The sequence below is a fragment of the Mycobacterium sp. ACS1612 genome (genome assembly GCF_001667505.1).
Taxonomy (GTDB): domain Bacteria; phylum Actinomycetota; class Actinomycetes; order Mycobacteriales; family Mycobacteriaceae; genus Mycobacterium.
In genome coordinates, this window is sequence record NZ_LZHZ01000022.1 from 1 (window position 1) to 115343 (window position 115343).

Annotated in this window: 105 protein-coding genes (1 of these 105 running past the window's edge); 36 read left to right on the top strand and 69 right to left on the bottom strand. The window is 66.9% G+C overall.

Annotation, left to right across the window (positions count from 1 at the left end):
- Nucleotides 1–135: 135 nt before the first annotated feature.
- Genes A5724_RS08575 through A5724_RS08585 form a run of 3 tightly spaced genes read right to left on the bottom strand, consistent with a single transcriptional unit; the run spans nucleotide 136 to nucleotide 4439 of the window.
- A complete protein-coding gene (locus tag A5724_RS08575) occupies nucleotides 136–1152 on the bottom strand; it encodes an LLM class flavin-dependent oxidoreductase (protein WP_067799289.1) in 1017 nt (338 codons plus the stop codon).
- Nucleotides 1153–1190: 38 nt separating this feature from the next.
- Nucleotides 1191–3914: a helix-turn-helix transcriptional regulator gene (locus A5724_RS08580; RefSeq protein ID WP_067799293.1), complete on the bottom strand. Its 2724-nt coding sequence runs from the start codon at nucleotides 3912–3914 to the stop codon at nucleotides 1191–1193.
- A gap of 9 nt (nucleotides 3915–3923) precedes the next feature.
- A complete protein-coding gene (locus A5724_RS08585; RefSeq protein ID WP_067799297.1) occupies nucleotides 3924–4439 on the bottom strand; it encodes an Lrp/AsnC family transcriptional regulator in 516 nt (171 codons plus the stop codon).
- Nucleotides 4440–4532: 93 nt separating this feature from the next.
- Between A5724_RS08585 and ald the strand changes: the two genes are divergently transcribed.
- A complete protein-coding gene (gene ald, locus A5724_RS08590) occupies nucleotides 4533–5648 on the top strand; it encodes an alanine dehydrogenase (protein ID WP_067799300.1) in 1116 nt (371 codons plus the stop codon).
- A gap of 682 nt (nucleotides 5649–6330) precedes the next feature.
- Here ald and A5724_RS08595 read toward each other — a convergent pair.
- From A5724_RS08595 to A5724_RS08625, 7 genes are all read right to left on the bottom strand, one after another.
- Nucleotides 6331–7020, bottom strand: coding sequence for a LuxR C-terminal-related transcriptional regulator (locus tag A5724_RS08595; protein WP_067799791.1), 690 nt, complete (start codon nucleotides 7018–7020; stop codon nucleotides 6331–6333).
- Between the two features lie 148 nt (nucleotides 7021–7168).
- A complete protein-coding gene (gene bla / locus A5724_RS08600; RefSeq protein WP_067799303.1) occupies nucleotides 7169–8047 on the bottom strand; it encodes a class A beta-lactamase in 879 nt (292 codons plus the stop codon).
- Nucleotides 8048–8064: 17 nt separating this feature from the next.
- Nucleotides 8065–9411, bottom strand: a complete 1347-nt coding sequence (locus A5724_RS08605; RefSeq protein ID WP_082964938.1) for a pitrilysin family protein — start codon at nucleotides 9409–9411, stop codon at nucleotides 8065–8067.
- The gene (locus A5724_RS08610; protein ID WP_067799306.1) at nucleotides 9389–11686 is read right to left on the bottom strand and encodes a polyribonucleotide nucleotidyltransferase; all 2298 of its coding nucleotides are present in this window, start codon (nucleotides 11684–11686) and stop codon (nucleotides 9389–9391) included. The genes A5724_RS08605 and A5724_RS08610 overlap by 23 nt, the downstream gene beginning before the upstream one ends.
- Nucleotides 11687–11974: 288 nt before the next feature.
- Entirely contained in the window at nucleotides 11975–12790 is an 816-nt protein-coding gene (locus tag A5724_RS08615; protein ID WP_067799309.1) for a class I SAM-dependent methyltransferase, read from the bottom strand.
- 56 nt (nucleotides 12791–12846) lie between these two features.
- On the bottom strand, nucleotides 12847–13116 hold the full coding sequence (gene rpsO / locus A5724_RS08620) for a 30S ribosomal protein S15 (RefSeq protein ID WP_067799314.1): 270 nt from the start codon (nucleotides 13114–13116) through the stop codon (nucleotides 12847–12849).
- Between the two features lie 94 nt (nucleotides 13117–13210).
- A complete protein-coding gene (locus tag A5724_RS08625; protein ID WP_067799317.1) occupies nucleotides 13211–14185 on the bottom strand; it encodes a bifunctional riboflavin kinase/FAD synthetase in 975 nt (324 codons plus the stop codon).
- Nucleotides 14186–14266: 81 nt separating this feature from the next.
- Between A5724_RS08625 and mntR the strand changes: the two genes are divergently transcribed.
- The gene (gene mntR, locus A5724_RS08630) at nucleotides 14267–14968 is read left to right on the top strand and encodes a manganese-binding transcriptional regulator MntR (RefSeq protein ID WP_067799321.1); all 702 of its coding nucleotides are present in this window, start codon (nucleotides 14267–14269) and stop codon (nucleotides 14966–14968) included.
- On the opposite strand, the gene A5724_RS08635 is transcribed toward mntR, so the two are convergent.
- The 5 genes from A5724_RS08635 to A5724_RS08655 are packed head-to-tail and all read right to left on the bottom strand — an operon-like array spanning nucleotide 14965 to nucleotide 19629.
- Complete coding sequence (locus A5724_RS08635; RefSeq protein ID WP_067799324.1) at nucleotides 14965–16644, bottom strand: MFS transporter; 1680 nt, start codon at nucleotides 16642–16644, stop codon at nucleotides 14965–14967. The two genes, mntR and A5724_RS08635, sit on opposite strands and share 4 nt — an antisense overlap.
- On the bottom strand, nucleotides 16645–17079 hold the full coding sequence (locus A5724_RS08640; RefSeq protein WP_067799327.1) for a MarR family winged helix-turn-helix transcriptional regulator: 435 nt from the start codon (nucleotides 17077–17079) through the stop codon (nucleotides 16645–16647).
- A 41-nt stretch (nucleotides 17080–17120) separates the two neighbouring features.
- Nucleotides 17121–18002: a tRNA pseudouridine(55) synthase TruB gene (gene truB, locus A5724_RS08645; RefSeq protein WP_067799330.1), complete on the bottom strand. Its 882-nt coding sequence runs from the start codon at nucleotides 18000–18002 to the stop codon at nucleotides 17121–17123.
- Entirely contained in the window at nucleotides 17999–18682 is a 684-nt protein-coding gene (locus A5724_RS08650; RefSeq protein WP_067799332.1) for a 4'-phosphopantetheinyl transferase, read from the bottom strand. Before A5724_RS08650 ends, truB begins: the two co-directional genes overlap by 4 nt.
- Entirely contained in the window at nucleotides 18679–19629 is a 951-nt protein-coding gene (locus tag A5724_RS08655; RefSeq protein WP_067799335.1) for a metallophosphoesterase, read from the bottom strand. The genes A5724_RS08650 and A5724_RS08655 overlap by 4 nt, the downstream gene beginning before the upstream one ends.
- A gap of 129 nt (nucleotides 19630–19758) precedes the next feature.
- On the opposite strand from A5724_RS08655, the gene A5724_RS08660 reads away from it, so the two are divergent.
- Together A5724_RS08660 and A5724_RS08665 are read left to right on the top strand one after the other, a co-directional pair.
- A complete protein-coding gene (locus A5724_RS08660) occupies nucleotides 19759–20328 on the top strand; it encodes a DUF3558 domain-containing protein (protein WP_067799337.1) in 570 nt (189 codons plus the stop codon).
- A 10-nt stretch (nucleotides 20329–20338) separates the two neighbouring features.
- Nucleotides 20339–22039 carry a CocE/NonD family hydrolase gene (locus tag A5724_RS08665; protein WP_232004751.1) on the top strand — a complete coding sequence of 567 codons (1701 nt, stop codon included), beginning with the start codon at nucleotides 20339–20341 and terminating at the stop codon, nucleotides 22037–22039.
- 1 nt (nucleotide 22040) lies between these two features.
- On the opposite strand, the gene A5724_RS08670 is transcribed toward A5724_RS08665, so the two are convergent.
- From A5724_RS08670 to A5724_RS08680, 3 genes are read right to left on the bottom strand one after another with little or no spacing between them, the layout of a single operon-like run.
- Entirely contained in the window at nucleotides 22041–23024 is a 984-nt protein-coding gene (locus A5724_RS08670; RefSeq protein ID WP_067799340.1) for an LLM class flavin-dependent oxidoreductase, read from the bottom strand.
- A gap of 29 nt (nucleotides 23025–23053) precedes the next feature.
- Entirely contained in the window at nucleotides 23054–23614 is a 561-nt protein-coding gene (locus A5724_RS08675) for a DUF1802 family protein (RefSeq protein WP_067799343.1), read from the bottom strand.
- Entirely contained in the window at nucleotides 23611–23877 is a 267-nt protein-coding gene (locus A5724_RS08680) for a DUF2277 domain-containing protein (protein WP_067799797.1), read from the bottom strand. Before A5724_RS08680 ends, A5724_RS08675 begins: the two co-directional genes overlap by 4 nt.
- Before the next feature lie 22 nt (nucleotides 23878–23899).
- Between A5724_RS08680 and A5724_RS08685 the strand changes: the two genes are divergently transcribed.
- From A5724_RS08685 to A5724_RS35015, 4 genes are all read left to right on the top strand, one after another.
- Nucleotides 23900–24655, top strand: coding sequence for an enoyl-CoA hydratase (locus A5724_RS08685; RefSeq protein WP_067799348.1), 756 nt, complete (start codon nucleotides 23900–23902; stop codon nucleotides 24653–24655).
- Nucleotides 24652–25215 carry a class I SAM-dependent methyltransferase gene (locus A5724_RS08690; protein WP_067799351.1) on the top strand — a complete coding sequence of 188 codons (564 nt, stop codon included), beginning with the start codon at nucleotides 24652–24654 and terminating at the stop codon, nucleotides 25213–25215. Before A5724_RS08685 ends, A5724_RS08690 begins: the two co-directional genes overlap by 4 nt.
- A 113-nt stretch (nucleotides 25216–25328) precedes the next feature.
- A complete protein-coding gene (locus tag A5724_RS08695) occupies nucleotides 25329–25946 on the top strand; it encodes a hypothetical protein (RefSeq protein WP_156752196.1) in 618 nt (205 codons plus the stop codon).
- 26 nt (nucleotides 25947–25972) lie between these two features.
- The gene (locus A5724_RS35015) at nucleotides 25973–27280 is read left to right on the top strand and encodes an RNA polymerase sigma factor (RefSeq protein WP_067799355.1); all 1308 of its coding nucleotides are present in this window, start codon (nucleotides 25973–25975) and stop codon (nucleotides 27278–27280) included.
- A 7-nt stretch (nucleotides 27281–27287) separates the two neighbouring features.
- Here the strand turns inward: A5724_RS35015 and A5724_RS34455 are convergent, their stop codons facing one another.
- Nucleotides 27288–28595, bottom strand: coding sequence for a sigma-70 family RNA polymerase sigma factor (locus tag A5724_RS34455; RefSeq protein ID WP_067799357.1), 1308 nt, complete (start codon nucleotides 28593–28595; stop codon nucleotides 27288–27290).
- A gap of 179 nt (nucleotides 28596–28774) precedes the next feature.
- On the opposite strand from A5724_RS34455, the gene A5724_RS08710 reads away from it, so the two are divergent.
- Together A5724_RS08710 and A5724_RS08715 are read left to right on the top strand one after the other, a co-directional pair.
- Nucleotides 28775–29341: a hypothetical protein gene (locus tag A5724_RS08710; protein ID WP_067799360.1), complete on the top strand. Its 567-nt coding sequence runs from the start codon at nucleotides 28775–28777 to the stop codon at nucleotides 29339–29341.
- Nucleotides 29342–29765: 424 nt separating this feature from the next.
- Entirely contained in the window at nucleotides 29766–30434 is a 669-nt protein-coding gene (locus A5724_RS08715; RefSeq protein ID WP_197518591.1) for an LpqN/LpqT family lipoprotein, read from the top strand.
- A 6-nt stretch (nucleotides 30435–30440) separates the two neighbouring features.
- On the opposite strand, the gene A5724_RS08720 is transcribed toward A5724_RS08715, so the two are convergent.
- The 7 genes from A5724_RS08720 to rimP all read right to left on the bottom strand — a co-directional run bounded on the left by A5724_RS08720 (nucleotide 30441) and on the right by rimP (nucleotide 38030).
- The gene (locus A5724_RS08720; RefSeq protein ID WP_369830617.1) at nucleotides 30441–31823 is read right to left on the bottom strand and encodes an MATE family efflux transporter; all 1383 of its coding nucleotides are present in this window, start codon (nucleotides 31821–31823) and stop codon (nucleotides 30441–30443) included.
- Complete coding sequence (locus tag A5724_RS08725) at nucleotides 31753–32736, bottom strand: bifunctional oligoribonuclease/PAP phosphatase NrnA (RefSeq protein WP_197518592.1); 984 nt, start codon at nucleotides 32734–32736, stop codon at nucleotides 31753–31755. Before A5724_RS08725 ends, A5724_RS08720 begins: the two co-directional genes overlap by 71 nt.
- Nucleotides 32729–33235: a 30S ribosome-binding factor RbfA gene (rbfA, locus tag A5724_RS08730; RefSeq protein ID WP_067799374.1), complete on the bottom strand. Its 507-nt coding sequence runs from the start codon at nucleotides 33233–33235 to the stop codon at nucleotides 32729–32731. Before rbfA ends, A5724_RS08725 begins: the two co-directional genes overlap by 8 nt.
- A gap of 1 nt (nucleotide 33236) precedes the next feature.
- A complete protein-coding gene (gene infB, locus A5724_RS08735; protein WP_067799380.1) occupies nucleotides 33237–35960 on the bottom strand; it encodes a translation initiation factor IF-2 in 2724 nt (907 codons plus the stop codon).
- Nucleotides 35961–36038: 78 nt separating this feature from the next.
- On the bottom strand, nucleotides 36039–36407 hold the full coding sequence (locus tag A5724_RS08740) for a YlxR family protein (RefSeq protein ID WP_067799383.1): 369 nt from the start codon (nucleotides 36405–36407) through the stop codon (nucleotides 36039–36041).
- Nucleotides 36408–36468: 61 nt separating this feature from the next.
- Complete coding sequence (gene nusA, locus A5724_RS08745; RefSeq protein ID WP_067799800.1) at nucleotides 36469–37500, bottom strand: transcription termination factor NusA; 1032 nt, start codon at nucleotides 37498–37500, stop codon at nucleotides 36469–36471.
- Nucleotides 37497–38030: a ribosome maturation factor RimP gene (gene rimP, locus A5724_RS08750; protein ID WP_067799387.1), complete on the bottom strand. Its 534-nt coding sequence runs from the start codon at nucleotides 38028–38030 to the stop codon at nucleotides 37497–37499. The genes nusA and rimP overlap by 4 nt, the downstream gene beginning before the upstream one ends.
- A 146-nt stretch (nucleotides 38031–38176) precedes the next feature.
- Between rimP and A5724_RS08755 the strand changes: the two genes are divergently transcribed.
- A complete protein-coding gene (locus A5724_RS08755; RefSeq protein WP_156752198.1) occupies nucleotides 38177–38695 on the top strand; it encodes a hypothetical protein in 519 nt (172 codons plus the stop codon).
- Nucleotides 38692–39222, top strand: a complete 531-nt coding sequence (locus tag A5724_RS08760; protein WP_082964923.1) for a ferritin-like domain-containing protein — start codon at nucleotides 38692–38694, stop codon at nucleotides 39220–39222. The genes A5724_RS08755 and A5724_RS08760 overlap by 4 nt, the downstream gene beginning before the upstream one ends.
- A 1-nt stretch (nucleotide 39223) precedes the next feature.
- Here A5724_RS08760 and A5724_RS08765 read toward each other — a convergent pair whose 3' ends face one another.
- Entirely contained in the window at nucleotides 39224–40966 is a 1743-nt protein-coding gene (locus A5724_RS08765; RefSeq protein ID WP_067799390.1) for a proline--tRNA ligase, read from the bottom strand.
- Between the two features lie 73 nt (nucleotides 40967–41039).
- Here A5724_RS08765 and A5724_RS08770 point away from each other — a divergent pair, with 73 nt between their 5' ends.
- Nucleotides 41040–41324 (top strand): hypothetical protein, encoded by a 285-nt coding sequence (locus A5724_RS08770; RefSeq protein WP_067799391.1) that lies wholly within the window; start codon nucleotides 41040–41042, stop codon nucleotides 41322–41324.
- On the opposite strand, the gene A5724_RS08775 is transcribed toward A5724_RS08770, so the two are convergent.
- The 10 genes from A5724_RS08775 to mqo all read right to left on the bottom strand — a co-directional run bounded on the left by A5724_RS08775 (nucleotide 41325) and on the right by mqo (nucleotide 53222).
- Nucleotides 41325–42299, bottom strand: a complete 975-nt coding sequence (locus A5724_RS08775; protein ID WP_067799398.1) for a DUF3533 domain-containing protein — start codon at nucleotides 42297–42299, stop codon at nucleotides 41325–41327.
- Nucleotides 42292–42966 (bottom strand): VOC family protein, encoded by a 675-nt coding sequence (locus A5724_RS08780; protein ID WP_067799401.1) that lies wholly within the window; start codon nucleotides 42964–42966, stop codon nucleotides 42292–42294. The genes A5724_RS08775 and A5724_RS08780 overlap by 8 nt, the downstream gene beginning before the upstream one ends.
- Nucleotides 42963–44456, bottom strand: coding sequence for an MFS transporter (locus A5724_RS08785; protein ID WP_067799404.1), 1494 nt, complete (start codon nucleotides 44454–44456; stop codon nucleotides 42963–42965). The genes A5724_RS08780 and A5724_RS08785 overlap by 4 nt, the downstream gene beginning before the upstream one ends.
- Before the next feature lie 57 nt (nucleotides 44457–44513).
- Nucleotides 44514–46094, bottom strand: coding sequence for an MFS transporter (locus tag A5724_RS08790; RefSeq protein ID WP_067799405.1), 1581 nt, complete (start codon nucleotides 46092–46094; stop codon nucleotides 44514–44516).
- Between the two features lie 33 nt (nucleotides 46095–46127).
- Nucleotides 46128–47327: a uroporphyrinogen-III C-methyltransferase gene (gene cobA / locus A5724_RS08795; RefSeq protein ID WP_067799408.1), complete on the bottom strand. Its 1200-nt coding sequence runs from the start codon at nucleotides 47325–47327 to the stop codon at nucleotides 46128–46130.
- Between the two features lie 58 nt (nucleotides 47328–47385).
- A complete protein-coding gene (locus A5724_RS08800; RefSeq protein WP_067799411.1) occupies nucleotides 47386–48738 on the bottom strand; it encodes a cobyrinate a,c-diamide synthase in 1353 nt (450 codons plus the stop codon).
- Nucleotides 48739–48822: 84 nt separating this feature from the next.
- Nucleotides 48823–49437, bottom strand: coding sequence for a cob(I)yrinic acid a,c-diamide adenosyltransferase (gene cobO, locus A5724_RS08805; protein WP_067799417.1), 615 nt, complete (start codon nucleotides 49435–49437; stop codon nucleotides 48823–48825).
- Nucleotides 49438–49447: 10 nt separating this feature from the next.
- A complete protein-coding gene (locus A5724_RS08810; RefSeq protein WP_067799420.1) occupies nucleotides 49448–51271 on the bottom strand; it encodes a magnesium chelatase subunit D family protein in 1824 nt (607 codons plus the stop codon).
- Entirely contained in the window at nucleotides 51268–51726 is a 459-nt protein-coding gene (locus A5724_RS08815) for a GNAT family N-acetyltransferase (RefSeq protein WP_067799422.1), read from the bottom strand. The genes A5724_RS08810 and A5724_RS08815 overlap by 4 nt, the downstream gene beginning before the upstream one ends.
- Nucleotides 51723–53222 (bottom strand): malate dehydrogenase (quinone), encoded by a 1500-nt coding sequence (gene mqo, locus A5724_RS08820; protein WP_067799423.1) that lies wholly within the window; start codon nucleotides 53220–53222, stop codon nucleotides 51723–51725. Before mqo ends, A5724_RS08815 begins: the two co-directional genes overlap by 4 nt.
- Nucleotides 53223–53288: 66 nt before the next feature.
- Here mqo and A5724_RS08825 point away from each other — a divergent pair, with 66 nt between their 5' ends.
- Together A5724_RS08825 and mtr are read left to right on the top strand one after the other, a co-directional pair.
- A complete protein-coding gene (locus tag A5724_RS08825; RefSeq protein ID WP_067799432.1) occupies nucleotides 53289–54302 on the top strand; it encodes an alpha/beta hydrolase in 1014 nt (337 codons plus the stop codon).
- Nucleotides 54303–54306: 4 nt separating this feature from the next.
- On the top strand, nucleotides 54307–55722 hold the full coding sequence (gene mtr / locus A5724_RS08830) for a mycothione reductase (RefSeq protein ID WP_067799810.1): 1416 nt from the start codon (nucleotides 54307–54309) through the stop codon (nucleotides 55720–55722).
- Here mtr and A5724_RS08835 read toward each other — a convergent pair.
- The 5 genes from A5724_RS08835 to A5724_RS08855 all read right to left on the bottom strand — a co-directional run bounded on the left by A5724_RS08835 (nucleotide 55719) and on the right by A5724_RS08855 (nucleotide 64033).
- Complete coding sequence (locus tag A5724_RS08835) at nucleotides 55719–56813, bottom strand: HoxN/HupN/NixA family nickel/cobalt transporter (protein ID WP_067799438.1); 1095 nt, start codon at nucleotides 56811–56813, stop codon at nucleotides 55719–55721. The two genes, mtr and A5724_RS08835, sit on opposite strands and share 4 nt — an antisense overlap.
- 49 nt (nucleotides 56814–56862) lie before the next feature.
- The gene (locus A5724_RS08840) at nucleotides 56863–57708 is read right to left on the bottom strand and encodes a class I SAM-dependent methyltransferase (protein WP_197518593.1); all 846 of its coding nucleotides are present in this window, start codon (nucleotides 57706–57708) and stop codon (nucleotides 56863–56865) included.
- A 93-nt stretch (nucleotides 57709–57801) separates the two neighbouring features.
- Nucleotides 57802–60624, bottom strand: a complete 2823-nt coding sequence (locus A5724_RS08845) for a BTAD domain-containing putative transcriptional regulator (protein ID WP_067799439.1) — start codon at nucleotides 60622–60624, stop codon at nucleotides 57802–57804.
- A gap of 30 nt (nucleotides 60625–60654) precedes the next feature.
- Nucleotides 60655–63102 (bottom strand): FAD-dependent oxidoreductase, encoded by a 2448-nt coding sequence (locus tag A5724_RS08850; protein WP_067799441.1) that lies wholly within the window; start codon nucleotides 63100–63102, stop codon nucleotides 60655–60657.
- 7 nt (nucleotides 63103–63109) lie between these two features.
- Complete coding sequence (locus A5724_RS08855) at nucleotides 63110–64033, bottom strand: choline/ethanolamine kinase family protein (RefSeq protein ID WP_067799444.1); 924 nt, start codon at nucleotides 64031–64033, stop codon at nucleotides 63110–63112.
- Nucleotides 64034–64078: 45 nt separating this feature from the next.
- Between A5724_RS08855 and A5724_RS08860 the strand changes: the two genes are divergently transcribed.
- On the top strand, nucleotides 64079–64819 hold the full coding sequence (locus A5724_RS08860) for an HAD family phosphatase (protein ID WP_067799447.1): 741 nt from the start codon (nucleotides 64079–64081) through the stop codon (nucleotides 64817–64819).
- Here A5724_RS08860 and A5724_RS08865 read toward each other — a convergent pair.
- Both A5724_RS08865 and A5724_RS08870 read right to left on the bottom strand, forming a co-directional pair.
- The gene (locus A5724_RS08865; RefSeq protein WP_067799449.1) at nucleotides 64770–65570 is read right to left on the bottom strand and encodes a GntR family transcriptional regulator; all 801 of its coding nucleotides are present in this window, start codon (nucleotides 65568–65570) and stop codon (nucleotides 64770–64772) included. The genes A5724_RS08860 and A5724_RS08865 overlap by 50 nt on opposite strands.
- A 12-nt stretch (nucleotides 65571–65582) precedes the next feature.
- Nucleotides 65583–65912 (bottom strand): metalloregulator ArsR/SmtB family transcription factor, encoded by a 330-nt coding sequence (locus tag A5724_RS08870; protein WP_067799450.1) that lies wholly within the window; start codon nucleotides 65910–65912, stop codon nucleotides 65583–65585.
- Between the two features lie 66 nt (nucleotides 65913–65978).
- On the opposite strand from A5724_RS08870, the gene A5724_RS34910 reads away from it, so the two are divergent.
- From A5724_RS34910 to A5724_RS08885, 4 genes are all read left to right on the top strand, one after another.
- Nucleotides 65979–66101 carry a hypothetical protein gene (locus A5724_RS34910; RefSeq protein WP_255397219.1) on the top strand — a complete coding sequence of 41 codons (123 nt, stop codon included), beginning with the start codon at nucleotides 65979–65981 and terminating at the stop codon, nucleotides 66099–66101.
- A 114-nt stretch (nucleotides 66102–66215) separates the two neighbouring features.
- Nucleotides 66216–66617: an SPW repeat protein gene (locus tag A5724_RS08875; RefSeq protein ID WP_156752199.1), complete on the top strand. Its 402-nt coding sequence runs from the start codon at nucleotides 66216–66218 to the stop codon at nucleotides 66615–66617.
- A 38-nt stretch (nucleotides 66618–66655) separates the two neighbouring features.
- A complete protein-coding gene (locus A5724_RS08880; protein WP_067799459.1) occupies nucleotides 66656–67921 on the top strand; it encodes an FAD-binding oxidoreductase in 1266 nt (421 codons plus the stop codon).
- A gap of 108 nt (nucleotides 67922–68029) precedes the next feature.
- Nucleotides 68030–68494, top strand: coding sequence for a GreA/GreB family elongation factor (locus A5724_RS08885; protein WP_067799461.1), 465 nt, complete (start codon nucleotides 68030–68032; stop codon nucleotides 68492–68494).
- Between the two features lie 138 nt (nucleotides 68495–68632).
- Here A5724_RS08885 and A5724_RS08890 read toward each other — a convergent pair whose 3' ends face one another.
- The 3 genes from A5724_RS08890 to A5724_RS08900 all read right to left on the bottom strand — a co-directional run bounded on the left by A5724_RS08890 (nucleotide 68633) and on the right by A5724_RS08900 (nucleotide 73230).
- Nucleotides 68633–70228, bottom strand: a complete 1596-nt coding sequence (locus A5724_RS08890; RefSeq protein ID WP_082964924.1) for a PAS domain-containing protein — start codon at nucleotides 70226–70228, stop codon at nucleotides 68633–68635.
- 922 nt (nucleotides 70229–71150) lie between these two features.
- Nucleotides 71151–71897 (bottom strand): sigma-70 family RNA polymerase sigma factor, encoded by a 747-nt coding sequence (locus tag A5724_RS08895; protein WP_304528350.1) that lies wholly within the window; start codon nucleotides 71895–71897, stop codon nucleotides 71151–71153.
- Nucleotides 71898–72351: 454 nt separating this feature from the next.
- The gene (locus A5724_RS08900) at nucleotides 72352–73230 is read right to left on the bottom strand and encodes a helix-turn-helix transcriptional regulator (RefSeq protein WP_082964925.1); all 879 of its coding nucleotides are present in this window, start codon (nucleotides 73228–73230) and stop codon (nucleotides 72352–72354) included.
- A gap of 1026 nt (nucleotides 73231–74256) precedes the next feature.
- Here A5724_RS08900 and A5724_RS08905 point away from each other — a divergent pair.
- Complete coding sequence (locus A5724_RS08905) at nucleotides 74257–75198, top strand: LysR family transcriptional regulator (protein WP_067799467.1); 942 nt, start codon at nucleotides 74257–74259, stop codon at nucleotides 75196–75198.
- A 350-nt stretch (nucleotides 75199–75548) separates the two neighbouring features.
- A complete protein-coding gene (locus A5724_RS08910) occupies nucleotides 75549–76490 on the top strand; it encodes an oxidoreductase (RefSeq protein WP_197518596.1) in 942 nt (313 codons plus the stop codon).
- A 57-nt stretch (nucleotides 76491–76547) separates the two neighbouring features.
- Here the strand turns inward: A5724_RS08910 and A5724_RS08915 are convergent, their stop codons facing one another.
- A complete protein-coding gene (locus A5724_RS08915) occupies nucleotides 76548–77666 on the bottom strand; it encodes an LLM class flavin-dependent oxidoreductase (RefSeq protein WP_067799471.1) in 1119 nt (372 codons plus the stop codon).
- A gap of 665 nt (nucleotides 77667–78331) precedes the next feature.
- Nucleotides 78332–78568, bottom strand: coding sequence for a hypothetical protein (locus tag A5724_RS33655; protein ID WP_156752201.1), 237 nt, complete (start codon nucleotides 78566–78568; stop codon nucleotides 78332–78334).
- Nucleotides 78569–78977: 409 nt separating this feature from the next.
- On the opposite strand from A5724_RS33655, the gene A5724_RS08925 reads away from it, so the two are divergent.
- The 7 genes from A5724_RS08925 (at nucleotide 78978) to A5724_RS08960 (ending at nucleotide 85904) form a co-directional block, all read left to right on the top strand.
- Complete coding sequence (locus A5724_RS08925; protein WP_067799475.1) at nucleotides 78978–79631, top strand: cysteine hydrolase; 654 nt, start codon at nucleotides 78978–78980, stop codon at nucleotides 79629–79631.
- A 452-nt stretch (nucleotides 79632–80083) separates the two neighbouring features.
- Nucleotides 80084–80875: a bifunctional 2-polyprenyl-6-hydroxyphenol methylase/3-demethylubiquinol 3-O-methyltransferase UbiG gene (locus tag A5724_RS08930; protein ID WP_067799477.1), complete on the top strand. Its 792-nt coding sequence runs from the start codon at nucleotides 80084–80086 to the stop codon at nucleotides 80873–80875.
- Between the two features lie 566 nt (nucleotides 80876–81441).
- On the top strand, nucleotides 81442–82008 hold the full coding sequence (locus tag A5724_RS08935) for an NAD(P)H-dependent oxidoreductase (RefSeq protein WP_067799479.1): 567 nt from the start codon (nucleotides 81442–81444) through the stop codon (nucleotides 82006–82008).
- A gap of 176 nt (nucleotides 82009–82184) precedes the next feature.
- Complete coding sequence (locus A5724_RS08940; RefSeq protein ID WP_156752202.1) at nucleotides 82185–82565, top strand: hypothetical protein; 381 nt, start codon at nucleotides 82185–82187, stop codon at nucleotides 82563–82565.
- A 1007-nt stretch (nucleotides 82566–83572) separates the two neighbouring features.
- Nucleotides 83573–84394, top strand: a complete 822-nt coding sequence (locus A5724_RS08950) for a mycofactocin-coupled SDR family oxidoreductase (protein WP_067799489.1) — start codon at nucleotides 83573–83575, stop codon at nucleotides 84392–84394.
- A 58-nt stretch (nucleotides 84395–84452) separates the two neighbouring features.
- On the top strand, nucleotides 84453–84809 hold the full coding sequence (locus A5724_RS08955; protein ID WP_067799491.1) for a nuclear transport factor 2 family protein: 357 nt from the start codon (nucleotides 84453–84455) through the stop codon (nucleotides 84807–84809).
- Between the two features lie 846 nt (nucleotides 84810–85655).
- Nucleotides 85656–85904, top strand: coding sequence for a hypothetical protein (locus A5724_RS08960; protein WP_067799494.1), 249 nt, complete (start codon nucleotides 85656–85658; stop codon nucleotides 85902–85904).
- Nucleotides 85905–85911: 7 nt separating this feature from the next.
- Here A5724_RS08960 and A5724_RS08965 read toward each other — a convergent pair whose 3' ends face one another.
- Nucleotides 85912–87321, bottom strand: coding sequence for an APC family permease (locus A5724_RS08965; RefSeq protein WP_067799497.1), 1410 nt, complete (start codon nucleotides 87319–87321; stop codon nucleotides 85912–85914).
- A 101-nt stretch (nucleotides 87322–87422) separates the two neighbouring features.
- Between A5724_RS08965 and A5724_RS08970 the strand changes: the two genes are divergently transcribed.
- The gene (locus A5724_RS08970) at nucleotides 87423–88634 is read left to right on the top strand and encodes an ROK family transcriptional regulator (RefSeq protein ID WP_197518594.1); all 1212 of its coding nucleotides are present in this window, start codon (nucleotides 87423–87425) and stop codon (nucleotides 88632–88634) included.
- A gap of 36 nt (nucleotides 88635–88670) precedes the next feature.
- Here A5724_RS08970 and A5724_RS08975 read toward each other — a convergent pair whose 3' ends face one another.
- From A5724_RS08975 to A5724_RS09020, 10 genes are all read right to left on the bottom strand, one after another.
- Complete coding sequence (locus A5724_RS08975) at nucleotides 88671–89390, bottom strand: FadR/GntR family transcriptional regulator (protein WP_067799824.1); 720 nt, start codon at nucleotides 89388–89390, stop codon at nucleotides 88671–88673.
- Nucleotides 89390–90166 carry a 3-oxoacyl-ACP reductase gene (locus tag A5724_RS08980; protein WP_197518598.1) on the bottom strand — a complete coding sequence of 259 codons (777 nt, stop codon included), beginning with the start codon at nucleotides 90164–90166 and terminating at the stop codon, nucleotides 89390–89392. Before A5724_RS08980 ends, A5724_RS08975 begins: the two co-directional genes overlap by 1 nt.
- Entirely contained in the window at nucleotides 90163–91527 is a 1365-nt protein-coding gene (locus tag A5724_RS08985; RefSeq protein ID WP_067799503.1) for an aldehyde dehydrogenase, read from the bottom strand. Before A5724_RS08985 ends, A5724_RS08980 begins: the two co-directional genes overlap by 4 nt.
- On the bottom strand, nucleotides 91524–92270 hold the full coding sequence (locus A5724_RS08990) for a gamma-glutamyl-gamma-aminobutyrate hydrolase family protein (protein ID WP_067799506.1): 747 nt from the start codon (nucleotides 92268–92270) through the stop codon (nucleotides 91524–91526). Before A5724_RS08990 ends, A5724_RS08985 begins: the two co-directional genes overlap by 4 nt.
- Nucleotides 92257–93630, bottom strand: a complete 1374-nt coding sequence (locus tag A5724_RS08995; protein WP_067799509.1) for a glutamine synthetase family protein — start codon at nucleotides 93628–93630, stop codon at nucleotides 92257–92259. Before A5724_RS08995 ends, A5724_RS08990 begins: the two co-directional genes overlap by 14 nt.
- Before the next feature lie 102 nt (nucleotides 93631–93732).
- Entirely contained in the window at nucleotides 93733–94470 is a 738-nt protein-coding gene (locus tag A5724_RS09000) for a GntR family transcriptional regulator (protein WP_067799512.1), read from the bottom strand.
- A 10-nt stretch (nucleotides 94471–94480) separates the two neighbouring features.
- Nucleotides 94481–95173 (bottom strand): 1-(5-phosphoribosyl)-5-((5-phosphoribosylamino)methylideneamino)imidazole-4-carboxamide isomerase, encoded by a 693-nt coding sequence (locus tag A5724_RS09005; protein WP_082964930.1) that lies wholly within the window; start codon nucleotides 95171–95173, stop codon nucleotides 94481–94483.
- A gap of 10 nt (nucleotides 95174–95183) precedes the next feature.
- On the bottom strand, nucleotides 95184–96539 hold the full coding sequence (locus tag A5724_RS09010) for an iron-containing alcohol dehydrogenase (RefSeq protein WP_067799515.1): 1356 nt from the start codon (nucleotides 96537–96539) through the stop codon (nucleotides 95184–95186).
- Nucleotides 96536–98002 carry an FGGY-family carbohydrate kinase gene (locus A5724_RS09015; RefSeq protein WP_067799518.1) on the bottom strand — a complete coding sequence of 489 codons (1467 nt, stop codon included), beginning with the start codon at nucleotides 98000–98002 and terminating at the stop codon, nucleotides 96536–96538. Before A5724_RS09015 ends, A5724_RS09010 begins: the two co-directional genes overlap by 4 nt.
- Before the next feature lie 13 nt (nucleotides 98003–98015).
- Entirely contained in the window at nucleotides 98016–99590 is a 1575-nt protein-coding gene (locus tag A5724_RS09020; RefSeq protein ID WP_067799830.1) for an amino acid permease, read from the bottom strand.
- 244 nt (nucleotides 99591–99834) lie between these two features.
- On the opposite strand from A5724_RS09020, the gene A5724_RS09025 reads away from it, so the two are divergent.
- Genes A5724_RS09025 through ngg form a run of 3 tightly spaced genes read left to right on the top strand, consistent with a single transcriptional unit; the run spans nucleotide 99835 to nucleotide 105013 of the window.
- Nucleotides 99835–101406 (top strand): amino acid permease, encoded by a 1572-nt coding sequence (locus A5724_RS09025; protein WP_067799521.1) that lies wholly within the window; start codon nucleotides 99835–99837, stop codon nucleotides 101404–101406.
- Nucleotides 101407–101459: 53 nt separating this feature from the next.
- Nucleotides 101460–103259: an N-acetylglutaminylglutamine amidotransferase gene (locus A5724_RS09030; protein ID WP_067799524.1), complete on the top strand. Its 1800-nt coding sequence runs from the start codon at nucleotides 101460–101462 to the stop codon at nucleotides 103257–103259.
- Nucleotides 103256–105013 (top strand): N-acetylglutaminylglutamine synthetase, encoded by a 1758-nt coding sequence (gene ngg / locus A5724_RS09035; protein ID WP_067799528.1) that lies wholly within the window; start codon nucleotides 103256–103258, stop codon nucleotides 105011–105013. Before A5724_RS09030 ends, ngg begins: the two co-directional genes overlap by 4 nt.
- 4 nt (nucleotides 105014–105017) lie before the next feature.
- Here the strand turns inward: ngg and A5724_RS09040 are convergent, their stop codons facing one another.
- From A5724_RS09040 to A5724_RS09050, 3 genes are read right to left on the bottom strand one after another with little or no spacing between them, the layout of a single operon-like run.
- On the bottom strand, nucleotides 105018–105581 hold the full coding sequence (locus A5724_RS09040) for an alpha/beta fold hydrolase (RefSeq protein WP_067799532.1): 564 nt from the start codon (nucleotides 105579–105581) through the stop codon (nucleotides 105018–105020).
- A 50-nt stretch (nucleotides 105582–105631) separates the two neighbouring features.
- Nucleotides 105632–106300, bottom strand: a complete 669-nt coding sequence (locus tag A5724_RS09045; RefSeq protein ID WP_067799535.1) for a hypothetical protein — start codon at nucleotides 106298–106300, stop codon at nucleotides 105632–105634.
- Between the two features lie 18 nt (nucleotides 106301–106318).
- Nucleotides 106319–107038, bottom strand: a complete 720-nt coding sequence (locus A5724_RS09050) for an SDR family oxidoreductase (RefSeq protein ID WP_156752203.1) — start codon at nucleotides 107036–107038, stop codon at nucleotides 106319–106321.
- A 46-nt stretch (nucleotides 107039–107084) separates the two neighbouring features.
- Here A5724_RS09050 and A5724_RS09055 point away from each other — a divergent pair, with 46 nt between their 5' ends.
- Together A5724_RS09055 and A5724_RS09060 are read left to right on the top strand one after the other, a co-directional pair.
- Complete coding sequence (locus tag A5724_RS09055) at nucleotides 107085–107762, top strand: HAD-IA family hydrolase (RefSeq protein ID WP_067799541.1); 678 nt, start codon at nucleotides 107085–107087, stop codon at nucleotides 107760–107762.
- A gap of 4 nt (nucleotides 107763–107766) precedes the next feature.
- A complete protein-coding gene (locus A5724_RS09060) occupies nucleotides 107767–108828 on the top strand; it encodes a zinc-binding dehydrogenase (protein WP_067799546.1) in 1062 nt (353 codons plus the stop codon).
- On the opposite strand, the gene A5724_RS09065 is transcribed toward A5724_RS09060, so the two are convergent.
- The 3 genes from A5724_RS09065 to A5724_RS09075 are packed head-to-tail and all read right to left on the bottom strand — an operon-like array spanning nucleotide 108821 to nucleotide 111866.
- Nucleotides 108821–109768, bottom strand: coding sequence for a 1-phosphofructokinase family hexose kinase (locus tag A5724_RS09065; RefSeq protein WP_067799549.1), 948 nt, complete (start codon nucleotides 109766–109768; stop codon nucleotides 108821–108823). The two genes, A5724_RS09060 and A5724_RS09065, sit on opposite strands and share 8 nt — an antisense overlap.
- Nucleotides 109765–110544, bottom strand: a complete 780-nt coding sequence (locus A5724_RS09070; protein ID WP_232004752.1) for a DeoR/GlpR family DNA-binding transcription regulator — start codon at nucleotides 110542–110544, stop codon at nucleotides 109765–109767. Before A5724_RS09070 ends, A5724_RS09065 begins: the two co-directional genes overlap by 4 nt.
- Entirely contained in the window at nucleotides 110541–111866 is a 1326-nt protein-coding gene (locus tag A5724_RS09075) for an L-fuculokinase (protein ID WP_067799836.1), read from the bottom strand. Before A5724_RS09075 ends, A5724_RS09070 begins: the two co-directional genes overlap by 4 nt.
- A gap of 86 nt (nucleotides 111867–111952) precedes the next feature.
- Here A5724_RS09075 and A5724_RS09080 point away from each other — a divergent pair, with 86 nt between their 5' ends.
- Nucleotides 111953–112795 carry a class II fructose-bisphosphate aldolase gene (locus A5724_RS09080; protein ID WP_067799553.1) on the top strand — a complete coding sequence of 281 codons (843 nt, stop codon included), beginning with the start codon at nucleotides 111953–111955 and terminating at the stop codon, nucleotides 112793–112795.
- On the opposite strand, the gene A5724_RS09085 is transcribed toward A5724_RS09080, so the two are convergent.
- The 3 genes from A5724_RS09085 to A5724_RS09095 form a co-directional block, all read right to left on the bottom strand.
- Complete coding sequence (locus tag A5724_RS09085; RefSeq protein ID WP_067799557.1) at nucleotides 112792–113832, bottom strand: ABC transporter substrate-binding protein; 1041 nt, start codon at nucleotides 113830–113832, stop codon at nucleotides 112792–112794. The two genes, A5724_RS09080 and A5724_RS09085, sit on opposite strands and share 4 nt — an antisense overlap.
- A complete protein-coding gene (locus tag A5724_RS09090; protein WP_067799560.1) occupies nucleotides 113829–114908 on the bottom strand; it encodes an ABC transporter permease in 1080 nt (359 codons plus the stop codon). Before A5724_RS09090 ends, A5724_RS09085 begins: the two co-directional genes overlap by 4 nt.
- Nucleotides 114909–114974: 66 nt before the next feature.
- Nucleotides 114975–115343, bottom strand: partial view of an ATP-binding cassette domain-containing protein gene (locus A5724_RS09095; RefSeq protein ID WP_067799563.1) — the final stretch only. It continues 396 nt past the right edge of the window; 369 of the gene's 765 nt are visible here — the last part of the coding sequence; the start codon falls outside the window, past its right edge; its stop codon occupies nucleotides 114975–114977.

Sequence of the window (115343 nt, forward strand, 5' to 3'; positions counted from 1 at the left end):
GCGCGGCACGGGCGGCGAGGGCGGCTCCTCGACCGGCAAGAGCGGCGGCAGCGGCTCCGACGGCGCGGACGGCTGACGCCTCAACACCTCAACGCAAGTCGGGGCCCCCCCCACTGGGGGGGGGGCGCCTTCTCGTTACGTCATATCCGGGAAGGCCGGCAGCACATACCGCGCGAAAAGCCGCATCTGGTCGAGCATTTCGTCGACGGTGTTCGCGACAAACAGCGTCGCGAAGAAGCCGTCCAGGCCGGCCTCCGCGAACGCAGCGACCTTGGCGCACACGTCGTCGGGCGTGCCGATCAGGTTGTCGGCCAGGTACTTGTCCAAATCGATCCCCTTCATCATGGTGTCCTTCAACGACCTGCGGAAAAGATCGAAGGTGGATCGCTGCAGCCGGTCGCGCGCCTCATCAGCCGTATCGGCAATGCAGACCACCGATTGCAGACCGATCGTCACCGCCGCCGGATCACGGCCCGCCGCGCGGGCATACGCCGCCACCTTGTCGCGGCCCGCGGCGATCTCCGCGGGACCGATCTTCGCCGGCAGCCAGCCCTGGCAGCGCTCGCCTGCCCGCGCAAGCGCACCCTTGCCGTTACCGCCGGAGAATATCGGCAGGGGATCCTGCACCGGCTTCGGATACGACTCGACGTCGACGAAACGGCGGTACTTGCCTTCGTAGGTGGATCGCGGCCGCTCGAACAGGATCCGCAACGACTCGATGCCCTCGGCCATCAGGTCGACGCGCGACGCGTCGGCGAGATCCGGCGCGACGCTTTCGAATTCGTCGCGGTATCCGCCGGCGGCGACGGCCAGCGTGACACGACCGCCGCTGATGTGGTCCAGCGTGGCGACCTGCTTGGCCAGCAGCACCGGCTCGCGCATCGGCAGCACCAGAATGCCCGTGCCCAGTCGCACCACAGACGTCTTGGCCGCAATGGTGGCCAGCATCATCAGCGGTTCGAAGTAGTCGGGGGGCTGCGGCCATGCGTCCCGGACGAACCGCTGGGTGCTCAGGTGATCGTTGCCCGATACCTCGTGATAGCCGAGTTGCTCGGCCTCGACGGCGATCCGGACCACTTCGTCTGCGGTCGCGAACGGCACCGGGTATGCCATCCCGGCCAGGCATGTGGGGACGTCGACTCCGAACTTCATGCGGCAACCATGACGGGTGCACGCCCCTGCCGAATCTGTCAGATGACTGTATTGGCGGACAGGTCGAGCGAAGCCAGTTCGTGTCTGCCCGCGACGCCGAGTTTCGGGAACGCCTTGTACAGGTGGTAGCCGGCGGTGCGCGGGCTGATGAACAACTGCGCCCCGATGTCCCGGTTGGACAAACCGGCCGCGGCAAGACGCACGACCTGCAGTTCCTGCGGGGTCAGTTGGGCGCCGCGGGGTTCCCCCTGCGCAGAGACGGTCTCGCCGGTCGCACGCAGTTCGGCACGCGCGCGCTCGGCCCACGACCGCGCACCGATCCGGTCGAACACCCGCAACGCACCGCGCAGTGGTTCGCGCGACTCCGACCGTCGCCGCATGCGTCGTAGCCACTCCCCGTAGAGCAGTTCGCAGCGAGCCTTGGTCATCGGCCGGTTGATGCCGTCATAGAGCCGAATCGCCGCCCGATAGTGCGCTTCTGCTTCGTCGTCGGGACCGAGCAGGGCGCGACAGCGGTGCACGTTGGCCTGGACGACGGGGCTGTCGCGATGGGTCGCCCACGCCAGGTAGGCCGTCATCGTCTCCGCCGCACGTTCGGGCTGCCCGCTGCGCGCCGAGGCCTCGGCCCACTCCGGCGGCGACAGATAGGCAAACGTGGGATGCCGACGCAGCTGTGGGGGCAGCGACGCCAGCCGCTCTAGCGCCGCCGAATACCGTCCGTATCCGAGTTCGAGCACCGCCAGCGCGAGCACCGCCAACCCGACGCTGGACGAATGCCGTTCCGCACCAACGTGTATCGCTTCACTCGCCAATGCGACGCAGGTCTGCTCGTCGCCGGTCATCGCGGTGATCCTCGCGACCACCCCGCGTAGGTTCGCCGCAGAATGCAATTGGCCGGTGTCCTCTGCGATCTGCACGCCCTCGTTCGCGGCACGCAACGCCTCACGGAGCCGGCCGCTGACCAACGCCGCCTGTGCGTGCTGCAACAAGATGTGCGGCAATCCACCGATCAGCCCACGCGCGCGCGCTTCGACCAGCATTCGTTCGGTCTGCGCCAACGCCTCGTCGGCGTCACCGATCACCATCAGCAGAAACGCGTGGTGGACGGCCAGATTGCCGACCGTCATTCCCAGCTGTTCGGGCTGAATCGCGCGCACCGCGGGTGGCAGCGGCGGAATCTGGTCGTCCGGCTCGCCGGACTGCAACCGGGCAAGGATCGCGCTGGCCGCCAGCATCGGCCGCAGCGGATGGTCGGCGGTCAGTGGCACCGCGTCGATCAGTTGAGCGGCACGGCGGAGTTGCGGTGCGGCATCGGCGAAATAGGCCATCCGGACCACCTCGATCAGCATCCGGGCAGCCTCTTGCGCATCACAGCCATACACCGTCTCGGCACCCGCTAGCACCATCTCTGACGCGTGCCGGGGTGTGCCGCGTTCGAACTCCAATCGGGCCCTGACCCAGGCCAGCTTCGCCAACGCCTTTATATCTTCGGTCAGTGCGGACGCCTCGTGCGCTAGGGCAGCGGCGCGGGGTAGCTGGCCAGAGTCGCGCGCGCTCATCGCGGCGGCGGTCAGTCGGTCGCCGCGCACAAGCCGATCCGCGGTCAGCTGCGCCGCCCGCTCGTGCGCGGCGGCGCTGGCCGCGTAGCCGCCGCGCCGGTCGGCCCGCAGCGCGGCGGCTTCCATCGCATCCGCGGCCTCGTCGTCGAATCCTTCCGCCGCGGCGGCGAGGTGCCAGGCGCGCCGATCATCGTGGTCGCCCAGCGCATCGGCGAGCGCACGATGCACCGCAACGCGATCGGCGGCAGGCGCGCGCTGATAGACCGCCGAACGGATCAACGGGTGCCTGAATGCGACGACATCGTCACCGACGCGGACCAGCCGGCGGCGCTCGGCAGATTCGAAGTCCTTGAGCCCAAGTCCTATCCGAGTTCCCGCAGCAAGTACTGAGCCGAGCTCACCGGTCCCCTCCGCAGCCGCCAACAACAGGGCCAACCTGGTGGTCGGCGGCAACCGGTCGACCTGCGAACCGAATGAGTCGAGCACCCGATGCGCGGCCATCGGTGGTGCGGCCGGGGTGGGCTCCCCGGCGCGTGCGGCGGTAGCAAACTCGATGAGCGCCAACGGGTTTCCGCGCGCCTCGGCGATCAATCGGTCGCGCGTCTGCGGCATGAGGTCCGCTGCGTGCTCAGCGACCAGCCCCGCGGCGGCCGAGTCATCGATGCCGCCGACCGCCATCATCGGCAGCCCGCGCAAGTCCGTCGTCGTATGCTCATGCACCGCGAACAACACGACCACGCCTTCCTCGCCCAGCCGCCGGCCCGCGAAGAGCAGCGCCTCCCGCGATTCGCGATCCACCCACTGGGCGTCGTCGATCAGACACAGCAGCGGACGTTCCGCCGCGGCCTCGGAGAGCAGCGTCAGGGTGGCCAACCCGGTCAAGAAGCGGTCGGTGCCGGGACTGTCGAACAACCCGAACGCGGACCGCAAGGCCGTCGCCTGCGATGGCGGTAACACGTCCACTCGGGGCAGCAAGTCGCGCAGCAGCACGTGTAGCGCCGCGAACGGCAGTTCGAACTCGGATTCGACTCCGGCACATCGCAATACCAGGAAGTCCTCGGCTTCCGAAGCGGCATGTTCCAGGAGGGCGGTCTTGCCGCTGCCCGTCTCGCCTGCGAGCACCAGCATCGAACTGTGCCCGACGCGGGCAGCGGCGAGCAGTTCCTGAATCTGGCCCAGCTCCGCCGCCCGTCCGTGCAGCACGAAACCAAGCTACAGCGGCGACGCGCCGCGCAGGTGTTCGAAGATCAGCGACGTCTGGGTGCCGGCCACGTCGGCGTCGGCGTTGAGGTTCTCCACCACGAACGCGCGCAGATCGTCGGTGTCACGCGCCGCGACATGCAGGATGAAGTCGTCCGCCCCGGCCAGGAAGTACACGCCCATCACCTGCGGCCGGGTCCTGATGTGCTGAATGAAGTTGCGGATCTTCCCGCGGGCGTTGGACTGCAGGCTGACGGAGATCATCGCCTGCAGCGTCAACCCGAGCGCAGCCGGATCGATATCGGCGTAGAAGCCGCGGATCACGCCCAACTCCTGGAGCCGGCGCACCCTGCCGTGGCAGGTCGAGGCGGCGATGCCCACGGACTCGGCGAGCGCACTGTTCGACATCCGTGCATCGGCGTGCAGGGCGGTCAGAATGCGCCGGTCGACGTCGTCGATCTCCACTGGCCGAACATCCTTCGACGACCGGGCCGGCGGGCGCACAGTTTTCGACGATCCTTCTGGCATGACGCGATCATATCGAATTGTCATCGGAGTTATTGCCATCCCACCGAAACTTCTTCACACTTTACCTAGCCAACTGGACTTTTAGGAGCCGTCATGCGCGTCGGAATCCCGACCGAGATCAAAAACAACGAATACCGCGTCGCCATCACCCCGGCGGGCGTCGCCGAGCTGGTTCACCGCGGTCACGAGGTGATCGTCCAGTCGGGTGCCGGCGAAGGCTCTGCCATCACCGACGCGGACTTCAAGCGCGCGGGTGCGCAGCTGATCAACACCGCGGACCAGGTCTGGGAAGAGGCCGAACTGCTGCTCAAGGTCAAGGAGCCGATCGAGGCCGAATACTCGCGTCTGCGCAAGGGCCAGACACTGTTCACTTACCTGCATCTCGCGGCGTCCAAGCCGTGCACCGATGCACTGCTCGCGTCCGGCACCACGTCGATCGCCTACGAGACCGTGCAGACCGCCGATGGGGCGCTGCCCCTGCTGGCTCCGATGAGCGAGGTCGCCGGGCGGCTCTCGGCACAGGTCGGTGCGTACCACCTGATGCGCAGCCACGGCGGTCGCGGCGTGCTGATGGGCGGTGTCCCGGGTGTGGCCCCCGCCGAGGTCGTCGTCATCGGCGGCGGCGTGGCCGGATACAACGCGGCCCGCATCGCCAAGGGCATGGGCGCGCACGTGACCGTGTTCGACCTCAACATCAACACACTGCGCAAGATCGACAACGAGAACAGCGGCGCCATCGAGACCCGCTACTCGTCGATGCTCGACCTAGAGGATGCGGTCAAGAAGGCCGACCTGGTGATCGGTGCGGTGCTGGTGCCGGGCGCCAAGGCGCCCAAGCTGGTGACGAATTCGACTGTCGCGCATATGAAGCCGGGCGCGGTGTTGGTCGACATCGCCATCGACCAGGGCGGCTGCTTCGAGGACTCGCGGCCCACCACCCACGACGACCCGACGTTCGCCGTGCATGACACGCTGTTCTACTGCGTGGCCAACATGCCGGGTGCGGTGCCCCGCACGTCGACCTACGCGCTGACCAACGCGACGATGCCGTTCGTGCTGAAGCTGGCCGACAAGGGTTGGCAGGCGGCGTGCAAGGCCGACCCGTCGCTGGCCAAGGGCCTGTCCACGCACGACGGCGCGCTGCTCTCCGAGCAGGTGGCAACCGATCTCGACCTTCCGTTCATCGACCCCGCAGGCGTGCTGGCCTGATCTTCTCCACCCCCCGCGAACCCGGGCGCCGCAATCAGCGGTGCCCGGGTTTGTCATTGTGGCCACCCGGGCGCCTCCAGCAAATCAACGACCGCGCCGACAGCAACGCCCGTCGCCCGGATCTCCGCCGCGTGCGCTATCCATCAAACGAAGCATAGCCACCCCCGCGCCCTGCTGTCCCCGCCACGTCACTGGCCTCGGCTTCACAGCTTGGGACCAATTGCTCTATATTTGCTGTCATCGATAGTGCAAGACTCGACACGAGCAGAGACGAGTAGTGCTCTACCCGTGTGGACTGGGGCTTCAAGGCATAGGCTCTCAGTACATTCGGACAGCACCGAAGGGTAAAGTCCGACTACAGAGAAGATGCAGCGGTATCAGCGGGTAACGCGAACGCCACTGAGCCGGAGGTAACAGAAGGCCGGTCGCCCGACCACGAGGGGTTGTCGGGCGGCTCGGTCACTAACCGGCGCATGTTGCTCGTTTCGAAAGCCTGTGCACGAGCTGTACCGCTGCCCCATGTCTATGCCGAATAACGGCCCGGGCCCCACAACAAAGTCGGGAGGCCCCTTCTCAGAGTTCGCGAAGCGGCCCACCCGTCTGCGCAGGCAACTGATTAGACCGGCTGACGGCTATCTCTGAGCTGCTGTTTGGCAACAGCGTCAAAATTGCGGCGGTGCCGCTAGATGTCGTCGACGCTGACGATGCCGTCCTGGATGGCACGGGCCACCAGCGCGGCCTTGGTGGTGGCAGGCCTCCCCACGGCCGCGTACTTGGCCCGCACGCGCTGCAGATGCGTTCGGACGGTGGTCGGCGCGATCTGCAACTGGCGCGCAACCAGATCCTTGCTCTCGGTGCGGAACCAGGCGACGAGCACTTCCTTCTCCCGTGGCGCGAGATTCGCACGGCCGACGGTGCTGTCGTTGATCATCGCCAGCGCCATCCTGGGACCCACGTAGGGGGTGTCCGTTCCGGCGGCCCGTATCGCGTCGATCAGATGTTCCTTGCTCTCCGCCTTCGTCAGGTAGGTGACCGCGCCGCGGTCCAACGCCGTCAGGATCACTTCGTCAGTTGCGAAGTGCGAGTAGACGATTACCCGATGCCGACGCGAAACGATGCGATCGAGCGCGGAGAAGTCCACGCCGTCGCGGTGTTTCTGCAGTTCGAGCACGACTGGGCCGACCGCGGGGGCGGACGGGTGCTCGGCGAGGAATTGGTCAGCCGAAAAGTAGTTACCCGCGAACGGAATCGACGGCTGTGCCTGATGGCACCACAGTTGGACTGCGGCGTGGATGGCGTCGTGTTCGTCGATCACCGCTACCGCGGCCGTGCCATTGTGCGGTATCGAGCGCGGTGCTTGACGGCTGTCCATCTCGCGGTGGATCGCAAATGTTTCGATGGCCAACGTGTATCGCTCCCCCCGTTTGCCCGGTCGATAGCGGGCAGGACCCGACTGCCTCGCAAAAAGGTATTGCAGAAGGGGCGGCGGAGGAATCAGGTGTTTCCCTCGAACTTGCGGCCTATGCAAGCAGTTCGGGTATCAGCAGCGCGGTGACCTCGCCGATCATTGGCCGCAAACTCGCGGCGTGCGGGTCGCTGAGCTGCGATCGCGTCATCACCGCGAGTAGCAGTTGACCTTCGGGACCGTAGGCGACGCCGACGTCGTTGGCCGTGCCGTAGTCCCCGCTGCCGGTCTTGTCGGCACTGGTCCACCCCTGGGGCAGGCCCGCCCGCATGCTCGACGTCTCGTTTGCCCGCATCCAGTCCTCGAGTTGTTGTCGTTGCGCCGGAGCGAGCGCGTCACCGGTCAGCAGGGCGCGATATCCGCCGCCCAGCGCTTCGGGCGTGCTGGTGTCGCGGGGGTCGCCGGGGACCGCGGAGTTCAGTTCGGTCTCCCAGCGGTCCAGCCGCGAGCCCTGGTCGCCGATGCTGCGCGCGAAGGCTGTGACGGCGGGCGGGCCACCGATGGTGTTCAGCAACAGGTTGCCCGCGGTGTTGTCGCTGACCTGTAGTGCGGCCTGGCACAGCTCGTCGAGAGTCATGTTGCCGCCTGCCCTCGGCTCGGTCCGCGGGGAGTTGGCGACCACGCCTGCCGGGTCGACGAACACCTGCTGATCCAGCGTCAGCTGACCTTGTTCGACCATCTGCAGCACCCGCCCCGCGGCGTAGGCCTTGAAGGTGGAGCACATGGCGAACGGCTGCTGGCCGCGGTGCGAGAACGACCGGCCGCCGCCGAGGTCGACGGCGAACACGCCGATATAGGCGTTGTGGCGTCGCTCCAGCGCCGCGATCCGATCCGCGACCGGCGGCTGGGCCAGCGCGCTCTTCGGCGTCGACGCGGCTGCGGCCGCGAGTGCCAGTCCACCGAGCAGCGCCGAGCGCCGCGACAGTCCGGTCATCAGGCCCAGGCTACCGGTCAGCCCGCGATGATCCGAAGCGGCTGCGGCAGAGACCGTTTCGACCGGTGCGGGCCCAGGACTGCGGCACCGAAAGGACGCGAGAGCAGTTGGTGCGCGACGGCGTTGACCTCTTCCAAGGTGACGGCGTCGATTTTGTTGAGCGTTTGCGCGATGCTGCGGTGTTCGCCGTAGTTGAGTTCGCTGCGGCCGATCCGGTTCATCCGCGAACCCGAATCCTCGAGGCCGAGCACCAGGCCGCCGCGCATGGAGCCCTTGGCTATTCGGCATTCCGACTCGGTGATGCCGTCGCGCGCAACCTGTTCGAGCACCTCGGTGGTCACCCGGACCACTTCGTCGAACCGCTCGGGTTGACATCCGGCGTAGATCGACAACGCCCCGCTGTCGGAGAACGTGTCGACGGTCGAGTACACCGAGTATGCCAGCCCGCGCATCTCCCGGATCTCTTGGAACAGACGCGAACTCAGGCCACCGCCCAGTGCGGTGTTCAGCACCGACAGCGCCCACCGGTGATCCCAGTGTCTGCCCGGGGTGCGTACTCCGAGCGAGAGGTGGGTCTGCTCGGCGTCGCGATTGGCCAACCGCAGTGTCGGTTTCCCGGTGACCCGACCGGCGCCCTTGCGCGGTGGCACCGGTCGGCGCCCGCGAATCATGCTGGGCCCGAAGTGTTCCCGCGTCAGCGCCACGACCTCGTCGTGGTCGACATTGCCTGCCACCGCGACCACCATCCGTTCCGGGGTGTAGCGGCGGACATGGAACGAATGCAGCTGCGCGCGTGTCATCGCCGAGATCGACTCGACGCTGCCGATCACCGGACGGCCGACCGGGTGGTCAGTGAACATCGCGGACAGGAACAGGTCGCCGAGGGTGTCCTCGGGGTCGTCGTCGCGCATCGCGATTTCCTCGAGCACGACGTCGCGTTCGACCTCGACGTCCTCGGCCGCACACTGGCCGCGCAGCACCACGTCGGCGACCATGTCGATGGCCAAGGCCAGGTCGGTGTCGAGCACGTGGGCGTAGTAGCAGGTGTGCTCCCTGGCGGTGAACGCGTTCAGTTCACCGCCGACCGCGTCCACCGCCTGGGCGATGTCGACGGCTGTGCGATTATGGGTTCCCTTGAACAGCAAGTGTTCGAGGAAGTGTGCGGCGCCGGCCACCGTGCGGCCCTCGTCGCGCGATCCGACGCCCACCCACACACCGACCGATGCCGAACGCACCGCGGGAATGAACTCTGTGACAACTCGCAGGCCACCGGGCAATGTGCTGCGGCGCACGACGTTCGACGATTTGTCGGCGCCGGCGCCGCGATGCAGTGCCCGGGACCTAGCTGCTGGCGGTCGCGGCATCGGCGGGCGCGTCCGCGGGTGCCTCGGCGGCGGTGTCCGCGGCATCTGCTGCAGTGTCCGCTGTCTCTTCTTCGGCGACCAGCACCAGTGAGATCTTGCCGCGGTTGTCGATGTCGGCGATCTCCACGCGCAGCTTGTCGCCCACCTTGACGACGTCCTCGACCTTGGCGATGCGCTTGCCCTTGCCGAGCTTGGAGATGTGCACCAGCCCGTCACGTCCCGGCAGCAGTGACACGAAGGCGCCGAAATCGGTTGTCTTGACCACGGTTCCGAGGAACCGCTCGCCGATCTTGGGCAGCTGAGGATTGGCGATGGCGTTGATCTTGTCGATCGCGGCCTGCGCGGACAACCCGTCGGACGCGCCGACGAACACCGTGCCGTCGTCCTCGATGGAGATCTGCGCGCCGGTCTCCTCGGTGATCGAGTTGATCATCTTGCCCTTGGGGCCGATCACCTCGCCGATCTTGTCCACCGGCACCTTGATGGTGGTGATGCGCGGCGCGTGCGGGCTCATCTCGTCGGGGGTGTCGATGGCCTCGGCCATCACCTCGAGGATGGTCAGCCGGGCGTCCTTGGCCTGGCTCAGCGCGCCGGCCAGCACCTGCGACGGGATGCCGTCGAGCTTGGTGTCCAACTGCAGCGCGGTGACGAAGTCCTTGGTGCCCGCGACCTTGAAGTCCATGTCGCCGAACGCGTCCTCGGCGCCGAGGATGTCGGTCAACGCGACGAACCGGCGCTCAACTTTATTGCCCTCGGCTGCTTCAATTTCTATGTCATCGGAGACCAGGCCCATCGCGATGCCCGCGACCGGGGCCTTCAACGGCACACCGGCGTTCAGCAGCGCCAGCGTGGACGCACAGACCGAACCCATCGACGTAGAACCGTTGGAGCCCAACGCTTCCGACACCTGCCGGATGGCATACGGGAACTCCTCGATGCTGGGCAGCACCGGCACCAGCGCTCGCTCGGCCAGCGCGCCGTGGCCGATCTCGCGGCGCTTGGGCGAACCGACGCGACCGGTCTCACCGGTCGAATACGGCGGGAAGTTGTAGTGGTGCATGTAGCGCTTGCTGGTTTCCGGCCCCAGCGAGTCGATCTGCTGGGCCATCTTCATCATGTCGAGGGTGGTGATGCCCAGGATCTGGGTCTCGCCGCGCTCGAACAGCGCGCTGCCGTGCGCCCGCGGCACCACGGCCACCTCGGCGGAGAGCGCGCGGATATCGGTGATCCCGCGACCGTCGATACGGAAGTGGTCGGTCAGGATCCGTTGGCGCACAAGCTTTTTGGTCAGCGACCTGAAGGCAGCGCCGATCTCCTTCTCACGGCCCGCGAACTGCTCGGCCAGCCGCTCGAGCACCTCGGCCTTGATCTCGTCGGTCCGGTCGTTGCGCTCGTTCTTGCCCGCGATGGTCAGCGCCTCTGACAAGGCGTCGGTCGCGACCGAGGCGACGGAGTAGTAGACGTCTTCGGTGTAGTCGGGGAAGACCGGGTACTCGCCGGTGGGCTTGGCGGCGCGATCGGCCAGCTCCTGCTGGGCGGCGCACAGCGCCTTGATGAATGGCTTGGCGGCCTCGAGGCCCTCGGCGACAACGGATTCCGTCGGCGCCTGGGCGCCGCCGCCGACCAGCTCCACGACGTTCTCGGTGGCCTCAGCCTCGACCATCATGATCGCGACGTCACCGTCTTCCAGGACGCGGCCCGCGACCACCATGTCGAATACGGCCTTCTCGCCCTGCTCGACGGTCGGGAACGCGACCCAGGTGCCGTCGATCAGCGAAACACGCACGCCACCGATCGGACCCGAGAAGGGCAGACCGGCCAGCTGGGTGGACATCGACGCCGCGTTGATCGCGACCACGTCGTAGAGCTCGTGCGGATCCAGCGACAGCACAGTCACCACGACCTGGATCTCGTTGCGCAGGCCGTCGACGAACGACGGGCGCAGCGGCCGGTCGATCAGCCGGCAGGTCAGGATCGCGTCGGTGGAGGGCCTGCCCTCACGACGGAAGAACGAGCCGGGGATGCGCCCGGCGGCGTACATGCGCTCCTCCACGTCGACGGTCAACGGGAAGAAGTCGAAGTGGTCCTTGGGATTCTTGCTGGCGGTGGTCGCCGACAGCAGCATGGTCTCGTCGTCGAGATAGGCAACGGCTGAGCCTGCGGCCTGCTGGGCGAGTCGCCCGGTCTCGAAGCGGATGGTGCGGGTGCCGAAGCTCCCGTTGTCGATCACGGCGGTGGATTCGTACACGCCGTCTTCAATTTCGACTACAGACATGGTTGTCCGTATGGCCTCTCTTGGTTCAGTGTTGTCACTGTTCAGCTGTTTTCGCGTCCTCACAGCGTCTGAACCACCGGCCTCGATGCGGCTACGGCCATCGATCGAAGCTGTCGGGATTGGCACCCGGCAGCCACTACCGAAGACCGCGCGATCAGGGCGGGTCCCGATATGAGACGCGGGAACGATACCCGCGGATATGCGAGAACCGACCCAGTGTTCGAGCCGAACCGGCTGGCGAACGAAGCCATCCTACCTTGTCGCAGGTACGCGGCCGAAACCGCGCGTTCACGGGCGGCGTCCCCAGCCGCCGACCACGGTCGGCATCGTGATCACCGCGTTGGCATCGCTCAAGGCATCGCCGAGCCGTTGCCCAAGCGTGTCGAGCTCCATCTCTTCTTCGGTCGTGATGCCGGAGCCGACGATCGCGCGTTTCATCGCGCGTGCCACCCCCGCCACGTACTCAGCGCCCTGCCGGTTGGTCGGCGAAGAGTAGGACTGCAGTCCGAGCGTGCCGATGTCCTGGTAACCCGCCTGGTGGAAGAGCACAGGAAACCGCATTCCGATACAGACGTCGGCCTGGGCGTACCGGAAGCCGGCCATCAGCCACTGCCTGGTGCGGCTGTACAGCTCGACCTCGGGCAGTGCGCGCAGCCCGCCCGCGTCGTAGTCCACGGCGACGAATACGCCGCCGGTGCGAAGGTTGCGCATCTGATGGGCCAGCACGTCGACGGCGTCGGGCAGGTGCATCAGCAAGAGCCGGCACACCACGGCGTCAAACGGTTTGTCGTCGACGAAGATGCGCGCGTCGCCCTCGCGAAATTCGACATTCTCCAGGCCTGCGCGGTCGCGACGCTGCAGGGCCGCGGCCAGTTGAGCAGGGTCCTGCTCGACTCCCACCACGGAGCCTTCGGGGCCGACGAGCTCGGCCACCTGGAACGCGACGTCGCCTGGGCCGCTGCCGAGGTCCAGGACGCGCATGCCGGCCCGAATGCCGCCGCGCTGTAAGAGGAAAGCCGTCGGTTCGGCGAGGATTGCGGCCTGCGCCTGGAGCCGTGCAATCTCGGATTCGTCGCTGCCTAGAACGTATGCGGGTTTGGTCACATGGCCTTCAACGCCGGACCCCGCCTAATTAGTCAGCGGCTGAATCGATTCGCCGCTCAGCGGCGCAGGCCGAGCCGGTCGATCAGCGACCGGTAGCGCTCGACGTCCACCTGGGCGACGTACTTCAGCAGCCGGCGGCGGCGGCCGACGAGCAGCAGCAGGCCGCGTCGTGAGTGGTGGTCGTGCTTGTGCACCTTCAGGTGCTCGGTCAGGTCGGAGATGCGTTTGGTCAGCAACGCGACCTGTGCCTCCGGCGAACCGGTGTCGGTGTCATGCAGGCCGTACTGGCCCAGAATGTCTTTTTTCTGTTCGGCAGTGAGCGCCACGAAATAACTCCATCAAATCGGTCCGCGACAATTTCTAGGGCGGGCCACCGCGAACTGCAGCACACGCCGGGTCGCAGGGCAGTCTAGCAGCGGGTCACGTCGCGGACAGAATCGTGCGGGCGTGCTCGGTGTCTTCGCCCATCGTCGCGACCAGATCCTCGACCCGCTCGAATTTCTCCTGGCCGCGGATCCGGGCGACGAAATCCACCGCGACATGCTGGCCGTAGAGGTCGGCGCTGGTGTCGAGGACGAACGCCTCCACGGTGCGGGTGCGCCCGGAGAACGTCGGGTTGGTGCCCACCGACACCGCGGCCTGATACCGCTCCCCCGGGATGACGCTGCCCGTGATGGGGCCGTGGCCCAGCACGGTGAACCAGGCGGCGTACACGCCGTCGGCGGGGATCGCCGAGTACATCGGCGGCGCCACGTTCGCGGTCGGGAAGCCCAGCACCTGACCACGGCCCTCGCCGCGGACCACCACACCCTCCACCCGGTGCGGCCGGCCGAGCGCCTCGGCGGCGGCCACCACGTCGCCGGCATCCACGCAGGACCGGATGTAGGTCGACGAGAACGTGATGTCCTCGTTCTGGTGGTGCTCGCTGACCAACGACATGCCCTGCACCGCGAACCCGAACCGCTCACCGGCCCTGCGCAGGGTGTCGACCTTGCCTGCGGCCTTCTTGCCGAACGTGAAGTTCTCCCCCACCACCACTTCGACCACATGCAGGTGCTCGACGAGCAACTCGTGGATGTAGCGGTCCGGGGTCAGTTTCATGAAATCGGTGGTGAACGGCATCACCAGGAACACGTCGATGCCCATTTCCTCGACCAGTTCGGCGCGCCGCGTCAGCGTGGTCAACTGCGCGGGATGGCTGCCGGGGAACACGACCTCCATCGGATGCGGATCGAAGGTCATCAGCACCGAAGGGACGCCGCGGGTGCGGCCGGCCTTTACGGCGTGATTGATCAATTCCTGATGCCCGCGATGTACACCGTCGAACACACCGATGGTGACCACGCATCGGCCCCAGTCCGGCGGGATGTCTTCCTGCCCCCGCCAGCGCTGCACAGCAGCTAGCCTACGGCGCACCAGTGCGGGTGGCTGCGCAGGACCACCGGATGAGGTGAAGATTGCCTAAACTTTCCAATCGTGAGTCCTGAAGCCGACCCCCGTGACCTGACCACGGTTGCTCAGGACTATCTCAAGGTCATCTGGACCGCGCAGGAGTGGTCGCTGGAGAAGGTCAGCACCAAGCTGTTGGCCGAGCGGATCGGCGTGTCGGCCTCCACCGCCTCGGAGTCCATCCGCAAGCTCGCCGATCAGGGGCTGGTGAATCACGAGAAGTACGGTGCCGTCACGCTGACCGACGCGGGCAGGCGGGCCGCGCTGGCGATGGTGCGCAGGCATCGGTTGATGGAGACGTTCCTCGTCCGCGAACTCGGCTACAGCTGGGACGAGGTGCACGACGAGGCCGAGGTGCTCGAGCACGCGGTGTCGGACCGGATGTTGGACCGCATCGACGCCAAGCTGGGGCATCCGACCCGCGACCCGCACGGCGATCCGATCCCGGCCAAGGACGGTCAGGTCCCGACGCCCGATGCGCGGCAACTGTCGGTGTGCCGCGACGGCGACTCCGGCACGGTGGCCCGCATCTCCGACGCCGATCCGGAGATGTTGCGCTACTTCGACACCGTGGGCATCAGCCTGGACTCCCGGCTGCGGGTGGTGGCCAGGCGCGATTTCGCCGGGATGATCTCCGTCGCCGTCAACAATCCCGAGTCCGCCGGCGACGCGGAAGTGACCGTCGACTTGGGAAGCCCTGCGGCAGAAGCGATCTGGGTGGTCGGCTAGCTGCGGGACGCGCGGCCGCGAGCCAGCGAGGCGACACCGGCCAGCGCGGCAAGGGCGATCGAGACGCCGAACACGACGATCAGTCCGTGATGGAACGGATCCGAGATGAGGTGCGGGAAGAACTGCCCGCCGGTGATCGTGGCGACGTTGTCGGCGGGCAGGTGCGTCAGCACTCCGCTTGGGGCAAGCAGGTGTTCGAGCGGATTGACGCCCAGCACCGCGGCGAACAACGTCGACACCGGCGGCAACGCGGCGACCTGGTCGGCGACGGCGTTCGGCACGCCCTGGTTCTGCAAGCCGGTGGTCAGTGCGTAGGGCAGCGTGTAGGCCAGACCCACGATCATCAACGAGAAGAACACTCCGATCGACAGCGCGGTGCCGCTGTTCTGAAACGTCGCGCGCATACCTGACACCACGCCGCGCTCTTCGGGCGGCACGCTGCCCATGATGGCCGACGTGTTCGGCGCCGCGAACATACCGCTGCCGATTCCGTTGAGCCCGATCAGCAGTGCGAACGCCCAGTACGGGAAGTCGATGGGCAGCAGGAGCAGGCCGACGAAGCTGAGCGCGAACGCCAACATGCCGATCGACGCGATACCGCGCGCGCCGAAGCGGTCCGACAGCGCGCCCGCCGCGGGTCCGGCGACCAGGAAGCCCGCGGTCAGCGGCAGCATGAAAATGCCCGCCCACAACGGTGTTTCGGCATAGTCGTAGCCGTGCAGCGGCAACCAGATGCCCTGCAGCCAGATGATCAACATGAACTGCAGGCCGCCTTGCGCCAGCGCCGCGGACAGCGTCGCCATGTTGCCTGCGGTGAACGCGCGGATCCGGAACAGGCTGGGCCGGATCATCGGTTCGGCCACCCGGGTCTCGATCACGACGAACGCGATCAGCAAAAGTATCCCGGCCGCCAGCGTCGTCAGCACGAACGGGCTGTGCCAACCGGTGGTGTGTCCACCGTGGGGTTGGATCCCGCTGGTGATCGCGACCAGCACGGCGGAGAGTCCGATTGCGAAAGTGATGTTGCCCCACCAGTCGATGTGTCCGCGGTGGCGTTGGCCGTTGTCGCGCAACCGCCGGTACGCCCACACGGTGCCGAACACCCCGACCGGCACGTTGACCCAGAACACCGCCCGCCAGTCCCATGCCGCCAGCAGGCCGCCCGCCACCAGGCCGATGAACTGGCCTGCCAGCGCGGCCACCTGGTTGAAGCCGAGCGCGAAACCGCGCCGGTCGGGCGGGAAGGCGTCGGTCAGGATGGCCGCCGAATTCGCCGTCAGCATCGATCCGCCGACGGCCTGCAGCAATCGCCAGCCGATCAGCCACTGCGCGGCCGCCGCGCCGCTGAACGGGTCGAACGACAACAGGATCGACGCGACTGTGAAGACGCTGAAGCCGAAGTTGTAGACCCGAACCCGGCCGTACATGTCGCCGATGCGGCCGAGGGTGACAACGAGCACCGACTGCACCAGCCGGTAGCCCATGATCATCCACAGCAGATAGGCAATGTTGGCCGGCGCCAGCGGATCGAGATCGATACCGCGAAAGATGGCGGGCAGCGAGATGATCACGATGGACCCGTCGAGCGCGGACATGAACACCGCGGCGGTGGTGTTGGTCAGCGCGACCCACCGGTAGTTGTCGCGGGTCGTCGCCTCGATCTGGTCGGTGGCCATCTAGAGGCGGTACGCCAGTCGCTCGATCAGGGGCGCGGCGACCGCGAGCTGCTCGAGCTCCGCGTCGGTGAACTCGGCGAGGCCCTTGGCGAGCTGTTCCACGCGTGCGTTGCGCCGCCGATTGAGCGCGCGCCTGCCTGCGGCGCTGAGCGACAACAGGATTCGCCTGCCGTCGGCGGGGTCAGGCTGCCGCTTGACGAAGCCGCTGGCCTCGAGCTCGCCCAGCGTCGCACCCATCGACTGCGGGCTGATCTGTTCCTGGCGGGCCAGGTCGGCCGCCGTCGCAGGACCACAACGGTCGAGCCTGCCCAGTGCCGCGATCTGAGGGAAGCTGAGCTCGTCGGTGACGGGGATCTGCCGCAGCCGTCGCTGCAGCAGGCCCACGCACAGCAACAGCGCCCTGGCCACGTCCTCGGCGCGTGAGTCGGCGGACATGATTATCAGCCTAGGCTGATAAGGCGGGCCTGATCAAACCCTCACAGCGTTGCCGGGCGCAGCACCACCACCGACTTGGTGCGGGTGGCGTGGTCGGTCAACAACGCGATGACCTTCCCGTCGGCGGTCGTCGCGGCGTAGACGCCGTCGATGCCCGCCGGCTTCAACGGCCTGCCGTGGCGGGTGTCCTCGGCCTCGGCGTCGGACAGGGTCCGGCGCGGAAACGACTGCAGGCAGGCGGCATCCAACGAATAGCTCAGCTGCGGACGCTCGGCCAGATCATCGAGGGTGCGGGCCTGGTCCAGCCCGAATTGGCCGACCCTGGTGCGGCGCAGCGCGGTGAGGTGACCACCGACCTTCAACGCCACGCCGACGTCACGGGCCAGCGCGCGGATGTAGGTGCCGCTGGAGCAGTCGACCTCGACGTCCACGTCGACCAGGTCGTCGTGCCGACGAACGGCCAGCACGTCGAACCTCTCGATGCGGACGTCGCGTGCTGCGAGTTCGACGGTCTGCCCCTCCCTGACGAGCTTGTACGCGCGCTGGCCGCCGATTTTGACGGCACTGACCGCCGACGGTACCTGCGCGATCTCGCCTCGCAGCGCGGCGACCGCGTCTCGGATCTGCTGATCGGTCACCCCACGAGCCGAAACAGACTGCAGCAGCTCACCTTCGGCGTCCTCGGTGGAGGTGGTCTGACCCAGCCGAATGGTGGCGGCATACGACTTGTCGGTCGCGGTCAACAGACCGAGAATCTTTGTGGCCCTTTCGATTCCGACGACCAGCACGCCGGTGGCCATCGGGTCGAGGGTGCCCGCGTGGCCCACCTTGCGGGTACCGAAGATCCGCCTGCAGCGGCCCACCACGTCATGGCTGGTGACTCCTGCGGGCTTGTCGACGACGACCAGACCTGCTTCGGTCACAGCACTATCGCCGTCAGCGCGAGGCCGTCGCGAACCGACCAACGTCCCGACAGGGTCTCCAGCGGCGGTCCGTGTTCGGCAGCCGGGTCGATGAGGATGCGCGATTCGAAGGCCCCCGCGGTGCCGGTCTCATCGACGTCGAATGTGATGTGGGCGTCCTCGAAGCCCAGCCAGCGACGGGTCAGCGGAAACCACGCCTTGTAGGTGGCTTCCTTGGCGCAGAACAGGATTCGATCCCAGTGCAGGTCTGTCGGCATGGCCGCCAACTCGGCGCGCTCCGCAGGCAGGCTGATCGCCTCCAGCACGCCGTTGGGCAACACGTCGTGGGGTTCGGCGTCGATGCCCACCGATCGCACCGCACCGGTTCTGCCGACCGCCGCGCCGCGAAACCCCGTGCAATGGGTCAGGCTGCCGACGATGCCGTCGGGCCAGCACGGTTCGCCCTTGTCCCCCTTGAGGATCGGCACCGGCGCCACCCCGAGTTCGCCGAGCGCTTGTCGGGCGCAGTAGCGCACAGTGACGAATTCGTTGCGCCGCTTGGCCACCGACTTGGCGATCAGCGGCTCCTCTTCGGGTAGCGGTGCCAATTCCGGTGGGTCGTCGTACAGTTCGGCGGCGGCGAGGGCGTCGGCGCCGCGGGCGCCGGGCAGCACCACGGCCAGCAATGGCGCCGTCGTCATGGCTGCCGCGTCCTGATGCGCTCCTGCACCTTCTCGGCGTGCTCGCGCATCTCCTGGGTGATGTGGAAGTGGCCGCCGAACTCGTTGAGGTACCCGGGCGCGTATTGCGGGTCCGGCAGGATCTGCCGAAGCCATCGATATGGCTTGCGCCGCCGCCATTCTCGCGGATAGCCCACCGACACCTCCTCGTGCCGCACGCCGTCATACCAGGTGGTGCGCGGGATGTGCAGATGGCCGTACACGGAGCAGACGGCGTTGTAGCGGGTGTGCCAGTCGGCGGTCGCGGTGGTGCCGCACCACATCGCGAACTCAGGGTAGAACATCGCATCGCAGGGTTCACGGACCAGCGGGAAATGGTTCACCAGCACTGTGGAATCCATCCAGTCCAGATCGTCGAGGCGCTTGCGGGTGTAGGCCACCCGGTCGTGGCACCACGCGTCGCGGGTGGCGTAGGGCTCTGACGACAACAGGAACTCGTCGGTGCCGACGACGTTGCGCTCGCGGGCGATGGCCAACCCCTCGGCCTTCGTCGCCGCGCCCGGCGGCAGGAATGTGTAGTCGTAGAGCAGGAACATCGGCACGATGGTCGCCGGGCCACCCTCGTCGGTCCACACCGGAAACGGGTGCTCGGGCGTGATGATGCCCATCTCGTCGCACATGTTGACGAAGTAGTCGTAGCGCGCCTTGCCGAAGATCTGCATCGGGTCCCGGTTGGTGGTCCACAACTCGTGGTTGCCGGGCACCCAGATGACTTTGGCGAACCTCTTGCGCAACAGGTCGAGGCTCCAGTGCACCTCGTCGGTGCGTTCGGCGACGTCGCCCGCGACGATCAGCCAGTCGTCGGGCGACGAGGGATGCAAGGACTCCGTGACCGGCTTGTTGCCGGTGTGACCGGTGTGCAGGTCGCTGATCGCCCAGAGCGTGGGTCGGCGGCCGTCTCGTGTCACAACCGACCAGCGTACTTGCGATACGGTTAGCGCCCGGACCGGCAACTAGAACCTGTTCCTATTTTCTGTCCGGACGCCAGCGGCGGGCCGCTACACTCCCCCGCAGGGTCGGACAACGAAGGGGGTGTGATGGCCGCCAGACTGCGCGTCCTGTTGGCACTGTGTGCGCTGGTCGCGGCGGTGATCGTGGTCTGGCAGCCGGATCCGGCCAGCCCCATGCGGGTCGACGCCACCGATATCCCGATGACCAATGTCGAGACGTCCATCAAGTGGCCCGTCGTCGACACCGTGAACCCGCGGCCGTTCGATCCCTGCGAGGACATCCCGCTCGACGTCGTCCAGCGGATCGGCCTGGCGTTCACCCCGCCCGCCCACGAGGACGGGTTGCGCTGCCATTACGACGCGGGCAACTACCAGATGACCGTCGAAGCGTTCGTCTGGCGCACCTACGAGGCGACGCTGCCGCCCGACGCCCTCGAGTTGGACATCAATGGCCACCGGGCCGCGCAGTACTGGGTGATGAAGCCCACCGACTGGAACGACCGCTGGTGGATCACCTGTGGGATCGCCTACAAAACCAGCTACGGCGTCATCCAGCAGACGCTGTTCTACTCGCCGAAGTACTCCGCCGACGACGTCGACTGCCTGCAGACCAACCTGCAGCGCGGCCGCGAGCTGAGCAATTTCTACAAGTACTAACCTTTGTTAGGTGACCGCAGTAAGCACCGGCACCTCGTCTTTCCCCCTCGTCTCCCGGCTCCAGCGGCTCACCGACCGCGCCATGAGCAGCCTGCTGGACCTGCCGCCGCGCACCACCGAGTACCGCGTCGAGGGCGGCCTGCGGGTGCCGATGCGCGACGGGGTCGAGTTGGTCGCCGACCATTACAGCCCCGCGGCGGCCCATCCGGCGGGCACGCTTCTGCTGCGCGGCCCGTACGGCCGTGGGTGGCCGTTCTCGGCGCTGTTCGCGCACCTCTACGCGGCCCGCGGCTATCACGTGGTGTTCCAGAGCGTGCGGGGCACGTTCGGCTCGGGCGGCGAGTTCAGTCCGATGGTCAACGAGATCTCCGACGGCGCCGACACCGCGGCGTGGCTGCGCGATCAGCCGTGGTTCACCGGTTCGTTCGCCACCATCGGGATGTCCTACCTGGGTTTCACTCAGTGGGCGCTGCTCACCGATCCGCCGCCGGAGATGAAGGCGGCGGTCATCGTCGCGGGCCCCCACGACCTCAGCGGACCACGTTGGGGCACCGGCTCATTCGGTCTCACCGATTTACTCGGTTGGTCCGACATGGTGGCCCATCAAGAGGAGCCACGCAACATCGCCTCCCTCGTCCGGCAGATCAGGGCACGCCGCGCTGTCACCGAGGCCACCCGCGGGCTGCCCCTCGGCGAATCAGCCCGCCGACTGCTTGGCACGGGCGCCCCGTGGTTCGAGTCGTGGCTCGAACACCCGGAGTACGACGACCCGCACTGGGCGCCGCTGCAACTGCATCAGGCGCTGGATCGCACTGCGATCCCGGTGCTGCTGCTGAGCGGCTGGCAGGACGTGTTCCTCGAGCAGACGCTGACGCAGTACCAACGCCTACGTGAGCGTGACGTCTCGGTCGCACTCACCGTCGGGCCGTGGAACCACAGCCAGATGATGACCAAGGGCGCCGCGACCGTCATCCGAGAATCGCTGCGCTGGTTGGACGCTCACTCCCCCGCAAGCGGGAGGTACCCCCAGGCGGGCACCCGCACGGTGGCGCGCAAACCGGTGCGGTGTCACCTCAACGGGTACGGCTGGCAGGACTTCGACGACTGGCCGCCCGAGATGCCCGAGCACGTGCTGTATCTGCGGCCAGCCGGCCACCTCGGCAGTGCCGCCCCCGACCAGAACACCCCGCCGAACCGTTTCACGTTCTATCCGGGCGACCCGACGCCAACCGTCGGCGGCCGGCTACTGGCCCCGGAAGGCGGCTACCGCAACGACACCCGCCTCGCCGAACGCGCCGACGTGCTGACCTTCACCAGCGCACCGCTGCCCGCGGACCTCTACGTCGTCGGGAGCCCGCTGATGCAACTGTCGCACTCCTGCGACAACCGGTACAACGACCTGTTCGTCCGGCTCAGCCAGGTGGACGCGCGGGGCCGGTCCCGCAACGTCAGCGACGGATATCTCTGTAACACACCGGATTCGCGCGACGTGCGGATCGAATTGAACGCGATCGCCCACCGCTTCCCCGCGGGGTCGCGGGTCCGGGTGATCATCGCGGGCGGATCGCATCCCCGGTTTGTCCGCAATCTCGGCACGGGCGAACCGCTGCTCAGCGGGCGGCGGTTGGCGGCGGCGACGCACACCGTGCACCTCGGCGACGGCGGCACGTCGCGGCTGGTGCTGCCGGCGGGACCGCATCCGCCGCGGTGAGCTACCCGGCGGCTACCGCCATGAATGCTTCGAGTTCCCGTGCGATGTCGGGTCCCTCTGGTTGGTAGGCGATTTCGCTGAGGCCGCTGGCGGCGATCGCCTCGAGCTGGGCGCGTACATCATCAGCGCTGCCGGTCACCGTCATCTCCGGGATCACTTCACGTGGCAGGGTGTCCCTGTCGATGTCGCTGAGCCGGATCAGGTGGCCGTCGTGCACCGCGAGGTGACGCTGCGACTCCGGGATCGTTGCAATCCGATCCACCCAGGCGGCGCCGTTGGGTAACGCCTGCGAAACCGCGTCGGCCCCACCCAATTCGTAGAGGGCGTGATAGGTCACGGCCGCCGCGGGGCCCGCGGCTTCGAGCACACGATCCGACGCCGGCGCCTCGCCGTCATCCAGCACGGTGCCCCACAACAGCCGGATCGTCCAGTCGAAGTCGTCGGGAGGTTGTACGCCCATCCCGGTGACGAACAGGCCCTGTGCCAGTCGGCGCCCAACCGCGAGGCCTTTGGGTCCTTCCGCCGCGATCACGATCGGAATGTCGATCGGCCGGGTCGGCGCGAACCCCTGCGACTGCAGCATCCGGATGGCACCGCCTTCCCAATCGACGGTCTCTCCCCGCAGAAGTGCCTGCAGAGCCTCGACATACGTCGCGACGTCGGCCCACTTCATCGCTTTTTGGCCAAGCGCGCGGCTGCCGGTGAACCCGGTCCCGATGCCGAGCACAAGCCGCCCGGGAGCCAGCAACTCGATCTGCGCGGCCGCCGCCGCGGTGACAAGCACGTGGCGCAGACGCGGCACCAGTACGCCTGTGCCGAGTCCGATCGTGCTCGTGCGCTGTGCGGCGAGGGCAAGAGTGATCCAGACGTCGCTACACAGGGCGGGCGTGTCATAGAACCAGGCTCTGCGGTAGCCCAACCGCTCGGCGATCTCGACGTGCTCTGGGGTGTCGGGTCCGGTGGCGAAGGCGCAGGAGATGTCCACCGACCGACCATAAGTCGTCGGTCACGCGGTCACCCCACTGAATGGCGCACGCGCTGCGCGATCTCGGCCAGCACGGTGACGTCTTGCACCGGGTCGGCCCACGTCGGGTCGACCGGCAGCGGCACCCAGCTCTTGCAGCCCGCGTAATCGGGGCTGCGGGCCAATCGGATGGGCGCGACGAGCGGGCTGGCCTGCACCACCAGCACGGTGAGCCGGTGCTTGGGCCGAAAGTCGAGGCGGTCGGTTTTCACCGAGTCGGCGGTCCAGATGTGCAGCGGCGCGATCTCGTCGATCCCCTCGGGGCGGTTGACCTCAACGGCGGCAACGACTTTCGCGCCTGCCCGCAACGTCAACATGTCTTCGGTGCTGTCGGCCGCGGCGGCATCGAGCAGGTCACGATGTTCGGGCCGCACCCGTTCGGCGTGGCTGTGGGCGACGGTGGGAAACAGCAGGAAGCGCGAAGCCGTTACGTCGAACCGCTTTTCGTGGATGCCGCCTTTGCGCAGCAGCACGGTCTGCCTGCCGTCCAGCAGCGCGTGCACCGCCGCGCCCCACTCCTTGAGCGCGGGCTGCGTCAGCGCGGTGGTCATTTTGCCGCGAGCCGCGCCCGCACTTCGGGGCGCCGCAGCGGCGGCACGGTCTTGGGGGGTTGACGGCGCGGCGCCAGACCGGCCAGCAGCCGCGTGGTCACGTCGGTGACCTCGGCGACGGCGGCCTCGAACGGCTCGACGTTGGCGCCCGTCGGGCGGATCATGCCGCTGACCTTGCGGATGTACTGGCGCGCGGCGGCCTCGATCTCCTCGGCGGTGGCCGCCGGTTCCAGGCCGCGTAGCTCGGTGATATTTCGGCACATACCGCCACGATAGGTTGCTTGCATGGCTGACCAGATTCTGCTCATCGAGACCGAGGACCGCGTGCGGACCCTGACGCTGAACCGACCGCAGTCACGCAACGCGTTGTCGGCCCAACTCCGTAGGGAGTTCTTTCGTGCGCTGCGCGACGCGGAGGCCGATGCGGACGTCGACGTCGTGATCGTGACCGGCGCCGACCCGGTGTTCTGCGCGGGCCTGGACCTCAAGGAGCTCGGCGACACGTCGCAGCTGCCGGACATCTCGCCGCAGTGGCCGCCGATGAGCAAGCCGGTGATCGGCGCGGTCAACGGCGCCGCGGTAACCGGCGGCCTGGAGATCGCGCTGTATTGCGACATCCTGATCGCCTCCGAGCAGGCCCGGTTCGCCGACACGCACGCCCGCGTCGGGCTGCTGCCGACTTGGGGGCTTTCCGTGCGACTGCCGCAGAAGGTCGGCGTCGGGCTGGCCCGCCGGATGAGCCTGACCGGTGACTACCTGTCCGCGCACGACGCGCTGCGGGCCGGCCTGGTCACCGAGGTGGTGCCGCACGACCAGTTGCTGCCGACGGCGCGACAGGTCGCGGCGTCGATCGTGGGCAACAATCAGAAAGCCGTCCGCGCGCTGCTGGCGTCGTACCACCGCATCGACGCCGCGCAGACAGATGCGGGACTGTGGATCGAGGCGATGTCAGCCAAGCAGTGGATGAACTCGGCGACCGGTGACGACATCGCCGCCAACCGCGAGGCCGTGCTGCAGCGGGGAAGGGCGCAGGTCCGATGAACAAGGCACATGAGGCGTGCGGCAGCGACGAATGGCGCCAGACGATTCGAGAGGTCATCCTGCCGTGGGCGTTGGGTGAGACGACGCTCGGCGACAACGTGCTCGAGGTCGGGCCCGGCTATGGCGCGACGACCGACGTGCTGAGCCAAACGGCGCCGCGACTCACAGCGGTCGAGATCGACGGCGACCTCGCGGCGATGCTGACCGAGCGGTTCGCCGACGTGCCGTCGGTGCAGATCGTGCACGGCGACGCGACCTCGCTCGCCTACCCGGACGACACCTTCTCCGGCGCGGCGTGTTTCACGATGCTGCACCACGTCCCAACGGCCGAACTGCAGGACCGGCTGTTCGCCGAAGTGGCCAGGGTGCTGCGACCCGGATCGGCGCTGGTGGCCAGTGACAGCCTCGCCAGCGAGGAGTTGAGGGCCCACCACGAGGACGACACGTATAACCCGGTCGATCCGGCGTCGCTGCCGGACCGGTTGGCGGGCGCGGGGTTCGGCGACGTCGCGGTGAGAACCAACGACTTCGGCTGGGCGGTAATCGCCAGGGTTGGTTAGGAGCCCACCGCCCAAAATCCTTTTCGAGAAATTGTCAGAGTGGCGCCCGCTCGGTGCTCCTACCTGTAACCGCGGCCCAACCGGGGCAGCGCAAGCAGACCAAGGAACCGATCATGACCGCCACCGATCCGAACACCGCGACCATCGCCGCCGCGTGGGCGTCCAGCGAACTCGGCCAGCCGGAACGGGAAGTCCGCTACGGCTTCCCACCCGCCGATCCGCCCGTATTCGAGCAGCGCAGGCCGCAACCCAGGCGGGCCATCCTCGTCGCGGCGCTGGCCGCCGGCGTCATCGGCGGCGCCGTCCTTGGCGTCACGCTGTTCGACTTCGGCGCCTCCTCACAGCCCCCGGTCGTGACACCGGCGCCTGAGCGTGCGGTCGTGGTCGGGCCGAGCATTCCCGCGCCCGTACCGCAGCAGGCCCCGGTCGTCGCGCCCGCACCTACGCGCGCACCGGCCGCCGTCGGCACGCCATCTGCCCCGGCGCCGGACTATCCGCCGCTGCCGCCCAAACCGGACGACTCGACTCCCGAACAGGAGCACCCCCAGCCCGAACCGCCGGATCCGGTGCCGCCGGTGCCGGACGATCTGGGCTTCAAGCTGCAGGATCCGCCGAAGCCGAAGCCGGATCTCACGCCAGACCTGCCGCTGACGCCCGCACCCAAGCCGGACCCGAAGCCGCAACCGCCGAGCCTTCCGGACTTCGGCTTGCAGGCCCCGGTCAAGCCCTAGCGGCAACGGAGTTGGGGGTCGACGTGATGACCGCTGTACCGCATTGGAACATCGTGGAGCCGTCCGGATCCGACGGGGATCTGGTCCGGGCATCCGCTGCGGGCGACCGGACGGCGTTCGCGCTGCTCTACGACCGTTACGCCGACCGGTTGCACGATTTCTGCGCCGGCATGCTGGCCGACCGGGACGGCGCGGCGGACTGCGTGCAGGACACGTTCTGCATCGCCGCGACGCGGCTGCCGCAGCTGCGCGACCCGGACAAGTTGCGCCCATGGCTGTATTCGATCGCCCGTAACGAGGCGCTGCGCCGCATCCGCGGGCGTCGGCGCGAAACACCGTCGGAAGAGCTGCCCGATATGGCTTCAGATGAAGCGGGTCCAGACACCCTGGCCGCGCGAACCGAACTCGCCGATTTGATCGCCGCCGCCGCGGGCGGGCTGTCGGATCGCGACCGCTCCGTGTTGGAGCTGGCGTTCCGGCACGGTCTCAGCGGACCCGATCTGGCCCACGCCCTTGACGTCACGCCAGCGACCGCCAATACCATCGTCAAGCGGCTGCGCGACACCATCGAACGATCGCTCGGTGCGCTGCTGGTGTCGCGGCGAGTGCGCAGCAACGGCGGCTGCGGTGAGCTCGCCGCGATGCTCGACGGATGGGATGGCCATTTCAATGTCCTGATGCGCAAACGCATTTCGCGTCACATCGAGTCGTGCGCATACTGCGACGAGGAGCGTCGACGACTGGTCACCCCGGCGGCGCTTCTGGGCGCGGCCCCGGCGTTCATCCCAGCGCCGCAGTGGCTGCGCGAGCGCACGCTCAGCGAGATCAAGCTGACGTCGGCGACGAAACCCATTGGCGGCGAACGGGCCAGGCGCGGTCCGCCGGCGCCGGTCGCGGCGTTCCTGGTCGCGCTGCTGGCCGCGCTGGGGTTGACCGTCGCCTGGGTGAACACACAACCAGCGGCCACCGTCGCGCCACCGATCACCGTCAGCGAGGCGGCGCGGCCGCCTGCGGTGCCTGCGCCACCGGTGATCGGTGTGCAACCGTCCGTGCCCGTCGCACCACCACCGCCGCCGCAGTGGACGCCGCGCGTGACGTCACCGACGTCGGCGCCAATATCTGTTGTACTGCAGCCAGTTTCAGAGCCGACACCGCAGCCACAGTCGAGCCCGGAGCCGCCCCCACCGCCGCCACCGCCGCCGCCGGACTGGACGGACTGGTTGCCGCCCTTACCACCCTGGCCGCTGCTGCCTGCGCCACCACCTCCGGGTGGTGACGTCACAGGTCCGGGCGACCTCGTCGCCCCGTCACCCGGTGGGTCGGCGGTGCCCTAGCCGAGGTTCACGCGCCGCCGACCCTGCTTCCGCCGGTCCTCGCACCGCCGCCGTCGTCGTTTCCGCCTGGGGTCGGCGGTCCTGGGCGGGGAGCGATCACGGTGGGGCTGAACGACATCGGTGGCTGCTGGGACGGTGGCGCGGCGTCGGGTGGCTCAACGGCTGGGGGTGCAGGCGGTTCGGCGGCGGGTGGCTGTTCGTAGACCGGCGACTTGCTGGGTGGCGCAGGCGAGTTCGGTACGGCAGGCGGTTGTGACCGTGGCTGCACGAGGGGTTGCTGCACGACGGGCGGCGGCGGCAACGGGCTGGGCGGCGCGGGATTTTCGACGACGGGTTGCGGCGATGGCTCGCTGACCTCAGCGGGGATGATCGCCACCGGGTCCTTGTTCAGCCAAGCCAACGTCAGCGCGGCCGAGCCGCCGAGCACGGCGAGCACCATCGCGACCGCCACCGCCCACCGACGCTTGTGTGGGGTTCGACGACTGATCGCGCTGCCGTGCGAGGTCAGCTGGATCTCGCCAAGTGTCTTGTCGCGCAACCACTCCGGTGCGGGCATGAACACCGGTGCGGCACCGAGCAATGCGGCCGGGCTGACCAACCGTCGGCGCTCGTCGTCGCACTTGGGGCACGACTCGATGTGCCGCGATATGCGTTTGCGCATCAGCACGGTGAACTGGCCGTCCCAGCTGGCGAGCATCTGGTCGAGTTCCGGGCAGTTGCCCGCTCGGCCTTGCGCACGCTGAGCCACCAGCAGCGCACCCAGTGACCGCTCGATCGTGACGCGTAGCCGCTTGACGATGGTGTTGGCGGTGGCCGGAGTGACCCCGAGTGCGTCGGCGAGAGCAGAACCGTTGAGGTCGTGGCGATACGCCAAGTCGAACACCGCCTTATCGCGGTCCGACAACCCGCCGGCGGCGTCGGCCAGCATCTGGGCGAGTTCGGTGCGGGCGGCCAGGGTGTCCGGTCCGGCGTCCTCGGACTGGACGTCGGGTAACTCGTCGGTGGGTGTCTCGCGACGCTGTTGCCGGAGTCGGCGCAACGCTTCGTTGCGGGCGATCGAATACAACCAGGGCCGCAGTTTGTCGGGTTCTCGTAGTTGGACCAGCCGTGTGGCGGCCAGGCAGAAGGTGTCCTGCACGCAGTCGGCGGCGCCGTCACGGTCGCGCAGCATGCCGACACAGAAGTCGTAAAGCCGATCGGCGTAGCGGTCATAGATCTGGGCGAACGCCGCTTTGTCGCCCGCGACGCTGCCGCTCACCAGTTCGGCGTCGGTGTTGCGCGGATCGACAAGGTTCCAGTCAGGAATCGCGGTCATTACGCCTCCTGCCAGGCAACTCCCTGACTAATTGGAGCAGCTGAGGACGTCATGCGCAAGGTTGGTGAATTTGCTGTCGGTCGCGAAAAATTCCTTGCCAAAAAGTTGTCGGCATGCCGCCGCGACGACGCTCCTACCTATGAAGGGCCACCTCGCGACCACCGGGATAGGAGCACTACATGACAACCACCGTAAGAAAAGCACCGATACTCGAAGCGATCACCATCGGACACTTCGACTTCTGGGGCGTCACATTCTGGCGCTGCTGCGGCGCCGTCTACGGCGCTCTTCTCGCGGCAGCGGCCATCTGTGTTCTCGTGCTCGACGCGGTGGGCGTCAGCGATATCCCGAATATTGTGTGGCATCTGGTCATGTCGGTCGCCTTGCTGTACTGGGCCGCACGCATGACGACCGAGGCCCGACGCGTGCAATCGGGCTGGATTGGCCGGACGACCGCGCTGTGGAGCACGAAGAAGAGCCGGTCGGGCACTCATGAGCAGTTCGCGAAGACGTGTCGCCGAGGGCTCGCGGTGTTGGGCAGTTTTTGCGTGTGCGTCGGCGCATTGTTGATCGTTCTCTGGGCGACCATCTGGCTTCGCGACGTGTACGCATCCGCGCTGCACAACGAGACTCGCCCCGAACTGTTCATCGACTTGCTTCATGTGTTCATCGGTTTGGCGTACCTGGCGTTCGGTGCAGTGGCCATCGACAGCCACCGCGCCCTGGCCTCGCCCCGGCAGATCTGATGACGAGTTTCCCGTCACGCTGAGCTGCGACCGGAGCCCGAGCCACAAAAGTGTGGCTGCACCGCGGTGGCAGACCTCCTACCCATATGCACGGCCCACCCGGGCCGCGATGACGTAGGGAGACCATCGTGAACGTCAACACCCATACCCGAAAGGGGCTTACTACCTGTGCGGTCACCGCGCTCGCCTTTGCCGCGGCGGGCGCTACCGCCAGTCCGGTCACCCGCCGTCGGCTGCCAAAGGCACTGCAGCCGTTGCAATTTCGTCACCCACGCCGGCGTTGACCGCACTCGTCGCACCGAACCGGCTCTATGCGGAGACCGGCGCAGCGCCGGATACCGCGTAAAAGATTCTCGGCAAAAAGTGTCGGCATGCGGCCGCCTCGGCGCTCCCACCTATGACACAACGAACGAAGGAGCAATTCATGCCGAGCATCCAGACCCTCAAGAAAGTCATCCTTCCCGCCGCGATGGTTGGGCTGATGATTCCGCTGAGCGCCTGCGTCGCCCAAGGACCAGCCGACGCCAAGGACGCCGAGCCGGTCGCGCTCACAGCCACCGCGAGCGAGTGCACACGCGTCGACGCGCCGATGCTGGATATTCCGAGCGCACGCGACACCGAACCGCGGCTGCGGATACCGCAGCCGTCGGGGTGGCGGCCCACCAACGAGCTCGACGGAGTCGACGAAGCCGTTCGTTTCGCCATCGCGGCAGGGGACGGCCAGCGCCCCCAGGAGGTCGCGGTGGTCACGATGGAGCCGATCCCCGATGTCGATGCGCAACTGATCTTCGACGATTACCGGGCTCAGCTCGAGGACATGCTTGCCGCCAAGGATCTGTCGATGACCGTGCGGGCGACCGCCACCACGGTTTGCGGGCAGCCTGCCGAAACACTGTCCGTCACGAATCAGGCCGGCGGCGGACGGCAGGGCGCTCCTGCCACCCAGCTCGCGGTGGTGGCCGAGGGCGCCGACCAGACCTACTTGGTCACGCTGGTGACCACCGCGGCGCCCAACAGCGCGAAGTCGGAACACGAGGTCGCGACGATCTTGGCGGGATTCGCGGTGTTGCCGCCCGCGGCGAGCCAGTTGTGACGGCGGCTAGACCGTGCCGGGCACCAGCCAGTGCCCGGAGAACGCGCGCCAGCCGACGAAGGCCAGCCGCAGCACCATGAAAGTGCTGAGCCCGGACCAGATTCCGAGCAGGCCCCAGCCGAACGCCAGCGAAAGCCAGATCAACGGCAGGAACCCGACCAATGCGCTGATCAACGTGGCGTTGCGCATGAACTTCGCGTCGCCCGCGCCGAGCAGCACCCCGTCGAGGGCGAATACGATTCCGGCGACCGGTAGTTGGGCCACCATGAACCACCACGGCACCCCGATCGCGTCGAGCACGGACCGGTCGTCGGTAAACACGCTCGGGAACACCGACGCTCCGATCGCGAAGACGCCTGCCAGCACCGCGGCGGCCAGCGCCGAGAAGATCGTCACCCGCCACGCGACGGACTTCGCGTGCGCCAATTGGCCCGCCCCGAGCGCCGCACCCACCAGGGACTGCGCGGCGATCGCCAGCGAATCAAGCACCAGCGCAAGGAAATTCCACAACTGCAGCACCACCTGGTGTGCCGCGACGGCGGCCGCGCCGAAGCGGGCGGCTACCGCGCCTGCCGACACGAAGCAGGCCTGGAACGCCACCGTGCGCAGCACCAGGTCGCGACCCATCACCACCTGCGCCCGCAACACCGCAGGCTGCAGTCGCAGCGGCACCCGCTCCGCGAGCAGCGAGCGGATGAACAACACGGCGGCCAACCACTGCCCCACCAGGTTGGCGACCGCCGAACCGGCCAACTCCAGCCGCGGCAGACCGAGCCAGCCGTACACCAGCAGCGGACACAACACCGCGGACACCGCGAAGCCCACGACGACATAACGCAGCGGACGTACGGTGTCCTGTACGCCGCGCATCCAGCCGTTGCCCGCCGCGGAGACCAGGATCGCGGGCACCCCGAAGATCGCGATCCGGATCCACGGCATTGCCTCGTCTGCGATTTCACCGCCCGCCGCCAGCGCCGACACCAACGGCACCGCGGCGGCCTGCACCGCCGCCACAATCGCCGCGCCCAGACCCAGCGCCAGCCAGGTGGCCTGCACACCCTCGCCGACCGCCGCCGCGCGGTCGCCCGCACCGAAGAACCGCGCCGAGCGCGCGGTGGTGCCGTAGGACAGGAACGTCATCTGCGAACTCACCGTGGCCAGCACCAGCGCGCCGATCGCGAGTCCGGCCAACGCCAGGGCGCCCAACCGCCCGACAACGGCGATGTCGAAGAGCAGGTAGATCGGTTCGGCGGCGAGCACCCCCAACGCGGGGAACGCCAATGCGGCTATCCGGCGGCCGGTGGCCGGTACGGCCGCGTCAGGCAAGAGCGGTGTAAAGCGCCCGGACGACGTCGTCGATGGATCCGGTGGCCGAGTACCCCGCGGCATGCGGGTGGCCGCCGCCACCAAACGCGCTCGCGATCTCGGCGAGGTTGAAAGACTTGGCCCGCATCGACACCGACCAGTGGCCCGGCTCGATCTCCTTGAACACCGCGGCCACCTCCGACTGCTGGGTGGTGCGCACGATGTCGACGATGCTCTCGACTTCCTCGGGCCGCGCGTTGGCCCATTCCTGGTGTCCTACAACGGCATACACCAGTCCGCGACCGCCGGCCGCTTCGGGAACGAGCTGCGCCGAGGCCAACACCCGCGACAGCATGGGCAGCCACGCGAACGGATGCGTGTCGAGCAGCGTGCGGCTGATCGCGGCGTTGTCGACCCCGAGTTCCACCAGCCGGGCGGCCAGTCGGTGCGCGCGGGCGCTGGCCCAGCGGAACGATCCGGTGTCGGTGGTCAGCCCGGCGTAGAGGCAGTGCGCGACGCCGATGTCGATCGGCTTGCCCCACGCGTCGAGCAACTCGGCGACCAGCATCGTGGTCGAGTCGGCTGACGGATCCACATAATTTGCGGTGCCGAACAATTGGTTGGAGGCGTGGTGGTCGATGACCAGCACCTCGCGGCGCGGGTCGGCGAGCTCGCCCAGTGCGCCGAGCCGGTTCACGCTCGGGATGTCGACGGTGACGACAAGGTCGGCGTCGCGACGCATCGCGTCCGGGTGCACCAGCAGATGACCGCCGGGCAGCGACTGCAGCGATTCGGGCAGCAGCGCCGGCGCGGCGAAACTCACCTCCACCGACTTGCCCGCCTGTTCGAGCACCAGTGCCAGCGCCAACCCCGCGCCGATGGTGTCGGCGTCGGGATAGATGTGGCAGACCACGCTGACGGTGGTTGCCGCGTCGAGCAGCTTGGCTGCTTGGCGCGCGTCGACGCGCAGACGCGTGACGGGAGGGGCGTCAGTCATCTTGTCGATTGCGGTCACCGGTGTCCTCAGCATCAAGCTCGTCGTACAAGCCCCCGCTCGAACCCTCGGCCCCGCCCTTACGGTACGGGTCCTCGTCGCCGGCGTGCTTGGCACCCTGCCGAACTCTCGCCAAATCCTCATCTGCGGCACGCGCGCGCGCCAGCAGATCTTCCATCCGGTGTGCCGCATCCGGCACGGTGTCGCGTTCGAAGGCCAGCGTCGGGGTGAACCGCACCCCGAGCGCTGCGCCCACTTTGGTCCGCAGGACGCCCTTGGCCTTCTCCAGCGCAGCCGCCGCCCCTGCGTAGTCCGGCTCGTCCTCCAGATTGCGGCCGATCACGGTGTAGTACAGCGTGGCGTCGTGCAGATCACCCGTCATCTTGGCGTCGGTGATGGTGACGCCGGCCAGCCGAGGATCCTTGATCTCGTACTCGATCGCCGAGGCGACGAGCGTCGAGATGCGCTTGGCCAGCCGTTTCGCCCGTGCGGGGTCGGCCACGCTAGGTGCGCTCCTTCTCGACGAGCTCGTACGTCTCGATGACGTCGCCTTCCTTGATGTCGGAGTACGTCAGCGTCAGACCGCATTCGTAGCCCTCGCGCACCTCGGTCACATCGTCCTTCTCGCGACGCAGCGACGCCACGGTGAGGTTCTCCGCGACCACGACGTTGTCCCGCAGCAGCCGGGCCTTCGCGTTGCGGCGGATGATGCCCGACTGGACGAGGCAGCCGGCGATGTTGCCGACCTTCGACGACCGGAAGATGGCGCGAATCTCGGCGCGGCCGAGTTCGCGCTCTTCGTAGACCGGCTTGAGCATGCCCTTGAGCGCGCTCTCGATCTCGTCGATGGCCTGGTAGATCACCGAGTAGTAGCGGATCTCCACACCTTCGCGATTGGCCAGCTCGGTGGCCTTGCCCTCGGCGCGGACGTTGAAGCCGATGATGATCGCGTCCGAGGCCGACGCCAGGTTGACGTTGGTCTCGGTGACGCCACCGACGCCGCGGTCGATCACGCGCAGCTCGACTTCGTCGTCGACCTGGATGCCCAGCAGGGCCTCCTCCAGCGCCTCGACCGTACCGGCGTTGTCGCCCTTGAGGATCAGGTTCAGCTGGCTGGTTTCCTTCAGCGCCGAATCCAGGTCCTCCAGGCTGATCCGCTTGCGGCTGCGCGCGGCCAACGCGTTGCGCTTACGCGCGCTGCGCCGGTCGGCGATCTGGCGGGCGATGCGGTCCTCGTCGACGACGAGGAAGTTGTCACCGGCGCCCGGCACCGACGTGAAGCCGATGACCTGCACCGGCCGCGACGGCAGCGCCGCCTCCACGTCCTCGCCGTGCTCGTCCACCATGCGGCGCACGCGGCCGTAGGCGTCGCCTGCCACCACCGAGTCGCCGACGCGCAGCGTGCCGCGCTGGATCAGCACGGTAGCCACCGGACCGCGACCGCGGTCCAGGTGCGCTTCGATCGCCACGCCCTGGGCTTCCATATCGGGGTTGGCCCGCAGATCCAGCGAGGCGTCCGCAGTCAGCACCACGGCTTCGAGCAAGGCCTCGATGTTGGTTCCCGCCTTGGCCGAGATGTCGACGAACATGGTGTCGCCGCCGTACTCCTCGGGGATCAGCCCGTACTCAGTGAGCTGGCCGCGGATCTTCTGCGGATCGGCACCTTCCTTGTCGATCTTGTTGACCGCCACCACAATCGGCACTTCCGCGGCCTGCGCGTGGTTGAGCGCCTCCACCGTCTGCGGCATCACACCGTCGTCGGCGGCGACCACCAGGATCGCGATGTCGGTGGCCTTCGCACCGCGCGCACGCATGGCGGTGAACGCCTCGTGACCGGGAGTGTCGATGAAGGTGATCGGCCTCGGCGTGCCGTCGAGTTCGACCTCGACCTGGTAGGCGCCGATGTGCTGGGTGATGCCGCCGGCCTCTTCCTCGCGGACGTTGGCCTGACGGATCGAGTCCAGCAGTCGGGTCTTGCCGTGGTCGACGTGCCCCATCACCGTGACGACCGGCGGACGGGTCTCGAGATCCTCCTCGCCGCCTTCGTCCTCGCCGTAGGTGAGGTCGAACGACTCGAGCAGTTCGCGGTCCTCGTCCTCCGGGGACACGACCTGCACCTTGTAGTTCATCTCGCTGCCGAGCAGCTCGAGGGTGTCGTCACCGACGGACTGCGTCGCGGTCACCATCTCGCCGAGGTTGAACAGCGCCTGCACCAGCGCGGCCGGGTTGGCGTCGATCTTCTCGGCGAAGTCGCTCAGCGATGCGCCGCGGGCCAGCCGGATGGTCTCGCCGTTGCCGTGCGGCAACCGCACGCCGCCGACGACCGGCGCCTGCATGTTCTCGTATTCGGCGCGTTTCGCCCGCTTCGACTTGCGGCCGCGCTTCGGCGCGCCACCGGGACGACCGAACGCGCCTGCCGCGCCGCCACGCTGGCCTGGGCGGCCACCGCCGCCTGGGCGACCGCGGTAACCGCCGCCGCCACCGGCAGGTGCACCGGCTCCGCCACCGGCGCCGCCGCCGCCGCGGTAGTTACCGCCGCCGCCACCACCACCGGGACGACCACCGGTGCCTGCACCGGGACCGCGACCGCCGGGGCCGGGACGGGGGCCGCCGGTGCGCGCGCCGGGACCCGGGCGGGGTCCGCCGGGACGCGGCGGCATGTTGCCCGGCGACATGCCGGGTCGAGGGGCGCCCGGCCGCGGGGCGCCGGGACGCGGCGCCTGCGGGCGGGGAATCGGCCGGTCGACCGGCTGCTGTGAGGAGAACGGGTTGTTGCCCACCCGCGGGGTGCGCGCTGCGGGCTTGGGTGCGCCGGGCATCGGCCCAGGCCTGGGACCTGGGGTTGCGCCCGGAGTTGGCGCGGCAGGCCGGGCCGGTGTCGCCGGCGCGGGCGGCGCCGACGCGGCAGCCGCGGGCGGCGGTGCGACCTCGGGCTCCGCCGGGGCTGGCGGCGGCGCCGGCGGTGCGGGTTTGGGGGCGGCCGGCTTCGCGGGCGAGGCCTTCGGCTCTGCGGCCTTGGCAGGCGCGCCATTGCCTGCGGCCGGGACCTTCTCGGCGGCGGGCTTCGAGCCGCCGAACGATTCGCGCAGACGACGCGCGACGGGGGCCTCCACGGTGGAGGACGCTGATTTGACGAACTCGCCCTGTTCGCTCAGCCGGGCGAGAACTTGCTTGCTGGTGACACCGAGTTCCTTGGCCAACTCGTGTACACGGGCCTTACCTGCCACTACATCTCCTGTCTAAGAGGCGACAGCGGTGGTAGGCGCCGCGCCTCGGGTTAGCTATGACGCATGGTCATCGGGACTTCACGGTGTGCTCATGTTCTTCGCTACCTGTTCTCTTGCCGCGTGTTCAAGCCCCTCAACTGCTTTGAAGTGCTCTACCACCGCGGTGATGTCCGGTGAACCGGCGATCCGCAGCGCTCGGACGAATGCTCGCCGCCGAATTGCCGCGTCTAGACACGCCTGCTCGGGATGCAGCCACGCACCCCGCCCCGGCAGCTTTCTCGCTGGGTCAACGGTCACGGCGTATTCGCCATTCCCGTCGACGGCGACTACCCGAAGCAGTTCGACGGCCAGCTCTCGCTTTCGGCAGCCGACGCACGTCCGCACCGGCCCCGTGGGGGTGTCGGTGGCGGAGCGGGCCTGCGTAGCCGAAGTCTCGCGCTGGATCACAGCTGAGTCTACCGTCCTACTGCTTGCAAACGACAAACGGCGGTGCGCCTCTGACGGGCTGTTACCGGTCGCGCGCCGCCCCGTGGGCCGGATCCGGCTTATCCGCCGGTACGGCGTCGCTGCGGATGTCGATGCGCCAGCCGGTCAGCCGGGCCGCCAGGCGGGCGTTTTGACCCTCCTTGCCGATCGCCAGCGACAGCTGGAAATCGGGCACGACGACCCGCGCGGCGCGGGCCGCCTCGTCGATGACGCTCACCGACACCACCTTGGCCGGGGACAGCGCGTTGGCGACGAACCGGGCGGGGTCCTCGTCGTAGTCGATGATGTCGATCTTCTCGCCGGACAACTCGCTCATCACGTTGCGCACGCGCTGACCCATCGGGCCGATGCAGGCACCCTTCGCGTTGAGGCCCGGCACCCGCGACGTCACCGCGATCTTGGAGCGGTGCCCGGCTTCGCGCGCCACGGCGACGATTTCGACGGACCCGTCGGCGATCTCGGGCACCTCCAGTGAGAACAGCTTTCGCACCAGATTCGGATGCGTGCGCGACAGCGTGATCAGCGGTTCGCGGGCGCCGCGGGTGACGCCGACGACATAGCAGCGCAACCGGTCGCCGTGCTCGTAGCGCTCACCGGGGACCTGCTCGGCGGCGGGGATGACACCCTCGGATCCCTTGGTCTCGCTGCCCATTCGGACGACGACCAGACCGCGGGCGTTCGCGCGGGCGTCGCGCTGGATGACGCCTGCGACGATGTCGCCCTCACGGGCCGAGAATTCGCCGTAGTTCTTCTCGTTCTCCGCGTCGCGCAGACGCTGAAGGATCACCTGGCGTGCGGTTGTCGCCGCGATGCGGCCGAAACCCTCTGGGGTGTCGTCCCATTCGTGAATGACGTTGCCATCATCGTCGGTCTGCCGCGCGATCACCTTGACCACACCGGTCTTGCGGTCGATGTCGATGCGGGCGTCGGCCTCGTGGCCCTCGGTGTGCCGATACGCGGTCAGCAGCGCTGACTTGATGGTTTCCACGACGACGTCGACGGAGATGCCCTTGTCGGCCTCGATGGCGTGCAACGCCGCCATGTCGATGTTCACGCTGAAGCCTCCTTCCCGCATTGCCCCGCCAGCTCCAGCTCGCGCTGATTTGGCGGCGAAAACTCAACCTGCACAACGGCATTGGTGATCGCGTCGACTGGAAGCTCCCGCACGGAGAAATCGGCTCTCGCACCTTCGCGAACCACGAGTCGCACGGTGCCGTCGCGCAATTCGCCGAGCCGCCCGGTCAGTTGCGAGCCGTCGGAGAGTGTGACCTCGACCTTGCGGCCGCGCGCGCGGCGGAAATGCTTCTCAGCGGTCAGCGGGCGGTCGACGCCTGGTGAGGTGACTTCCAGCACGTAGGGCGGCGAGTCGACGTGGTCGAGCGCCGCGGAGGCCGACCGCGACAGCGCGGCGATCGAATCGAGATCGAGGGGTTCATCGCCGTCGGCGACGACGGTGATCCTCGGCGGGCGCGCGGCGGTGTCGATCACCACGTCTTCGATCTCGTAGCCCGCTTGCGCGAACTCTTCATCGAGTAGCTCGATCACCTGTTTCTGCGTCGGTAATCCCGCAGACCGCTCCGTCACGGCGAGCTCCTCATCTTGAATTGTCCGGACACGATTCCGCGCGGCGCAGCTTGGAAACGTCTATCAACGATACGCCAGCGCAGCGGCCGCACGCGGCAAACGCGCAGCGGCGTGCAGCGAAGGCACGAACCGCGGGAAATGGCAGGATGTTGCACGTGCCGAGCCCGCCGCCGACCGTGAGCAGACGTCAGATGTTGTTCGGGGCCGTGACGCTGGCGTTGCTTGGCGGCGCCGTCGCCGCGTGTGCTGAGCCGCCGCCGCCGGCTGAGGTCGCCGAACTCGCCGCGCAACTCGACCGGGCGCGCGCCGACAGTCAACTCGCCACCGACGCCGCGTCGGCGACACCGCCGCCCCCGACGGCGCAGGCGCTGACGGCGGTCGCCTCCGAGCGCGCCGCGCATGCGCAGGCGTTGTCCGACGAACTGGTGCGGATCGCGGGCAGCAAGGCGCCGACCGCGACGACGCCCACGACCACCACCACCGCCGCGGACGCCAAAGCGCCCAGCACCGCGGATGTGATCGCGGCGCTGCGTCGGTCGGCGGACGCCGCCACCGAATTGGCGGCCAAACAATCCGGCTATCGCGCCGGTCTGCTGGCCTCGATCGCCGCCTCGTGCACCGCGGCGTACACCGTCGCACTGGCCCCGGCGAAGGCAGCGCAATGACGTCACCGGAGACAACAACCACCACCACCACCACCACGACGACCACCACGACGTCGTCGCGGGCCGCCGAACCCACTACACCGGGGCGGCCGTCCAACGCGGCGGACGGCGCGCTGTTCGACGCAATCGCCACCGAGCACGCGACGATCTACGGCTACGGGTTGGTGTCGGCGCATTCCACGCCCGACGTCAACGACCTGGTGTCCGACGCGATGGCTGAACACAGGGACCGCCGCGAGGCCGCCATCGCGATGCTGCAGGCCCGCTCGATCGACCCGCCGCTACCTGCCGCCGGCTACCAGCTGCCGACCGAGGTCGACAACCCCACTGCCGCCGCCAATCTCGCGGTCCGGATGGAAGAGGACGCCGCCGTCGCGTGGCGCGCCGTTGTCGAGCAGGCGACCGACGAGAAGACCCGATCCTTCGGGGTGACCGCGCTGACGCAGTGCGCGGTGCGGGCCGCCCAGTGGAGCAAGGTGCTCGGCATCTCGCCGATCACCGTGGCGTTTCCAGGCGGCAGCGAGTAATTTACGACGCCAGCGCCGCCGAGATGTCGGCCGCCGCGCTGGCGACCGGGATCTGCTGCGTCTCGCCGGTGAACCGGTTGCGCAACTCCACGATGCCGTCGGCCCAGCCGCGACCCACCACGACGATCCACGGCACGCCGAGCAGTTCGGCGTCCTTGAACTTCACCCCCGGTGAGGCCTGCCGGTCGTCGAGCAGCACCTCGACGCCCAGCCCGTCCAACGCCTCGGCCAGTTCGACGGCGCCCGCCCGCGCGGCCTCGTCCTTGTTCGCGATCACCACGTGCGCGCCGAACGGCGACACCGACGACGGCCACCGCAAGCCCAGCTCGTCGTGGTGCTGTTCGGCGATGACGGCCACCAGCCGCGACACCCCGATGCCGTAGGACCCCATGGTCAGCCGGACCGGCTTGCCGTCCTCGCCGAGCACGTCGACCTCGAACGCGTTCGTGTACTTGCGGCCGAGCTGGAAGATGTGGCCGATCTCGATGCCGCGGGCCGACACCAGCGGGCCCGCCCCGTCCGGTGAGGGGTCGCCGTCGCGCACCTCGGCCGCCTCGATGGTGCCGTCGGCGACGAAGTCGCGTCCGGCGACCAGGCCCACCACGTGCTTGCCGGGTTCGTCGGCGCCGGTGATCCACGACGTGCCGTCGGTCACCCGCGGGTCGACGAGATAGCGAACTCCGTTGGCCAGCAACCCTTTCGGACCGATGTAACCCTTCGCCAGGAACGGATACTTCGGCCAGTCGGCATCCTCGAGCAGCGCGTACTCGGCGGGATCCAGCGCGGCCCCGAGCCGCTTCTCGTCGACCTCCCGATCGCCGGGCACCCCGACTGCGAGCAGCTCCCAGTCGCCGCCGGGTTGGCGCGTCTTGAGCACCACGTTCTTCAGGGTGTCCGCGGCGGTCACCTCGCGGTCCAACGCGGAATTGGCCCAGTCCACGAGCGTGGCGATGGTCGGGGTGCCCGGGGTGTCGTACACCTTCGCCTCGGGCTGGCGCTCGATCGGCAGCGGTTCGGGCACCGCGGTCACCACGGCTTCGACGTTGGCGGCGTAGCCCGATTCCAGGCACCGCACAAACGTGTCCTCGCCGATCTCGCTCTCGGCGAGGAACTCCTCGGATGCGCTGCCGCCCATCGCCCCGGACACCGCGGAGACGATCACGTAGCGCACGCCCAGTTCGGCGAAGATCCGCTGGTATGCGTCCCGGTGCCGCTGATAGGCGGCCTCGAGACCGGCGTCGTCGACGTCGAAGGAATACGAATCCTTCATCAAGAACTCGCGGCCGCGCAGGATGCCCGCGCGCGGCCTGGCTTCGTCGCGGTACTTCGTCTGGATCTGGTACAGCAGCACCGGAAAATCCTTGTAGCTGCTGTACTCCCCCTTGACCGTCAGCGCGAACAACTCTTCGTGTGTCGGGCCGAGCAGGTAGTCGTTCTTGCGCCGGTCCTGAAGCCGGAACACGCCGTCTCCGTACTCGGTCCACCGGTTGGTGACTTCGTAGGGCCCCTTGGGCAGCAGCGCGGGGAACAAAATCTCCTGTCCGCCGATGGCGTTCATCTCGGCGCGCACGATGTTCTCGATCTTGCGCAGGACGCGCAGGCCGAGCGGCAGCCAGCTGTACAGCCCAGGACCGACCGGGCGGACGTAGCCGGCCCGGATCAGCAGCTTGTGGCTGGGCACCTCGGCGTCGGCGGGGTCGTCACGCAGGGTGCGCAGGAACAGCTCGGACATGCGGGTGATCACAGCCGATCACCTTACTGACCCCAGCGTTTCGGCACATTCGGGTGTGGCATGGCCGCCCTGGGATTCTGCACCGATGGGCGACGTCGGCGAGCTCGGCGTGCGGTTGTCCGACCGCGTGCTGTCCCGAGGTGGTCTTCGTTGCTCTTCGGGAAATGCGCTGCTGATCACGCTCACCAGCTTCATGCGGCTCACGAACCATCGCGCTCATGTGCTCCTGGTGAGCGCAGTCACGGTCCTGCTCGGGTTGCTGTTGTATCTCGTGTCCGTGCTGGATCATCCGTTCGGCCCGATGGGCGTCACGGGGGAACCGTTCAGTCACGCCGTCACGGTGTTTGACCTGGTCGACCAGGAGTCGTGATCACCCTTGTGCTGCAACGGCTTTCGAGTTGCGCACGACGGCGGCGCCCGCCAGCGTCGCCACGACACCCGCGGTGATCCACACTGCCAGCACGCCGATCGGCTGAGTGAGGCCGTTGGCGTCGAAGTACACGATGCGCCGGAGCGCCTCGGTGCCCGCGCCGTTGGGCAGCACACCGCCGATCACCCGCCAGAACGGCGGCAGCACCGTCGGCGGGGATGCACCGCCCGCCGACGGGACACCGAGGATCACGAAGATCACCGCGGCCAGGCCGATGCCGACGAGCCTGAACGGCGTCTGCAGCGCCAATGTCACAGCCGTGGCCGAAAGTGTCACCAGCACACCGATTCCAGCGACCGGCCAGAAGTGGCCGTCGATCGCGCCGAGCACCGTGTCGGCGATCGCCGCGCCGCCGATCCCGGACGCCAGCGCGTAGCCGAGCGCCGCGCCCAGTCGCCAGGCCGCGCGCGGCGTGACGCCGACCAGCACCGCGAACAGCCAGCCACCGACCACCCAGCCGATGACCAGATAGAAGCCGGCGAGACCGCCCGCGTCGCCCGGATCGAGTGGCACCGCGTCGTGCACCGACACCGTCCGGTCGTGGACTTTGGCTGCGGTGTCGAACAGGTCTTCCACCACCGACGCCACCGACGGTCCCGCGGCGGAGGCCACCACCGCGAAGTCGTGGGTGTCTGCGGCGCTGACCACATACACCCCCGCGGCCTCGCCTGCGCGCAGCGACGCGAGCGCGACCCGCACGTCGTCCGAGGCGCTGGCCAGCAGCGGCTGTCCCGGTATCGCGTTCAACTGGTCGGCGACCTGGCGGCTCACGTCCTGCGCCGCGACCACGATCACCGGAATCCGGTGCGGCTGTGGCGCGTGCAGCGCACCGATGCAGGACAAGATCAACGCCAACTGCAGCACTAGCACCCCGAGGCCGAGCAGAACTGCGCGCCGCGCCGTCCCGTCAGTCACGTCCCTGCCAGGTGCAGATGCATGCTTCGTTGCCTTCGGGATCGGCCAGCACCCAGAACGCGGGCGCCGCCTCGTCGGAGAGCAACCTGCCGCCCGCGGCGATCGCCGCGTCGATGCGTGCCTCGGCCGCACGGTGCGGGACGTCGACGTCGAGGTGGATCCGATTGCGTTGCGGCCGTGGCGAATCCATCTGCTGGAACCAGATGACCGGTGCCCGGCCAGCGGGATCGATCAACGCCGCGTTCAGTTCGGAACCGGGTTCGTCGACGTAGCCGGTGACCGCCTTCCAGAACGGTCGCACCCGTTCGATGTCCAGCGCGTCGATCGCGATCTCGAGCGCCTGCACGGCGCCGGGCATTGGCTGCCATCCACGCGAGGCCAGGGCCGCCGACACCTCGCGGGCCAACCGGATATCGCGACCGGTGACCCGGCAGTCGTCGCTGGACTGCAACCGCAGCACGGCGCGGTCCGCGCGGATGTCGACGCTCAGATGCGTCTGGCCGTCGGCGCCTGTCGTCGAAACCGCAAGTGCGGCAATCTCGCTGGCCTCGGCGAGCGTTGACGCGGTCACCTCGGTGTACAGCGCGCCGAGAATCAGGCACCAGCCTGTCGGGTCGACGGCGTCGGAGATCTGCTGCCGTGTCGGTCGTGCGTCGTCGTCGCTCACAACTCGCCGGCCTCCACCGCGTCGCGGGTGTGTTGCGCGGTGGCGATCTGGCGGGCGGAGAAGCCGATCCAGAATGCGGCCACACCGACGATCACCGCGATGCCCGCAACCCACAGCAGCGAATAGGTGTAGCCGTGGCCCAGCGCGTCCAACTGAGCGGGCGTCATGTCCTTGACCGGTCCGGTGGTGCCGCCCAACCACAGCGTGCGCGACGTCTGCACGGCCTGGATCACCACCAACACCAATGGGCCGCCGAGGTTCTGCACCATGAGCGTGATCGACGACACCGGGCCGATCTCCCGCGGACCAACCTCCGCCACCGCGCACAGCGGCAGGATCACCGCGATCATCCCGATGCCGAATCCGCCGACGACGATCGGGGCGAACAAGTCGGGGAAATACGGGATGCTGCGGTCGAGCGTCGAACCGTAGAGCATGGCGGCGAGCACGAACACGCCGCCGCCGATGATCAGCCAGCGCGGCGCGATCCGCGGCGCCAGGCGGGCCGCCACCGCGCTGCCGATGCCGAACGCGATCGCGAACGGGATGAAGCCGACGCCGGCCTTCAACGCCGAATAGCCGAGCACGTCCTGCACCAGTAGGCCGATCATCACGGTCAGCGTCAGCAGGACCCCGCCGGCCAGGAACAGCGACACGAACGTCATCACCCGGTTGCGGTTGTCGAACACCGAGAACGGCACGATCGGATGCTCGGCGGTGCGTTCGACGATCAGGAACGCGATGAAGAACGCCGCCGACGCGACGCCCGCGCCGATCACCCACGGGTCGACCCATGCGCGCGGCGGGCCCTGCGTGAAGACGAACACCGCCGACGTGCAGCCCAGGGTGGCCAGCAGAGCGCCGGTGACGTCGAGCTTGAGTCGTTCGTGATGCGTCTCGCCCAGTCGCCGCACCGCGATGGTGATGATCGCGATGCCGATCGGCACGTTGATCAGAAACGCCAAACGCCATGAAATCACCGTGAGCGCGCCGCCGAGCACCAGGCCGAGCACCGAACCGATGCCCTGCATCGCCGCCGACACCGCGAGCGCTTTGTTGCGGGCCTGGCCGACGGCGTAGGTGGTGGCGATCAGGGCCAGGCCGGTCGGGGCGGCCACCGCGGCGCCTGCGCCCTGCACCGCGCGGGCCACGATCAGCGTGACGGGTTCGGTGGCCAGCCCGCACATCAGCGACGCGATGGTGAACACGCCGACGCCGGACAGGAAAGCCCGCTTGTGCCCGATCGCGTCGCCGACCCGCCCGCCGAGCAGCAACAACCCGCCGAACGTCAGCACGTAGCTGGTGATGACCCAACTCTTGGCGGCGTCGGAGAGATCCAACTCCGCCTGCATCCGCGGCAGCGCGACGATGACGATGGTGCCGTCGAGCGTCGACATGAGTTGCATGCCGGTGATCGCGATGATCGCGATGCCCAGCACCGAGGAGGACAGGGGCGCCGTGGAGCGCTCAGTTGACTCCCCGGCAGACATGGCTTGCCAGCCTACCGAGGATCAAATCGATAGAGCTCGCTCAGGCTTGATGTCGAGCTAGAGCTCTCCGCTGTCGATCGCGTCCTTGACTTCCTGCGCGTGCGCCACCTGCTCGGAGGTGTAGCCGATGAACAGCGCCACCGCGCCGACGATCACCGCGACCGCGGCCACCCACAGCAGCCCGTAGGTGTAGCCCTGATCCAGGGCGTGCAGTTGCGCGCTGTCCATGTTCTTCACCGGCCCGGTGGTGCCGCCGAGGTACAGCGTGCGCGACGTGATGACCGCCTGGATCACCGCCAGCACGACCGGCCCGCCGAGGTTCTGCAGCATCAACGCGATCGCCGACACCGGCCCGATCTGGTCGAAGCCCACCCCGGCGATGGCCGAAACGGTCAACGGGACGACGATCATGCCGATGCCGAAGCCACCGACCACGATGGGCACCACCAGGTTCGGGAAGTACGGGATGCCGCCGTTGAGCGTCGAGCCGTAGATCATCGCGCCCAGCACCAGCACGCCGCCCGCGATCACCAGCACCCGCGGCGGGAACAGCGACACCAGATGCGACGACAGGCCGAGGCCGACGCCGAGTGCGACCACGAACGGGATGAACCCGACGCCCGCGCGTAACGCGCTGTAGCCCATGATGTCCTGCACGTACAGGCCGATCAGCACGGTCAGCGTGAACATCACGCCGCCTGCGAGGAAGACGGCGGCGAACGTGGCAACCCGGTTGCGCTCCTTGAACAGTTCGAAAGGCACGACCGGGTTTTCGGCGGACCGCTCGACGTAGAGGAACGCGATGAAGAAGGTCAGCGCGGCGAGTCCGGAGCCCACCGTCAACGGCTTGAGCCAGCCGTGTTCGGGGCCCATCGAGAAGCCGAACACCGCGAACGTGCACGCCAGCGTCGCCAGGATGGCGCCTGCGGCGTCGAGCTTGAGCCGTTCCCGGTGCGTCTCGCGAAGCGTGGTGCGGGCCAACTGGATCATCAGCAGGCCGATCGGGATGTTGATCAGGAACGCCCACCGCCAGGACACCTCGGTCAGCGCACCGCCGACGATCAGGCCCATCACCGAGCCGACCCCGGTCATCGCGGCGAAGATCGCGGTGGCGGCGTTGCGCGCGGGCCCCTTCGGGAACGTGGTCGCGATCAGTGCCAGCGCCGTGGGCGAAGCGATCGCCGCGCCGACCCCCTGCAGCAGTCGGGCGGTGACCAGGGTGGCCTCGTTCCACGCCAGTCCACACAGTATGGAGGCGATGGTGAACAGCGCGACGCCTGCGATGAACGTGCGCTTGCGGCCGATGGTGTCGCCGAGCCTGCCGCCGAGCAGCATCAGCCCGCCGAAGGTCAGCACGTAGGCGGTGATCACCCAGCTGCGACCGGCGTCGGACAGGCTCAGCTCGTCCTGAATCTTAGGAAGCGCGACGATGGCAACGGTGCTGTCCATGGTGGCGAGCAGCTGCATGCCACCGATCGCGATCACCGCGGCGACGAACCGCCGCGAGGGTAGCCAAGCTAGTGACCTGCCTGTTTGCTCGAGCCCAGAGTGGTCCACGTTTATCGGAAGCCCCCTGTTAGCCCCACCTTCGGCATCACGACGGATGGCAGCTCGCTCTGCGTCATTGAGAGCCGTCATAGGTGGTTACCTTACAGTAATCTTAAGAATCCTTTATCCGGCGAAGGCCGCGACGGAGCCGATCACGATGATCGCCGGGGGCCTGATGCCCTCTTCGCGGATCCGCTCCGAGGCGTCGGAAAGCGTCGCACGCAAAGTTCGCTGAGCGGACGTCGTCCCGTGCTGCACCACGAGCACCGGCGTATCCGCAGGTCGACCGCCTTCCAACAACGCCTTGGCGAACAACTCGATGCGCTCGACGGCCATCAGCAACACGATCGTCCCCGACAGCGCGGCCAGCGCATTCCAATTCACTAACGATTCGGGGTGGTCGGGCGCAACGTGGCCGCTGACCACCACGAATTCATGCGTGACGTGCCTATGTGTGACCGGAACACCCGCCAGCGCGGGAACCGCTATGGCGCTCGTCACACCCGGCACGACGCTGACCGGAATCCCGGCTTCCGCGCACGCGATCACCTCCTCGTAGCCGCGTGCGAACACGAACGGGTCACCGCCCTTGAGTCGGACGACGAACTTGCCCTGTTTGGCCCGTTCGATCATCACCTCGTTGATCGCGTCCTGCGCCATCGCCCGGCCGTACGGGATCTTCGCGGCGTCGATGACCTCGACCTGCGGCGGCAGTTCGGCCAGCAGTTCCTGCGGGGCAAGCCGGTCGGCGACGACGACGTCCGCGTGCGCCAGCAGGCGCCTGCCCCGCACGGTGATCAACTCCGGGTCGCCAGGTCCGCCGCCGACCAGCGCGACACCGCCCTGTACTGCGCCTGGCGCGTCGGCCGTGATGACTCCTTGTTGCAGCGCCTCGTGGATGGCCGACCGGATGGCCGCCGAGCGGCGGTGCTCACCGCCGGCCAGCACCCCGACCGACAGACCCTCGTAATCGAATGAGGCGGGTGTGACGGCAGTGCCCTCACGGGCGATGTCGGCGCGCACGCAGAAGATGTGCCTGCGGTCGGCCTCGGCGACAACGGCGGCGTTGACGGCCGGATCGTCGGTGGCCGCGATCACATACCAGGCGTCGTCGAGGTCGCCGTCGCGAAACTCCCGCAGCGTCAACGTGATTCCGGGCATACCCTCGACGGCCGGGGTGGCGCTGCGGGTGATGACGTGCACGTCGGCACCGTTGGCGATCAGCAGCGGCAGGCGGCGCTGGGCCACCGTGCCACCCCCGACGACCACGACCTTCTTGCCGGCCAGGCGCAGGCCGACGAGGTAGGCGTTGTCCGAGGTCATTTCCGCGGAACTCACCCGGCGAGCTTAGAGGTTGCCGCCGCGGGAGCTAAAGCGCGGCTCAGCCGCGGGAGCTAAAGCGCGGCTCAGCCGCGGCCACGAAGCGGGATATCGCATGCGGATGCGCGGCGGGGTGGGTGTGCAGATACGACGCGTGCACGCCGCGGTCGACGGCGCCGTCGCGGACCCCGCCTGCGAAGACCCAGGCAGGCGGGTAGCTGTCGGCGAAAGTGACTGTGGTGCGGTGGAATTCGTGTCCCATCGCCCGCTCGCCGACGGCATGCAGCGCCGAGTCGGTGACCGCGACGGCCTCCCGGTAGCCCAGGGTCAGCCGATCGGTGAACCGCGCCGATCCGGCCAGCACGCCGCACATCGGGTGCCCGTCGAGGTGGTCGACCAGATACGTCAGACCCGCGCATTCCGCCTGAATCGGCGCGCCGCCCGCGGCCAGGTGATGGATCTGTTGGCGGACAACATCGTTGGCCGACAGATCCGTGCCGAACTGCTCGGGAAATCCGCCGGGAATCACCAGCGCATCGGTCGACGACGGCAGCGGATCGGCCAGCGGGTCGAATTCGACGACGTCGCCGCCGGCGGCCCGCAACAGTTCGCCGTGTTCGGTGTAGCCGAACGAGAAGGCCCTGCCCGCCGCCAGCGCGACCGTGACGCCCGCGGCCACCGGATCGGCCGCGGCGGGCTGCCACGGCGCGTCGGTCACCCTGCTGGCCGCCACGGCGACGACGCCCGCCAGGTCGACGTGTCTGCCCACCAGTTCGGTCATCGCGTCAACGGCGGCCCGCGCCTGCTCGCCGTGTTCGACGGCGGTGACCAGGCCGAGGTGCCGCGACGGGACGGCCAGTTCGTCGGCGCGCGGGATCGCGCCCAGCACCGGCACGCCCGCGTGTTCGCAGGCCTGTCGCAGCACCTCCTCGTGGCGCGTCGAGCCGACGCGGTTGAGGATCGCCCCCGCGATGCGCACCGACTGGTCGAACGTCGAAAAGCCGTGCAGCAGGGCCGCGATGCTGTGGCTTTGGCCTCTGGCGTCGACTACCAGCACCACCGGCGCGCCCAGCAGCGCGGCGACGTGCGCGGTGGATCCCTGGGCCGTCGCGCTGTCGGTGATGCGGCCGTCGAACAAGCCCATCACGCCCTCGACGACGGCGATGTCGGCATCCGCACTGCCGTGCCGGTACAGCGGGCCGATCAGGTGCTCCCCCACCAGCACCGGGTCCAGGTTGCGGCCCGGCCGCAGCGCCGCCAGCGCGTGGTAGCCGGGGTCGATGAAGTCCGGGCCCACCTTGAACGGTGCGACGCGGCGCCCGGCGCGCCGCAGCGCACCCATCAAACCCGTTGCGACAGTAGTCTTTCCGCTGCCCGACGCGGGCGCGGCGATGACCACCGCTGGCGTACTCACGTCACCTCTCCCCGCGAGTGACCGTGTCTGCACGCCGACACGCCGCAATTGTTGGCAATTCGGGGTCGCTCGCGCCGGTGGAGTTCACCACTCGATGCCCTTCTGACCCTTGCGGCCGACGTCCATCGGGTGCTTCACCTTCGTCATCTCGGTCACCAGATCGGCGGCGTCGAGCAACTGCTGCGGCACATCACGGCCGGTGATCACCACATGCTGGGTCCCCGGCCGCGACGTCAGCGTCGCGACCACCGAGTCGACGGACACCCAGCCCCACTTCAGCGGATAGGTGAACTCGTCGAGCACATAGAAGTCGTGCCGCTGCTCGGCGAGTCGCCGCGTGATCTCGGCCCACCCATCGGCGGCGGCCGCGGCGTGGTCGACCTCGCTGCCCTGTTTACGCGACCACGACCACCCCGAGCCCATCTTGTGCCACTCGACCGGCCCGCCGACCCCGTGCTCGTCGTGCAACCGGCCCAACTCCCGGAATGCGGCCTCTTCGCCGACTTTCCACTTCGCGCTCTTGACGAATTGGAACACCGCGACGTCGAAGCCCTGGTTCCAGGCCCGCAGCGCCATGCCGAACGCCGCGGTCGACTTGCCCTTGCCCGCGCCGGTGTGCACCGCCAGCAGCGGCGCGTTGCGACGGGCGCGTGTCGTCAAGCCGTCGTCGGGGACGGTGAGCGGTTGACCCTGTGGCATCGCGGTCTCCTTACGCGGCAGTGCGCACGACGTCGGTGAGTGCGTCGGCGCGCAAATGCGCCAACCGCACCGCAGGCGCGCCGAGTTGGTGGGCCAGCTGCTCCGCCAAACCCAGTCGCACATAAGAGGTTTCACAGTCCACCACGACGGCTGTTGCCCCCTCCGCGACCAGCAGGCCCGCGGCGGTCCGCGCGCGGCCCAGCGGATCGGGTCCACCCGTCGCGCGCCCGTCGGTGAGTACGACGACAAGGCTGCGCCTGACCCTGTCGCGCGCCTTCTCCCGCACCACCACGTCGCGGGCGGCCAGCAGGCCTTGCGCCAGCGGCGTTTTCCCGCCGGTGTCGAACCGCGCCAGTCGCCTGCTCGCGATGTGCACCGACGACGTCGGCGGCAACAACAGCTTGGCGTCCTGCTGCCGGAACGTGATCACCGCGACCTTGTCGCGGCGCTGGTACGCGTCGCGCAACAGCGACAGCGTCGCCCCGCCGACGGCCGACATGCGATCACGCGCAGCCATCGACCCTGATGCGTCGACGACGAAGATGACCAGATTGCCTTCGCGGCCTTCCCGTATCGACCGTCGCACGTCCTGTGCTTCCGGACGCGGTCTGCCCGGCATCCGCTGGCGACCCGCGGCGGCCAACAGCGTCCCGAACACGTGCACGCCGTGCCCCGCGTCCCAGTCGTCCGTCGCCGCGATCGCCTTTCCGGTGCGGTTGCGGGCCCGCGACCGACGGCCGGGTGCGCCGTCGCCGACGCCGGGCACCACCAGCGCCCTCGTCCGGAACACCGGTGATGGCGCCGCGCTCGGCCGGGTGGCTGAGTTCGAATTATGTTGTGGCACAGAATCGTCAGGACCAGACGATTTGCCCCCGCCCGGCGGGGGATCCGGGTCGGGCTCGGGCTCGTCGGCCGTTTCGCCGGCCTGTGCCATCGCGTCGTCGAGTTGGTCCTGATCCAGTCCGGGGTCGTCGAACGGGTCACGCCGCCGCCGGTGCGGCAGCGCCAGTTCGGCGGCCACCCGAATGTCCTCTTCGCCCACCGTATCGGCGCCCCGCCAGGCCGCGTGCGCGACGGCCGTGCGCGCCACCACCAAATCGGCGCGCATACCGTCGACGTCGAACGCCGCGCACAGCGCCGCGATGCGTCGTAATTCGCTGTCCGGCAACGGCACTGACGCCACCCGCGCACGCGCATCGGCGACGCGGCGGGCCAACTCGGCGTCCGCGGACGCATAGCGCTCGGCGAATCCGGCGGGGTCGGCCTCGAACGCCATCCGCTGCCGGATCACCTCGGCGCGCACCTCCACGTCGCGGGAGGCCTGCACATCGACGGTCAACCCGAACCTGTCGAGAAGCTGCGGTCGCAGTTCGCCTTCTTCGGGGTTCATCGTGCCGATGAGCACGAAGCGCGCCTCGTAGTTGTGCGAAACACCGTCGCGCTCAACGTGAACCCGCCCCATCGCCGCGGCATCGAGAATCACGTCGACCAGATGGTCGTGCAGCAGGTTGACCTCGTCGACGTACACCACGCCGCCGTGCGCGCGGGCCAGCAGACCCGGCGAGAACGCGTGCTCCCCGTCGCGCAGGACCTTCTGCAGATCCAGCGACCCGACCACCCGGTCCTCGGTCGCGCCGATCGGCAACTCGACCAGTGCCGCGCCGTCGATGTCGGCCAGCACATGCGCCAACGCGCGCACCGCCGTCGACTTCGCGGTGCCCTTCTCACCGCGGATCAGCACACCGCCGATCTCCGGTCGCACCGCACACAACAGCAGCGCCAACCGCAGCCGCTCATGGCCGACGATCGCGCTGAACGGATAGCCCGGCGTCACGTGTGCACGCCCGCCTTGATCATCGGCACGTGCGGGATGCCGTCGTCGAGGAACTCGTCACCGTCGCGAACGAAGCCGTGCCTGCCGTACATCTCCTCGAGGTAGGTCTGCGAGTTGATGCGGCACGGATAGTCGCCGACCTCCGCCAAGGCGGCTTGCAGCAGCCGGTTGGTGTGGCCGTGGCCGCGCGCACTGCGTTTGGTGCAGACCCGCCCGATGCGGAAGCCCTTGTGCCCGCCCGGATGTTCCTCCATCAGCCGCAGCGTCGAGATGACCTCGCCGTCGGGCGTTTCCAACCAGAAGTGCCGGGTTTCGGCATCCAGGTCGCGGCCGTCCAACTCCGGATACGGGGTGGCCTGCTCCACCACGAACACCTCGACGCGCAGCTTGAGCAGCTCGTAGAGGGTCGCGGCGTCCAGGTCCTTGGCCCAACTGCGGCGCAACGCAACCGTCATCGGGCCGTCACCGACTCATTCAATTTCAGTACCTTGGTGCCCCACGACCAGACCTCCTCGAACAGCGCCGGTTCCTTCGACAATGCGGTGCCGAGCGACGGCACCATCTCCTTGAGCTTGGGCAACCACGTCGGATAGCGGTCGGGAAAACAACGCTGCATGACGTCGAGCATCGCAGGCACCGCAGTCGACGCGCCGGGCGAGGCACCCAGCAGCCCGGCGATCGTGCCGTCGGCGGCGGCCAACACCGAGGTGCCGAAGTCCAACACGCCGCGACCGCCCTTGACCCGACGGATCACCTGCACCCGCTGCCCGGCCACATCCAACTGCCAGTCGGAATCGACTGCGCCAGGCATGAATTCGCGCAGCGCATGCACGCGTTCGGAATCCGGCTGCACCAGCTGGCCGATCAGATACTTGACGAACTTGGTCTGCGACGCCGCGGCGGTGACCATCGGCATCAGGTTGTTCGGCCGCACCGACAACAGCAGATCAGTCGGATTGCCGTGCTTCAAGAACCTCGGTGACCAGGCGGCGAACGGCCCGAACACCAGCCACGGCTTGCCGTTGATCACCCTGGCGTCCAGATGAGAGCCGGCCATCGGCGGCGCCCCCGGTGGCGGCATGCCGTACACCTTGGCGCGGTGCGCGGCAGTCAGCGCGGGCCGGTCGCTGCGCAGGAACGCACCGCCGACCGGAAAACCCCCGAACCCGGCGGATTCGGCGATGCCGGACTTCTGCAACAGCGGAATGGTGCCGCCGCCTGCCCCGACGAACACGAACTTGGCGGTCAGCTTTCGCGTCTCCCCGGTGCGGCGGTTGGCGACCGACAGTGTCCAACTGCCGTCGGCCTGCTTGCTGAGACGCCGCACTTCGTGGCCGAACATCGTGGCCATGCCCTGGGCGGCGCCATAGCTGATGAGCTGTCGTGACAACGCCCCGAAATCGACGTCGGTGCCGTCCTGCGCCCACGCCAGCGCGATCGGCTCGGCGAAATCGCGCCCCCGGGCCATCAGCGGTAGCCGTCTGGCGAATTCGTCGCGGTCCTCGATCAGCTCCAGCGAGGCGAACAGCGGATTGCCGACGAGCGCGTCGTGCCGCCGTTTCAGGTAGCCGACGGGTCCTGCGCCGCGCACGAAGCTGACGTGTGGGATCGGATGCAGAAAGCCGCGGACGTCGGGCAGCAGCCCGTTTTCCACGGCGTACGCCCAGAACTGGCGGGTCACCTGGAACTGCTCGTTGACCTGGACGGCCTTGCTGATCTCGATCGAACCGTCCGGGCGCTCCGGCGTGTAGTTGAGCTCGCACAGCCCGGCGTGCCCGGTGCCCGCGTTGTGCCACGCGTAGCTGCTCTCGGCCGCCGCCGCGTCCAACCGCTCGATCAGGGTGATCGACCAGTCCGGCGCCACCTGCCGCAACAGCGCGCCCAGCGTGGCGCTCATGATGCCGGCGCCTACCAGCACGACGTCGGTCTGTGCGGTCTTCGGGTCAGACATCGCTGTTCAGGCTATCCCGCCGGGCTCGGCCCGGGTCGATACGGGCGCGCCGTTAAGGTGGCTGTTGTGCCTGGATGGGAGCCCGATGTGCTGCCTGGCTATTGGCAGCAGACATTTCAGCTCGGCCCGGATCCGGACGGCGAGGGCGACCTGGTCGCCACGTTGGTGCGCCGCGGCGAGGCCGACCCGTCCGCGAAACACGCCGTGCTGCTGGTGCACGGGTTCACCGACTACTTCTTCAACACCGACCAGGCCGACCACGCCGCCGCCAGAGGCTTCGCCGTCTACGCACTCGACCTGAACAAGTGCGGGCGGTCGTGGCGCGAGGGCCAGACACCGCATTTCACCACCGACCTGGCCCGCTACGACGCCGAACTCGAGCGGACGCTCGACGTGATCGCGCAGGAATCACCCAAGGCCGCCATTCTGATCAACGGCCATTCCACCGGCGGCCTCATCGTCGCGCTGTGGCTGGACCGGGTGCGGCGCCGCGGTGACACCGCCAGGCGACGCATCGCGGGCCTGGTCCTCAACAGTCCGTGGCTGGATCTGCAGGGCCCCGCGATTCTGCGCACCGCGCCGACGGGCGCCGTGATCGGCGCCATCTCCCGGCTCCGCAAGACGCGGGTGCTGAGGTCGCCCACCGAGGGCGGTTACGGCGCGACGCTGCACCGGGAATACGGCGGTGAATTCGACTACAACCTGGCGTGGAAGCCGATCGGCGGGTTCCCCGTCACGTTCGGCTGGCTGCACGCGATCCGCCGGGCGCACGCCAGGCTGCACCGCGGTCTCGACGTCGGCGTGCCCAACCTGATCCTGCGGTCCGACCGCAGCGTGCGCGAAGCCAGGGACCCCGACAAGATCCAGCGCGGCGACGCGGTGCTCGACGTCAAGCAGATCGCGCGCTGGGCGGGCTGCATCGGCAACCACTCGACGATCGTGCCGATTGCCGACGCCAAGCACGACGTCTTCTTGTCGGTGCCCGAGTCGCGGCAAGCGGCGTACCGGGCACTCGACCAGTGGCTGGATTTGTATCTGGCCGAACCCACCGATGCGCCAACCCGATCCGAACGAGGGTGATCACATGAGCCATTTCGACATCGCAATCATCGGCACCGGTTCGGGTAACTCGATCCTCGACGAGCGCTACGCCGACAAGAAGGTGGCGATATGCGAGCAGGGCACCTTCGGCGGCACCTGCCTCAACGTCGGCTGCATCCCGACGAAGATGTTCGTCTACGCCGCCGATGTCGCCCAAAGTGCCCGGGAGTCATCACGATTCGGTGTCGACGCACACATCGACGGGGTGCGGTGGACGGACATCGTCTCGCGGGTGTTCGGCCGTATCGACCCGATCGCTCTCGGCGGTGAGAACTACCGCCGGTCCTCACCGAACGTGCAGGTGTTCGCCAGTCACACCCGGTTCCGGCCGACGCTGCCCGACGGCCGCTACGCGCTGCGCACCGAGGACGGCGACGAGTTCACCGCCGATCAGGTGGTGATCGCGGCCGGGTCCCGCGCCGTGGTGCCCGACGCGGTGGCCGAATGCGGCGTACCGCACCACACCAGCGACACCGTCATGCGCATCGCCGAGGTGCCCGAGCACGTCGTCATCATCGGCGGCGGGTTCGTGGCTTGTGAGTTCGCCCACGTCTTTTCGTCGCTCGGCAGCCGGGTGACGATGTTGATCCGCGGCAGCTCGCTACTGCGCGGGCACGACGACGACATCACGATGCGCTTCACCGACCTCGCCAGCCGCAAGTGGGAGATCCGCAACCACCATGAGTTGGCCGACGCCCGCGCGGTCGGCGACGGGGTGGAGATTCGGTGCACGGACGGCTCGACGGTGCGCGGCGACGTGCTGCTGGTGGCGACCGGCCGGGTGCCCAACGGCGACCTGCTGGACGCCGAACACGCGGGTGTGAAGGTCAACGCGGGCGGCCAGGTGGTGGTGGATCAGTTCCAACGCACCTCGGCGCGCAACATCTTCGCGCTGGGCGACGTGTCATCGGACTATCAGCTCAAGCACGTCGCGAACCACGAGGCCCGCGTCGTCAAGCACAACCTGTTGCAGGATTGGGACGACACCGAGGCGCTGATGCCGTCCAGTCACCGGTATGTGCCGTCAGCGGTGTTCACCGAGCCACAGATCGCCAGCGTCGGCCTCACCGAAAACGAGGCCAGAGCAAAGGGTTTCAACATCAAGGTGAAGATCCAGGACTTCGGTGACGTGGCGTACGGCTGGGCGATGGAGGACACCACCGGCATCGCGAAGATCATCGTCGACGAGGACACCGGGCTGCTGCTCGGCGCGCACATCATGGGGCACCAGGCGTCCTCGCTGATCCAGCCGCTGATCCAGGCGATGGCGTTCGACCTGCCGGCTCAGGAGATGGCCCGCGGCCAGTACTGGATCCACCCGGCGCTGCCCGAGGTGGTCGAGAACGCGTTGCTGACGCTATGCGGCGAGCCGCCGTGGCCGCCGTCCAAACGACACTAGGACGCGTCCACGGCTGGCGCCCAACGCTTTTCGACCTGCCCGAAGCGCCAGACCGCCACGGCGATCAGCCATGCCGCGATGAACAGCCCGACGATCATGAAGCCGACGAACTCGAGGTTCGCCGACGCGATCGCGGCCAGCGGACCCGAGTGGATGCCGAACCGCTCAGCCACCAGACCCGAGAGCAGGATGACGCCGATCACCAGCGCGACGATCACCGACAGCACCGTCACGGTGAGGTTGTAGTACACCTTGCGGACGGGCTGCAGGAACGCCCACCCGTAGGCTCTGGACATCAGGATGCCGTCGACCGCGTCGAACAGGCTCATGCCCGCGGCGAACAGCACCGGCAGCACCAGGATGGCGTACCAGGGCAGCGTGAACGCCGCCGTTCCCGCGGCGAGCACCAGCAGCGCCACCTGCGTTGCGGTGTCGAAGCCGAGGCCCATCAGCAGGCCGACCGGGTACAGGTGCCACGGCTTGCTGACCCGGCGCATCACCCTGGCGAAGATCCTGGCCAGAAATCCGCGGCTGGCGAGTTGCCGTTCGAGTTCGGCCTCGTCGAGGTCGCCGCTGCGCATCCGGCGGAACACCTTGGCGATGCCCACCGCCGCGAACATGTTCGACAGCCCGATCAGAATCAGGAAGGTGCCAGCCACCAGTGAGCCGATCAGGCCGAGCGTCTGCAGTAGCGGCGAACCCTCGTCCTGCACCGGGCCCACCACCGCGCGCACGCCGATCGCCAGCAGGAACGCCAGCCCGAACACCACGCTGGAATGTCCCAGTGAGAACCAGAATCCCGCCGACAGCGATCTGGTGCCCTCACCCACCAACTTGCGGGTGGTGTTGTCGATGACGGCGATGTGGTCGGCGTCGAACGCGTGGCGCACCCCGAGCAGGTATGCGGTCACGCCGAGTCCGACGCCGAACACCCCGGCCGATCCCAGGGTGATGTGCTGCGGCGCCACCCCGAAGACCAGCACGCCCCAGCCGAACAGGTGGAGCGCGGAGACCACGCCGCCCATCGCGGTGATCGTCGTCCAGTCCGTACGGTCGAATCGCTTGCTGTCAGGCTGTTCGACGACGGTCATGGGGCGAGCCTATGCCGCCATCGGTTCATCTGTCTAGATGTTCAGATGATCATGCCAACCGTTTGGTCGCGGTGACCAACAGATACTCGGCGTTCCACCCACCGTCTTGCTGCCACTCTGTCAGGAAAGCCTCCAAGTCGCGATCCAGGGCGTCGACGCGGTCGGGTTTGTCCTGGTTGAACCGGTAGGTCGCGATGGTCGGGCCGTAGTTGCGCTTCCAGTACTCGCGGAACTCGACCGGGTCGGTGCAGTGGTCGAGCCGCACGGTCTGCCGCCGCGCCGTCAGGTCGGCGATTCGGTCACCCAACAGCGACCGCACATGGTCCTCGTTGCCCCACAGCGGCGCCGGACTGGCGCCGGGCGGGGGCGGCGGAGCGTACGGCTTCATCGTGGCAAACAGGTTGCCGAGGAAACCGTCGGGCGTCCAGTTGATCAGGCCGATGGTGCCCCCCGGCCTGCACACCCGGATCAACTCGTCGGCGGCCACCTGGTGGTGCGGAGCGAACATCACCCCGACGCAGGACATCACAACGTCGAAACTGTTGTCCGCGAACGGCATTGCCTCCGCATCGGCCTCGACCCACTCGAGTTCTACGCCGCGTTCGGCCGCGATCCGCCTGCCGGTGTCGAAAAGTTCCGGGGTCAGGTCACTGGCGGTCACGATCGCACCGGCCTGCGCGGCGGGAATCGCCGCGTTGCCCGAACCGGCTGCCACGTCCAGCACGCGGTCACCTGGTTTCACTCCGGTAGTCCGCACAAGCTCGGGCCCGAGCGCGGGGATGAGTTCGGCGGCGACAGCCGGATAGTCACCCGACGCCCACAGCGCGCGGTGTTTGGCCTTGAGCGCCCGGTCGGCGCCCGCGTCGTACAGCCGTTCTTGTTCAGCAGTGCTCACAATCGTCCTCCTCAGGTCTACTGCTGATATTCACGGTGGCTTACGGGCATTCGACGACGGTTCGGCGATCGTGAAATGCGCAGGTCAAACTGCCTAAGCGAGGCGGCGCAAGGCTGCGATCGCCGTCGCGACGGCTTGCGCGCCGGTCAGCGCCGCGCCGGGCACCTGCACTTCGTGCAGCGGCGAGGGTTTACCCGCCGACACCAGCGCGTGGTGCAGTGCGCGCGCGTCGTCGTCGGCGCCCGATCGCGCCAGCAACCGCGCGACGTACCGCAGGTTGAGCCACTGCTGGCTCCAATCCCCCACCCGGTCCCAATGGTCGAGCACGTCGATGAAAAGCCGTGCCGCCGTTGCCGGATCGCCGTGCACACCCCGCGTCGCCGCGGCCTCCATCAACGCGATGCCGTGCCACCAGAAATTCTGCACCGAAGCGGCCAGCTCCGCGGCCTCGTCGAAGAGGGCCAGAGCACGGTCCGGTTCGGACTTCTTCAGCACCAGGCCCAGCGCGTAGCGTGCCATCGACCGCGCTGTCGGGTTGGCCGTGGCGTCGGCCACCCGCTCCGATTCCTCGGCGGCGGGTAAGCCTGCGGCGGGATCGCGCAGCACGGCGTGACAGATCGCGACATAGAACAGCGTCCACACCAACCGAATCGGGTCCTCGTCGCGATGAGCCCGGGCCACCTCGGCGTCGTAGTGGATCAGCGCGGCGTGCGGATCCCCTTCGTAGAGCGCCAGATCCGCGAGCACGTCGCCCGGATAGCCGACGCGGCCGGTGCCGCGGCCGGGATTGCGTCCCTGCGCCTTGCCCGCCAGGGCCCTCGCGCGCGCGAAGTCGCCGCGGTTCCACGCGCCCCGCGCAGCGAAACCGACGGCGGCGGGATACAACCGATGTTCACGGTCGGCCACCTCGACGAGATGTTCGGCCCAGCCCGAGGCCTCGTAGCCGACGCGCAGATGCGCGAGTTCGGCCATCGACGTGACCAGGCGCAGCGCCAGATCGACATCGCCTGCCGCCGCGGCGTATTCGTATGCGGCACGCAGGTTGTCGTAGTCCGGCAGGATCCGGTGCACCCACGCGCGTTCGTCGGCGGTGTGCATCCCCGCGGCCGCCTGCTCGGCCAGCGCCGTGTAGTACGCAGCATGCCGCACTGCATAGAGATCGCCAACGTCGGCGTCCCGCAACATCTTTCGACCGTATCCGCGCAGCGTCTCCAGGACGACGAACCGGGACCGGTCGGCGCCGCCGCGCACCGTCACCATCGACTTGTCGACGAGGCCGGTGAGCGACTCGAGCGTGTCGTGGTCGTCGGTGTTCTCGTCAGCGCACACCCCGTGTGCCGACTCGAGGTCGAACCCGCCCGCGAAGACCGACAACCGGGTGAACAACGCCTGCTCGGGCTGCGATAGCAGGTGATAGGACCAGTCGATGGTGGCGGCGAGGCTCTGCTGGCGCGGGTGTGCACCGCGGGCGCCGCCGCTGAGCAGGCGCAGCCCGTCGAGTCGGCGCGCCACGTCCAGGCTGCTCATCACGCGCATCCGAGCCGCCGCCAATTCGATTGCCAGCGGCAGCCCGTCGAGTCGCCTGCAGATCTCAGCGACCGCGCCGACGGGTTCGTGCTCGAGGTCGAAGTCAGGCCTGCCTGCCTTGGCCCGCTCGGCGAACAATCGCGCGGCGTCGTCGTCGGTCAGCGGCGGAACCGGCAGCACCCGTTCGCCTGCCACCCCCAGCGCCTCCCTGCTGGTAGCGAGCACCGTCACCTTCGGGCAGTGCTGTGCGATCCGGTCGAGTATCGCTGCGGCCGCGTCCAGGACGTGTTCGCAGTTGTCCACGACCAGCAGTAGGTCGCGGCTGCGCAAGTACTCGATCACAGTGTCCTCGATGCCGAGCCCTTGTTGCTGCTGCAACCGCAGCGTGGCCGCCAGCGCGTGGCTCACCGCACCGCTCTCCACGGGCGCGAGTTCGCAGAACCACACACCGTCGAGGTATCGCTCGGCCTCGGCGCCTGCCGCTTCGAGGGCGAGGCGGGTCTTGCCGACGCCGCCGACACCGGTCAGCGTGACCAGCGCCGCCTCCTGCAGGGCCGCGGCGACCTGGCGCACCTCCTGCGTGCGGCCCACGAAACTCGTTGTCCTGCGCGGTAAGTGAGGCTGGGGCCGACTGACGCGCGACGGCTTCGATACGACGGGTTCGCCTTCCAGTATCGACTGGTGCACCCCGCGCAGCAAAGGCCCGGGATCGACCCCGAGTTCGTCGACGAGACGTTCCCGCACCCGCGCGTAGGTGTCGAGCGCGTCGGCCTGCCTTCCGCTGCGGTACTGCGCCAGCATCAACTGGCCGGCAAGCCGCTCGTCGAGCGGATGCGCGTGCACCGCCGCGGTGAGCTCACCCAGCAGTTCGGCATGCCTGCCTGCACGCAGCGCGGCGTCGTTGCGGTCGAGCTGCACTGAAAGCCGTTCGGCGGTAAGGGCAGTGCGGACGTCGTTGACCCACGGGGTGTCGATCGCGACGAACGGGTCGCCGCGCCACAAGCTCAGTGCGCTGTCGAACGCCGCCGCGGCTTCGACCGGTTCGGCAGCCGCGCGGGCCTGCGTCACCAGGTGACGGAATCGGTGCAGGTCGACGGCCAACGGGTCGACAGCCAACTTGTATCCGCCGGGCTCGCGGACAATTTGCACGTCCGCTGCGTCGGCGAACAGTTGACGAAGCCGGGAGATGTACGCCGCAAGCGCATTGCGGCCCTTGTGCGGCGGGGTGTCAGCCCAGACGCGGTCGATGAGTTGATCGACCGGCACAGGACGATTGGCATCCACGAGCAGGGCGACCAGGACGCACCGTTGGCGGACGTGGCCGATCTCCAGACGCTGCCCGTCGACGCGCGCTTCGACGTCGCCGAGCAAACGGAATTCGGTCGTCACACGCTATAGCTTTACCCAAGCTGACGTCTGCTATGGGCGAATGCGCGCGTTGGTGGGATCGTAGAGCGGCTTGGTCGACACCGAGATCGGGTACAGCTGGCCGCCCACGTTCACCTGGTAGCTGCCCGCGTTGATCCAGTCGATGGTGACGACCGAGTGGTCGGACGCACGTAGATACGCCAGCCCGACGCAGGACCCGGTCGTCTCACCCCACGCCGCGGACGTCACCTGGCCGGCGACCTCGCCGTCACGGATGACCAACTCGCCGCCCCACAGCATGGCGTCGGGCGAGTCCACTTTGAATCCCGCCAGTTTCTTGCGCGGACCTTCGGCCTTGGCCTTCTCGACTGCTTCGCGGCCGAGGAACGCGATATCCGATTTCAGCTTGCACGCGAACAACAAACCGGCCTCGACCGGGTTCTCGCTCGGGGTCAGCTCCCTGCCGAACGCACGGTACCCCTTCTCCAGCCGCAGCGACTCGATCGTGTAGTAGCCACCGCGGCCGGCGCCCGCTTCGATCAAATCTTCGTAGACGCCGACGGCGAACTCAGCGGGAACGTAGAGCTCCCAACCCAATTCGCCGACGTACGTGATCCGGGTGGCCCGCACGGTGGCATAGCCGAGTGAGATCAGTCGGCTGGTGCCGAACGGAAAGCCGTCATCGGAGAGGTCGGCCGACGTCAGCGAGGACAACAGGTCGCGGGACTTCGGCCCCATCACGCCGAACACCGCGTACGCCGAGGTGACGTCGACCAGTGCGGCGTTCGCGCCGTCGGGCAGGTTCTTTTGGATGTGGTCCTTGTCGCGTTCGGTGGTGGCTGCGCTGCTGACGATCAGGTATTCCTCGGCGCCGGTGCGCGTGACCGTGACGTCGGACTCGTAGGTGCCGCGTGCGTTGAGCATTCCGGTGTAGACAGACGTGCCGATGCCGACAGCCATGTCGGCGGTGCACAGCCACTGCAGCGCCGTCTCGGTGTCGCGTCCGACGAGCAGGTACTTCGAGAACGAGGTCTGGTCGAACACCGTGACGCCGGTGCGGGTGGTGGTCTGCTCGGCGGCCGACCATGGCAGCCAGTTCGGTTTGCCCCAGGTGTATTCGATCGCCGGGGTGGCGCCGTCAGGGGCGAAGAAGTTGGCCCGCTCCCAGCCCATCTTGCTGCCGAAGTTCGCGCCCGCGGCTTGCAGCAGGTGATGTACCGGTGACCGGCGGAACGGCCTCGCAGTCGTCATTTCGCGATTGGGCCACGGGATTTCGTAGTGGATGCCGAGCACCTCGGCGACCCGGTCGCGCAGCCACCGGTTGTTGCCGTTGAACGGTGCGAACCGCCGAATGTCGACGCCCGTCAGATCGCTGGTCGCCGCGCCGTTGACGATCCACTCCGCCAACGCACGGCCGGCACCGCCTGCGGTTGCTATCCCGACCGAGTTGAACCCCGCGCCGACGAAGAAGTTGGCGACCTCGGGCGCTTCGCCGAGGATGAACTGGTTGTCGGGGGTGAAGCTCTCCGGTCCGTTGTAGAACTTCTTGATTCCCGTCGCCTCGAGGGCGGGAATCCGCAGCAGCGCGCTGTTCATCAGAACCTCGAAGTGGTCCCAATCCTCGTCAAGGAGTTGGAACTCGAACGGGTAGGGAATCGCGTCGGGCGCCACCCACGGTTTGGCTTGCGGTTCGAAGCCGCCGATGACCAGGCCGCCGACCTCCTCCTTGAAGTACGTGTAGCCGTCCGGGTCACGCAGGATCGGCAGATCGGGGTGCACACCGTCGATGTGCTCACTGACCACGTAGAAGTGTTCGGCCGAATGCAGGGGCACGTTGACGCCTGCCATCGCGCCCGCCTGTTTGGCCCACTGGCCCGCGCAGTTGACGACGATTTCCGCCTCGATGTCGCCGTGCTCGGTGCGGACCCCGGTGACGCGGCCGCCAGCGGCGAGAACGTCTGTGACTCTGACCTTTTCGATGATGCGAGCACCACGCATCCTGGCGCCCTTGGCCAGCGCGAAGGTCAGGTCGGTGGGGTTGGCCTTGCCGTCGCCCGGCAGCCAGATCGCTCCGACGAGATCGTCGACGCGCATCACCGGATAGTGCTCGAGCGCCTGTTCACCGGTGAGCAACTCGCATTCCATGTCGAACGCGGCGGCGTTGGCTGCGGTGCGCCGCAACTGGATCATCCGATCCTCGGTGCGCGCGACCGTCACTCCCCCGCATTGCTTGTAGCCCGCCGAAAGCCCCGTCTCGGCTTCGAGTTCGGCGTAGAGCTGCGTGGAGTACTGCACCAACCGGGTCGCGCTTTCCGACGCCCGCAGTTGACCTACCAGTCCGGCAGCGTGCCATGTTGTGCCGCAGGACAATTGGCCCTGCTCGAGCAGTACGACGTCGATGATGCCGAGCTTGGTCAGGTGGTAGGCGACGCTGGTGCCGATGACGCCGCCGCCGATGATGACGACGTGCGCGCGGTCAGGAACCGAAGGGGTGGCCATGTGATCCTCAGTCTTCTGCGTGGGCGTCTTCGAGCAGGCGGTCGATGTGCGGGCTCTTGAATTCTGCGACGGCGGCCTCATAGCGCTGTATCCCCCAACTCCAGAAGTCGAAGTCGAGTGCGCTGGTGGCACTTTGGATGCAGCCCCACAGTGTCCAGCCGTACCTGCCGACAATGCCCTGCAGGTGGGCCCGCGCGGTCTTGTGCCGCAGCGTGCGGCCGTAGTACGCGGCGACGAGCTCGTCGAGCTGATCGGTGGTCAGTCCGCATTCCGCCCACGTGTTGCCGAGTTCGAAGCACGGATCATTGTTTCCGGAGTATTCGTAGTCGATGATCCACACCCGGTCGCCGTCTTCGATGAAGTTTTCCGCGAGCAGGTCGTTGTTGCACGGGACCGTGGCCTGATCGATGGCCCTCAGCGCGTCGCGGATTCGGCCGAAGGTGTCCCCGTGTTCCAGATAGTCGGAGGGCATCTTGAACCCGTTGTCCAGCACGGTCTTCAGATACGACGGCTGCCGCTCGAACATGTCGAAGCAGTTGCGGAACCGGGGCCCCGAGTGCAGTGCGCGACAACCCGCGGCCACCTTCGTGAGCACCTCCGGACGCTGGAAGTCCGCGTTGGACAACGTCTTCCCGTTCAGGTAACCCAACAGCAGGATGCCGAGGTCGGGACGGTAGTCGATCACGGGGGCGCCGACGCCCGCCCGCTCGGCGGCAACGGAGTTGTGGTACTCGTCGTCGCGGTCGATGGCGAGGAAGTTGTTGGAGGTGTCGACGCACCGGGCGACGTAGACGCCGTCGGGGGTGGTGACCTTGACGTTGCAGTTCGTCAGCCCGCCCGACAGTTCCTGCAGTTGCCGCGGCCGACCGGCCAGCACTCCGATCTCGTCCAGCAGCGCGTCGAGTTGCGCGTCGGTCGAGGGGAACGGCATCGGTTCACTGTAACGCCGACTCGGTTAAAGGTCTAGACTATTGCCATGCCGTCGGCCTCTGAAGTCATCGACACGTGGTTGCGCAGTGACCGGCCCGCGGTGGTGTTCGACTTCAACGGCACGCTCTCCGACGACGAGCACATCCTGTTCGACATCTTCCGCGAGCTGTTTCGGGCCCGCCTCGGCTGGGTGATGACGGCGCAGGAGTACCGCCGCGACCTGCTCGGGCGCAGCGACAGGGAGATCATCGAGCACGCGGTGGCGCTGCACGGAAGCGGCACCGAGGCCGAGGTCACCGAACTGCTGCGGCTGCGGCAGGGCGTGTACAAGCAGAAGGTGGCCGACCACAACCCGATCGGATCGGCCGCGGCCGCTCTGGTGAAACTGTTGGTGGACAACGACATACCCGTTGGCATCGTCACTGGGGCGCAGCGCGACGATGTCGAGGCGGTGCTCGAGGGCAGCCCCACCGGCGAGTGGATCAGCTTCCTGATCGCGGAGGAAGACGTCGCCAACGGCAAACCCCATCCGGAGGGCTTCCTGTCCGCGGCGGCCGAACTCGGCCGCAGCCCCGGCGATGTGCTGGTGTTCGAGGACTCGGTGCCCGGCGTTCGGGCGGCGGTCGCGGCGGGCATGCACTGCATCGCGGTGTGCGCAGCCGATCCCCGACCCGAGTTGACCGCCGCGGCGCCCGCCATCGTCACCGCGCTGTCCCCCGCACTGGTCGAGGCGCCGCTCAGCCGCTGGCGTCGCGGGCAGGCGAACCCGGTTCCACCCGCGACTTGATGCGGATGCGGGCCCGGTCGGAGCGGTGGTAGTCGCGGGAGAATTCGACCGCGACACCGTCGTCGGTGAACGACGTTCTGGTGATCAACAACAACGGGCTGCCCGCTGCGACGCGAAGAATCTCGGCCTGCTGGTCGTTGGCCTGTGTGGCTTCGAGTTCCTCCTCGGCCGAATACGGGGATGCGCCGTAGTCACGCATCGCCGCATACAGCGAGCCGGTGAGGTCAGCGGACAACAGGCCGGGGAAAACGGCGGCGGGTAGATATGCCTCCTCCAGCACGATCGGCTCACCGTTGGCCAGTCGGGCGCGCAGGATCTCGTGCACCTGTGCGCCGCGCGCGAGGCCGAGTGCCTGCCGGACGTCGGTGGTGGGGCGACGGGTCGTCGCGCGCAGCACCCGGGCGCCCGCCTGGACGTGGATCCGGCGCATCTGCTCGGTGAAGCCGGGCAGGCTGGCATGGTCGAACTCGAATCTCGGTGCGGCGACGAAGTTTCCGCCGAACCGGCCACGCCTACGGTCGATGAGCCCCTTGGCTTCGATGGCACTGAGCGCCTGGCGCAACGTCATCCGGCTGACGCCGAGCGCGTTGGCGATCTCCACCTCGGAGGGCAGTTTGTCGCCGGGCGCCAACCGGCGCGACACGATCAGCTTCTCGAGCCAGCCGCCGATCCGGGTATGGGCGGGCTCCCCGGAATCGGCCAAGTCGGGGCGATCCGCGAGCAGCGGATCCGCCATCGTCAACACGCGCATAACCGAAGGCCCTCAGCCGTGCCGGGCGCCGATCCGGTGCAACAGGTCGTGCACGATTTCGTCCTCGAGCCGGTAGCTGACCAGCCGGCCGACTCGCGTCGAGGACACCCACCCCTGCTGTCTCAGCACCCGCAACGCCTGGGACACGGCGTTCTCCGACCGGCCGAGCACCGCCGCGAGGTCGCCGACGCAGATGCCGGGAGCGCGGTGCAGGACCAGCAGTATCTCCAGCCGGTTCGGGTCGGAGAGCAGGTCGAACCGTTGCGCCCAACCGGGGGTGTCGACGTCGGCGAGGGCCGTCGATGCCCGCCGCACCGTCGTCTGATCACCGGAGTGCGTCATTCGTCAAGGCTAATCCCTCGACCGGATCAGACGGCGCAACTACTCAGGGGGCTGGGCTCGACGCTTGTGGTCACCTTGGACCGCCTTGAACGCACCGAGAATCACGCCGTCCTCGACGAGGTGCTGCTGGGTGTCGGCGCCCGCACCGTGAAGGAGGCGGTGCGGTGGGCGGCCGTCGACCCCGACTGACGGTCGTTGTCGGAACCGAACAAAACGCGCGGCCGTCGTTGTCCCCCGCAGGCAAGCCCACCAATCCGGCTCTCCCCACCATGGAATCAAGAGCATGTGCGAAGGGAGTTTTCTGTGGTGGATCGAGGCAAGTCGTGGATCGGGCGGGCGGCACTGGCAGTCGGCCTTGTCGGTGTTCTTCGCGGACTTGCGATGCCGGGCCCGACGACAGGGGCAGCAGTACTGATCGGTCTTGGCGGACTGGCAGCCGTGGTCGCGCTCTGGTCGCTGCTCGCGGTCGATCCGACCTACGACTTCTTGACGCTCGCGGTCACCGGATCCGCGTTGTTCCTCTCGCCATGGGTCGGTGGATTCGTCACAACCGACGTGGCCACCACGGCCTGGGTGGTCGGCGCGTTGATCACCGCGCTCGGCGTGATCGGTTACCTACGACGCGAGCCCATCGACCTGACGGAGACCGCACCCAACGATGCGGCGTCGCGGTACGACGCGCGGTTTCGCTTGGCTCGCTGGTAGGTCGGGATGTCGATGAAGTTCAACAAGGAAGGTTTGTGATGGGTGGCGCCGAGCGCATCGACGGCGGACCGAGATCGGCACTGGTGATCGGCGCGGGCATCGTCGGGTTGTCGACGGCGTGGTTCCTGCAGGAGCGCGGGATCCATGTGACGGTCGTCGACCGCAGCGGAGTGGCGGCGGGCGCGTCGTGGGGCAACGCCGGATGGGTTTCGCCGGCCTTGACGATTCCGTTGAACTCGCCCGCGGTGCTGCGTTACGGACTGCGCGCGCTGTGCGATCCGTCGTCCCCGCTGCACATCCCGCTCACCGCCGATGCGTCACTCGGGGTCTTCTTGATGCAGTTCGCCATGAACTGCAGGCGGTCGTCGTGGCATCGGGCGGTGAGGGCAGGTGTCCCACTCAACGAGGACTGTGTGGAAGCGTTCGACGTCCTCGTCGCCAACGGCGTCGACGCGCCGGTGACCGATGCCCCGATCACCGCGTTGTTCCGCACGACCGACGAAGCCGACCACATGCTGAGAGAGCTTCGTCAGCTCGAGAAGGCAGGCCAGACAATCGATGTCACGGCCCTGTCTGGTGCGGCGCTGCGCGACCAGGTGCCGCTTGCGTCGCGGGCGATCACTGCGGGGTTGAGCATCAACGGGCAACGATTCGTCGACCCCGGCCGGTTCGTGCACGCTCTTGGCCGCGCGGTCGTGAAGCGTGGGGCGGCGATGCGAACGCTTGAAGTCGACCGGGTGTTCAGTTCGGGCAACGGCGTCGCGGCGTATCCGCGCAGCGGCATGCCGTTGACCGCCGACGCCGCGGTGATCGCCACTGGTGCCTGGTTGCCCAGGTTGGCCGGCGGCAGGGTCCGGGTGCCTGTGCAGGCCGGTCGCGGCTATTCGTTCACCGTGCCCGTCGACCGTCCCGTCCTCGGCCCGATCTACCTGCCGGACGTCCGGGTGGCGTGCACGCCGTACCACGGTGCGCTGCGGGTGGCGGGCACCATGGAGTTCCGCGACCCCACCGTGCCGGTGATTCCCGAGCGGGTGGGCGCGATCGTCGCCTCGGCCGGCCCGTTGTTAGACGGCGTGCGGTGGGACGAGCGCAGCGACATCTGGGTGGGTCCGCGGCCGGTCACCCCCGACGGCAGGCCGCTGATCGGTGAGGTGTCGCGCGGGGTTTACGTCGCAGGCGGACACGGCATGTGGGGGCTGGCGCACGGCCCGGTGACCGGACGCCTGCTCGCAGAACAGATTTCCACCGGTAAACAACCCGAGAGCTTGCGCGAGTTCGACCCGCTGCGCCGGGTCGGCCGCTGAGCACGTCGAACCTGGCCCCCACCGCGGGGGCTCGCGAGTCGTCAGGGGCGGAGCTGACGGTATGGCCCGCCCCTGGCGACAACCCTGACTTCGGAAAGGAATCAGCTAGTGACCGCTACACAACGAGTTTGGATTTCACCGCAGGCTTACGAACGCCTGCATCGGGAGCTGGCGACCCTGCGGCAGTTATCGGCAGGGTCCGTCGGCGACGACGCCGACGAGAACGCCGCCGCGGTGAAGCGCAGTTGGCAGTCCCGCATCCAACAGATCCACGATCTGTTGCTCAACGCCGTCGTCGGCGAGGACCCACCGGACGACGGGATCGCCGAGCCCGGCATGGTCGTCACCATCCGCTACGACGACACCGCCGATACCGAGACGTTCCTGCTGGGGGTGCGCGGCGCCGAGTACGGCGATATGGAGGTGTACTCCGTGCAGTCGCCGCTCGGCGCGGCGATCGCGGGCGCCCGGGTCGGTCAGCGGTGTTCGTATACGTTGCCCAGCGGCGTCTCCCTCACGGTCACGTTGCTGCGCGCCGTGCCGTACGGCATTCACAGCGCCGACGTGAGCTGACGTTCCGAGATGACCGCTCTGCAGCGGTGGGGATCGGACGGAGGAGCGGTGCCTACCCGGTCCGATCCTTAAGCCTTGGTTCAGGATTGGCGAAGCACGGCGAATAGGTGCTCTCGCCCATCATCGGTTCCACCGCGATCAGTCGCCGGCCGTCGGAAGTTCGACGACCAGCATCGTACCCGATGCCGAGCTGGTCACCGTCATGGTCCCGTTCAGCGCCTCGACGCGATCGCGGAGGCCGAGAAGTCCTGAGCCTCGGGACAAATCGGCTCCGCCGATGCCATCGTCTGATACCGCGGCGCGAATGACTCCATCGGCCTCGACCACCTCGACGGCGGCGCGCGCAGCCTGAGCGTGTTTGGCGACGTTGGTCAACGCTTCAGCGACCACGTAATAGACGGCGATCTCTATTTGCTCCGCAGGACGCTCGGCAATCTGCACGGCGACGTCCACGGGGAGCGGAGCGCGGTCTCCGAGCGTCCGCAACGCCGACGCCAGGCCCGCTCGTGACAGCGCGACGGGGTGGAGACCGCGGGATAGTTCACGAATCTCGTTGAGGACGTCTTCGAGCCCGGACGCCACATCGCGGAACAAGTCTGTGAGCTCTGGTGGGACCTCGGCTTCGTGCGAGCGCATCTTGAGGGCCAGGGCCACCAGCCGTTGCTGTGCACCGTCGTGAAGGTCGCGCTCGATCCGACGCCTACTCGCATCTCCTGCAGCGACGACGCGCGCCCGGGATTCGATCAGGGCATCGCGCGTCTGAGCGTTCACGATAGCTGCGGCGACCAACTCGGTGATCTGGGACAGCCGTTCCATCGTCTCCGTTGGGATTTCACGGTGTTGTGTCCAACAGGCGAACATCGCACCCCAGAGCCGGCCGTCCACGAGGATCGGCGTCCCCACTGCGCTTCGCAGCCCGTGTCGGTGGGCGAACCCCGCGATCGGCCCGCTCGCGTTGGCGTAGCTCATCCACTCCGGCCTGCCGCTATCCCTGATCTTCGTCGCCAGGTTCTCGCCTCCCAACTTCAGCCGATCCTTCAGCAGCGACGGCGCCTGCACGCTTCCGCCAGCAGCCAGGTAGGTGAATGATGTGTCGAGTTCGTAGCGGCCTATCAGTGTCAAGTCAGCGCCTAGCAAGTCCGCAATCTCGGCCGCAACGGTGATGAATACCTCGCCCGGGGCGGCACCATGCGCCACGACGGTCGCGACCTTGCGCAACGCGGCCTGCTCCACTCGTCGCACACTGTCCGTGATGTCGCGGGCCGCGGCGGCGATGAGACCGTTTCCGTCGGCCTCAGGGCGGCAGTTCCACTGCAGCCAACGAACGGAACCGTCCCGACAGATGCAGCGATTCTCGAACTGGCGCAATTCATCACCGCCCGCAAGCACCACGAACGCAGCACGTGTACGCTCCACGTCGTCGGGGTGGACGAAATCGAGCATCGGGCGCGCGAGAAAATCTTCCATCCTGTGGCCCAAGGTTCGCTCGAATGCCGGATTCACCAATCTGAAGTAGCCATCGATACCAAGGCACAACAGATCTGGCGAAAGCTCGAACAGGCTAACCAACCAGGGCGAACTGGCCTCCGGCGAATGAACGTCGGGGCGTTGCGACTCACCCACATCTTGGTTAACGCTGAAGTGGCCTGGAATCCATTCACCTGAACGAACAACTCCGCAGACCGTCGAGATTGCGCCTTCAAGCGCGTATCTCGGTACGTTGATCGTCTCCATGATCCCGAAACAACGGGCATGGCACAGGTCACAAAGGGTGTCAAAGCGGGTGCCCAGCGATTCTCAACGACTATGACCGCACGATCGAACATCGAAGTCGTCATTGTGCGTGGAGCTTTCGGCTTCGTTTGAGGGCACGTTCTTGCCCATCGGCGCAAGGACCTGCCCATTCGGGAATGCGTCCGCCGATATTCAACCAGTGAAAGACCGACCCACCTCATAACGGACGCCCATGAGGTACTGGCGGTTTGCAATTGCAAGGCATTCGCCTGCGCCGCCCATCGCGGCTACCGCCCTCGGTCCTCCAGCGAATCTTCGACGCGACAAGCGGCCCGGAGAATCACTGCGGCGTATCGCGAGTTGTGTTACAGCACAAGCAATTCCAACCACACACGTGGAGCACGGTCACAGGCCTGCAACGATCAGGGCAGTCCTCGCAGGCTAAGACTGGCGACCATCTCGCCTGCGACTGCCCATGCAGGACAGTATTTGCGATCTGCTGATCCGGATGCGTGGCCATTCCAGCCCTGGCAATGATCTTGCCACCTATTCAACGATCCGATCGGGCTTACCGGGGCCGACCAATGGCCTGATCCCGCGGGACCGGTTCAGCTAGCCGCAATCATTCTGGGAGACTCGGCGTTAGACAGATAGGGAGCTGCCGCGAATGTGCGAGCGCTCTCGCCCCTGGCCGCGCTGACGAATCCAGCGGATTGTGTCTACTTCCCGTCCACGCGATTCGGAGTCTTCAAATGACTGCTGACAGAATCGGACACAGCCTCGTGGAATGTATCCCCAATAGAGTTATGGGCCAGACTTTTCCGGAAATCCGTAACCGCATACACGACCCCGACACGATGGCCGGACACCACTCTGGCCTTGGCGAGCCGACGGTCGGTGCCTTCTGGTATGCGCTAGGTGATCATGCGAAGTCGTTCAGGTCGTATCCCTGGTCCCTGGCCACTTCGGCCAGGAGGGTGTACAGCCGGTGCCGCCCCCGACGCACCCGCGACATCACGGTTCCGATCGGGGCATTGGTCAGCGCCGCGATCTCGCGAAACCGACGGCCCTCGACGTCAGCGTAATAGACTGCGATGCGCAGCTTTTCAGGCAGCTGGGTCATCGCTTCCGAAACATCGTTGTCTGCCATGAGGTTCAGTACCTGATCCTCGGCGGAGTGCAGCCCGGTTGACGAGTGCCGGGCCTCTGCGAGCACCTGGGCGTCCGTGAAGTCGTCGGTCAGCCACTGCGTTGGTCGCCGCTGTTGTTTGCGGTGAGCGCTGATGTGAGTGTTGCGCAGAATCTGGTGCAGCCAGCCGCCAAGGTTGCTTCCGTCGCGAACTCCGTGAAACCCGGCGAAGGCCTTGAGCGCGGTCTCCTGGAGCAAGTCTTCGGCATCAGCGCGGCTATGGGTCATTCGCACGGCCCGTGGGTATAAGCCGTCGAGCAACGGGATGGCGTCACGGGTGAAGCGTGCGGCCAGCTCTTTATCGCCGCCGGGCTCGAATTCCGGTAATGCGGTGCCATTGTGCATGCAGCTCTCCTGAATCTCGTTGTAGGCCTGTATCTCCCGTGACTTTCCCGGGGCCCTTCTCCATGGCTGCGTGATCGTCGGTGCTGGAACCCCGTGCCGGAGCGGGTGGAAAACGTCTCCCAAGGCCACCGCCACCGCGGTGGCGGCCAGACCAATCGTCACGACGACTCGACTTAGCCAGCAGACGTCGGCGCTGGTTTAGATCTTTCGCCCGGTCGCGGTTTCTGCCCCGAGTCTCTTCCACGTTGGTGTAGGGCATCGATGGATCCCCCGGTCGGATCCCACCGCGTTGAAGGACACTGCAGGATTGGGCTTGGTGTCGACGACAGACCGATATGTCGTCGCTGCGGCCAGTCCGTTTCGGTCGCGGAAAACCGGTTGGTCCTCCCGTATCACCGGTACGCCTGGCGCGCCCATTAGGGCCAGAGCCGCCGTCATCCAGATCGAAATAACGGGAGGCTGCCACCACCGGACGAGCGGATTGATTCGGCTTCACGGGCCCGAAGTCGTTGAGACTCATGACTTGATACTGCGGCAGCCGTCGGGGACTATCCAGGACGCATGTTTCCTGGCTGTTCGACGGCCAGGATCAGCTATCGGCTAGGCGCCTGAGACCGGCTTCGGAGGCGGATCCAGGTTCAGCCCAGTAAGCGACGAACCAATGGCCGGTCTTCGGCAACAGCATCTGCTGGTAATTGAGGTCGAGGGGTCCTACTTGCGGGTGATTGATCAGCATCACTCCGAGAGCTTCCTGAGTGACACCGTGGCGCGCCCAAAGCAGTCGAAACTGCGGGCTTCGCTCCGCCAACTCGTCGATCAGGGCAGTTAACGCCGGATCGGAATGTTGGCCGAGTAAGGCACGGATGAACGAAACCGTCCACGCAGTGAGCTTCTCCCAGTTGCGATAAAAGCTTCGCATCTGTGGGTCGAAAAACAACGCGCGCACGACGTTGTCCCCGACTCCGAGATGCGGATACAGAGCCGCCGCAAGTTTATTCGTACTCACCACGGTCAGACCGGGATCAAACACATGCGCGGCCGCCGTCGACCAGCCATCAAGTAGGGCATCGATCGCAGGATGCGGCTGTTGCAACCGTGCAATACGATCCGCATTCGACGGATAACGCATCAGGTTTCGCATGTACCTCACTGCGTCGTCATCGAGTCGCAACGCCCGGCCGATGGCGTCAATCACCTGATCCGACGGATTGTCTTCTCGCCCCTGCTCAAGGCGCAAGTAGTAGTCGGTGCTGATACCGGCCAGCACTGCCACTTCTTCTCTACGCAACCCGGCAACCCTGCGGCGACCCCCCGCAGGCAGACCGACATCGGCAGGTTGGACCAGGTTCCGGCGAGCACGCAAGAACTGGGCGAGCGTGATTTCGCCTAGCGAATGTTCCTCGGACCCTTGTCCATTGGACGATTGCGAAGAGTCCACCGAAGTGATTATTCGCGAGGTTTCGGTCATGGCAATAGGCCCCCTTGCGGTGATGGGTTGCGATGAGTGAAGGGCACGGTGTCTGTCGAACACGACGTCACAGTCATGCCGGTTCCGGATCGGCCTGTGAAAGCGGCGTCGCCGACGACTCCCTCTGGCCATCTTGGCAACGGCCACGTCGGAGGCTGATGACGAACCACGCATTCCTGCGGCCCCGCCAACGCCGCCTCGTCCCGCCAGCCCTGCATTGCTCCGGTTTGTTTCAACTGACTCAACAGTGGTCTCTGAGCCGCTCGGAGATCCTCGCATCGAGTCGAGTTCCCAGCCGTTGTCGGCGATACCGGTTGTTTCCGCCCCGGGCCAACCGGCTGAACATGCGCTGAGGTTGAGCCCAGGCTGGCGGTCCTGGTAGCCGCAGTATCGGAGCCCAAGAGGCTCGAATACGACATGGCGGATGACCGGAAGACACCATGCAGCAGTCCTGCGGCATTAGACGTCAAGACGGTTGGTGACGCCGGCGAGGCGAGAACTTGTAGTGCCTGGGGCACCACAGAGACCGTGTGCTGACCAGTCAGTGAGACGGTACCGGTATTGGTGGCGGTTGCCGGTTGTGTGCGCGACGCGACGGCCTGGCCTGCGAGCCCACTGGCATTGGCGGTTTGCTGTGGTGGCGAGAACAGCGCTGGGGGCGCCGAACTGCTGGCGTAGCCATTCATGGCAGCGGTGTCCTCGATGCACATCTCGCCGTAGTGGACTCCGATTGGCGCAATCCCGGTCGCGAAATACGCTTCTGCACTGAGCTTTTGGTGGACTCGCTCCGATGCCGTATCAGCGGGTTCATATCTCACGGTATCCGCTCCTGAGGGGCCGATGGGCTTCCGGTCGGGAGAAGGAACGACGCGGGCGGTTATGCGGCTTCGTCCCTCGCGCTGTCAATGGACCGGGTCCAGAATGCGCTGCTCCGTCAACCAGAAAAAGGACCAATGTCGGATCGCTGTGATCGTTGCCGCCGATTAATCCGCGCCATTCACCCCAGAGCGTGGGTAAAATTTGCTGGTGGAGCTGCGACAGCTTGAGGCCTTCGTTGTGGTGGCTACTGAGTTGCACTTCGGTCGTGCTGCCCAGAAGCTATACATCGGGCAGCCGACGCTGAGCGATTTGATCCGGCGTTTAGAGCGCGAGTTGGACACGCCACTGCTAACGCGCAACACGCGCCGGGTCGCCCTTACCCCCGCAGGCGCCGAGTTGCTCAACCGTGCCAAAGTCGTTCTTGACGAGGTCGAGTCTGCTGCCGCCGCGGTTCATCGATTGGCCCGGGGCGACGCTGGTACCGTGCACGTGGGTTGCACGCCTCCGGTCCAGGGAGTTCTCGCACCTCACCTCGCTGCGGCCCTCCATGCCGAGGCGCCCGAAGTCGACCTCGTCGTCCAGCGGATGTGGTTGACCGACCTCAAGCGTGCTGTCGTTGAGGGCACTGTCGATGTCGCGATCACCTGTGGTCTGGTGGCGAATCCCCCGGGGATCGTTGGAGAAGTGTTCTGCGGAGAGCTTCTGCTGGTCGGATTAAGGCTCACTCATCGCCTTGCTATCCGCGATGCGGTAGCTCTGAAGGACTTAGAGGGTGAGACGCTCGGCGTTCACAGTGACGCACTATTCCCGGCGTGGGCATTAGCCGAAAGGCAAGCCCTGGATGTCGCCGGGGTGTCGCCACCCACTGTCGAACTCGTAGATTCCGATCTATCGGCATGTCATTGGACCGCGCAGCCTGAGGTTGATTGGGTCCTTACAACGGCATCTATTGCGAGTGCCGAGATGACGGCCTCCGTCCGGCCTGTGGTGCCGACTCAGCTGGTGCCATATATGTTGCAGTGGAATCCTGACCGAGCCTCGACCGCTGCTGTAGGCCGTTTTGTGCACTTCGCGCTTACCGCCGATGTGCCCAAGGACTGGGTCGCCCATTCTGACCTGTCACAGCACCACGAACCACGTACCCGCTGAAAACGACTTCAAAGCTGCAACGGATTCAAGGGCGTGGTGCGCGCCCAGTCGGTCTTCTCTGACATAAAGCGTCATCGCGGGAGTCCCCTGTGGTGAAAACGACGCGGCACAGGTCGCAGTGGACTTTCGACTGCTGTGGCAGCGGAGATCATTACTCGTCGGTGTGTGGGTAGGTGCGGCAATGACAGGAGTATCGCGGCCTATCGGAAACGCCGACACTGACGCCACGCTGGGAAATGAAGACTGAAATCCGGGATAGGCGGGAGCGCGATGATCAACGCGCGTGTGGGCCGAGTGGCGTCAAGCGTTCGACAAACTGAGCTTCCCGGGAGGTGCCTGTGTTCAATGCGTTGAAACGTCACCATGTTGACGCCCAAAGATGGACTGACGCAGCCATACCAGATCAAAGCGGGCGCATCGCTGTCGTGACTGGCAGCAACACCGGACTCGGCTATGAAACCGCGAAAGCCCTAGCCGGCCGGAGTGCGCATGTAGTCCTAGCAGTGCGTGACGTTGACAAGGGACGGTTAGCGGTACGCAGGATATCTGAGAATAATCCCCGCGCTGATCTCAGGGTGCAGAGAGTTGATCTGGCCGACCTAAACTCGGTGCGGGCAGCGGCCGAAGAACTGAAGAAGTTGTATCCGCAAATTCATCTGCTGATCAATAATGCGGGTGTTTGTTGGACCCCGTACATGACTACTGCGGACGGCTATGAACTCCAGTTCGGCACCAATCATCTTGGCCATTTCGCACTCACCGGTCTGCTGTTGGCTCACCTGATTTCGGTACATGGTTCCCGAGTGGTCACAGTGAGCAGCAAAAGCCACACCTATCTCGCACCAATGCACTTCGATGACCCGAAATGGCAGTTCACCCGTTACAACAGGTTCAGTGCGTACGGACAGTCAAAACTTGCCAACCTGATGTTCACGTACGAGCTCAACCGCAGGTTGGCTGCTGCGCAATCGCCGACAATCGCTGTGGCCGCCCACCCAGGGGCCGCAGGTAATACGGACCTTGGTCGCTTCATCCCATTAGTGTCGACCGCATCCGCGGCCCTCGGGCCGTATCTGTTTCCGAAAGGCGCTGTTTTCGGCGCGCGGCCGACGCTACGGGCAGCGACCGATCCGGCCGTGCGGGGCGGCGAATACTACGGCCCCGACGGGTTCGCGGGTCTTCGAGGAAACACGGCCAGTATCCAATCAAGCGGTCGCTCACACTGTGCAGAAGCGCAACAGTGGCTGTGGAGTGTGTCGTCGCGCCTTACCGGCGTGGTCTACCCGATATGACCGCGCGTCACCCATGCTGAAGGTCGCGTTGAGGTTTGCTTGACAGTTCTCTGCAACCTAACGTGTCGCCTTAGCGATCGTCTCCCAGACGTCCATGGCCTCGACGATCTCCTGGGTGCCAACTCGAACCTGTGGGCCGTAGCGGAAAATGAGGCCGGTAACGCCGGAGTCCATCCACAATTGCAGACGCTTGGCGATCCGCGTGGGAGGGCCGATCAGGAACGCCGTGTCGACGTAGTCGTCGGGGACGGCGGCGAGCGCCTCTTCGCGGCGTCCCGCTGAGACAAGTTCGGCGAGCCGGTCGCATAGGCCGATGAATCCAAGCGCCTCGGTCTGCATCCGCATGTTCTGCGACCACTCCACTACGTAGGGCCGGAAGAGATCCATACCGCCCGCTACATCGTCCGAGACTACGAAGTCGACGATCGCCCAGACGTCAAAGTCCTCGCGCATCTTTCCGTCCGTGCGGCGCGCGAAGCCGCTGTCGAGCAGCGGCTTAAAGGTCGGCATCATCCCTGGGGCAAAGCCCCACGGAAACCACCCGTCGGCGATTTCCGCGGTCAGCTCGAGCATCTGGGGGCCGACCGCGGCGAGATGTATCTCTGGCTCGAAGCCGGATTCGACCGACATCGACCAGGGCTCCACGCCGAACGCACCCCCACCGCTGTACGGGATACTGATCTCCGAGCTCTGGCAGCGCACGGGGTTAGCGAGCCGAGCACGCGACTGCTCCCAGTAGAGCTCGGTACTTTCGATCACGTTGCCAGCGTTGTCATGTGCGCCTTGGCCCGCAAAAGCCTGCCGCAGAACGCCGACGTAGTCACGCATCCGGCGTACCGGTCTGCCCCATGGCCGCCCGTGCCAGCCCTCGGCGATACTCGGAAACCCGTTGCCTACACCAGCTATCACGCGACCGCCGCCCGCCATCGCATCGATCGTTGTGAGGCCTTGTGCAAGGACAGTCGCAGGGCGCGCAGTACTGGTTGCAACGTGTGTGCCGAGCCTGATCTTCGACGTGTGGGCAGCGATGTACGCCAGCGGCGTCAACGCATCCGAACCCGCGCCTTCGGCGGTGAAGACCGCATCGAATCCGAGTTGCTCGCAGTGCTTCACGCGCTCCAGCGGGACGGTGAAGCGGCGGTTCTGCCAGGGCACCTCGCAAGCGATTTTCAGCACAACTTTCCACTCCTCGTAGGGTCGACTGACGAATTTTCTGCCGAAGGACTTCTCGAAGTAACGGGTACGTATGTATGGAGTTCGTCATGTGCGCAAACGTCGCCCGTGTCAACTGGTTCTAAGCCACGAGGCGAGACCGCCGCTGGCTCCAGGAACGCTGAAATCGACGACAGCAAAGGCGAATTGGACGTCCACATATCGTGACTTCACCACACGCACTGCCGCCTCGTGCCGAAACACTGATGGGACAACACGTACGGGAAACTATAAGAATGGCAGCACAAACCGGAAACTACGAAGGTCACCTCATGCAGGGCACGTGTTGTATCGCGCAGTAATGACAGGCCCATTGATGTTAGGCCCATTTGGACACACCGAAGCTGGGTCGTTCGATGCGATCAACGCTAGTCATTTTGTTCCCCTACTTGCGTCTGGGATCGGTAGGCGGGTGTTGGACCCTCGATTCGATTAGCTCACAGATGCGAACAGTGATGTGTGCCAACCTGTTTGATATCAGAACCATGAAGCATAACTGTACGGTCGCCAGTCCGAGACGTAGGCCGGCGGCGAGGGTGATCCACATTAGGGCCGGTGCTGCGAGGGGTACGATGAGTCCTAGCATTCGTATTGCGTCGCAGATTACTTCGCTTGTTCTTGTCTTCATGTCACGAGAGCCGAACGGCAGGTGTATCCAGTCCGCCATTGGCGCGCTGCATCGATACCGCACGATGCCGAGCCTTGTCCGATGCGATTCGTTCGAACCGGTTAAGCAGCCGGCCCATCACGATCTCGCCCTCAAGGCGCGCCAACGGTGCTCCAAGGCAGTGGTGAATAAGAAGCCGCCGATGCAGGACGTGGGGGTCTTGAACGAATGCCCTGCCAAGCTGGGGCAGGTTCGCCATCTGAGCAAGCTCTTGGATGGCTAATGGGCTGAGACACATACCCCGAATGCTGCGGTGTCAAATTGCAAGTATCCAGGACGCATATATCCTGGCATCAGGACAGCCAGGTTAGCGGCGGCGGCAGCAAGGCGGCCAGCGCAACCGCGGAGCGAAATCCAGTTGCTCCCAGGAGAAGACACATCATCGGCAGAGTCTCCTGCAGCATCACTAGCAACCCAGCTCCAGAGAAGAGTGAACGACCTGGGATTAATCGGTTGCGACGATCACAGCGATCCGACATCGGATCTTTATCCAACCGGCGCAACACCTCAGTCTGTACCTAGTCCATCGGCAGTACAACAAAGGAAGCCTCATAAACGCCTCCATGGTTCGTCCTAACCGGAAGCCCATCACCCCTGGGAGCCATACTATGAAATACCAGCCCGCCGACACCGCAATCGTTGTCATCGACCCTCAGAACGATGTCCTATCCCCTGCGGGCCGAAACTGGGATGTGGTGCGCGAAAGCGTGACCGAGAACAAGACAGTAGAGAACCTCGTCCAAATCTTCACAGCCGCCGCGGCGAGCGGCTATGCCGTGTTTATCTCTCCGCACTACTTCTACCCGACCGACCGCCGTTGGTTATTCAATGGGCCGCTGGAGGCAGACGAACTTCGCACCAGTACATTCGCACGCGTTGGCCCGTTGAGCCTTGAGGGCTTCGCCGGTTCTGGTGCTGATTGGCTCGAGCAGTTGAAGCCGTTCATCGAGGACTCAGCGACCGTCGTGGCCAGCCCTCACAAAGTCTGGGGACCGCAGACCAACGACTTGGTCTTGCAACTGCGCAAGCGGCGGATCACCAAGGTGGTTCTCTGCGGCATGCTCGCGAACATCTGTGTCGAGTCGCACTTGCGGGACTTGCTTGAACAAGGGTTCGAGGTGGCCGTGGTGCGTGATGCGACTGCTGGCCCCCGGCATCCGACCCGCGGAGACGGCTACCGGGCCGCCCTGGTCAATTACACATTCCTCGCACATGCAGTTCCGTCGACGGCTGAGACGGTCGCGGCCATGGCCTCCGGATGAACGACGATCATCATCTCACATTCGGGTCGGGGACATATTGCTGCGTAGCCAAGCAGCTTGCCCGGTCAGGCTTTCCGCATATTGTCAACGGCGCTGCAGACTAGGACTAGCTACGGCTCGCCGAGACATTCCGTGCACCACTGTGCGCCTCTAACTTCGTCACCGAGCCGGACTCCATGCGGATGCTATTCAAGCCCACTGCCGCCGTTCACACCGCCTTGAAGATGTGAAAGTGCCGCCCTGCCGACCGTTTCGCATCCTTCGTGCAGATGGGCCGCAACGAGGAGAGGCCGCCTTCTACGGCCCGTCGAGCTTATCCGCCATGTGCTTCGACTAGTGAGCTGAGCCGCACTGGGGCCCCTGCATCCGCCGGCAGCAACAAACCTGGGTGCCCCGCGGCCAGGAATGGCGCGGCCTGGATATATCCAATTCGCCACCGGAGGATCAGACGAATGGGGCAGAAGAACCACGACTATTTGTTAAGCGCCGACTTGTTCGGTGCCGATGCCGAACGGGAACGCGCTCGCCTCAAGGGCATTGAAGCACTGTGGGATCCCGGCAGCCAATCTCTGTTAGCCGAACTCGGGTTGGGCTCTGAATGGCGCTGCCTGGAGGTTGGGGCGGGCGGTGGTTCATTGGTCAAATGGATGGCGGGACGGGGAGCGGCGGTGACGGCCGTCGACATTGATACGCGGTTCATCGAACATTTGGGGTCAGAGAACGTGGATATTCGCTGCCTCGACATCCGTACCGACGCGCTCCCTCCGGGCGAGTTCGACCTCATACACACGCGTCTCGTCCTTGAGCACCTTTGCAATCGCCAGCAGATCCTAGGTCGACTAGCAGCGACGTTAAGACCCGGAGGTTTAATCGTCATCGAAGCTCTCGACTGGAGCTATTTCAGCTGGGTGCCCGTTGTTCCGGCGTTAGATGCAATGAGCACGGCGGTCCTCGACTATGCGGAGCAGGCAGGCGGCCTCGACACCAGTTACGGCCGCCATCTGTTGACCGCCCTCAACGAAGCGGGTTTGGCAGACGTCCGTGGTCAGGGGCGCGCCCACGTCATCGACGTTTCGTGCCAGGGTTTCGACTTCTTCAAGCTCACAATCGAGAGCCTGCGGCAACAGCTCATCGATATCGACGCTCTATCCGAAGCCGAGGCCAAGACGGTTGATACGTGCCTGCGCGACAGGCACTTACGAATCAACACGCCCCTAATGATGGCAGGTATCGGTCGCCGGTAATGCTTGGCCGACCGAGAAATCGATTAGATATGGATGAGGGAATGCCATGACTCACTGCTTAGGGGTGAACGCGCAAGCCGATCACTTATGTCGGCGCGCCGCGGCACGGCCTTCATCCAGACAATGATGTCGTTGCACCGCCGGCACATGAAGCGTGATGCGGAGTCGGTGTATGACTCTGCCGGGCGCAAGCCGCTCTTCAGCCGGTGCATGGGGTGCGTATCGTCGTTACGCGTCACAAATGCGCCCGGCGATCAGCACGCAGGACCGTACTGTGCACTTGGCGATGTGACTGGGGCACTGGCGCATCGGAATTCATGAGAAATTCTATGGACACTATCAATGTGTCGGAGCGCAATGATCTGTCACCGCAGCAGAATCCGATCCGTAAAGATGCGCGCATTACGCCGTGCGCGCGCGCTCGCACAAGCTGGGCCGCGGTCAAACAATCGCGCACTGCGGCGGATTCCCTTCCGACGACCTCAACCAGGTCTGGCAAACAACCGGCGGATGGACCGCGTGCCAGCGGGCTGCCGGCTCTTGAGTGACAAATGAAAGGATGCACAATGTGTACGCGAATCCTTGCGATCGTGGGCAGTCTGCGGGTGGCCTCGTACAATCGTCAGCTCGCCGAGGCAGGTGTCAAGCTGGCACCAAAGGATATCGAGGTCGAGATCTTCGAAGGCCTGGGTGATGTGCCTTTCTACAACGAAGACATCGACCAGCCCGGAACCGTACCGTCGTCGGCCGACACACTGCGCGGCGCGGTGCGGTCAGCCGACGCGCTGCTGTTAGTGACGCCTGAATACAACGGGAGCCTGCCCCCCGCGCTCAAAAACGCCATCGACTGGACCTCGCGCCCCCAGCCTCGGGGAGCCATCTACCAAAAGCCGGTTGTCGTGATCGGAACCTCCGGCGGGCGTTACGGCGGGGCATGGGCTCACGACGACGCCCGCAAGGCGGCCCGCATCGCCGGTGCGACGGTACTCGACAATGTAGCCTTGACTGTGCCTCGTCCGGCGACCCGGTTCGCTGACAGCCCACCTGTATCTGACGAAGAAATAATCGCCAAAATGCCCGTGCTCCTGTCCGCTCTTGCCGCGGCGGCCAGGTCTCGAAAGCCAAACTGCTGAGGGAATTCGACGTCACAGCTTCTTTGTTGAGCCGCCATTGCGACATCGAGCCGACGGTTCGGCCGTTCCACCCTCCGGCCAGGCTGTTCATGAATCAGCAATCGTCCTCGTCGACTTGAATGAGTTGAAATTGCAGGCCAGGCAGGGCCATTGGATCTCGTTGGGCGGGCGCGCACGTGTTTGATCCCGGTCTGACCGTGGTGAGTACGAATAAGCTTGCAATGGCTTTGTATCCGCATCTTGGAGTCGGGGACGACGTCGTGCGCGCGTTGTTTTTCGACCCACAGATGCGAAGCTTTTACCGCAACTGGGAGAAGCTCACTGCGTGGACGGTTTCGTTCATCCGTGCCTTGCTCGGCCAACATCCCGACCCGGCGTTAACTGCCCTGATCGACGAGTTGACGGAGCGAAGCCCGCAGTTTCGACAGCTTTGGGCACGCCACGGTGTCACCCAGGAAGCTCTCGGGGTGCCGAAGACCGGCCATCGGTTCGTCGCTTACTGGGCTGAACCTGGATCCCCCTCCGAAGGCAGTCTTAGGCCCCTAGCCGATAGCTGATCCTGGCTGTCGAACAGCCAGGAAACATGCGTCCTGGATAGCCCCCGTCGGCTGCCGCAGTATGAAGTCATGAGTCTCAATGGTTACGCGGGATACCCTGACGAAGTTGCATCGGTGGTGAAGAGATTTTTAGGTTGCGTCGGAAAGCCCTGTGAGCGCGGCTGTCTGGCGATTCATCATTGTCGTCGGCAGCGGTGGCGAAGATCTTGCGTTTTGAACGCCCGCTGAATACCGCACGTCGCGATTCGGAACTCAGACTGTGCAATTCGGTGAAGTCGAGATTTCACGGCCAACTTTGTACTCGTCGGTGCCTTGGATCAAGCCTGACCCTCGCCTGCACGCCAAACCCGAATCAGCCTGACGGGAAACAAAATCTCAAACTCACCTTGGATTCACACGGGTGTCCATCACTGCTTCGGACCACGGCTGACGCGCCTCGAGGCTGAGATTGCGATCGGCCCCACACTTGAGCGGTTGAGGCGAATCGCTCCGGTCGACAATAGCTTCCCTCAGTTCAAACAACATCGCGGTGCATCGACTGACCACGCTCCTCGTCAGTCTCGGCACAGATTGCTGAACGACTCCGACCTAAAGAAGTTGTGACATCATGCTACGAAACCAAGTCCTGGCGCTCTTGCGCCGAGACCGCGAAAACCAGCATGTGGCCGCCGTTATCGGCTGCACGCTTGCGGCGGGCGCGACACCGACATTCATATGGGTCGCGCTTGTCGGGGATCTCCCCTTCATGTTCGGCGTCGGGGTGTTGGCGTTCGCCGTTACGTCAACACTGTCGTGGTATCAGAGTTTTCATCTCCATAGACCAGCCAAATACTGCGTCATTAGACCTGCTGTCGAGCAACAGGCAGACGCTATCCACCCTGACATCGCGTCTGATGCGGGCGAGGGCAACCGCAGCATATTCGTAGCGAAGTCGAGGCATCACGCTGATGCTTGATGGCTGGTCACAGTCTGTAGACGCCCACCCTCAGTTTCGAAAGGAATTCCAAATGGGGCTGCTCGACAACAAGGTTGCGTTCGTCACCGGCGCGGCGCGAGGAATGGGGCGTAGTCATGCCATCCGACTCGCTGAGGAAGGCGCGGATATCATCGCGATCGATCTTTGTGGGCAAATCGAATCCGTGCCGTATCAGATGGGCACCGTGGACGATCTAGAGCGGACAGCCAAAGCGGTCGAATCGCTTGGCCGCAAGATAGTTGTCCGAGCAGCCGATGTCCGTGATGTAGGGGCGTTGCAGCGTGTCGTGTCGGAAGGAACAGACTTCCTCGGCCCTATTAGCATCATCGTAGCTAATGCAGGGATCTCAGCGATCGGCACCACAGAGCCAAATGCCGATACGGTGTTCCGAAATGTCGTTGATGTCAACCTTTTTGGGGTATGGAATACCGTCGTGGCCGCCGTACCTAGCATGCGCAGCGCGGGCGACGGCGGAGCGGTCGTGCTGATCAGCTCTAGCCAGGGGCTCAAAGGCACTGGTGGGGACGGTACTGCTGCGAACGCCGGCTACGTCGCGGCGAAGCATGGTGTCGTGGGCCTGATGCGAACGTTCGCGCACTGGCTAGCTAAGGACAACATCAGAGTTAATACCGTGCATCCGACGGGGGTTGAAACACCGATGATCATGAATGAAGCGGTCAGCACCTACCTCGCGAACAACCCGGAAGTCGCATGCGCTTTGGTGAATTTGCTTCCCGTTCAGCTCGTCCAGCCCGCAGATATCAGCGACGCGGTTGTTTGGCTTGTGAGCGATCGCGCTAAATACGTTACAGGCGTGACTCTTCCGATCGATGCAGGATTCACCGCTCGCTAGGGTCTCCTCGTAGTCGAATACGACAACGCAGCCCTGAACAGACAAATGGAGAGCTGAGATGGCCGATACAGAATCGATCTTCACGCGAATCGACAGCATGGATCCCTCGTACTTCGCCGAGCTATTTGCGCAGGACGCTACCCTGACATTTGGCAACGGCGAGCCGATGGTCGGCCGCGACGCCATCGCGACAGGCAGCGCTATATTCTTCACGACTATCGCCGGCCTGCGTCATCGCATCATCAACCAATGGTTCGCTGAGCATGACACCATCGCTGAGACAGCGGTAACCTACACGCGCCACGATGGCAGAGAGGTGACCGTCCCTGCGGTGTCTATCTGGAGCGCCGCAGCGAATGGCTTGATCAGGGACTACCGGATTTTCGCCGACCTGACTCCGGTGTTCGGGTCGTAGCCCAGTCATCGGCGCACAAACGTACGGTCCACCGGCCTGTTTGGCTTCGCTCCTTACTTGCTCACGCCGCGGGTTGCGTCTCACCCAGTGCATGAGCGTGTTTCGGGGCCTGCGTGATCGTCCAGCGTCCCGCATGACAATAGGTCGTCGCGCTGACGTCGTCAAATCCCGAGAACGGAACCGCAGGTAACGAACGGGGGATTGAATGGGAATCAGGCGTAACGAACCGGCATTTCACCGGTTTGGGTCGTCGTCCAAGACACCAAAAGACTATCGCCGCTGCAGCGAACGACTACGGCATCGCGTAACACTCTGCTTTTCAAGCGAAAAGCGTTGATTGACATAGGTATCCGGATACCACGTGTCTCTAGGCATCGGCCTATACATGTCGGGCTTAGAAACCGGTTGTCGCAGTGCGGGTGTCCTGACACTTCCGCGGGCACTCGATCGGCGGTTGACCGCCTTGCAATTCGCACGGTGCCGCTTCAGACCTCCGGACGGGCCCAGCCGAATACGGCACCCATGGCGTCGGAGGCTGTGGATGCGTCTGCCCAGGTGGCTGATGTGCCGAGCGTAGCTCAATGCGGCGCCGCGGCAGCAACCCAAGGACCCCATTCGCGTGGTCGTCGTTCGACCCCATCTCCGCGACAACGCGGCACAGTTCCGACTCCGGCCTGTCCGGCCGAACTACTCGCTCTGATGGGCAGCGCCCGGTGTCAATAGGCGTCTTGCCGGGAATCGCTGGGTCTGACCCGCTTGACGACTGTCGTCACTGACGACCGCAGAGCGTCGGATTCGCGACGGTGTTCGCGTTTCCACCCACCCGTGGCCGGGCATATGAGGTGCATGAACAAGTTGGCCCGGCTGCGAGATGCGCAACGGCAGGTAGTCAAGATTCAGCGGCGTGTGTGGCTGGTCGAGGTTCTGATGTGGCCTGCGGCGATCGTCTCCGGTGTGCTGGCGGTCGGGGGTCTGCTGTACGTCCTGCGGCGCCGAACCCCAGAAGGGCGGCACGTGATGCCGGAGACCCCGGGTAGCCACGAGACCGGCACCGTGCACATCGAGCCCGACGGCAGCCTTTCCGCTGCGCCCTAGCACACCGCTATGAGGCGAACGCTTCCCTGATCTCCTTCGGGCCGAACGGCCACGTGTGCTCGGCCCTGGCGTAGATGAGGAATGCGATGGCGCCCAGAGCAATCCAGCCGATGGACAGCCCGATCGACAGCCAGCTGGCAGAGACATAGATGTACACCCACCCAGCCAGCGCAACGACGGTCGGTAGCGGGTACAGCCATTGACGGTATGGCCGGGGCAGATTCGGCTGCCGGCGCCGCAACACGATGATCGCCGCCACCTGCGCCAACGACTGGATGATGACCAGCGTCGCCACCGCCGCGTTGATGATGGTGGTCAGGGTGAAAAGTGAGCCGATGATCGTGATCACGCCCATCGTGAGGACACCGGCCGTCGGCAGTTTCAGCTTGGGATGCAACTGGCCGTAGACCGGCAGGAACACCTTGTCGCGAGCGGCTTCGAACGGGACGCGGGATCCGCCGAGCAGCCCGGCGAACACCGAGCCAACGGCCGCGACCACGATCAGCACGGTGATCACCTGCGCGGTGCCAGACCCCCACGCCTGCTCCAGCACTGTGGAGGCGACTGACGTCGCGTTCTTCAACTCCTCGAGCGGGACCGAGCCCAGCACGCCGATCTGCAGCAGGAAGTACAGGCTCATGATGCCGAGAATCGACAAGACAATCGAGCGAGGAATGGTGCGACCTGGTTCACGGACCTCCCCTGCGAGGTACGCCGTTGTGTTGTAGCCGAGGTAGTCGTAGATCGCGATGATCAAACCCGCGCCGAGACCGGCCCAGAACGTGCCATGAGCTCCGAATGCCCCAGGCGTGTAAGCGAATGCCTGCGTGCTGTTGAAGTGAGTGAACGCGGCGACGATGGTGCTGAGCACCGCGATCAGCATCACCACGAACAGCCCCGTCGTGAACTTGCCGATCTGGCCGATCTTGCGGAACAACGCCACCATGATCAGCAGCGTGATGCCGACACCGATGATCTTGCCGAGGCCCGTGTTGCCGTTGGAGTCCGTCACGCCGGGGATCAGATAACCCAGGTACTGCACCAGCCCGATGACACCTGTCGACATGATCAGCGGAATGAAAAGCACTGCACTCCAGACGAATAGGAACGGCATCAACCGCCCCGTTCGGTACTGGAACGCCTCACGCAAGTAGATGTAGGTCCCGCCCGCGCCTGGCATGGCCGCGCCGAGTTCGGCCCAGATCAGACCGTCAGCGAGCGCCACGATCGCGCCGATAACCCACCCGAACATCGCCTCGGGCCCGCCGAAGGTCGCGACCATCGCGGGGATGGTGACGAACGGACCGATACCGCACATCTGCGTCATGTTGATGGCCGTGGCCTGCACCGGCCCGATCTTGCGTTCGAGCGCCGGCTGCGGGGACACCGCCGCTGAGCTGAGGGATGAGGAACTCACGACGCCTCCTTAGTTTGTTAGGAAAGTTTCTTAACATACAATCGCCGGGTCTGGAAGAGTCGGCGTGGTAATTCGCTGCAACTGGAACGGAGACGGCCACGGTGGTGGGTCAAGCCGCGCCGCAGGCGGGCACGCCTGCGAGCATGCGCGCACTGAACCAGCGACTGGTGTTGGAGCGGCTCCGCGGGCATGGCGAGGCAACCCGTCCTCAGATCGCCAACGACACCGGACTGTCGAAACCGACTGTGGGCCAAGCGCTGTTGGACCTGGAGCAGCACGGCCTGGTACGTGCGATCGGTCGTAGCACATCAGGGCCGGGCCGGGCGGCGGTCATCTACCGAACCGCCCCCGACGCGGGGCACATTGTCGGTGTCGACATCGGACGACGCGTGATCCGCGTCGCGGTCGCAGACCTCGACGGGTCCGTCGTGAGCCGAGTCGACCAACCGAACAAGAGTCGTTCGGGCACTTCACTGCTGCGCACTGCGTGCACATCTGTCGAATGCGCCATCGCGGAAGCCGGCTTGACGCCGGACGACATCGTGGTGACTGTGGTTGGTACACCGGGCATTCCGGATCTCAGGACGGGTACCGTGCACAGGGCGCCGAACCTGCCAGGATGGGAGCGCAGAGGCCTGCTCGGCGAGTTGGTCGACGCGCTGAGCGCAGGCGGTTCAGAAGTGATCGTCGAGAACGATGCGAACCTCTCCGTGGTCGGTGAGCACGCGAGCGGCGCAGCGCAGGGCGTCGACGTGGTCGCGTGCCTGACCGTCGGCACCGGGATCGGAATGGGCTTGCTACTCAACGGGAAACTCTTCCGCGGCGCACACGGCGCGGCGGGCGAGATCGCCGATCTGCCGTTCGATCGGGTACCCGCGGGCGTTGTGCAACACCGTCCCGGCCCTGTGGAGACCGCGGCGGCGGCCGACGCCGTGGTGTCCGCCGCCAACGACGCCGGCCTGCGCGACGTGCAGTCAGCGAAGGCGGTCTTCGACCTGGCGCGACAAGGCGATGAGCTAGCTCTGCAAGTCGTCAGCGACGAAGCTTCCAAACTGGCACAGGTCGTTTCGATCGTCACCGTCGTGCTCGACCCCGGCGTGATCGTGTTGGCAGGCGGCATCGGCCGCAACGCCGATCTGTTGGCCGAACCGATGCGCCGCGAGTTGGCCGAGACGATTCCGGTGGTTCCTGACATCGTCGGAGGCCAGCTCGGCGAGGATGCTGTGCTGGTCGGCGCGATCGCCTCGGCGAAAGACACCGCATGGGACCTGGTCTTCAACCGCGTCGTGCGCCGGACAGCAAGCGAGGCCTGACCCCCTCCCTCGCGAGCGCCCGGGTTGGGGCCCGGGTCAGTCCAGGAAACCGTGCAGCAGCGCGGCCGAACCCGCGACGTGTGCCCGCATCGCCGCCGCCGCACCCTCGGCATCCGCTGCGAGGATCGCGACGACGATCGCCTCGTGCTGTTCGTCGGAGTGCGCGATGTTGCGCGGCAACAGCGGAATCTGGTCGAGCAACGCGTTGAGCCGCATCCGGTTCTCGGCCACCAGAGGAACCAGCGACGGCGAACCTGCCGCCTCCGCGATCGCCAGATGCAGTCGGGAGTCCAGCCGCCGATAGTCGTCCGGCGGCGCGCCGCGGACATCGGACAGTCGCGACCACAGCACCTCCCGTTCCGCGGCGGTCAGCGTGCGACTGGCCGCCATCCGCGCGGCGCCCACCTCGAGGATCTCGCGCAGGCGCAGCGCGTCGTCGATTTCCTCGCGGGAGACGCGCGGGACGTCGGTGTGCCGTGGCAGTTCGTCGGCCAGAAACGTGCCGCCGTACCGGCCGCGCCGCGACACCAGGTACCCGGCGTCGGCCAGCGACTTGATGGCCTCGCGCACCGTGTCGCGGCTGACGCCGAGCTTGGCTGCCAGTTCCCGTTCGGGCGGCAGCGATTCGCCGGGCTGCAGCACACCGAGCCTGATGGTCTGCAGCAGCCGTTCCACGGTGTCCTCGAACGGATTCCCGGGCCGCACCGGACGCAGCAATGCCTCACTCGCCAGCGGAACGTCCGGGTCGACCGACATCACATCGGCGTCACGTAGTGGCCGCTGATGCCGCCGTCGACCAGGAAGGTCGCACCGGTGATGAACGACGAGTCGTCGCTCGCCAGGAACGCCACTGCTGCGGCGAGTTCCTCGGGTTCGGCGAACCGGCCCATCGGGACGTGCACCAGACGGCGCGCGGCGCGCTCGGGATCCTTGGCGAACAACTCCTGCAGCAGCGGGGTGTTGACCGGCCCCGGGCACAGCGCGTTGACGCGAATACCGCTGCGCGCGTACTGGACTCCGAGCTCACGTGACATCGCCAGCACACCGCCCTTGGACGCCGTATAGGAGATCTGCGATGTCGCCGAGCCCATCACCGCAACGAACGACGCGGTGTTGATGATCGACCCCTTCTTGGCGGGCACCATGTGCCGCAGCGCCGCCCGGCACGACAGGTACACCGACTTGAGGTTGATGTCCTGCACCTGCTGCCAGGCAGGCAATTCGGTGGTCTCGATGACGTCGTCCTCGGGCGGCGAGATGCCCGCATTGTTGAATGCGATGTCGACGGAACCGTAGGAGTCGGCGGCCGTGTCGAACAGGTTGTCGACCGCCGCTTCGTCGGACACGTCAACGGGGACGAACAATCCGTCGAGTTCGTCCGCCGCGGCCTTGCCCGCCGTCGGGTCGATGTCACCGATCACGATCGTCGCGCCCTCGGCGTGCATGCGCCGCCCGGTGGCCAATCCGATTCCGCTGGCGCCGCCGGTGATGACCGCGACCTTGCCGGCCAGTCGTTGGGTCAGGTCCATCAGGCATCTCCGATCGCGTAGAAGACGTTCTTGGTTTCGGTGAAGGACAGCGGCGCGTCGGGGCCGAGTTCACGGCCAAGTCCCGACTGTTTGAAGCCGCCGAACGGCGTGTTGTAGCGCACCGACGAATGCGAATTCACCGACAGGTTGCCAGATTCCACCGCACGCGAGACGCGCAGCGCCCGCGACAGATTGTCGGTCCAGATCGACCCGGACAACCCGTACGGGGTGTCGTTGGCCAGCGTGATCGCGTCGGCCTCGTCGTCGAACGGCAGCACCGTCACCACCGGACCGAAGATCTCCTCGGTGACGGTGCGGTCGGTGCGCGACGGGGTCAGCACCGTCGGCGGGAACCAGTAGCCCGCACCCGACGGGGCATCACCGCGGAACGCGACGGGTGCGTCGTCGGGCACATAGGACGCGACCGTCTCCCAATGCGGCTTCGACACCAGCGGCCCCATCTCGGTGTCTTTGTTCCTCGGGTCACCGACCACCACACCCTTGACCGCCGGTTCGAGCAGCTCCATGAACCGGTCGTACACGTTGCGCTGCACCAGGATCCGGCTGCGCGCGCAGCAGTCCTGACCGGCGTTGTCGAACACACCGTACGGCGCGGTCGCCGCGGCCTTGGACAGGTCGCAGTCGTCGAACACGATGTTGGCGCTCTTGCCGCCCAACTCCAGGGTGACGCGTTTGACTTGCGCGGCCGCACCCGCCATCACGCGGGTGCCGACCTCGGTGGACCCGGTGAACACGATCTTGCGGACGTCGGGATGGCTGACGAAACGCTCCCCCACCACCGAGCCCTTACCGGGCAGCACCTGGAACAGGTCGGCGGGCAGACCGGCGTCCACCGCGAGTTCGCCGAGCCGGATCGTGGTCAGCGGCGTCCACTCGGCCGGTTTGACCAGTACCGCGTTTCCCGCCGCCAGCGCGGGCGCGAAGCCCCACGACGCGATCGTCATCGGGAAGTTCCACGGCGTGATGACACCGACGACGCCGAGCGGTTCGTTGAACGTGACGTCCAGGCCGCCAGCGACCGGAATCTGCTTGCCGGACAACCGTTCCGGGCTCGCGGAATAATACTGCAGCACGTCGCGGACGTGGCCCGCCTCCCATTCCGCGTTGCTGATCGGGTGCCCGGAGTTGGCGACCTCCAACTCCGCGAGCTCACCCACATGCGCATCGACCGTCGCGGCGAACGCCCGCAGCGCCGCCGCGCGCTCAGCGGGGGCGAGCGCCGCCCACTTTCGCTGTGCCGCCTTGGCGCGCGCGACCGCGTCGTCGACTTCGACCTCAGACGTCTGCTCGACCGTGCGCAGCACCTCTTCGGTCGCGGGGTTGATCACGTCAGATACAGTCACGCGTCCACTTTCTCCTTTGCATATGCCGCCGCCGCCTGCACCACCGCGGCGAACAGCCGTAGATCGTCAAGTCGTTCCTCGGGATGCCATTGCACGGCCAAAACGAAGTTGTCGCCGGGGATCTCGACGGCCTCGATCACGCCGTCGCTGTCCTGTGCACTGATGACCAGGCCCTCGCCGAGCCGGTCGATCGCCTGATGGTGGTAGCACTGCGCATCCGACGACTCGCCGATCAGCGACGCCAACCGGGTGCTCGGCACCGTGCGCACTGCCGACGTCGAGAACACCGCGTTGCCCTTCTGGTGATGCGTGTGGCCGATGACGTCGGGCAGGTGCTGATGCAGTGTGCCGCCGAGCGCGACGTTGATCACCTGCGCGCCGCGGCAGATGCCCAGCAGCGGCATACCGCGCCGGATGGCGCCATCGACCAACGCCAACTCCAGCGCGTCGCGCTGCCGGTTGTCCTCCACCGCCTCGTCGGTGGCCGGATGCGGTTGCTGTCCATAGCTTTCGGGGGTGACGTCCCGGCCGCCGGTGATGATCAGCCCGTCCAGCCCGTCGAGGATCCGCGAGGCGATGTCGGCGTCCACCGGTTGCGGCGGCAGCAGTGTGGCGATTCCACCGGCGAGGTTGACCCCTTCGAAGTAGATCGCGGGCAGAAAGCTGGCGCGCACATCCCACACCCCGGTCTGCGCCTGCTGCAGATAGGTGGTGAGTCCGATGACAGGTCTAGAGCCGTTCAAAGCCGCGCACCCTTTCCCAATCCGTCACCGCGCTGTTGTACGCGTTGAGTTCCACCCGCGCGTTGTTCAAGTAGTGCTCGACCACGTCGTCGCCGAAGGCCTCCCGCGCCACCTCGGACTTCGAGAACAGCGCCGCCGCTTCGGCCAATGTGGTCGGCAGCCGCTCCGCGCCGGACGTATAGGCGTTGCCCTCCAACGCTTCCGGCAGCTCCAACTCGCGTTCGATACCGTAGAGACCGCCCGCGATCAGCGCCGACACCGCGAGGTACTGGTTCACATCGCCGCCGGGCGCCCGGTTCTCCATCCGCATGCCGTGTCCGTGGCCGACGACCCGCAGCGCGCACGTCCGGTTGTCAAGGCCCCACGCGATCGCCGTCGGCGCGAAGCTGCCCTCGACGAACCGCTTGTAGGAGTTGATGTTCGGCGCGTATAACAGCGTCAGCTCCCGCATGGTCGCCAGCTGCCCGGCGATGAAGCTGCGGAACATCGGCGACATGCCGAGCTCGTCATCCTTGTCGGCGAACACCGGAACACCTGGCCGGCCCTCTTTGTCAATGCCACGCAGCGAGATGTGGATGTGGCAGCTGTTGCCCTCGCGCTCATCGAATTTCGCCATGAACGTCAGGCTCTTGCCGTGTTTGTCGGCGATCTCCTTGGCGCCGTTCTTGTAGATCGTGTGGTTGTCGCACGTGACCCGCGCATGGTCGTAGCGAAACGCGATCTCCTGCTGGCCGTAGTTGCACTCGCCCTTGACGCCCTCGCAGTACATGCCCGCGCCGTCCATGCCCAGCCGGATGTCGCGCAGCAGCGGCTCCATCCGCGTCGACGCGAGCATCGCGTAGTCGACGTTGTAGTCGGTGGCAGGCGTCAGGCCGCGGTAGCCCTTCGCCCATGCCTCGCGGAAGCCGTCGTCGAACACCATGAACTCCAACTCGGTGCCGACGTAGGGCACCAGACCGTTCTCGGCGAGCCGGTCGATCTGACGGTTCAGGATGCTGCGCGGCGCCTGGGTCACCGGATTCCCGTCGGTCCAGGACAGATCCGCCATCACCATGGCGGTGCCCGGTAGCCACGGCAGCAGCCGCAGGGTGTCGAAGTCGGGCGTCATCACCATGTCTCCGTAGCCGGTCTCCCAGCTCGAGATCGCGTAGCCGTCGACCGTGTTCATGTCGACGTCGACGGCGAGCAGGTAGTTACAGCACTCCGCGCCGTGCGCGGCGACGTCCTCGACGAACAGCCGGGCCGATACCCGCTTACCGGTCAGCCTGCCCTGCATGTCGCAGAACGCGACGATGACGGTGTCGATGTCGCCCGCTGCTACCAGCGACTCGAGTTCTGATTGCGACAGCATGCCAGTCATGACGAGAAGTCAACCATTGGAAACGGCATCCCGCCTGCCTCACCTTGGACATTTACCAAATTCTCACTCTAAAGGTAGGTTACCCGACCAATAGAATTCAACCTAGGCCGTCGAGGCCCGCAGACCGGCCGCCTTACGGTTGATCCGCACGTCGAAGGCTTCGGACACGTGCCACTCCCGCGACAGCATCACCGGCGTGCCGTCGCGGCCGTAGTCGATCTCCTCGATGTACAGCAGCGGCCTGCCCCGCCGGATCCCGAGCACCTTCGCGGTGTGGCTGGTGCTGGCGACCGCCCGCAGCGTCGCGGTCGCATGGTCGGCGGCGTGACCGCAGGAGCTGAGCAACGCGAACAGCGACGGGTCCAGATCGCTCAGATCGAGGCCGGGGCGCAACAGCCGGGCCGGGATGCGATCGAGTGAGTAGATCACCGGTTGGTCGTCGGCGGTACGCACTCGTTCGACCGCCAACACGGTCTCACCGGCTTCGAGGTGCAGCGCCGCGTCGTCCGCACCGCTCTGTTCGAAAGCGGCCGCGAGAACCCGCATCCCGGCGCGCGCGCCCGCCGTCTCGATCATCGCGAGGTAGCTCAGCGTCGAGTCCAAGCCGTGTGGCATTCTGCGACGCTCGGTGACGTAACTGCCCGAACCACGACGACGCGTGACGTACCCAGCCTCCACCAAACCGCGCACCGCTTCCCGCACCGTCGCGCGAGATACCTTGAACCGCTTGGCGAGTTCGCCCTCAGTCGGCAACTTCGCTCCCGGCGGCAACTGCGCACCGGAGATTTCCGCCAGCAGCTCGTCACGCAACCGGTCGGCAAGCAGGGTTCGGCCGGACACGTTGAAAAGCCTACGTCCGGCTGGTCCCGGCGGCGTCGGCGGTGGCCGCCGCAAGGACACCGCGCACCTGATCGGGCACCGACGGCGCGCCGGGCAACAGGCCGTCGAATATCGCGCTGCCGATGGTGAACCCCCACGCGCCTGCCTCCCGAACGGCCAGCACACGGTCGATGCTTGCGATCGACCCCGCCACGATCACCGGGCCGCGCGAGCGCGCGACCACCGCACGGATCAACGCCTCGTGATCGGCGGTCGGATGACGGTACGCCAACAGGTCCAGTCCGCTGACATGGTCCATCGCCGTGATCTTTTCGGCGTCTGACGCGATGTCGTCGATGCTGCCCAGCAGCACGCTCGGATGGTCGACGACCCGTCCCGGGAACGGGCAGTAGCGCACGGTGTCGGGCAGGATGTCGGCCCCCTCGGCGGCGTGGGTGCCGCCGAGCACCCAGTCGACGCCGGCCGCGGCCGCCGCACGCAGCGACGCCAACTCGTCCTCTTCACTGGTCGACACCACTTCCAGCATCACCTCGAAACCGGCGTCGTGGGCCAGCGCCGTCAACGCCCGCTGTCGCGGTGCGTCGGCGCCGACATCTTTGAACCCGATGTACCGCAACCCGGTGTCTGCCAGTTGCGGCACGACATCGGCGGCGTGCTCGACGGTCCTGTCGCCGTGGGTCAGCATGAACACGAAGTTGGACACGGCAGCGCTCCTATCCGGTTGCGTTGGCGGCGTCGGCCACGATCGACCGCGCCGTGTCGTCCGACCACACGCCGAGAAGGTCGGCGAGGTCGGTGATCGAAATCCGTTCGCGCAGCAGATGCGAATTCCGCAGCGCCCAGAACAACAACTCGTCGTCGTACCCGTCGCCGAGGTCCTGCGCCCGGCTCGGCAACCCGCTGGCTCTGCCGATCTCGTCGAATTCCTCCGGCGAGGCCAGCACCAGCGACCGCGAGAACGAGTCCCACTCGGAAATCACCGTTTCGACCGCGGATCGGTGCGCCAGCAACCAGTCGCGCTTGGCCGAATACGCCGTCCAGCATTCCTCGGCCGTCTGCGGGTCGAAGTCGGCGAATGCGCGTGCAACGGCTTCGCGGCTCGTCGTCTCTTCTGGAACCTGCACCTTCGCGTCGCCGGAGCGGATCGTGGCGTCCACCAGTTGCCACACCCGCACCGCGAGCCGGGTCGCGACCGTGACCTGCATTCCGTGGGCGGCAGCCGGCCTGCCCTGGCGGCCGCGCGCCATCTCCATCAGATGCGACACCGCGTGCTCGGTGCCCGACGCGGGCGCCGTCGACCCGACGATGCCCATCGACAGCCCGCTGACCGCCAGCAGCCTTGCCAGGTCGGCGATTCCGTCAGGTTCGGCGTCGCGTGCCGCACGGGCAAGCGCGGGCAGTGCCTGCCCGGCGGCGAGCACGTCGTCGACGACGGGCGCGTTGTACGGCGGGCCGTGCCCGAGCCGGGCAGCCAACCGCCACTCGGCCACCGCGTTGGGGACCGTCGAAAGGTCGCCCACCCCAGCCAGATTCAACTGCCAGGGGGCGGCCGCCAGAATGTCGGTGTCGGCCACCAGCACGTCGGGCCACCGCGACTGCACGGTGCGCTTCGCACCCGCGATCACCAGCACGCTGCGGTCTGCGATGAAACCGTTGATGCTGCACGCGGTCTGGACCGCGACGTGGTGGTTGCCGCTGCGTTGCGCGGCGACCTTCGCGATATCGGTGAGCGTGCCCGATCCGACGGAGATCAGCAGCCGGTGCTCGCCGACCTCGCCGACGGCCCGGTCGACAGTCTCCTCGTCGGCCCTGACCGTTCCGGTGCCGAGTTGCACAACGCGGCAGCCGAGGTGGTTCGCGAGCCGATCAACCACCGGCCCGTTCGAGGTGCGGTACGGTCCGCCGTCGCTGAGGATCAACGGCTCCCTGCCGACGAACCTGTCGACGCTGTCGGCGACTGCGCTGTCCAACACCGATTTTCCGATCCGGACATCGACGTGGGGCAGCCGGTCTTGACCGGCGGCGCGCAGATCGGCCAGCAGCGTCGCCGGGTCGGGAACGGTGATCATCCCAGCGCCGATTCGACAGCGTCGAACGCGGCCAGGTAGCGCTGGTAGGCCTCCGCGTAGGTCTTGCACGCCTCCGGGTCGGGTTCGATCGCGCTGGGGGCGAGTCGGACAGCGCTCGACGCCGCGGTGAAGTCGGCGAAGAACCCGGTGCCGACGCCTGCGACCATGGCGGCGCCCACCGCGGTGGCCTCCTTCGTCAGCACCCGGCGCACCGGCCTGCCCAGCACGCTGGCTTTGATCGTCGCCCACAGGTTGTCGCGCGCACCCCCGCCGACGATGCGGACCTCGCCCCGGCCCAGCCCCATCGCGTCGAGTCGTTCGATGATGTCGCGCAACGCGTATGCACATCCCTCGAGCACCGCCCGAGCGATGTGCGCCGGGGTGTGGTTCATCGCCAGGCCGAGCAGCCCACCCCGCATCTTGTCGTTCCACCGCGGCGCCGTCGCCCCGGACAGCGCGGGCAGGAACAGCACCCCTTCACTGGCCGCGGGCGCTGTGCAGGCCAACGGGAAGACGTCGGCCTGCGGCACCCCGAGCAGCCCGGCGAGCCAGAGAGTGCTTCCGCCGCTGACGAATCCGGGATTCTCGATCAGCCAGGCGCCCGGCACCGCATGACCGTGCGTCTCGACGAGGCCCAGCGGGTCGCGCACCGGAGCGTCGGACGCCGTGGTCACCGGTTCGGCGGTGCCGGTGACGTCGACGACCACACCGGACTCGATCGCGCCTGCGCCCACCGACGCGGCGTGCTCGTCACCGGTGCCGACGACGACCTCGCATGCCGAGGACAACCCGAACTCCGCAGCCACGTCCGGCAAAAGCGTGCCTGCCACATCGGTGGACCTGCGCACCGGCGGGAACATTGACGGATCCAGCTCTGCTGCGGTGCACAGCATTTCGTCGAAGTCACCGCGGGTGACGTCGTACACCATGGTCGACGACGCGTTGGCGGCGTCCTGGGCGTGGGTACCGGTCAGGTGGTGCAGCAGATACGACCCGACGGGCGTCAGCGTCGCCGTGCGCTGCCACACCGAGGGTTCGTGGTCGCGGATCCACATCATCTTCGGTGCGCTGTGCGAGGCATCGGCGACCAGGCCCGTCCGCTCGGCCAGCGCGTCGGCGCCGACCGCGGCCACCAGTCGGTCGCACTGCTCGGTGGCCCGCTTGTCCAGCCAGATGATCGCCCGTCGCAGCGCCGCGCCGTCGGCATCGCAGGCGACCACGCCGTCGACCTGGCTGCCGAGGCCGATCGCCTTCACCCTGGACGAATCGACCTCGGCCGTCGCCGCGCACACGGCGTCTCGCAGTGCGATGCAATACCTTTGCGGATCCTGCTCGGCCCAGCCGTCGTGCGCATGGGTCATGTACAGGGCGGCCGCGCCGGCGGAGACCACGTCGCCACTCTCGTCGACGAGGACGACCTTGATGCTCTGCGAGCCGACGTCGACTCCCAGTACCAGGGACACGGCATGCCTCAGCTCACGCTGACGTGGACTTCGTGTCGTCAGTTTTGATCTCGGTCGCCGACATCGCGCCGTAGCCCTCCTTGTCGAGATTCACGCCGTATTGCCCGTGCGACAGCGCGAACTCTTCTTCAGGGGAGAGCACCAGCTTGTGCCTGCCCACGATCGCGAAGTAGAGCAGGCCGATCACGAAGTAGATCAATGTTCCAACCACACCAGGCCGGTAGTCGGCGTTGAAGAACAGCGACACCAGCGCGACGAGCGCAATGAAGCCGGCGACGGCGGCGCCACCGACGCCCCACGGACTGCGGTACGGCCGTTCGATGTTCGGCAGTTTGCGCCGCAGCATGATGAACGACAGGCACTGCATGAAATAGGAGATCACCGCGCCGAACACGGCCATGTACAGCAGCGCGCCGACGACCTTTCCGGCGAGCGCGTTCTCACTCTGGCCGAGCAGGTACATCAGCCACACGAGCAGGAACCCGACCACCGCGCCGGCAATCAGCGCGACGTACGGGGTGTGCCGTTTCGGATGGGTGATCGACAGCACCTGCGGGAAATAGCCGGCGCGAGAGAGCGAATAGGTGTTGCGCCCATAGGCGTAGATGATCGTGAAGAAGCTCGCGATCAGCCCGATCAAACCGATGGTGGCCAGGATCGCGGCACCGGTGCCGTCGCCGAACACCGCCTTGAACCCGTCGAACAACGGGGTGGCCGAGGTGCCGATGGCCTGTGCGCCGCCCCCGACTCCGGTGTTCAGGAACAGGGTCAGCACCGCGAACAGCACCAGCGTGTTCAGGCCCCAGATCGTCGCCCGCGGGATGTCCCGCTTCGGATCGTGTGATTCCTCAGCGGCCAGCGGCAGTTCCTCGATCGCCAGATAGAACCAGATCGCGAACGGCAGGGCGGGGAAGATTCCCGCGATGCCCTTTGGCAGGAAGCTGCTGCCGCCCTCCTCCGGCGGGATGTTGGTCAGCAGGCTGAAGTCGAACTTGCCCGAGAAAAGCACTGCGAGATAGAAGAATCCGAGGATCGCGAGCGCCGACACCGTGATCACCACGGTGAAGCGCATGGTGATCTCGATGCCCATGATGTTGATGCCGACGAAGATGATGTAGAACACCGCGGCCCACAGCACGGGGCTGTTCCACCACCCGTCGGCCGCGACGAGCTCGACCACGATGTCGTGAGACAAGAATCCCATCGCGCTCACCACCACCGCAGGGGTGATGACGTACTCCATGTTCTCGGCGAGGCCGGTGATGAAGCCGCCCCACGGCCCCATCGCCGACCGCGAGAACGAGTACGCGCCGCCTGTGTGCGGCAGCGCAGGCGACATCTCGGCGATGCTGTAGCACAGGCCGTAATACATCACCGTGATGATCAGGCCCGCGATCAGCAGGCCGCCGAAGCCGCCGGCGTCCAGGCCGACATTCCAGCCGTAGAAGTCCCCCGAGATGACTGCGCCGACACCGAGCGCCCACAGCGACCAGAACGCGGCATGCCTGCGCAGCTTGCGCCGCTCGAAATAACCGTGTTCTGCGTCCCGATAGGTGACCGATCCGACCGCCCGCTTGTTCTCCGCCATGGCGCCCTCCTTGGCAATTTGGCGCAAGTTGTCAGACAACTTGGACAATAATGAGAGCGAATGCACACGTCAATATCGGCAAGGAGACGGTTCGAAAACAGCGGAAACGCCAGCTAGTCGACCCGCGAATGGTCTCGTGGGGAAGTTTTACGCGGCCGTCATCTCCAAAGGTAGGACGCCAGACCAATAGCGGCCTATTGTCCCTAGGGAACCTGCTTTGTCCATTCCCCGAAGGAGAACAGTCGTGCCAGAGGGCCATGAGCATTTGAACGAAGACGAGCAGCATCTCGCCAAGCTCGGTTATGTGCAGGAGTTGCACAGGTCCTGGTCGGGCTTCTCCAACTTCGCCATTTCGTTTTCGATCATCTCGATCCTGGCGGGCTGCTTCACCTCGTTCGGACTGGGTTGGAACAACGGCGGCCCAGCCGCGATCGCCTGGGGCTGGCCACTCATCTCGGTCTTCATCCTGATCACCGGCCTGTGCATGTCCGAGCTCGTTTCGGCGTTTCCGACATCCGGCGGAATCTATTGGTGGGCAAGCAAACTCGGCGGCGTCAAGGCCGGGTTCTATACCGGCTGGCTGAACCTGATCGGGTTGATCGCGATCCTGGCGTCCGTGGCCTACGGCTGCGCGACGTTCCTGGACCTCACGTTGGGCACCTTCAGTGAGACCTGGCTGGCCGGCTACAGCTTGACCCGGACGTTCTATCTGTTCGTCGCCATCCTCGCGATATCCGCCATCATCAACATCTTCTCCAGCCACCTGCTGGCCATCATCAACAACATCTCGGTGTGGTGGCACGTCGCAGGTGCGGCGGTGGTGATCGTGCTGTTGTGGGTGCTGCCCGACCAACACGCCAGCTTCAGTGACGTCTTCGCCAAGACCATCAACAACAGCGGCATGTTCGGTGGCTCGACGTCGGGTTGGGGCTTTTTGTTCTTCGTGCTCCCGATCGCCGCGATCCTGACGCAGTACACGATCACCGGTTACGACGCGTCAGCCCATCTGTCAGAGGAGACCAAGAGTGCGGCCAACGCGGCGGCGAAGGGCATCTGGCAGTCGATCTTCTACTCGGCGATCGGCGGCTGGATCCTGTTGTTGTCGTTCCTGTTCGCGGTCCAGGACGCCGACGGCGTGTCCAAAGGCGGCGGCGCGGTGGTCACCATCTTCACGCAGGCGATGAGCGCGAAGTGGGTGGCGTTGATCCTGCTCATCTCCACCGCGGGTCAGTTCTTCTGCACCACCGCGTGCCAGACCAGCGCGTCGCGGATGCTGTTCGCGTTCAGCCGCGACCGCGCGGTCCCCGGTCACCAACTCTGGTCGGCGGTCAACAAGAACCGGGTGCCAGCCAACGGTGTGATCGTGACCGCTGTGCTTGCGGCGGTCATCACACTGCCCGCTCTCGTCAAGGTCGACATCAACGGTGCACCCGTTCCGGTCGCATTCTTCGCGGTGGTTTCGATCGGCGTCGTCGGGTTGTACCTGTGCTTCGCGGTGCCGATCTATTACCGCTGGAAGGCGGGCGACTCGTTCGAGCAGGGCAGCTGGAATCTGGGCCGCCATTGGAAGTGGATGGCGCCGGTGGCCATTGCCGAAATTCTCATCACGTCTGCAATCGCGATGTTCCCGACGTCGTCGGGTGGCGTGCCGTGGGGTGACGCCTTCGAGTGGAAGTACGTGAACTACACCCCGCTGTTGGTCGGCGGGGTGGTGATCCTGTTGTGGATCTACTGGCACGCCTCGGTGAAGAACTGGTTCACCGGGCCGATCAAGCAGGTCGACGAGACGGGCGAGGAGTTGGAAGGCGTCTCCTAGCCGATTCACAGGCGCACGTTTAGCCCCATCCTGAACCGGGTAGGTTGGGCTGAGTGTGTGGTGCCGCTGGCGAAGTGCGTCTTGATGGCCTGACACCGGACGTCAACGCGGTCTCGGCCATGGCTGAAGCGATGACGGCCCGGGGTCCCGACGCGGCGGGCGTGTGGTCGCAGGGCAGAGTGGCCCTCGGCCATCGACGCCTCAAGATCATCGACCTGTCCGAAGCGGGCGCGCAGCCCATGGTCGACTCCGACCTGGGACTGGCCGTGGCGTGGAATGGCTGCATCTACAACTACAAGCAGTTGCGCCGCGAGCTGACCGACCACGGCTACCGGTTCTTCTCGCACAGCGACACCGAGGTGCTGCTCAAGGCCTACCACCATTGGGGCGATCGATTCGTCGACCGCCTCTACGGCATGTTCGCGTTCGCGATCGTCGAGCGTGACAGCGGCCGGGTGCTGCTCGGGCGCGACCGGCTCGGCATCAAGCCGCTGTACCTGACCCAGAACGCCAAGCGCGTCCGGTTCGCGTCGTCACTGCCCGCGCTGGTGGCCGGCGGCGACCTCGACACCCGCATCGACCCAGTCGCGCTGCACCACTACATGACCTTCCACTCGGTCGTGCCCGCCCCGCGCACCATCCTGCGCGGAGTGACCAAGGTGCCGCCCGCGACGCTGGTCGCGATCGAGCCCGACGGCCGCTGCGCCACCACCACGTACTGGGAGCCCGACTTCAGCAGGCGCGACGATCGCGCCGACTGGTCCGAACGTGACTGGGAGGACGCGGTTCTGGAGTCGCTGCGGGTGGCCGTGGACCGTCGCCTGGTGGCCGACGTGCCGGTGGGCTGCCTGCTGTCGGGCGGCGTCGACTCCAGCCTGATCGTCGGGTTGCTGGCGGAGGCGGGCCAGCACGGCCTGGCGACGTTCTCCATCGGGTTCGAGTCCGTCGGCGGCGTGCAGGGCGACGAGTTCAAGTACTCCGACATCATCGCCGAGCGGTTCGACACCGATCATCACCAGATACGGATCGGCACCGACCGGATGTTGCCTGCGCTCGACGGGGCCATCGGCGCGATGAGCGAACCGATGGTCAGCCACGACTGCGTGGCGTTCTATCTGCTCAGCCAGGAAGTCGCCAAGCACGTCAAGGTGGTCCAGTCCGGGCAGGGGGCCGACGAGGTGTTCGCCGGCTACCACTGGTATCCCCCGATGGCGCACGCCACCTCGGTGCCGGAGTCGGTGGCCTGCTACCGCACGGCATTCTTCGACCGGGACCGGTCGGGCTACGAAAAGATCGTGGCGCCGACCTATCTGGTGGACGGCGATCCCAGCGAGGAGTTCGTCACCGAACACTTCGCGCGTGCGGGCGCGGCGACCGGCGTCGACCGCGCGCTGCGACTGGACACCACCGTGATGCTGGTCGACGACCCGGTCAAGCGCGTCGACAACATGACCATGGCGTGGGGGCTGGAAGGCAGGGTGCCGTTCCTCGACCACGAACTCGTCGAACTGGCCGCCACCTGCCCGCCCGAACTGAAGACCGCACACGACGGCAAGGGCGTGCTGAAACAGGCTGCGCGCAAAGTGATTCCGGCCGACGTGATCGACCGTCCGAAGGGCTACTTCCCGGTGCCCGCGCTAACGCACCTGGAGGGCCCGTACCTGGATCTGGTCCGCGACGCGCTGTATGCGCCCGCCGCCAAGGAGCGCGGCCTGTTCCGTCCCGAGGCCGTCGAGCGCCTGCTCGCCGACCCCAACGGCAGGCTGACCCCGTTGCGCGGTAACGAGTTGTGGCAGATCGCGCTGCTGGAACTGTGGTTGCAGCGCCACGGCATCACGGGGGCGGCAGCATGACCGCCATCGATCGGAACCAGGAAGCCATCACACTCGGACTGCACGACGCGTCGCCGCAGCACATGGTCGACGCGATGGCCGACGATGTCGCCGTCGAATTGGGTTGGGGCCGACTGGTTTTCGGCCAGACCTTCGCCGACCCGGCGAAACTCGCCGAGGTGCTGCGGCACGAAGGGCAAGGCAGACGCGATATCTGCATGTACGCCCGCGAACCGCAGGTGCTCGTCGCGCTGGCCCCCGCCGAATTGTTCATCGACCCGAGCCACACCTACCGGCTGCGGTTCTCCGAAGAGCGGCAACCGGTTCCGCCGACCGGGTTCACGGTGCGCAGCCTCGAGGGTGCCGAGGACGCCGACGCGATGAACCGCGTCTACCTGCGCTGCGGAATGGTATCGGCGCCCGTCGACGTCATCTGGGACAACCACCTTCACCGCGATGCGGTCGACTACCTGGTGGCCGTCCGCGACGACGACGGCAGCATCGTCGGCACCGTCACCGGCGTCGACCACAAGCGGTTGTTCTCCGACCCGGAGAACGGTTCGAGCCTGTGGACGCTGGCCGTCGACCCCACGTCGAGCCTGCCCGGCGTCGGTGCGGCGCTGACCAACGCGCTGGCCGACATCTACCGCGACCGCGGCCGCGCCTACATGGATCTGTCGGTGGCGCATGACAACACCGCCGCGATCTCGCTGTACGAGAAGCTCGGATTCACCCGCGTGCCTGTGATGGCGGTCAAGCGTAAGAACGCGATCAACGAGCCGCTGTTCACCCATCCGCCGGAGACCGTCGACGACCTCAACCCGTACGCCCGCATCATCGCCGACGAGGCCATGCGCCGCGGCATCTGGGTCGAGGTGCTCGACGCGGAGGCCGGCGAGATGCGGCTGACGCACGGCGGGCGCAGCGTGGTGACCCGAGAGTCGTTGTCGGAGTTCACCTCCGCGGTGGCCATGGCGCGTTGCGACGACAAGCGGCTGACCCGTCGACTGGTCGCCGAGGCCGGGATCGCCGTCGCCAAGGGCCGGCTGGCTACCTTCGACGATGAGGACTACGCGTTCCTCGAGGAGGTGGGCGACGTCGTGGTCAAGCCCACCCGCGGTGAGCAGGGCAAGGGCATCACCGTTGGCATCGACGGTCGTGCGGAACTCGACGCGGCGCTGGCACGCGCACGTGAGCAGCATCCCGACGTGCTGATCGAGCAGCGCGCAGCGGGCGACGATCTGCGGTTGGTGGTGATCGACCACAAGGTGGTCGCCGCGGCGCTGCGGCGGCCCGCCGAAGTCATCGGCACCGGGCACCACACCGTGCGCGAGTTGATCGAGGCGCAGAGCAGGCGCCGGGCCGCGGCCACCGGCGGCGAATCCCGCATCCCGCTCGACGAGGTGACCGAGGCGACGGTGGCCGAAGCGGGCTGGTCGTTCTCCGACGTGCTGCCGGAAGGCACCCGGTTGCGTGTGCGGCGCACCGCGAACCTGCATCAGGGCGGCACCATCCACGACGTCACCGCGGAGGTGAACCCCGAGCTGTCCTCGGTCGCGGTGACCGCCGCGGACGCCATCGGGATACCGGTGACCGGCATCGACCTCCTCGTGCCCGACGTGACCGGCACCGAGTACGTGTTCATCGAGGCCAACGAACGGCCGGGGCTGGCCAACCACGAGCCTCAGCCGACCGCGCAGGCGTTCATCGACTTCCTGTTCCCGCAGAGTCCGGCGCTGCCGCAGGCGTGGACGCCGGATCAGTCGCAGCGGTAGCCGGCTACCAGACGCTGGTGCGCATCACGATCTCGGCGGCCAGCTGGGCCGTGGACTCCGCCGCGTTGCGCCTGCCGAGCAGGTCGACCAGCCGGAAATCGCCGTACACATAGCGCTGGCTGGCCTTCGCGACGGCCCGTGCGGCGGGCGTGCTGACCAGCGCGGTGGTGTTCATCTCGACCGGCGGGCAGTGCTCGTCGCGGATCACCCCGGTGAGGTCGGCGACGCGCGGATGACCTCGGTCGATCACCACCAGCCCGATGAACCGGTCCAGCCGGGTGGCGGCCAGCTCCCAGGCCAGCTCGCCGCCGATGCGGTCGCCGACCAGCAGCGCCCACCGGACATCGAGGGCGTCGAGGATGCCGACCACCGACTTGGCGGTCAGCCGCGGATCCGGGCCGATCACAACGGTCCGCAGCGATGCGGTGTGCAGCCGCTGACACACCGCGTCATAGGCCGACGGCGCGTGATGCGCGGCACCGAGAACCACCACGACGGACCCCTTGTCCGGGCCTGCGACGTCGATCGGCACCCCGAAGCCGTCGACGGTGACCATGGTGGAGGGCATTGGGCCACGCTACAGCGACAAGGCGAGTCGGTGGGCGGAATTTCTCGCTGTCAACTGGTCTCAGCACGCTGCGCTTGTTTTGCTGCGATGTCCAGAAATGTCTGCGGCAGCGTGGCTTTGACGGCGATCGCCGGGTTGGGTGTCGGGAATGCGATCCCGAACACACCCATTCGACCGATGTTCTCGAACGAGAAGTAGGCGCTGCTGGATTCGTTGCCCAGCCGCATGGTCTGCTCGTAGACCAGCGCGTCGTGACGCGGCGTGTCCAGTCGCAGGGTAGTCATCGGAATGCCGGGCATCGCGGTGTCGAAGAACGTCTGGAAATGCGCGCAGCGCTCCGCGGTGGCGGCTAGCCGTTGGAGGTCAAGCGGCCACGTCACCACCGTCATCACAATCCGCGCTCCGTCGTAGGCCACCACGTACTCGGCCGCGCTGCCCGGCCCGCGCTCGGCCGAATCGGCGATGGCGCGGGTGAGCCCATCCGAGCAGCCTTCGGGATCCGACATCATGGCGGGCAGCCCGCCTTCGCCGTCGGGCTGCCCCGCCGGACGGATGATGCGGTCGAACTGGACGCCGGGCGGGAAATCCGCCGCGGTCAGCACCACCTTGTCCAGCCGGGCCCCAGGCCACGTCGCGGTCCCGGTGACGGTGTGCCCGCAGCCGGTCAGCACGGCGGCGAGCAGCCCCGCCACCACCCCTGCCGCGTGCCGCCTGGTCATACGGTCAGGCTACCGACGCTAACGACAGCTGTACCCGCCGTCGACCGGCAGGCAGGCCCCGGTGATCATCGAGGCGTCGTCGCTGAGCAGGAAGCAGATCGGCGCCGCGATCTCGTCTTCGGTGGCCCACCGGCCCAGCGGCATCTGCGCCAGAAACGGTGGTCCGACGTCCGGACGGCCCCAGTACGACGCCGACATGTCGGTCATCACCACGGTTGGATTGACGCTGTTGACCCGGATGTTGTGTCTGCCCAATTCGAGCGCGCTGACCCGGGTGATGTTGTCGACCGCCGCCTTCGACGATCCGTACGAGATGTGGCCGGGAAGTGCGACCAGGCTCGCCTGGCTCGAGACGTTGACGATCGCGCCGCCGCGCCCGCGCTCGATCATCCCCGGCGCGACATGTTTGATGACCAGCAGACTGCCACGCGCGTTGATGCTGATGACCTTGTCGAACACCGCGATGTCGGTGTCCTGTGGGGTGGCGATCTCGCCGCCGAAGCCGCCGCAGTTCACCACGCCGTCAACCGTCAGCTCCGACACCGCGGCCCTGATGTCGTCCTCGGAGGTGAGATCGAACGGCACCGGGTGCGCACCGGTCTCCTCGGCCAATGCGGCAAGCCTGTCGGTGTCGCGGCCGCCGGCGTAGACCGTCGCCCCGTCTGCGACGAGGCGGCGCACGGTCGCCGCGCCGATGCCGCCGGTCGCACCGGTGACCAGCACGGCACGTCCGGTCATATCGGCCACGCCTCATCATCACACGGGTGTCGGATAGCCTGCCTCCGTGGCCGCCCCCGTGAGCTTCGACGTCGACGGCCTGCTGCTCGACTGCGACGGCGTGCTCGTCGACTCGCACGACGCCGCCGCGGTCGCCTGGAATCAGTGGGCGACGCGGTGGGCGCCGGGGTTCGACTTTCACCGCGACATCGAGCACGGCCGACGCATCACCGATCTCGTCGCCGAATTGATCGACGACGCAGCCGAAGTCGCGGACGCGGCGGCCGAACTCAAGCAGCTCGAACTGGACACCGCCACCGATGTCCGCGCGGTTCCCGGTGCGCGGGAACTGCTCGCCTCGTGCCCCGACGGACGTTGGGCCGTCGTCACGTCGGGCAATCGCGCACTGGCCACAGCTCGGATGGCCTCGGCGGGTCTTCCGACCGCAGCCGTGTTGATCACCGGTGAAGACGTCGACAGAGGCAAACCGTTCCCCGACCCCTATCTGGCCGCCGCGCAGCGGTTGCGGATGGCTACCGGAAGGTGCGCGGTCTTCGAGGACGCACCCGCGGGCATCGCGTCGGCGCGCAACGCGGGCGTGAGCACCGTCATCGGTGTCGGGGCCGCCTCGGTGGGGTCGTCCGTGACGCTCGCGGTAGCCGACCTGCGCGGCGTCCGCTTCGACGGCACCCGGCTTCACGTCGCCGCCGAGGCCGTGCTGTCCCGGCCGACGGGTAATTTCTGAAGCCATGGATGTCCCTGAGCGGATGCGCCGCGTCGTCGTCTCGTCAGGTTCCATCGACGTCGTCGACGCTCCGACACCGCGCCCGCTGCCCGCCGAGGTGCTCGTGCACTCGGTGGTGTCCGGGGTATGCGGCTCCGACACCCACGCCGCGCACGGCCGCCACCCGTTCATCGCGTTGCCCTACCACCCGGGTCACGAAGTCGTCGGGGTAGTCGCCGCGCGCGGTGAGGGCGTCGACAGCGTCGACGTCGGGGCGCGGGTGACCGTTGAGCCCGACCTGCCGTGCTGGGCGTGCAAGCAGTGCCGCAACGGCGCCGAGAACCTCTGCGAGAACCTGCGCTTCTTCGGGTGCGGGTACGAGCAGGGCGGCATGGCCGACTTCTTCACCATCCCCGCCGACCGCGTCCACGTCATCCCGGACCGCCTCGACTACCGGGCCGCGGCGCTGATCGAACCGTTGTCCACGCCGGTGCATGCCGTGCGGATCGCGGGCGACGTGCGTGACAAAGCCGTCGTCATCCTCGGGGCGGGCACCATCGGTCTGCTCGTGCTGGCCGTCGTACGGGCACACGGCGCCAGACGCGTCGTGATCACCGATCCGCTGCCGTCGAAACGAGACCGCGCATCGCGTCTCGGCGCCGACGTCGCGCTCGACGCGGCGGCCGCCGACGTGGTGACACAGGCCCGCGACGCCCTCGGCGAAAGTGCCGATGTGGTGTTCGACTGCGTCGCGGTCGCGTCCACGGTGCGCGCCGCCGTCGAAATGGCAAGTAAAGGCGGCACCGTCGTGATCGTCGGTGTGCCGACCGGCGACGTCGCGATCCCGCTGGCGATCGTTCAGGATCACCAGATCCGCATCCAGGGCAGCGCGACCTACCTGCCGCAGGATTACGCCGAGTCGATCCGACTGCTCGTCGAAGGCGCGGTGAACGTCGACGAAATCGTCACCGCTGAGGTGCCACTGGCCCGGGCCGCGGACGCCTATGCGATGTCGTCCGGCGGGCAGCACGTGAAAGTGCTTGTCGGCGTTGACGAAACGCTGTTACGGCGGCCCACCCTCAGCTGAGCGGTAGGTGCGGCTGCGCCGGCGCCATCGACACGGCACGGTGCGGGTCGGGCACACCGAGCAGCGTGCCCTCGTGTTCGACGGCGGTGGCGCCGAAGCGAAGCGCGTTGGCGAATGCGTCCTGGCTCGACGCCCCGGCGTGCGCGGCGGCCAGCCAGCCGGCCAGGAACGCGTCGCCCGCACCGACGGTGTTGACGACCCGCCGCACGGGTGCGTTGCCGTGCAGCGGGCGGGGCAGGTCCGCGTCGACCAGCAGTGCTCCGTCCGCCCCGAGGCTGACCAGAACGGTCCGCACGCCGCGCGCATGCAGCGACCGGGCCGCATCGACCGCGTCACCGAGCGTGCGCAGCGTTCGATGGGTCACCTCCGCGAGTTCCTCGGCATTCGGTTTCACCAGATCCGGCAGTCCGCCGCCGGTGTGCGCCAGCACCTGTGCCAGCGGAGGCCCGGAGCAGTCGAGCGCGACTCGTCGACCCGCTGCCCTCGCCGCCGCGATCGCGGTGGCGAGTCGCTGCGCAGTGAAACCGTCGGGAAGGCTGCCTGCCCACACCACCCAGTCACCGCTTGCGGCCAATGACGCCGCGCACAACGCTTCGGCCTCGGCGTCGAAGAGCCGCGGACCCGGCTCGTTCACCTTGGTGGTCCGCCCGTCGGCTTCGACCAGGGTGATGTTGGAGCGCAGTGACCCGGCGATCGGCACGTCGACGTGGTCGAGACCGAGACCGTCGAGCAGCGCGACGATCTCATCGCCCGCGCTGCCGCCGACCGGGAGCACCGCGCGCACCGGCACGCCGGCGCCGCGCAGGGCGAGTGCGACGTTGACGCCCTTGCCGCTGGGCTCCACCATCGTCGAAGCGGCGCGGTTGACCTCCCCGGGCCGCAACCGGGACAGGTACAGCGTCCGGTCCAGGCTGGGATTGGCGGTGACGGTGGTGATCACCGGGCCACCTCGACCGTCACCTCGAGGGCGAGCAGTCGCTCGCGATGCTCGGCGTCGAGGGCGGCATCGGTCACCAGGATGTCAACATCGTGGAGATCGGCGTGCTTGGAAAGGCTTTCGCGCCCGAATTTGCTTGAGTCGACGAGGAATACGCGTTGCCGGGCGGCGGCCAGCATCGCGTGCTTGATCAACGCCTCGTCGGCGTCCGGCGTGGTGAGCCCGCGCTCTAACGACAGCGCGTTGGTCCCCAGGAATGCGACGTCGACGTTGATGTCGCCGAGCGCCGCGACGGTCAGTGGTCCGACAGCGGCCCCGGTCTCAGGTCGCAACCGGCCGCCGAGGATGGCGACCGCGAAGCCCCGCCGCAGCAGGACCGATGCCAGCGGAAGCGCATTCGTGTAGACGACGAGATCGCGGTCACCGGGCAGGCTCTCCGCGAGGCGCAACGTGGTCGATCCCGCATCGAGTAGCAGCGAGCCGCCATGGGGCACCAGGCGCAGAGCGTGTTTCGCGATCGCCGACTTCTGCTCGGCGTTCTGGGTGCGGGTGCCGACCGCAGGTTCTTCGCTGTGGCGGCGGTGGGCAACGGCGCCACCGTGCACCCGACGCAGCAGCCCACGGGCTTCGAGGAGGGCCAGGTCCTTCCTGATGCTCTCGGCGCTGACGTTGAACCGCCGTGCCAGGTCCGAACTTTCGACGCGGCGCTCGGCGGCGAGCATCCGCAGCACCTCGGCGTGCCGTTCATCGGCGAACCACGTTCGTCCGGGCGCAGTCACGATGCGCCCAGATGGTCGTCGCGTCCGATCGCGCCCACGGCCCGTGCGGCGAGCGTCGCGGCGCCCAGCGTGCCGGCTTCGTCGAGGCCCGACACCTCGAGTGCGGGCCAGCGGGCGCGCTTGGCGCGCATGACTTCTGCGCTTTGCCGCCACCCACCGGTGACGACGACACGCACCGCGGGCCCGACGACGTCGTCCATGGCGCGGTGCAGCGCCAGTGCCTGGTCCGCGGCGGCGGTGACGACCGCCTTCCACACCTCGCCCGGCCCCACCCCACCCGCGATCCCGCCGAGCGTGAGCGCCTCGGTGCCCAGGCCGCCGACGACAACCCTTCCGACGGGAGCGTGTTCAGCGGCGGCGTCGAGTGCCGCCAGCCTGTCGGCGGGCACACCGAGCAGCTCGAGGACGCGGTTCTGCGCCAACCCACCCTCCGTGCCGCCGAGCAACGCCCAGTGATCGGGTTCGATGCTCGGGTCGGTGGTGATGCCCGCGGCGGCTAGGCGAGCCGCTTGCGCTCGGCTCGGCGGTTGAGAAACAGTGCGCACCAACGCTTCTGCCGTGCCCGAGGAATCGAGTTCGTGACCAGGGCCGGTCGCGCGGGCGCCGAGCGCGGACGCCTGATGATCGTGGCCGGCGAGGGTGAGCACGGCACCGCGCAGCAACGGGCTCACCTCGTCGGTGGTGATCTTGCCGACCGGCTCACCCGCCGCGACGAGCGGCGGCATCAGCGCGCGGGTGGCACCGGACCACGCGAGCGCGTCGTCCCACCAGTCGCGTGCGGCGACGTCGAGCCAGCCGGTGCGTCCCCCCAGCGACAACTCGATGACGGCGTCTCCGCCGAGGCGGCGCACCACCCAGCCGCCGATGTCGAACCGCGTCGTCGCGGTGCGCGCCGACGGCTCGTGCTCGAGCAGCCAGCGATGCTTGGTCAACGAAAACTGCCCGCGCGCAGGCTTTCCCGCGATACCGCCGAAGGCCTGCGCTCCGATTCGCGCGACGAGGTCGGCCACCTGCTCGCCGTCGCGGTCGTCGTGCCAGGCGATCACCGGAGCCAGCGGCCGCTCGCGCGCGTCGGTGAGCACACCGGACTCACCCATGCCGGTGATCCCGACCGCGGCCACCGGCACCTGCGCGGCCGTTGTTGCGTCGCAGAGCGCGTGCAGGGCGCTACGCCACAGCACGTCGGCGTCGGTCTGGGTGCCGTGCGGACCGACATCCCAGTGCGTGGCGGCACGTCCGACGCCCAGCACCGCGCCGTCCTCGCCGTATACCACCGCCTTGCTCGACGTGGTGCCGACGTCGAGGCCGGCGAAGGCTGCCATGACGCTCCGATCGTCCCTGACATTGCCGTGTTGGATTTGCATGGATATGGTTGCGTCTGATTGGACGAGCGTCAAGTAGGAGCACCATGCCGCTGGCCCGCACTGCCGCCCTCATCGACGCCGCCCGGTCGCGCGGGGTCGGCGTCGCCGCCTTCAACGTGATCACGCTCGAACACGCGGAGGGCATCCTCGCCGGTGCCGAGCGATGCGGTGAACAGGTCATCCTGCAAGTCAGCGAGAACACCGTGAAGTTCCACGGCAACCGCGTCACACCGTTAGCGGCGGCGTTAACCGCGTTGGCCGACGAAGCCGACGTACCGGTCAGCCTGCACCTCGACCATGTCGAGTCCGCCGCCCTGTGGCACGCCGCCCCGCGAGCCGGCTTCTCGTCGGTGATGGTCGATGCCGGCGCGCTCCCCTACGACCGCAACGTCGCCATCACCGCCGAGGCCACCCGCCGGCTGCACGAGGAGGGCCTCGCCGTGGAAGCCGAACTCGGCTACGTCGGCGGTAAGAGCACTCAGGTCAGCAGCGCGCACGCACCCGGCGTACGCACCGACCCGCTACAGGCGGCCGACTTCGTCACCGCGACACAGGTGGATGCGCTAGCCGTCGCGGTCGGCAGTTCTCACGCCATGACCGACCAGACGGCGACGCTGGACCTCGACCTGATCGCGGCGCTGCGCGACGCCTTGTCGATTCCGCTTGTGCTGCACGGCTCCTCGGGTGTTCGCGACGACACGCTGCGGGCGGCGGTGCGCGCCGGCATCGTCAAAGTCAACATCGGCACCGCGCTCAACGTCGCATACACCGGCGGATTGCGGGCGGCGCTTGGCGACGGAGTCGATCCGCGTGAGCCGCTGCGCTCCGCCCGCGACGCTGTCGCCGATGCGGTGTCACATCTGCTCGACGTGGTCACCGCCGCTTAGCAATTGGACTTGTACGCCGCCGAACCGCCTTCGCCGTCGAGGTTCTCCCGCGTGATGATCGTGAAGCCGGTTTGCACCTTCTTGGTGTTCTGGCCGCCCTCGAGCGCCGTCACCGCCTCGTCGACGCCGAACTTGCCGATGAGCCCGGGATCCTGCGCGACGAGCGCCTGCACGGTGCCCTCCCGCAGGGCCTGCATCTGATTGGGTCCCGCGTCGAATCCGACCACCTGCACCTGGCCACTCTTACCCGCCTGCCGCACGCCCGTCGCCGAGCCCTCGGCCGAGAAGAGGTTGGTGGCGAAGACGCCGACGAGATCCGGATCCTTCTGCAACTGAGCGCCGATCAACTGCGCGGCGGTCGCCGGATCGTTATGGCTGTACTGCACGCCGACATATTGAAACTTGCTGTCGGCCTTGACCGCGTCCTCGAAGCCCTTGGCGCGGGCGTCGGTCGTCGAGACCCCGGGATCGATGTTCATCACCATCACCTTGCCGCCCTCCGGGCGCAACTTCTTGATGGCCTCGAAAGCCGCTCGTCCGCCGCCCTCGTTGTCGCTGGCGATCTCGGACACCGCGTAGGACGGGTCGGTGGTGGTGGTGTCGACGAGTACCACCTTGATGCCTGCGGCGGCCGCCTGCTGCAGCGGCTGTTGCATGGCCGTCACGTCGGTCGGCGCGACCAGCAGCGCATCCGGCTTTGCGGCCACGATCGAGTCGAGAATCGGCTTCTGCAGCGTCGGGTCGAACTTCTGCGGGCCCTGTGTCGCGACCTTCACGCCGAGCTTGGCCGCCTCTTCCTGCGCGCCGCACTGCATCGTGATGTAGAACTGGTCGCCGGTAACGCCCTGCAGGAACGCAACGCTGTACTCGCGACTCGCTTTCGGCGGCGCGGTCACGGTGGTCGCCGCCGCCTGCTGCGCGCCGTTGGATGCCTCGCCCGGCTTCGAGGACTCGGGTTTGGACGACGTGCAGGACGACAGTGCGAGGACAACCGTCCCCAATGTGCCCGCGACCACGATCGCTCGCTTTCGGTTCACTGACGTTCCTTTCGTTGCGTTCTGTGTTTGAGGAAACTTCGGGAGCGGGCCCCGCGCATCGCGGCCGCGCGCCGGGACTGGTCGACATACACCGCGGCAATGAGCACCGTGCCGACGGCGACGCCCTGCCAGAACGGCTGCACCCCGATGATCACGAACCCCGACTGCAACACCGCGGGGATGAACAAGCCGACGACGGTGCCGAAGACGCTGCCCTCACCGCCGAAGATCGACGTGCCGCCGATGACCACCGCGGCGATCACGTTGAGGTTGGTCAGCGACTGCCCGGCGATCGTGGTGGTGCCGAACTGGGCGAGGGTGAGAATCGCGCCGACACCGGCCAGCGTGCCCGCCAACGCGTAGACGAGCACGAGGTGGCGAGTCACCTTGATGCCGGTGCGCCGCGCCGCCTCCTGGTTCGACCCGATCGCATAGGTGTAGCGGCCGAACCTGGTCTTGTGCAACAGGATTCCACCGAGCACGACGACCACCAGTGCGACGAACGGCAGCCCCGGGATGCCGAGGACCTTGGTGTAGGCGCTGAAGTCGGTCAGTTCGGTCGGCACGGACCGGATGTCGATGCCGCCGGTGAGGACCTGTGCCAGACCGAGCGCGACCGACAAGGTACCGAGGGTGACGATCAACGCGGGCACTTTGGCCACGGCGACCAGGATGCCGTTGACGATCCCCCACGCCATTCCGCCGACGACGGCGACGACGAGGCCGACGGCCGCGACGCCGGGCGCCGCTTCGCCCATCGCCTCCATCACCTTCGCCGACACCACGGACGCGAAGACCAGTACCGAGCCGACCGACAGGTCGATGCCCGACGTGATGATCACGAACGTCATGCCGACCCCGAGCACCGCCCACACGGCGACGTTCTGGGAGATCAGCGAGAAGTTGCCGGTGGACAGGAAGCGGTCGCCGGCCAGCACGGTGAAGAACAGGCAGATCACGATCAGCACGCCGAGGATCCAGACGGCCTGTAATCCGGCTACGCGCTTGAGGATTGACTGCCCCGGGTCCAGGTCGTCGGCATCGTTGCGCACGACCGCTTTCTCGACAGTGCTCACGCGCGATCCGCCTTCGCTCCTCGCTCGGTCCTCATGCGCGATCCGCCTTCGCTCCTCGCTCGGTCCTCATGCGGCACCCTCCCGAGCGTCGAGCGCGCCGGTCATCGCTCCGACCAGTTCCTCCACGGTGGTCTCTCGACCCGCATACGTTGCGACCCGTTTACCCAGCCGCAGCACCTGAATGCGGTCGCAGACCTCGAGCACATGCGGCATCGAATGGCTGATGAACACTACCGCAATCCCCTTGTCGCGCACCCGTTTCATGGACTCGAGCACGTTCTTGGTCTGGACGACGCCCAGCGCCGCGGTCGGCTCGTCGAGAATCAGTACCTTCCTGGCCCATGCCATCGCCCTGGCGATCGCGATGCCCTGCCGCTGGCCGCCCGACATCGAACCGACCGCTGAGGACAGCGATTTCACCGTCGCACCGAGTTC

Coding starts and splice junctions, on each gene's coding strand:
- A5724_RS09010 (WP_067799515.1), bottom strand. CDS start 96,539: ATGATCACCGTTCCCGACCCGGCGACGCTGCTGGCCGATCTGCGCGCC.
- A5724_RS08890 (WP_082964924.1), bottom strand. CDS start 70,228: ATGGAGACGATCAACGTACCGAGATACGCGCTTGAAGGCGCAATCTCG.
- A5724_RS08640 (WP_067799327.1), bottom strand. CDS start 17,079: ATGTCCGCCGACTCACGCGCCGAGGACGTGGCCAGGGCGCTGTTGCTG.
- A5724_RS09060 (WP_067799546.1), top strand. CDS start 107,767: ATGGATGTCCCTGAGCGGATGCGCCGCGTCGTCGTCTCGTCAGGTTCC.
- A5724_RS08865 (WP_067799449.1), bottom strand. CDS start 65,570: ATGCGCGTGTTGACGATGGCGGATCCGCTGCTCGCGGATCGCCCCGAC.
- A5724_RS08850 (WP_067799441.1), bottom strand. CDS start 63,102: ATGGCCACCCCTTCGGTTCCTGACCGCGCGCACGTCGTCATCATCGGC.
- A5724_RS09045 (WP_067799535.1), bottom strand. CDS start 106,300: ATGACCAGGCGGCACGCGGCAGGGGTGGTGGCGGGGCTGCTCGCCGCC.
- A5724_RS08675 (WP_067799343.1), bottom strand. CDS start 23,614: ATGACCACCGCGCTGACGCAGCCCGCGCTCAAGGAGTGGGGCGCGGCG.
- A5724_RS08935 (WP_067799479.1), top strand. CDS start 81,442: ATGTGTACGCGAATCCTTGCGATCGTGGGCAGTCTGCGGGTGGCCTCG.
- A5724_RS08690 (WP_067799351.1), top strand. CDS start 24,652: ATGAACAAGGCACATGAGGCGTGCGGCAGCGACGAATGGCGCCAGACG.
- A5724_RS35015 (WP_067799355.1), top strand. CDS start 25,973: ATGACCGCTGTACCGCATTGGAACATCGTGGAGCCGTCCGGATCCGAC.
- A5724_RS09075 (WP_067799836.1), bottom strand. CDS start 111,866: ATGGCAGCCTTCGCCGGCCTCGACGTCGGCACCACGTCGAGCAAGGCG.
- A5724_RS08760 (WP_082964923.1), top strand. CDS start 38,692: ATGACGTCACCGGAGACAACAACCACCACCACCACCACCACGACGACC.
- A5724_RS08900 (WP_082964925.1), bottom strand. CDS start 73,230: ATGACCGAAACCTCGCGAATAATCACTTCGGTGGACTCTTCGCAATCG.
- A5724_RS08860 (WP_067799447.1), top strand. CDS start 64,079: ATGCCGTCGGCCTCTGAAGTCATCGACACGTGGTTGCGCAGTGACCGG.
- A5724_RS08995 (WP_067799509.1), bottom strand. CDS start 93,630: ATGACTGGCATGCTGTCGCAATCAGAACTCGAGTCGCTGGTAGCAGCG.
- A5724_RS08955 (WP_067799491.1), top strand. CDS start 84,453: ATGGCCGATACAGAATCGATCTTCACGCGAATCGACAGCATGGATCCC.
- A5724_RS09020 (WP_067799830.1), bottom strand. CDS start 99,590: ATGGCGGAGAACAAGCGGGCGGTCGGATCGGTCACCTATCGGGACGCA.
- A5724_RS08855 (WP_067799444.1), bottom strand. CDS start 64,033: ATGCCGTTCCCCTCGACCGACGCGCAACTCGACGCGCTGCTGGACGAG.
- A5724_RS34455 (WP_067799357.1), bottom strand. CDS start 28,595: ATGACCGCGATTCCTGACTGGAACCTTGTCGATCCGCGCAACACCGAC.
- A5724_RS08605 (WP_082964938.1), bottom strand. CDS start 9,411: ATGCCGCGACCGCCAGCAGCTAGGTCCCGGGCACTGCATCGCGGCGCC.
- A5724_RS08925 (WP_067799475.1), top strand. CDS start 78,978: ATGAAATACCAGCCCGCCGACACCGCAATCGTTGTCATCGACCCTCAG.
- A5724_RS08710 (WP_067799360.1), top strand. CDS start 28,775: ATGACAACCACCGTAAGAAAAGCACCGATACTCGAAGCGATCACCATC.
- A5724_RS08680 (WP_067799797.1), bottom strand. CDS start 23,877: ATGTGCCGAAATATCACCGAGCTACGCGGCCTGGAACCGGCGGCCACC.
- A5724_RS08635 (WP_067799324.1), bottom strand. CDS start 16,644: ATGGCCACCGACCAGATCGAGGCGACGACCCGCGACAACTACCGGTGG.
- A5724_RS33655 (WP_156752201.1), bottom strand. CDS start 78,568: ATGGCGAACCTGCCCCAGCTTGGCAGGGCATTCGTTCAAGACCCCCAC.
- A5724_RS08575 (WP_067799289.1), bottom strand. CDS start 1,152: ATGAAGTTCGGAGTCGACGTCCCCACATGCCTGGCCGGGATGGCATAC.
- ngg (WP_067799528.1), top strand. CDS start 103,256: ATGACCGCCATCGATCGGAACCAGGAAGCCATCACACTCGGACTGCAC.
- cobA (WP_067799408.1), bottom strand. CDS start 47,327: ATGACCTCGGACAACGCCTACCTCGTCGGCCTGCGCCTGGCCGGCAAG.
- A5724_RS08660 (WP_067799337.1), top strand. CDS start 19,759: ATGGCCGCCAGACTGCGCGTCCTGTTGGCACTGTGTGCGCTGGTCGCG.
- A5724_RS08770 (WP_067799391.1), top strand. CDS start 41,040: ATGGGCGACGTCGGCGAGCTCGGCGTGCGGTTGTCCGACCGCGTGCTG.
- mtr (WP_067799810.1), top strand. CDS start 54,307: ATGAGCCATTTCGACATCGCAATCATCGGCACCGGTTCGGGTAACTCG.
- A5724_RS08815 (WP_067799422.1), bottom strand. CDS start 51,726: ATGACGGTTGCGTTGCGCCGCAGTTGGGCCAAGGACCTGGACGCCGCG.
- A5724_RS08790 (WP_067799405.1), bottom strand. CDS start 46,094: ATGACGGCTCTCAATGACGCAGAGCGAGCTGCCATCCGTCGTGATGCC.
- cobO (WP_067799417.1), bottom strand. CDS start 49,437: ATGCCACAGGGTCAACCGCTCACCGTCCCCGACGACGGCTTGACGACA.
- mqo (WP_067799423.1), bottom strand. CDS start 53,222: ATGTCTGACCCGAAGACCGCACAGACCGACGTCGTGCTGGTAGGCGCC.
- A5724_RS08715 (WP_197518591.1), top strand. CDS start 29,766: ATGCCGAGCATCCAGACCCTCAAGAAAGTCATCCTTCCCGCCGCGATG.
- A5724_RS08595 (WP_067799791.1), bottom strand. CDS start 7,020: ATGGACAGCCGTCAAGCACCGCGCTCGATACCGCACAATGGCACGGCC.
- A5724_RS08755 (WP_156752198.1), top strand. CDS start 38,177: ATGTTGCACGTGCCGAGCCCGCCGCCGACCGTGAGCAGACGTCAGATG.
- A5724_RS08785 (WP_067799404.1), bottom strand. CDS start 44,456: ATGTCTGCCGGGGAGTCAACTGAGCGCTCCACGGCGCCCCTGTCCTCC.
- A5724_RS08975 (WP_067799824.1), bottom strand. CDS start 89,390: ATGTCGGTCGACCCGGACGTTCCGCTGGCGAGTGAGGCATTGCTGCGT.
- ald (WP_067799300.1), top strand. CDS start 4,533: ATGCGCGTCGGAATCCCGACCGAGATCAAAAACAACGAATACCGCGTC.
- A5724_RS08695 (WP_156752196.1), top strand. CDS start 25,329: ATGACCGCCACCGATCCGAACACCGCGACCATCGCCGCCGCGTGGGCG.
- A5724_RS08835 (WP_067799438.1), bottom strand. CDS start 56,813: ATGACCGTCGTCGAACAGCCTGACAGCAAGCGATTCGACCGTACGGAC.
- A5724_RS08650 (WP_067799332.1), bottom strand. CDS start 18,682: ATGACGACGGCGCCATTGCTGGCCGTGGTGCTGCCCGGCGCCCGCGGC.
- A5724_RS09080 (WP_067799553.1), top strand. CDS start 111,953: ATGCCGCTGGCCCGCACTGCCGCCCTCATCGACGCCGCCCGGTCGCGC.
- A5724_RS09050 (WP_156752203.1), bottom strand. CDS start 107,038: ATGACCGGACGTGCCGTGCTGGTCACCGGTGCGACCGGCGGCATCGGC.
- A5724_RS08585 (WP_067799297.1), bottom strand. CDS start 4,439: ATGCCAGAAGGATCGTCGAAAACTGTGCGCCCGCCGGCCCGGTCGTCG.
- A5724_RS08870 (WP_067799450.1), bottom strand. CDS start 65,912: ATGACGCACTCCGGTGATCAGACGACGGTGCGGCGGGCATCGACGGCC.
- A5724_RS08930 (WP_067799477.1), top strand. CDS start 80,084: ATGGGGCAGAAGAACCACGACTATTTGTTAAGCGCCGACTTGTTCGGT.
- A5724_RS08880 (WP_067799459.1), top strand. CDS start 66,656: ATGGGTGGCGCCGAGCGCATCGACGGCGGACCGAGATCGGCACTGGTG.
- A5724_RS09040 (WP_067799532.1), bottom strand. CDS start 105,581: ATGCCCTCCACCATGGTCACCGTCGACGGCTTCGGGGTGCCGATCGAC.
- A5724_RS08725 (WP_197518592.1), bottom strand. CDS start 32,736: ATGACTGACGCCCCTCCCGTCACGCGTCTGCGCGTCGACGCGCGCCAA.
- A5724_RS08720 (WP_369830617.1), bottom strand. CDS start 31,823: ATGCCGCGGGGTACTCGGCCACCGGATCCATCGACGACGTCGTCCGGG.
- A5724_RS08610 (WP_067799306.1), bottom strand. CDS start 11,686: ATGTCTGTAGTCGAAATTGAAGACGGCGTGTACGAATCCACCGCCGTG.
- A5724_RS08685 (WP_067799348.1), top strand. CDS start 23,900: ATGGCTGACCAGATTCTGCTCATCGAGACCGAGGACCGCGTGCGGACC.
- A5724_RS08950 (WP_067799489.1), top strand. CDS start 83,573: ATGGGGCTGCTCGACAACAAGGTTGCGTTCGTCACCGGCGCGGCGCGA.
- A5724_RS08960 (WP_067799494.1), top strand. CDS start 85,656: ATGAACAAGTTGGCCCGGCTGCGAGATGCGCAACGGCAGGTAGTCAAG.
- bla (WP_067799303.1), bottom strand. CDS start 8,047: ATGACCGGACTGTCGCGGCGCTCGGCGCTGCTCGGTGGACTGGCACTC.